The sequence below is a fragment of the Photobacterium sp. J15 genome (assembly GCF_963870815.1).
Lineage (GTDB): Bacteria > Pseudomonadota > Gammaproteobacteria > Enterobacterales > Vibrionaceae > Photobacterium > Photobacterium marinum.
On the sequence record NZ_CAWMUI010000002.1, the window covers coordinates 1,210,412 to 1,325,754 of the forward strand.

General features: G+C 45.0%; 89 protein-coding genes and 2 tRNA genes (2 of these 91 running past the window's edge). 34 read left to right on the forward strand and 57 right to left on the reverse strand.

The features are described 5' to 3' along the window. From AACQ93_RS22465 to AACQ93_RS22480, 4 genes are all read left to right on the forward strand, one after another. Positions 1-891 carry the 3' portion of a 2-hydroxycarboxylate transporter family protein gene (locus AACQ93_RS22465; protein WP_007468577.1) on the forward strand. It extends 399 nt beyond the left edge of the window, so 891 of the gene's 1,290 nt are visible here — the last part of the coding sequence; the start codon falls outside the window, past its left edge; its stop codon occupies positions 889-891. A gap of 242 nt (positions 892-1,133) precedes the next feature. Beyond that, complete coding sequence (locus AACQ93_RS22470) at positions 1,134-2,738, forward strand: ATP-binding protein (protein ID WP_064609042.1); 1,605 nt, start codon at positions 1,134-1,136, stop codon at positions 2,736-2,738. Then, positions 2,731-3,411 (forward strand): response regulator, encoded by a 681-nt coding sequence (locus AACQ93_RS22475; protein ID WP_198160234.1) that lies wholly within the window; start codon positions 2,731-2,733, stop codon positions 3,409-3,411. The genes AACQ93_RS22470 and AACQ93_RS22475 overlap by 8 nt, the downstream gene beginning before the upstream one ends. A 242-nt stretch (positions 3,412-3,653) precedes the next feature. Further along, entirely contained in the window at positions 3,654-4,748 is a 1,095-nt protein-coding gene (locus AACQ93_RS22480) for a TRAP transporter substrate-binding protein (RefSeq protein ID WP_064609044.1), read from the forward strand. 858 nt (positions 4,749-5,606) lie between these two features. On the opposite strand, the gene AACQ93_RS22485 is transcribed toward AACQ93_RS22480, so the two are convergent. The 5 genes from AACQ93_RS22485 to AACQ93_RS22505 all read right to left on the reverse strand — a co-directional run bounded on the left by AACQ93_RS22485 (position 5,607) and on the right by AACQ93_RS22505 (position 10,780). Further along, a complete protein-coding gene (locus tag AACQ93_RS22485; protein WP_064609048.1) occupies positions 5,607-7,154 on the reverse strand; it encodes a hypothetical protein in 1,548 nt (515 codons plus the stop codon). Positions 7,155-7,470: 316 nt separating this feature from the next. Beyond that, positions 7,471-7,704 carry a thioredoxin family protein gene (locus tag AACQ93_RS22490; protein WP_064609050.1) on the reverse strand — a complete coding sequence of 78 codons (234 nt, stop codon included), beginning with the start codon at positions 7,702-7,704 and terminating at the stop codon, positions 7,471-7,473. A 9-nt stretch (positions 7,705-7,713) separates the two neighbouring features. After that, positions 7,714-8,709, reverse strand: coding sequence for a permease (locus AACQ93_RS22495; RefSeq protein WP_007468560.1), 996 nt, complete (start codon positions 8,707-8,709; stop codon positions 7,714-7,716). 129 nt (positions 8,710-8,838) lie between these two features. Continuing rightward, positions 8,839-9,414: a sigma-70 family RNA polymerase sigma factor gene (locus AACQ93_RS22500; protein WP_064609052.1), complete on the reverse strand. Its 576-nt coding sequence runs from the start codon at positions 9,412-9,414 to the stop codon at positions 8,839-8,841. Between the two features lie 58 nt (positions 9,415-9,472). Then, a complete protein-coding gene (locus tag AACQ93_RS22505) occupies positions 9,473-10,780 on the reverse strand; it encodes a lipopolysaccharide biosynthesis protein (protein ID WP_064609055.1) in 1,308 nt (435 codons plus the stop codon). 232 nt (positions 10,781-11,012) lie between these two features. Here AACQ93_RS22505 and AACQ93_RS22510 point away from each other — a divergent pair, with 232 nt between their 5' ends. Next, positions 11,013-12,452, forward strand: coding sequence for a cytochrome P450 (locus AACQ93_RS22510; RefSeq protein ID WP_064609057.1), 1,440 nt, complete (start codon positions 11,013-11,015; stop codon positions 12,450-12,452). A 96-nt stretch (positions 12,453-12,548) separates the two neighbouring features. Here the strand turns inward: AACQ93_RS22510 and AACQ93_RS22515 are convergent, their stop codons facing one another. From AACQ93_RS22515 to AACQ93_RS22525, 3 genes are all read right to left on the reverse strand, one after another. Beyond that, the gene (locus AACQ93_RS22515; protein ID WP_198160236.1) at positions 12,549-13,196 is read right to left on the reverse strand and encodes a TIGR04219 family outer membrane beta-barrel protein; all 648 of its coding nucleotides are present in this window, start codon (positions 13,194-13,196) and stop codon (positions 12,549-12,551) included. Between the two features lie 445 nt (positions 13,197-13,641). Then, positions 13,642-14,100 (reverse strand): ferritin-like domain-containing protein, encoded by a 459-nt coding sequence (locus tag AACQ93_RS22520; RefSeq protein ID WP_064609061.1) that lies wholly within the window; start codon positions 14,098-14,100, stop codon positions 13,642-13,644. A gap of 112 nt (positions 14,101-14,212) precedes the next feature. Next, complete coding sequence (locus AACQ93_RS22525; protein WP_064609063.1) at positions 14,213-14,959, reverse strand: PHP domain-containing protein; 747 nt, start codon at positions 14,957-14,959, stop codon at positions 14,213-14,215. 106 nt (positions 14,960-15,065) lie between these two features. On the opposite strand from AACQ93_RS22525, the gene AACQ93_RS22530 reads away from it, so the two are divergent. Beyond that, the gene (locus AACQ93_RS22530) at positions 15,066-17,561 is read left to right on the forward strand and encodes a Lon protease family protein (RefSeq protein ID WP_084419408.1); all 2,496 of its coding nucleotides are present in this window, start codon (positions 15,066-15,068) and stop codon (positions 17,559-17,561) included. Positions 17,562-17,668: 107 nt separating this feature from the next. Here the strand turns inward: AACQ93_RS22530 and bfr (AACQ93_RS22535) are convergent, their stop codons facing one another. Beyond that, positions 17,669-18,139, reverse strand: a complete 471-nt coding sequence (gene bfr / locus AACQ93_RS22535) for a bacterioferritin (protein WP_064609065.1) — start codon at positions 18,137-18,139, stop codon at positions 17,669-17,671. A gap of 17 nt (positions 18,140-18,156) precedes the next feature. Beyond that, the gene (gene bfr / locus AACQ93_RS22540) at positions 18,157-18,621 is read right to left on the reverse strand and encodes a bacterioferritin (protein WP_007468541.1); all 465 of its coding nucleotides are present in this window, start codon (positions 18,619-18,621) and stop codon (positions 18,157-18,159) included. A 501-nt stretch (positions 18,622-19,122) separates the two neighbouring features. Between bfr (AACQ93_RS22540) and AACQ93_RS22545 the strand changes: the two genes are divergently transcribed. After that, the gene (locus AACQ93_RS22545) at positions 19,123-21,216 is read left to right on the forward strand and encodes a methyl-accepting chemotaxis protein (protein WP_064609068.1); all 2,094 of its coding nucleotides are present in this window, start codon (positions 19,123-19,125) and stop codon (positions 21,214-21,216) included. 182 nt (positions 21,217-21,398) lie between these two features. Continuing rightward, positions 21,399-22,979 carry an EAL domain-containing protein gene (locus tag AACQ93_RS22550; protein ID WP_064609070.1) on the forward strand — a complete coding sequence of 527 codons (1,581 nt, stop codon included), beginning with the start codon at positions 21,399-21,401 and terminating at the stop codon, positions 22,977-22,979. 9 nt (positions 22,980-22,988) lie between these two features. Here AACQ93_RS22550 and AACQ93_RS22555 read toward each other — a convergent pair whose 3' ends face one another. Further along, positions 22,989-24,125 (reverse strand): serine hydrolase domain-containing protein, encoded by a 1,137-nt coding sequence (locus AACQ93_RS22555; protein ID WP_064609703.1) that lies wholly within the window; start codon positions 24,123-24,125, stop codon positions 22,989-22,991. Positions 24,126-24,724: 599 nt separating this feature from the next. Here AACQ93_RS22555 and AACQ93_RS22560 point away from each other — a divergent pair. After that, positions 24,725-25,486 (forward strand): MaoC family dehydratase, encoded by a 762-nt coding sequence (locus AACQ93_RS22560; protein WP_064609072.1) that lies wholly within the window; start codon positions 24,725-24,727, stop codon positions 25,484-25,486. A 129-nt stretch (positions 25,487-25,615) separates the two neighbouring features. Here the strand turns inward: AACQ93_RS22560 and AACQ93_RS22565 are convergent, their stop codons facing one another. The 3 genes from AACQ93_RS22565 to AACQ93_RS22575 all read right to left on the reverse strand — a co-directional run bounded on the left by AACQ93_RS22565 (position 25,616) and on the right by AACQ93_RS22575 (position 28,841). Then, on the reverse strand, positions 25,616-26,317 hold the full coding sequence (locus AACQ93_RS22565) for a DNA alkylation repair protein (RefSeq protein WP_064609074.1): 702 nt from the start codon (positions 26,315-26,317) through the stop codon (positions 25,616-25,618). Positions 26,318-26,463: 146 nt separating this feature from the next. Continuing rightward, complete coding sequence (locus AACQ93_RS22570) at positions 26,464-27,279, reverse strand: c-type cytochrome (protein ID WP_064609076.1); 816 nt, start codon at positions 27,277-27,279, stop codon at positions 26,464-26,466. Positions 27,280-27,440: 161 nt separating this feature from the next. Then, a complete protein-coding gene (locus tag AACQ93_RS22575; protein WP_064609078.1) occupies positions 27,441-28,841 on the reverse strand; it encodes a tryptophanase in 1,401 nt (466 codons plus the stop codon). Positions 28,842-29,057: 216 nt separating this feature from the next. Between AACQ93_RS22575 and AACQ93_RS22580 the strand changes: the two genes are divergently transcribed. Both AACQ93_RS22580 and AACQ93_RS22585 read left to right on the forward strand, forming a co-directional pair. Further along, positions 29,058-30,224 (forward strand): iron-containing alcohol dehydrogenase, encoded by a 1,167-nt coding sequence (locus tag AACQ93_RS22580; protein ID WP_064609080.1) that lies wholly within the window; start codon positions 29,058-29,060, stop codon positions 30,222-30,224. Between the two features lie 12 nt (positions 30,225-30,236). Further along, positions 30,237-30,971: a type 1 glutamine amidotransferase gene (locus tag AACQ93_RS22585; protein ID WP_064609082.1), complete on the forward strand. Its 735-nt coding sequence runs from the start codon at positions 30,237-30,239 to the stop codon at positions 30,969-30,971. Positions 30,972-31,090: 119 nt separating this feature from the next. On the opposite strand, the gene AACQ93_RS22590 is transcribed toward AACQ93_RS22585, so the two are convergent. The 3 genes from AACQ93_RS22590 to AACQ93_RS22600 all read right to left on the reverse strand — a co-directional run bounded on the left by AACQ93_RS22590 (position 31,091) and on the right by AACQ93_RS22600 (position 32,762). Continuing rightward, positions 31,091-31,987, reverse strand: coding sequence for an aspartoacylase (locus tag AACQ93_RS22590; protein WP_198160239.1), 897 nt, complete (start codon positions 31,985-31,987; stop codon positions 31,091-31,093). Between the two features lie 162 nt (positions 31,988-32,149). After that, positions 32,150-32,563 carry an alternative ribosome rescue aminoacyl-tRNA hydrolase ArfB gene (gene arfB / locus AACQ93_RS22595; protein WP_064609707.1) on the reverse strand — a complete coding sequence of 138 codons (414 nt, stop codon included), beginning with the start codon at positions 32,561-32,563 and terminating at the stop codon, positions 32,150-32,152. A gap of 55 nt (positions 32,564-32,618) precedes the next feature. After that, positions 32,619-32,762 (reverse strand): DUF2256 domain-containing protein, encoded by a 144-nt coding sequence (locus AACQ93_RS22600; protein WP_084419410.1) that lies wholly within the window; start codon positions 32,760-32,762, stop codon positions 32,619-32,621. 185 nt (positions 32,763-32,947) lie between these two features. Between AACQ93_RS22600 and AACQ93_RS22605 the strand changes: the two genes are divergently transcribed. Then, on the forward strand, positions 32,948-33,280 hold the full coding sequence (locus tag AACQ93_RS22605) for a DUF3392 domain-containing protein (protein ID WP_064609084.1): 333 nt from the start codon (positions 32,948-32,950) through the stop codon (positions 33,278-33,280). A gap of 108 nt (positions 33,281-33,388) precedes the next feature. On the opposite strand, the gene AACQ93_RS22610 is transcribed toward AACQ93_RS22605, so the two are convergent. After that, on the reverse strand, positions 33,389-35,104 hold the full coding sequence (locus tag AACQ93_RS22610; protein WP_064609087.1) for an NAD-dependent malic enzyme: 1,716 nt from the start codon (positions 35,102-35,104) through the stop codon (positions 33,389-33,391). A gap of 240 nt (positions 35,105-35,344) precedes the next feature. Continuing rightward, complete coding sequence (locus tag AACQ93_RS22615; protein ID WP_064609089.1) at positions 35,345-36,319, reverse strand: DUF4382 domain-containing protein; 975 nt, start codon at positions 36,317-36,319, stop codon at positions 35,345-35,347. 329 nt (positions 36,320-36,648) lie between these two features. Here AACQ93_RS22615 and AACQ93_RS22620 point away from each other — a divergent pair, with 329 nt between their 5' ends. Continuing rightward, positions 36,649-38,016, forward strand: coding sequence for an endonuclease/exonuclease/phosphatase family protein (locus tag AACQ93_RS22620; protein WP_064609091.1), 1,368 nt, complete (start codon positions 36,649-36,651; stop codon positions 38,014-38,016). Between the two features lie 67 nt (positions 38,017-38,083). Here AACQ93_RS22620 and AACQ93_RS22625 read toward each other — a convergent pair whose 3' ends face one another. The 4 genes from AACQ93_RS22625 to AACQ93_RS22640 all read right to left on the reverse strand — a co-directional run bounded on the left by AACQ93_RS22625 (position 38,084) and on the right by AACQ93_RS22640 (position 41,217). Then, positions 38,084-39,160 carry a nickel/cobalt transporter gene (locus AACQ93_RS22625; protein WP_064609710.1) on the reverse strand — a complete coding sequence of 359 codons (1,077 nt, stop codon included), beginning with the start codon at positions 39,158-39,160 and terminating at the stop codon, positions 38,084-38,086. 67 nt (positions 39,161-39,227) lie between these two features. Further along, positions 39,228-39,986, reverse strand: a complete 759-nt coding sequence (locus AACQ93_RS22630) for a DUF1007 family protein (protein WP_064609093.1) — start codon at positions 39,984-39,986, stop codon at positions 39,228-39,230. Between the two features lie 131 nt (positions 39,987-40,117). Next, on the reverse strand, positions 40,118-40,597 hold the full coding sequence (locus AACQ93_RS22635) for a hypothetical protein (protein ID WP_064609095.1): 480 nt from the start codon (positions 40,595-40,597) through the stop codon (positions 40,118-40,120). Continuing rightward, positions 40,582-41,217 (reverse strand): winged helix-turn-helix domain-containing protein, encoded by a 636-nt coding sequence (locus AACQ93_RS22640; RefSeq protein ID WP_064609097.1) that lies wholly within the window; start codon positions 41,215-41,217, stop codon positions 40,582-40,584. The genes AACQ93_RS22635 and AACQ93_RS22640 overlap by 16 nt, the downstream gene beginning before the upstream one ends. 506 nt (positions 41,218-41,723) lie before the next feature. On the opposite strand from AACQ93_RS22640, the gene AACQ93_RS22645 reads away from it, so the two are divergent. Beyond that, positions 41,724-42,908, forward strand: a complete 1,185-nt coding sequence (locus AACQ93_RS22645) for a hypothetical protein (protein WP_064609099.1) — start codon at positions 41,724-41,726, stop codon at positions 42,906-42,908. 112 nt (positions 42,909-43,020) lie between these two features. Here the strand turns inward: AACQ93_RS22645 and selB are convergent, their stop codons facing one another. The 4 genes from selB to AACQ93_RS22665 all read right to left on the reverse strand — a co-directional run bounded on the left by selB (position 43,021) and on the right by AACQ93_RS22665 (position 46,846). Beyond that, positions 43,021-44,826 (reverse strand): selenocysteine-specific translation elongation factor, encoded by a 1,806-nt coding sequence (selB, locus tag AACQ93_RS22650; protein ID WP_064609101.1) that lies wholly within the window; start codon positions 44,824-44,826, stop codon positions 43,021-43,023. Then, complete coding sequence (gene selA / locus AACQ93_RS22655; protein WP_007464091.1) at positions 44,823-46,190, reverse strand: L-seryl-tRNA(Sec) selenium transferase; 1,368 nt, start codon at positions 46,188-46,190, stop codon at positions 44,823-44,825. The genes selB and selA overlap by 4 nt, the downstream gene beginning before the upstream one ends. 327 nt (positions 46,191-46,517) lie before the next feature. Further along, positions 46,518-46,609: transfer RNA gene (locus tag AACQ93_RS22660), tRNA-Sec, on the reverse strand. A gap of 145 nt (positions 46,610-46,754) precedes the next feature. Further along, positions 46,755-46,846: transfer RNA gene (locus AACQ93_RS22665), tRNA-Sec, on the reverse strand. A gap of 414 nt (positions 46,847-47,260) precedes the next feature. Here AACQ93_RS22665 and AACQ93_RS22670 point away from each other — a divergent pair. Continuing rightward, a complete protein-coding gene (locus tag AACQ93_RS22670; protein ID WP_064609103.1) occupies positions 47,261-47,686 on the forward strand; it encodes a GrdX family protein in 426 nt (141 codons plus the stop codon). Between the two features lie 237 nt (positions 47,687-47,923). On the opposite strand, the gene grdB is transcribed toward AACQ93_RS22670, so the two are convergent. The 9 genes from grdB to trxB all read right to left on the reverse strand — a co-directional run bounded on the left by grdB (position 47,924) and on the right by trxB (position 57,218). Beyond that, entirely contained in the window at positions 47,924-49,222 is a 1,299-nt protein-coding gene (gene grdB, locus AACQ93_RS22675) for a glycine reductase complex selenoprotein B (protein WP_083882318.1), read from the reverse strand. Between the two features lie 14 nt (positions 49,223-49,236). Beyond that, complete coding sequence (locus AACQ93_RS22680; protein ID WP_007464087.1) at positions 49,237-50,529, reverse strand: glycine/sarcosine/betaine reductase component B subunit; 1,293 nt, start codon at positions 50,527-50,529, stop codon at positions 49,237-49,239. A gap of 40 nt (positions 50,530-50,569) precedes the next feature. Further along, positions 50,570-51,616 (reverse strand): selenide, water dikinase SelD, encoded by a 1,047-nt coding sequence (gene selD / locus AACQ93_RS22685; protein ID WP_083882317.1) that lies wholly within the window; start codon positions 51,614-51,616, stop codon positions 50,570-50,572. A 124-nt stretch (positions 51,617-51,740) separates the two neighbouring features. After that, the gene (gene grdD, locus AACQ93_RS22690; protein WP_064609105.1) at positions 51,741-52,901 is read right to left on the reverse strand and encodes a glycine/sarcosine/betaine reductase complex component C subunit alpha; all 1,161 of its coding nucleotides are present in this window, start codon (positions 52,899-52,901) and stop codon (positions 51,741-51,743) included. Between the two features lie 12 nt (positions 52,902-52,913). After that, on the reverse strand, positions 52,914-54,455 hold the full coding sequence (gene grdC, locus AACQ93_RS22695; protein WP_007464080.1) for a glycine/sarcosine/betaine reductase complex component C subunit beta: 1,542 nt from the start codon (positions 54,453-54,455) through the stop codon (positions 52,914-52,916). Between the two features lie 80 nt (positions 54,456-54,535). Continuing rightward, on the reverse strand, positions 54,536-55,000 hold the full coding sequence (gene grdA, locus AACQ93_RS22700) for a glycine/sarcosine/betaine reductase complex selenoprotein A (RefSeq protein WP_157097639.1): 465 nt from the start codon (positions 54,998-55,000) through the stop codon (positions 54,536-54,538). 14 nt (positions 55,001-55,014) lie between these two features. After that, positions 55,015-55,482: a glycine/sarcosine/betaine reductase complex selenoprotein A gene (gene grdA / locus AACQ93_RS22705; RefSeq protein ID WP_083882316.1), complete on the reverse strand. Its 468-nt coding sequence runs from the start codon at positions 55,480-55,482 to the stop codon at positions 55,015-55,017. 188 nt (positions 55,483-55,670) lie between these two features. Continuing rightward, positions 55,671-55,997 carry a thioredoxin TrxA gene (gene trxA, locus AACQ93_RS22710; protein WP_007464076.1) on the reverse strand — a complete coding sequence of 109 codons (327 nt, stop codon included), beginning with the start codon at positions 55,995-55,997 and terminating at the stop codon, positions 55,671-55,673. A gap of 9 nt (positions 55,998-56,006) precedes the next feature. Beyond that, positions 56,007-57,218 (reverse strand): thioredoxin-disulfide reductase, encoded by a 1,212-nt coding sequence (trxB, locus tag AACQ93_RS22715; RefSeq protein WP_064609107.1) that lies wholly within the window; start codon positions 57,216-57,218, stop codon positions 56,007-56,009. Between the two features lie 967 nt (positions 57,219-58,185). Between trxB and AACQ93_RS22720 the strand changes: the two genes are divergently transcribed. Together AACQ93_RS22720 and AACQ93_RS22725 are read left to right on the forward strand one after the other, a co-directional pair. After that, positions 58,186-59,583: an aminopeptidase gene (locus tag AACQ93_RS22720; RefSeq protein ID WP_064609111.1), complete on the forward strand. Its 1,398-nt coding sequence runs from the start codon at positions 58,186-58,188 to the stop codon at positions 59,581-59,583. Between the two features lie 27 nt (positions 59,584-59,610). Further along, complete coding sequence (locus AACQ93_RS22725) at positions 59,611-61,086, forward strand: oligopeptide:H+ symporter (protein ID WP_007464070.1); 1,476 nt, start codon at positions 59,611-59,613, stop codon at positions 61,084-61,086. Between the two features lie 54 nt (positions 61,087-61,140). Here the strand turns inward: AACQ93_RS22725 and AACQ93_RS22730 are convergent, their stop codons facing one another. Then, a complete protein-coding gene (locus AACQ93_RS22730) occupies positions 61,141-62,262 on the reverse strand; it encodes a hypothetical protein (RefSeq protein WP_064609113.1) in 1,122 nt (373 codons plus the stop codon). A gap of 476 nt (positions 62,263-62,738) precedes the next feature. On the opposite strand from AACQ93_RS22730, the gene AACQ93_RS22735 reads away from it, so the two are divergent. The 7 genes from AACQ93_RS22735 (at position 62,739) to AACQ93_RS22765 (ending at position 70,269) form a co-directional block, all read left to right on the forward strand. Continuing rightward, a complete protein-coding gene (locus AACQ93_RS22735; protein ID WP_064609115.1) occupies positions 62,739-63,527 on the forward strand; it encodes a TOBE domain-containing protein in 789 nt (262 codons plus the stop codon). A gap of 639 nt (positions 63,528-64,166) precedes the next feature. Beyond that, positions 64,167-64,586 carry a D-ribose pyranase gene (gene rbsD / locus AACQ93_RS22740; protein WP_064609119.1) on the forward strand — a complete coding sequence of 140 codons (420 nt, stop codon included), beginning with the start codon at positions 64,167-64,169 and terminating at the stop codon, positions 64,584-64,586. Between the two features lie 34 nt (positions 64,587-64,620). Next, entirely contained in the window at positions 64,621-66,126 is a 1,506-nt protein-coding gene (gene rbsA / locus AACQ93_RS22745) for a ribose ABC transporter ATP-binding protein RbsA (RefSeq protein ID WP_064609121.1), read from the forward strand. Then, the gene (rbsC, locus tag AACQ93_RS22750; protein ID WP_007464060.1) at positions 66,123-67,106 is read left to right on the forward strand and encodes a ribose ABC transporter permease; all 984 of its coding nucleotides are present in this window, start codon (positions 66,123-66,125) and stop codon (positions 67,104-67,106) included. Before rbsA ends, rbsC begins: the two co-directional genes overlap by 4 nt. Positions 67,107-67,183: 77 nt before the next feature. After that, a complete protein-coding gene (gene rbsB / locus AACQ93_RS22755; RefSeq protein ID WP_064609123.1) occupies positions 67,184-68,062 on the forward strand; it encodes a ribose ABC transporter substrate-binding protein RbsB in 879 nt (292 codons plus the stop codon). Positions 68,063-68,241: 179 nt separating this feature from the next. Then, positions 68,242-69,162, forward strand: coding sequence for a ribokinase (rbsK, locus tag AACQ93_RS22760; RefSeq protein ID WP_064609125.1), 921 nt, complete (start codon positions 68,242-68,244; stop codon positions 69,160-69,162). Positions 69,163-69,267: 105 nt separating this feature from the next. Beyond that, entirely contained in the window at positions 69,268-70,269 is a 1,002-nt protein-coding gene (locus AACQ93_RS22765; RefSeq protein WP_064609127.1) for a substrate-binding domain-containing protein, read from the forward strand. Between the two features lie 192 nt (positions 70,270-70,461). Here the strand turns inward: AACQ93_RS22765 and AACQ93_RS22770 are convergent, their stop codons facing one another. The 4 genes from AACQ93_RS22770 to AACQ93_RS22785 form a co-directional block, all read right to left on the reverse strand. Then, entirely contained in the window at positions 70,462-71,196 is a 735-nt protein-coding gene (locus tag AACQ93_RS22770; protein ID WP_007462549.1) for a beta-ketoacyl-ACP reductase, read from the reverse strand. 370 nt (positions 71,197-71,566) lie between these two features. Further along, positions 71,567-73,195, reverse strand: coding sequence for a methyl-accepting chemotaxis protein (locus tag AACQ93_RS22775; protein WP_064609129.1), 1,629 nt, complete (start codon positions 73,193-73,195; stop codon positions 71,567-71,569). Between the two features lie 399 nt (positions 73,196-73,594). Then, positions 73,595-75,472: a DEAD/DEAH box helicase gene (locus AACQ93_RS22780; RefSeq protein ID WP_064609131.1), complete on the reverse strand. Its 1,878-nt coding sequence runs from the start codon at positions 75,470-75,472 to the stop codon at positions 73,595-73,597. 212 nt (positions 75,473-75,684) lie between these two features. Next, complete coding sequence (locus AACQ93_RS22785; protein ID WP_084419416.1) at positions 75,685-77,385, reverse strand: sensor domain-containing diguanylate cyclase; 1,701 nt, start codon at positions 77,383-77,385, stop codon at positions 75,685-75,687. A 394-nt stretch (positions 77,386-77,779) separates the two neighbouring features. Between AACQ93_RS22785 and AACQ93_RS22790 the strand changes: the two genes are divergently transcribed. The 3 genes from AACQ93_RS22790 (at position 77,780) to AACQ93_RS22800 (ending at position 81,859) form a co-directional block, all read left to right on the forward strand. Beyond that, a complete protein-coding gene (locus AACQ93_RS22790; RefSeq protein WP_064609132.1) occupies positions 77,780-79,789 on the forward strand; it encodes an exoribonuclease II in 2,010 nt (669 codons plus the stop codon). Positions 79,790-79,915: 126 nt separating this feature from the next. Continuing rightward, a complete protein-coding gene (locus AACQ93_RS22795; protein WP_064609134.1) occupies positions 79,916-80,482 on the forward strand; it encodes a DUF1415 domain-containing protein in 567 nt (188 codons plus the stop codon). 141 nt (positions 80,483-80,623) lie between these two features. Then, positions 80,624-81,859 carry a GGDEF domain-containing protein gene (locus AACQ93_RS22800; protein ID WP_064609136.1) on the forward strand — a complete coding sequence of 412 codons (1,236 nt, stop codon included), beginning with the start codon at positions 80,624-80,626 and terminating at the stop codon, positions 81,857-81,859. A 595-nt stretch (positions 81,860-82,454) separates the two neighbouring features. Here the strand turns inward: AACQ93_RS22800 and AACQ93_RS22805 are convergent. The 4 genes from AACQ93_RS22805 to malE (AACQ93_RS22820) form a co-directional block, all read right to left on the reverse strand. Continuing rightward, a complete protein-coding gene (locus AACQ93_RS22805) occupies positions 82,455-84,080 on the reverse strand; it encodes a hypothetical protein (RefSeq protein ID WP_157097640.1) in 1,626 nt (541 codons plus the stop codon). A 204-nt stretch (positions 84,081-84,284) separates the two neighbouring features. Beyond that, positions 84,285-85,175: a maltose ABC transporter permease MalG gene (gene malG, locus AACQ93_RS22810; protein WP_064609140.1), complete on the reverse strand. Its 891-nt coding sequence runs from the start codon at positions 85,173-85,175 to the stop codon at positions 84,285-84,287. A gap of 11 nt (positions 85,176-85,186) precedes the next feature. Beyond that, positions 85,187-86,761, reverse strand: a complete 1,575-nt coding sequence (malF, locus tag AACQ93_RS22815; RefSeq protein WP_064609142.1) for a maltose ABC transporter permease MalF — start codon at positions 86,759-86,761, stop codon at positions 85,187-85,189. Between the two features lie 64 nt (positions 86,762-86,825). Further along, complete coding sequence (gene malE, locus AACQ93_RS22820) at positions 86,826-88,007, reverse strand: maltose/maltodextrin ABC transporter substrate-binding protein MalE (RefSeq protein ID WP_007462499.1); 1,182 nt, start codon at positions 88,005-88,007, stop codon at positions 86,826-86,828. Positions 88,008-88,643: 636 nt separating this feature from the next. Here malE (AACQ93_RS22820) and malK point away from each other — a divergent pair. After that, on the forward strand, positions 88,644-89,753 hold the full coding sequence (malK, locus tag AACQ93_RS22825; protein WP_064609144.1) for a maltose/maltodextrin ABC transporter ATP-binding protein MalK: 1,110 nt from the start codon (positions 88,644-88,646) through the stop codon (positions 89,751-89,753). Positions 89,754-90,120: 367 nt separating this feature from the next. Then, positions 90,121-90,351, forward strand: a complete 231-nt coding sequence (locus AACQ93_RS22830; protein WP_232323383.1) for a hypothetical protein — start codon at positions 90,121-90,123, stop codon at positions 90,349-90,351. A 127-nt stretch (positions 90,352-90,478) separates the two neighbouring features. Here AACQ93_RS22830 and AACQ93_RS22835 read toward each other — a convergent pair whose 3' ends face one another. From AACQ93_RS22835 to AACQ93_RS22855, 5 genes are all read right to left on the reverse strand, one after another. Further along, a complete protein-coding gene (locus tag AACQ93_RS22835; RefSeq protein WP_064609148.1) occupies positions 90,479-93,286 on the reverse strand; it encodes an amylo-alpha-1,6-glucosidase in 2,808 nt (935 codons plus the stop codon). A 130-nt stretch (positions 93,287-93,416) separates the two neighbouring features. Then, positions 93,417-94,598 carry a maltose/maltodextrin ABC transporter substrate-binding protein MalE gene (malE, locus tag AACQ93_RS22840; protein WP_007462511.1) on the reverse strand — a complete coding sequence of 394 codons (1,182 nt, stop codon included), beginning with the start codon at positions 94,596-94,598 and terminating at the stop codon, positions 93,417-93,419. Between the two features lie 200 nt (positions 94,599-94,798). After that, positions 94,799-96,598 (reverse strand): alpha-amylase family protein, encoded by a 1,800-nt coding sequence (locus AACQ93_RS22845; protein WP_064609150.1) that lies wholly within the window; start codon positions 96,596-96,598, stop codon positions 94,799-94,801. A 95-nt stretch (positions 96,599-96,693) separates the two neighbouring features. Further along, a complete protein-coding gene (locus AACQ93_RS22850) occupies positions 96,694-97,593 on the reverse strand; it encodes a MalM family protein (protein WP_064609152.1) in 900 nt (299 codons plus the stop codon). A gap of 133 nt (positions 97,594-97,726) precedes the next feature. Further along, the gene (locus AACQ93_RS22855; protein ID WP_064609154.1) at positions 97,727-99,070 is read right to left on the reverse strand and encodes a carbohydrate porin; all 1,344 of its coding nucleotides are present in this window, start codon (positions 99,068-99,070) and stop codon (positions 97,727-97,729) included. 376 nt (positions 99,071-99,446) lie between these two features. On the opposite strand from AACQ93_RS22855, the gene glgX reads away from it, so the two are divergent. Next, positions 99,447-101,396, forward strand: a complete 1,950-nt coding sequence (glgX, locus tag AACQ93_RS22860) for a glycogen debranching protein GlgX (RefSeq protein WP_064609157.1) — start codon at positions 99,447-99,449, stop codon at positions 101,394-101,396. 83 nt (positions 101,397-101,479) lie between these two features. On the opposite strand, the gene AACQ93_RS22865 is transcribed toward glgX, so the two are convergent. Beyond that, positions 101,480-102,568 (reverse strand): tyrosine-protein phosphatase, encoded by a 1,089-nt coding sequence (locus tag AACQ93_RS22865; protein ID WP_064609159.1) that lies wholly within the window; start codon positions 102,566-102,568, stop codon positions 101,480-101,482. A 97-nt stretch (positions 102,569-102,665) separates the two neighbouring features. Beyond that, positions 102,666-104,303 carry a glycoside hydrolase family 13 protein gene (locus tag AACQ93_RS22870; protein ID WP_064609716.1) on the reverse strand — a complete coding sequence of 546 codons (1,638 nt, stop codon included), beginning with the start codon at positions 104,301-104,303 and terminating at the stop codon, positions 102,666-102,668. Between the two features lie 250 nt (positions 104,304-104,553). Between AACQ93_RS22870 and AACQ93_RS22875 the strand changes: the two genes are divergently transcribed. Further along, complete coding sequence (locus AACQ93_RS22875; RefSeq protein ID WP_064609160.1) at positions 104,554-105,459, forward strand: LysR family transcriptional regulator; 906 nt, start codon at positions 104,554-104,556, stop codon at positions 105,457-105,459. 115 nt (positions 105,460-105,574) lie between these two features. Here the strand turns inward: AACQ93_RS22875 and AACQ93_RS22880 are convergent, their stop codons facing one another. The 3 genes from AACQ93_RS22880 to glgC form a co-directional block, all read right to left on the reverse strand. Continuing rightward, positions 105,575-107,461, reverse strand: coding sequence for a methyl-accepting chemotaxis protein (locus AACQ93_RS22880; protein ID WP_064609162.1), 1,887 nt, complete (start codon positions 107,459-107,461; stop codon positions 105,575-105,577). Positions 107,462-107,927: 466 nt separating this feature from the next. Next, a complete protein-coding gene (gene glgA, locus AACQ93_RS22885) occupies positions 107,928-109,451 on the reverse strand; it encodes a glycogen synthase GlgA (protein ID WP_064609164.1) in 1,524 nt (507 codons plus the stop codon). After that, on the reverse strand, positions 109,441-110,658 hold the full coding sequence (glgC, locus tag AACQ93_RS22890) for a glucose-1-phosphate adenylyltransferase (RefSeq protein WP_007462530.1): 1,218 nt from the start codon (positions 110,656-110,658) through the stop codon (positions 109,441-109,443). Before glgC ends, glgA begins: the two co-directional genes overlap by 11 nt. 367 nt (positions 110,659-111,025) lie before the next feature. Here glgC and AACQ93_RS22895 point away from each other — a divergent pair, with 367 nt between their 5' ends. Further along, a complete protein-coding gene (locus AACQ93_RS22895; protein WP_064609166.1) occupies positions 111,026-112,447 on the forward strand; it encodes an alpha-amylase family glycosyl hydrolase in 1,422 nt (473 codons plus the stop codon). A gap of 57 nt (positions 112,448-112,504) precedes the next feature. On the opposite strand, the gene AACQ93_RS22900 is transcribed toward AACQ93_RS22895, so the two are convergent. After that, on the reverse strand, positions 112,505-112,783 hold the full coding sequence (locus tag AACQ93_RS22900) for a PepSY domain-containing protein (protein ID WP_084419418.1): 279 nt from the start codon (positions 112,781-112,783) through the stop codon (positions 112,505-112,507). A gap of 311 nt (positions 112,784-113,094) precedes the next feature. On the opposite strand from AACQ93_RS22900, the gene AACQ93_RS22905 reads away from it, so the two are divergent. Both AACQ93_RS22905 and AACQ93_RS22910 read left to right on the forward strand, forming a co-directional pair. Next, complete coding sequence (locus AACQ93_RS22905) at positions 113,095-113,478, forward strand: hypothetical protein (protein ID WP_064609168.1); 384 nt, start codon at positions 113,095-113,097, stop codon at positions 113,476-113,478. A gap of 11 nt (positions 113,479-113,489) precedes the next feature. After that, complete coding sequence (locus AACQ93_RS22910) at positions 113,490-114,875, forward strand: class II fumarate hydratase (RefSeq protein ID WP_064609170.1); 1,386 nt, start codon at positions 113,490-113,492, stop codon at positions 114,873-114,875. A gap of 50 nt (positions 114,876-114,925) precedes the next feature. On the opposite strand, the gene AACQ93_RS22915 is transcribed toward AACQ93_RS22910, so the two are convergent. After that, on the reverse strand, positions 114,926-115,343 hold the 3' portion of the coding sequence (locus AACQ93_RS22915) for an EAL domain-containing protein (RefSeq protein ID WP_064609171.1). 380 nt of this gene lie beyond the right edge of the window; 418 of the gene's 798 nt are visible here — the last part of the coding sequence; its start codon lies beyond the right edge, outside the window; its stop codon occupies positions 114,926-114,928.

Here is a 115,343-nt window from a genome sequence, read left to right on the forward strand (position 1 = left end):
CCTGTTATCTTGGGTGGTGTTGGCGTTTCATTCCTGCTTGCTGGTACTGTTGGTGCTGTTCTAGGCCACGGCTTCTTTGAATCAGTAATGCTGATCGCGCTTCCTATCATGGGCGGCGGCATGGGTGCAGGTGCTGTACCTCTGGTTGAGATCATGTCTGGTAACACTGGCATGTCAGCTGAAATGCTAATGTCTAAGATGGTTCCTGCACTGGCTATCGGTAACGCAATTGCTATCGTGATGGCTGGTCTGCTGGACAAGCTGGGCCGTGTATACCCGTCTCTGACAGGTAACGGTAAGCTGATGCGCGGCGCTGCTGAACAAGAAGAAAAAGCACAGGAACAACAAGAGCACAAAGCGTCTATCGACACGCTTGGTATCGGTGCACTGCTTGCAATCACAATGTTCTACGTTGGTACTCTGCTGAGCAACGTTATCAGCATGCACACCTACGCGCTGATGATCATCTTCGTTGCTGTTGTTAAAGTATCTGGCCTGATGCCTCGTGACCTTGAGCAAGCTGCACACGCTTGGTACAAGTTTGTGGTTGATAACCTGACTCCTGCTCTGCTTGTAGGTATCGGTGTTGCTTACACAGATCTGGATCAGATCATGGCTTCTCTGAATCTTGTTTACTTCCTGATGGTTCTTGCCACTGTTGTGGGTGCAATCATCGGTGCTGCGATTATCGGTCGCCTGATGGGATTCCACCCAATCGAAGCTGCAATCACGGCTGGTCTGTGTATGGCTAACATGGGTGGTACTGGTGACGTAGCAGTACTGGCAGCAAGTAAGCGTATGGAGCTGATGCCATTTGCTCAGATCTCATCACGTATCGGCGGTGCATTCATGCTGATCCTTGCAACCCTGATCATTGAGCTGCTGAAATAAAGCAGACACGATTCTGAAGATTCAGATATCCAAGCCGGGCTTTATGCCCGGCTTTTTATTATCTGGCAATCCTTCGATTTTCCCTTCACCACCGAAGATTCGACGTCCAATCCGGCATCATGGTGGATAGTTATCCAAATTCTCTGCAAGAATAACCAACTGTGAAAGATAACCATTCACAGCATGGTGTATTCGGTTATACTCCCTTTCCTCTGACGTACCCTAAAAACACAACAAATATAATGAAACTTAAAAGTTATCTTGCCCTCACAACAGCGGCGACCTCGTCGTGCATTGTGATAGCGGTAACGACTGCAATATTTTTCCTGCTGCAAAACAGTCATATAGAAGGCATTCAAGCCCGGGGACTGGAGCTTGCACGGGTAGTGGCCCGAGATCCTGTGGTCATAGATGCAGTCGAATCCAAAAACAACGGGCAACCTTATAATCTTCAGCACTATGTAGAGACAATAAGAAGCCGTACCGATGCTTCCTACATCGTTGTTGTCGACAAAAAAGCAGAACGCCTGACCCACCCGAATCCCGAACGAATCGGCAAACATTTCATGGGCGACGATATCATTCCGGCTATCCGGGAAGGTGCCGAGTTCAGCAGCGTTGCCGCCGGAACCCTTGGCAAAGCCATTCGTAACTTCTCGCCGATAATGCGCAACGGTGAAGTCATCGGTGCCGTGACGATCGGTTACCTGTCCGAAAAAGCCACTACCATTCTTTATCAGCAGTTTGGTTATATCGGATTACTGATCATTCTGGTTTACCTGTTGGCTATAGGTATTACCGGCGCTTTCGTTTTCAAGATGAAACGAACTTTCCTCGATTATGAGCCGGAGTACATCGTCAACAAATTCCGCGAACATGAGATGATCCTCAACAGCATTCGCGACGCCATTATTGCGGTCGATAACAATATGAATATCACGACCATCAATAACAGTGCGCTGAAATTACTGTCGATGGGTATTCCGGGACGCGATGACTACGTCAGCCAGCCTTTGTCACGCTTCTCCGTACCGCTCAGTCATCTGGTTCTCGCCAGCCACGGCGCATTCAATCAGGGGGATTTTAAAATCGGTAAGCTGGACTACCGCGCTGATATTTACCCAATCAAAAACCCGAAAGGCCCGCGCGGTCACGTTATCGTGTTCTTCGCCAACCTGGATCGCAATGAGCTGGAAACAGAAGTTACCAACCTGAAAAACTACTCCGCCCTGCTGCGCAGCAAAACCCACGAGTATTCCAATAAGCTCAATGTCCTGTCCGGAATGCTACAAATCGGCAACTACAACGAAGCCGTCGACTTCATTCAGCAGGAGACCGACAGCTATCAGTCGATTGTTCGCAGTATCGTACTTTCTGTTACCGACAGTGCTATTGCCGGATTGCTACTGGCGAAGTTCAACAAGGCTTCAGAAATTGGCGTCAAATTCACTATTGATGAAGATACCAATATGTCGGGTTACCATAAGAATATTTCTGAAAAGTTTGTCACAATGCTCGGTAATCTGATTGACAATGCCCTGCTCGCTTCATGGCAGAATCGAGAACAGGCCGAACCGGAAGTGCAGGTTTACCTGAGCGACCGAAGCAACCATATCATTCTGGAGATCCAGGACAGCGGTGCCGGAGTACCCGAAAACATAACCGACCGCATTCTGGAATTTGGCGTCAGCTCAAAGAACGACGACGAGCAGAACGGTATTGGCCTGTACCTGGTCAAACAACTGGTTGATTACTTCCACGGCAGTATCGACTGGGAACGAACAGAGCAGAACACAACATTATTCAGCATCTACCTCGATAAAAGCGAAATCAGCAGTCATGACTAAAACAACAGTAATGCTTATCGAAGATGACATTCGTGCCAGCTACACGCTCGAATCAACCATCAACCAAAACCCGGACTTCACTGTAGTTGCCGTCAGTGAGAGCTGTGCCGACGCCTTATTACAATATGATGCTTTCAAACCAGAACTGATCTTTGTTGATATCAGCCTGCCAGACGGAAACGGTATTGATGTGATCCGCCAGTTACGTGAACAAAATGCGACCTGTGATTTCATCATGACCACAGCAGAGCGTGAAACTACCACTGTCGAAAAAGCCGTTCAGCTTGGCGTAACTGACTACTTGGTAAAACCTATCCGCATGTCGCGGGTGAATCAGGCGCTGGATGACTACAAGCTGTACAAGCAGAAGTTGTCTGGCAGTACCACTGTCGATCAGAGTGATATCGACCAGATCCTGCGTAAAGCCCCGGTGAAACAGACGCGCCAGACACCAAAAGGGATCGATGCAACCACCCTTGCCTCACTGAAAACTATCTTGCAAAACGAGAGATTACATGACTTCTCAGCAGATGAAATCGGTAAGCGAATGAGCGTAAGCCGCATTACGGCAAGGCGTTACCTCGAATTTCTGGAATCAGAAGGCATGATCAAATTGGTATTGAACTACAACACAGGCGGTCGTCCTCGCCGTCTGTATCAGATGGTGGATTAAGCCATAAATTCAGCTGATTTTACTATTTAAAACAAAAGCCTCTGCCACATCAGAGGCTTTTCATTTGAATATAACTATATGCTGATACTTCATCACTCTGTTGTATTTCCCTCATATCAGCACTTCCCCACTCTTAAATTCTTGTTATTTAAGCAACTCAAATACCCCCGAAATAAGTGTCTATATTTACAGCTTAAACAAGCAATAAATCCCTCTTAACCAACAACGTTGAGGAAAGCACAATGCAATTGCAGGATGTCGTAAGAAAATTCGCCGTGGCCGCAGCGATTGTGAGTACGCTTTTATTCCCTTTTATTACCAATGCAGCCGAGTCTGACAAGCCTGAACATGAGTGGAAGATGGTCACCAGTTGGCCGAAGAGCTACCCGGGATTAGGCCAGGGAGCTGATGAACTGGCAAAGCTCATCAATGAGATGAGTAATGGGCGTATCAAAGTCACCGTTTATGCGGCCGGGGAAATAGTCAGAGCTCTGGAAGTGTTCGATGCCGTTTCCAGCGGCAAAGCTGAGATGGGACACAGTGCCGCATCTTACTGGACAGATAAAGTCCCTGCTGGTCAGTTTTTCGCAGCGGTTCCCTTCGGGCTCACCGCACAAGAAATGAACAGCTGGATCTATAACGCCGGCGGCCTTGAACTATGGCATGAGGCTTATGCTCCTTTCGGTATAATTCCTATGCCGGCAGGCAGTACAGGCGTACAAATGGGCGGTTGGTTTAACAAAGAAATCAAAACCATAGATGATCTGAAAGGCCTGAAAATGCGTATTCCGGGCCTTGCCGGTAAAGTACTGAATCAGGTGGGTGTTGAAACCATGCTCCTGCCCGGCAGCGAAATATACATGGCACTGAAACACGGCAAAGTTGATGCCGCAGAATGGATTGGTCCATACAATGATATGGAATCTGGTCTGCATCGTGTCGCGAAATATTACTACTTCCCAGGCTGGCATGAGCCCGGCACTATTTTTGAAGCACTGATCAACAAAAAGGCGTTTGAAAAATTACCTGAAGATCTGCAGTCAATAGTAATGAATGCCACCCGTGTCGTTAATAACAACGTACTGGCCGAATATACCGCGCGCAATAATGCGGCGTTAGAGCGCTTGGTCGGTATCTATAAAATTAACCTGCTGCCATTTCCACCCGCTGTGCTTGAGCAGTTGAAAGATATCTCCGAGCAGGTGGTAGCAGAAGAAGCGAAAAAAGACCCAATGAGCCAGAAAGTCTATGTCTCCTACATGATGTTCCGAGATCAGGGTCATGACTGGCATTCACTTTCTGAGCAAGCTTATCTGAATGCCAGAAACCCACAATGATGTTTCACCATACAGTTTAACTTGCTGAATACGACCATGGAAAATGAAAAGCCTCTGCCAAAATTATCTCGCAGAGGTTTTCTTTTATATGAACACAGACAACAAACAATAATCAAAATGCGCAGATAAAATCACAAAACAAAAAAACAAGACAAAGAAGTGACATCAAACCAACATTAAAATGACACTTATACTTTCAAATACCTCCCAGCTAAAAATGTAAGGATTTATTAATTAAAAAAGATAAGGTCAAACCAGTCAAAAATCATTTTCAATCAGCTGGGAAATAGAATATAAATCATACATAAAATAACATAATGAGAGAAAAGTCATGCTAATCAACACATCAATGAAACGGTTTATCTCGTTATTTGAAACCAAAACCAGATCAATAATAGTCATCTAACCCCTATAAACAGAGATAAGCATCATGAAGGAAGCACTAGCCAAGATCGAAGAATATCAGACACTTACCGGGCAGGAAGGTGAACACATTGATTTATTGAATTTACACATAAAGTGCTACTTTATTAAAAGTAAATTTTTAGACAATGGTGACAAATCTGTTTTAGCTAAACATATCCATAATCTGCTTAATATTGAATTAGCATTTTGTGATTCGACTTTTAATTATTGTGCGAAAGATATCATCCTGGAGCTGATAACTAAATTCAAAAATTAGTTATAATTTTAATTATCAGTGAATACTTCCAAAGTATAAATAACACGTGGCATTTGAAAATATGGATACCGTCCACAGTAACCTTTCACCAATGCGTATAACCAGCTAAATATTGCCACCTTAAATTAAAAAGCCTCCGCATTAATAACTATGAGGAGGCTTTTATATTACTGCAATTATTGCCCCGGCCAGTTGCCCGGTGCGACAGGCAAAGTATAACCGCGGCTGGCTATTTTCTCTTCGATAGTCGCAGTACCATCCAAGTCACTATCAATAGGCTGCATCAAATCAGAGACAACTGCTGCATGAGTTTCATCAGTAAGAGTGCCATCCGCATCAACATCATAAACGAAACTTCCAGAACCATCGTAGGCACAGCTAGTTGTAGGCGCATAAGTAATATCAGCCGAACCTAAACCTATTGATGCATCAAAAAGCCCCGTTAATGGATTTTGAGTAATGAACTGACGCTGAGCAAGCTCCAGCAAAGTATGGCTATTACCCGGGCCAGCCCAGTTACAAATCATACCTTGTACATCACCAGTACTGCTGCCAACTCTCTCACCATAACCGGCATATGATTCACCATCTAATGGTGAGTGAGCATTAACACCAATGTTAAATACTCGACTATGGCTATCTCCAGCGCCCGCCTGCCATACATAAGCGTATTCACCAGACAATTGAGTTGGATTGAAGTTAGCGACAAAAATGTTGAAGTTTTCACTCCATCCATCGGGCTGACTGTTGGCATCATAATATTTTGCTGCGTCGACCATATTATCGGTGTCATCACCGGCCCCACTCGTCAACCCGTCCACACCATGACCACAGAAGATACCGGTTCGACTTTGTAACTTCATATCTGTCAGGCTGTTTCTGTCGTAACGTAGCGAACCATTAAGAGTGCGGTCAGCCTGGTTGCAATTACCGCCGGGGAAATCATTTTGATCACCATCAACCCGATAAAACAACACCCCGCTGTAATCATTAGTCGTACCACTAGTGGTATGTTCTAAACCAATAACCACATTCTTAGCTGTCGCTACAGGTGTATAAGTGAAGTCTATCGAATAACTCCATTCATTAGCAGAAGGCTGACCGAGCGTTACACTATTGAATGTTACGTTGGGAACCGACAGCGCATTCATTTCAGTCGTTAGTGTGATACTTGCTCCTACCGAGGGAAGCGCAATACTGTTCGCGTTTGCTGTAGAAACCATGCTGGCAATAACCATTAACGCCGCCATCGATTGATCTCTGGATCCCGCCAGGCGTGCATTCATTTGAGCTGCTGCACATGCATGTCCTGTAGTGTCTTCTTCCAGCCACATCAATAAATCACCGCCAGGTAACTGTCCGCTAACTCCAGTCCCATCAGGGTGGTTAGTATATAAAAGCGTTGGCCCGTAACACGCAGCATTAGAGCCTGTGCGATAAAAAAGCTCAGCAGTAAAAACACTGCTCAATGGTGTGGAACCATTTAAAATGGCATCAATACGAGCCGTAGCCCATGAATAAGTAGAAGAAGATGAAACTTTTGGTAGTGCTCTAAACTGTGTTTTTTTACCCGAACTTTCCGGTGTCACATCAAACGGTGATACCACTACAGCCGCCATAGGGACTAACGAAGAGTTATCAGCAGTACTGACATCATCTGAATCAGAGCCACCACATGCCGAGAGCATTAATACTGAACCAAATACTATCGTTTGTTTAATCATTTCAGATCCCTCTGTAACTATCCTAAATTCCGCAGTAACTCAGGCAGGATCATGAATACCAAATGTCTATATAACCTTAACCTTTTCCATTATCGACCCTGCTGATTCATCCGTTTTATTACCATTATTACAAATCTTTAGTGAATCAATACTCAACTACTAGCATAGTATTCCTAATTGCCTATCTCCAATTTCAATTCAGTAATGGAAAAATGACTGCGATAAAAAACGTTCCCCCCTGAGAGCCAAAGTCAAAACAAACTTCAGCTAACACAAAGGGGGGAATTATTGGGTTTAGAGCAATATACTCAAATTACTATGCAAACCAACCAGTGACAACGTCACGTTTAGGTACACTACCCTTGTGGACTACCTGCTCATCAATCACTACAGCCGGAGTCGACATGACCTGGTATGCCATAATTTGTGCCATGTCCTGCACCTTCTCCAGCTTGATTTCAATATTAAGTTCGTCGGCAACGTCCTGAATCAAATCAGCTGTATTACGGCAATTAGCGCAACCAGACCCTAAAACTTTAACTGTTTTCATTTTGTTTCCTTATATTGTTGAGAATGAAATGATATTGAATGTCCACCCAACCAGGGTGAAAGCCACCAGCAGAACAGCAAATAATGTTGCCAGTAATTTCCACTGCATCACTTGCTTAAGTAGAATAAATTCAGGAAAGCTGGCAGCCACGGTACTCATGCAAAAAGCCAGCGTTGTTCCAATGGGTAACCCATTAACAATCAGGCTTTCCATAACCGGGATCACTCCGGTAGCATTAGAGTAAAGAGGAATACCCAACAGTACAGCAGCAGGAACAGACCACCACTGACCGTCGCCAAGATGAGATTCAATCCAGCCGTCAGGCACAAAACCATGCAGCGCCGCACCAAGGCCGACACCGATAATTACCCACTTCCATACCCGGCCAAAAATATCGATGGTTTCTTGTTTTGCGAACTGATGACGGTCGCTAAAAGTCAGTGTTTGCCTTTCCTGAGAATTCGACTGGAACTCATGCTCTTTGCCATGTTTCAGTGCCTCAGCCGCAAAAGACTGTAACCACCGCTCAGCCTTGATCGCATCAAGGAACAGCCCGCCGAGCATTCCGACCACCATACCGACCAGGATGTACATCAGGGTAAACTTCCAGCCAAGCAGGCTCATTAGTAGCAATACAGCCACTTCATTGATCAATGGCGAAGTGATGAGAAAAGCCATAGTGATCCCGAGCGGGATCCCGGCAGAACTGAAACCAAGAAAAACCGGAATACTGGAACAAGAACAAAATGGCGTTATAGCTCCGAACATTGAGCCCAGCATATAGCCAAAGCCACGGCTTTTTCCGGCCAGAAAATCCCTGACACGCTCCACATTCAAAGAAGCGCGGATCACCGCGATCAGGTAGATCATCACCAACAACAAGGCGAAAATCTTGGTCACATCTTCAACAAAAAAATGCAGGGCATCCCCGAGTTTTGTGTCGGCAGACAAGCCCAGTAAATCGAATACCAACCAACTGGCAATATCGGAAAAAATCTGAAACATGCTTACTTCTCCCCCGGCTGTATTTCAGCGGAAAAGTAAGCAATCAAAGAAAATGTCATTACATCGTCCTTATAAAACTACCTCGTTATTACAAAGACGATGAAGGGGCAAAAAGGATGCAGAATTTTTTTAGTTTTTTGATTCTCGAGGAGTGAAACAGCAAACCTTGTGATACTCATCAAGTTTCACCTTACACGACTGACTAAGCTGTCGTTTCAGCTTCTGCCGTGCCCGCTGTAAACGGGACTTAGTCGCCACCAGCGTCATACCATGAAGTTCGGCATATTCTTTCTGGGTCATCCCATGAATATCACAGGCTTTCAGAATATCACTGTCCTTCGGAGCCAGTTCGTTCAGCACCCGCGGCAGGCATTGGGTCAGGCTGTCAACTACCCCTATCTCTTGTTGTTCCGATTCAAAATCCAAATCATCAAGAGGAACAAAGCTACGTTGGCGAGACTGGTCTATCACCAGGTTATTGGCTACCCGAAACAACCAGGCTTTGGCATTGTCGATATCGCAAAATGCCTTGTTTTTGCGCATTGCACGCAGGAACACTTCATGAAGCAAATCTTCAGCCAGCGCATCATCGTCGGTATGTTTATACAACCATGATAACAACGAATGCTGATGCGCCTGCCATGCCCTCATCAGGCACGGCGCGGCTGAATGGTGAACTGAATCCGCAGATTCAATAGTACTCATTCCTATACAGTCCTTATCTCAACGCGTGAATCAACAATGCTGGCATAAAATACCCGGGTTAACAGGCTTCAGCCGATACAGACTGGCGGTATCGACGCAAAATGCGGTGCTCAGCAATGCTTGAAAGAATAAACATCATCACATAGCCCATACAAAGAGCCACAATGATAGCAACGACATTGGCAGTAAACACGGATAGCAGATAATACGCTGCAACCAGTGTCACAATTCCACTTAAACGAATCATCAGGCTTTGAGTAAAGTGACCGTGCGCTTTGATATATGCCAGCTGATAGGCATTCAACATCATGAAAATAAAGAAAATTGAGAAGTGGAACAGCACAGGTACAGCACCACTGTACTGCTGCGGGAATACCCACATCACAATTTCCCTACCCCACAGTAGCATGGTAAGGAAGAAAGTCGCCCCGACAGCAAATGACAACCTGAACACCCAACGACGAATGCCTTTGATTTGCCCGTGCAGCCCTTTCCGGACACAAACCGACAGCTCCGGCAGCACAAAACGGTAAATCGGAAATACAAACAGCATGGTCATATAAGTGAACACCGGACGGACAACCACCTGGAAGTCACCCAGTTCATCAATGCTGAAGTGGCTGATAGTCAACAGAACAGTAATGTAAATCATCAAAATACTGGCACCAGCTTCCAGCGAGGCAGTAAAGCTTTTTTTCACATAGCTGATGAGTGTCGGATCGAGATGAACCGTTGTCAGGGGCCTTGTCGCAATCTGTTTTCGGCGGCTGATATACATGAAAAGTGCCACACCCAATGATGACAGGCTCAAGCCATAGAATAACGATGACAGCGCATCGAGCTGCAATACGTAGTAACAAAACAAGAACAGCACCACATTACTGAGCGGCTCCAGCCATGTAACCCGATTTGATATGCTGTAAAGACGGTACATAGCAACCAAATTGGTAAAGTAAACCTTCAGCCCCATACTGACTATCACACCCACCAACTGAAGATAACCGACATTAATATGTAGCTCATGCTTAATGTAAGGCAGCACCAATCCCCAGGTTACCAGCACCATAGCAATCAGGCTGAAGCGGAAGATATTGATAATATCGTGATCATTTTGTGTCTGACCATAACTAACGACCATCGACGAACGAAAGCCGGTCATCAGGATCAGGGAAAGCGAGATAATATCAATCACACTGTTAAACAGCGCCAGATCGTTTTTCGGCACCCACTGTGCCAGCCAAATTTTAAACAGAAATCCAACGGAGATACTGGCTAATGTGGCCCATATCCCGGTTATGAAGGCTTGTTTCAGGCGAGGCAGCGCTTCATCTTGCTGAGGAGCCTGCTGAGCGTCGAGCTTAAACATACAAAGAACAATAAAAACCAGTTTGTCAGCATGTTACCGGATTTACCCAGCCAAATCCCCCTCCGGTTATAAGCTAAAAGGAAAAATTAACCTTACACAAATGATGAATAACTATACTTATGTACTGGTACGATGTGTTCGCTCTGCTATGTAAACATTAATAACTTAGCGACTTCAAGAAAGTAACGGCTGGAAGCCATGGCTGGCAACACAAAGAAACGGAGTTGGAAGCATGACGGAATCAGTGATCAGGTCAAACAAAGAAACCAAAAGGACATTAGAAGATCTCCCCCAGCCAAAAGGATGGCCTCTTCTCGGTAATTTCCCTCAAATCAACAACACGAAGTTACATCAGATACTCGAACAATGGAGCCGTGAATTCGGAGATACCTTTAAGTTCAGCATCGCCGGGAAAGAATATGTGGTGATATCTGATCCGGCGGCTGTGAAAGATTTACTCCGCCGTCGGCCTAAATCAATTAACCGCACTTCAAACCTGGAGAAGGTTTTCAAAGAACTAGGTATTCATGGTGTCCTGTCTGCCAATGGCGAAAGCTGGAAAAGGCAACGCAAGCTAATCATGCCTGCATTCAGCAAAAAAAGTCTTACCTCATTTTTTCCTTTGCTTGAGCAAACCACCAGCCGACTTCAGCAAAGGCTGATCAAGCGAACAGCAGACAACCACGACATTGCCATTCATGACGACCTGCGGCGCTTTACTGTCGATATCACAACATCTCTGGTTTTCGGCCACGATACCTGCCTGTTAGAACATGATGGCGACGGATTGCAAAAAGATTTAGAAGTAATTTTCCCGCAATTAAACCGACGAACCAAAATGCCGTTCTCCTACTGGCATTACTTCAAAATGAAACAGGATCATGAACTCGACCGTTCACTGGTTAAAGTGAAAACTTACGCTCTCGACATCGTCGACCAGATCCGGGATGAACTGGAAAAGAATCCACAACTGGCTGAAGCACCGGAAAACATCCTTCAGGCAATGGTTGCCGCATCAGATGGTGACAATGATCGCCTGACTAACGAAGAGTTATTTGCCAATATCCTGACCCTACTTCTTGCCGGTGAAGATACCACCTCTAACCTGATTGCCTGGATGCTATTTTTTCTCAGCCAAAAACCGGACGTTCAAGACAAAATCAATGCAGAAGCCAACAAAATTAGGATGCAAAATGAAGGCAAGACTACCGTCGAAGGTCTCGATCAGTTGAAATATCTCGAAGCAGTAGCGAGAGAAACATTGCGTTTGAAATCAACAGTACCAATGATATCAGGGGAAACCGTCGACAAAATGACCCTACCTGACGGAACGGAACTCCCGGCCGGAACCGGCTTGTTCATGCTGACCCGACTTGGCGGCATGGATGAAAAATTTTTCACCGATGCTGAACAATTCAATCCAGAGCGTTGGCTGGAAGCTACTATGACCACGGAAGCCTGCCCCCACAAAGCCAATAACCAGTTTCCTTTCGGTGGCGGCGCCCGCCACTGCCCCGGAGAAGGGCTGGCTTTTATGGAAGTAAAAATGGTCATCGCCATGATATGTCAGCACTTCACAATCGGATTACCAACAAATCCCCCTGTTGTCGAAGAAGAGTTTGCAATCACGATGCGGCCTAAAAACCTGGTGATTAAATTAATTCCCAGATAACAGGCAAAAAAACGCCCCCTGCTGCAACAAATGACAACAACAGGGGGCGATTAATTCGGCCTGTTTCCCGACAATCTGACGGGAAAAGGTTAAATCTTAGAAGTCGATGTTTACACCGGCAAACAGACCATCAGTCTTAGCATCGAAGTCAGTCTTCAGATCGTCAAAGTCCTGGAAGTCAAAGTTATGAATGCGGTAGCCCGCTTGCAATTCCAGATCAAACGCGTAAAGACCGATAGAGTACTGAACACCTACAGACGCATCAAACATAGTGTTGTCGTCGTAAGAGATACCGTTACCTTTCGCAAAAACAAAGATTGGTGTCATTGGCAGGCCAACTTCTGCAGCCGCGTAAACGTGAGGAAGGTAACCACTGAAATCTTCAGTCTTCAAACCAAGATCTTTAATTTCACCGTCAGCAAACTCAGAAAGGCCGATACCAGCATCCAGAGATACCAGATCGTTATCCAAAAACTCGTAGTAAAGTGTGTAATCACGCTTAGTGTAAGCGTATTCGCTGTTATCTACTGACGACTGACCAATTTTGAAGTTAGGAATAAGTGGCACAAAGTGCTCAAGAGAGGCTTCAAAGGTGAAACTCGTGTCATCACCATCAACTTTAGAACCCGCAAAATTATGTGACTGCTGCCACATGTTAACTTCAACATCACCACCGATCAGCATGTCAGCTGAAGCCATAAACGGAGCTGTAGCTAATAATGCTGCTAACACTGATTTTTTCACTTGCATTATCCTTAATTATTTCTCTGTATAATTCTTATGAATTCAGAAAGATGAGACTTAATCTCAAAATTGCGACTGTATATTCATAACGACCATATTAACACACCATTTAATAACTAAAATCGCTTTTATTTTGAACAAAATACGCTAAACGCTTATAACGAAAAGACTTTGTTGCAATATGGAAAGCTAAAATATGTGATTACTCAAGAAGATAGCGGCATAATATGACATCGCCTTGGAGACATCCGGTGTTTTAAGTTATTGATGTAATCTGATCTCATCCGATCAGCTGGTCAAAAAATGTGTAAGCAGGATCTCATTCTGAGTTCAAAAAACAGCCAGTCAGGCGAGGAAAGAAATAACGTAAATAAAATAAGTGAAAAGTGAATCAGATATGCCCTTGCAGCGTCCCTGCTGCCTGCCGAAGCGTTGTTTGTTTTGGCTAGTCGGTGTGAAATGGTTTCGTCTCCCCCGGTTTTCTCAACATTTTATCGACAGCGTCAAGGTGAAGTTCTTCCTCGCTGATCATCTGCCTGGCGTACTCTTCCAGTAACACCGATTTCCCTTCAGCCAAATGCAATAATTTGTAATATAAAGCCAGCGCAGCCTTTTCATGCTCCAGGCTTTCTCGCAGAATATCGCCGATGTCGTGCTTGTGTGTCTCCAGTAAAGGCCCGACTTTGAGCGAAGGATGTCCTCCCAGCAGCGTCACCATCTCACCAGCTTTATGAGCGTGGATTAGGCTCTCATCAGCATTGCCCTTCAGCCAGGAAACAATTGGGATCCGGTTATAACCAAACACCATCAAAGAGTAATGGGTGTACCGCACCACACCGGCTAACTCAAACTCCATGATGTTATTCAACAAATCAACTACTTGTTGTTTTTCACTGTCATTCATGATGACTCCTTACTTGCAGTACAGCTAAGCAATAAGTGTGGTGGCCCCACACCAGTGACTCATACCAACTTTAGTCAACCCCGGATATTTGGAGTAATACCAAAGCCGGCAATTAATCCGAATTTCCTTTGTGCGATAACGATGATTTATATAGCCGATCCGAACCCAGTGGTAGCTTCAGGCTTTCCATCCACTTATGTTGGCGCCTTAGCTCCTGGTTTAACAGGCGATAAAAGGACTCGATATCCCGATTAGTACAGCTGTCACTGCCAAAGGTCGCATCAAGCTCATAGCTTCGTCGGATGATCTGCGCATTGATATTACGGTTCTTAGGCAAGCTATGGTTGTAGGTTTCAATGGCATCCACCCGGGTAAGTATTTTCTTGATATAGGGTTTGTTTTGCAGATAGTTATTTTCTGCTAATCCATTGATATGAGGAATCGATAGATAACAATCACGGCCTACCAGGGCATCAAGGTAGTATTCTATATCCTTGTCAGTTCTCTCCATCCGGCAAAAATGTTTACGACATTCCACCTCACGGATATAAAAATCTTCCAAATCCTGTAGCTTGCGAAAATAAATCAGAATTTCAAAACCATCCTTACAGGCCAGCTCGATAGCCGGGACATTGTTTATCCCCGCTTCGGCAACCGATATTGCCCCTTTGATTTCGTTATGATCGGTAATGGCTATCAGATGATGTTTGCCTTTCAAAAATTCGAGGTAAAAAGGCAAGCTACCACGCCCTTTTGCCTGCGTGGTATGAAGATGAAAGTCAAAATAGCTGCGCTCGTCACTCAACTTAAAATCATAGAATTCCGAGAAAAAATCAGAAATCTTGTCAAACTCAATCATGATCGCCTCCACATAAATAATAGAAGAGATCAAGCATTCTCAGAATCAGCTGCTATTGGTTAATAGAGCAAGCGTGACCAATAATAATGATCGGTGGCATTTCGCTATGAAAGAATTTTCTCCTAAAGCCAGCAGGCAATATATGGATATGAACCAAGGTCATCAGACGGCTCAAATAACGCCGCTCACCGAGGCCCGAAAACTCTCATCTACTGAACTCTATCATCCCTGTGATCCCGGGCTTTTTGACTTCACTACTACTAATGACATAGAACCGCTCAACACCCCACTCGGGCTCGACCGTGCCGTCAATGCGATAAAACTCGGAATGGGAATCCCTTCCAAAGGTTTCAACATCTATGTGATGGGATCTACCGGACTCGGCAAACACTCAGTAACCCAACGCCTGTTGACTGAGAACATAGACAAAAATAAGCCGGTGTATGACTGGTGCTACGTCAATAATTTCCGAGAAAACAACAAGCCGACCATTCTCCGACTACCCGCAGGAATGGGAAAAGTACTGAGGAAAAAAGTCCAACAATTAATTGATGAACTGAAAGTCACCGTTCCGTCGGCTTTGCAAAACGAAAACCTGATAAAGGAAACCGATCTGCTCCAAAACGCGTTAAATGAAAAAGAAATAACCGCTTTTCAAGCGATTGAAACAAAAGCCGATGAAAAACAATGCATACTGAAACGCTCGCGTAATGGGTATCTGATCCATCCTGTACGTAATGATAAAGTGATGAGCAAAGAAGAGTTTTCCAAGCTTTCACTCAAAGAGCAGGAACAAATAAACAATGATATTGAAGAACTCCGCTTTATGGTGGTTAACCTGCTCAAACAAGTCCCTATCTGGGATCAAGAAATGCGTGCGAAAAAAGAAAAGCTGGAGCGTGAATGTGTAGGCATCACCCTTGATTATCTCGCCGGACAACTTCCCGCAGAGCTACTGGAAATAGAATCGGTCAATAAGTACATCCAGAAGTTGAAACAGCATGTACTCGATAATATTCCGCTGTTCAGCGGTAGCCTGGAAACCGAAATCAACGAATATACCGGACAGAAACTCAGCTTCAGCCCATTCACCGTCTATGACGTCAATATCATTGTCGATAACAGCAAGACTGAGGGGATCCCGGTAATTTACGAAGATAACCCGACCTTCGTTAACCTGTTCGGCCGCATCGAGCACCGAGGGGAATTCGGTGCATTTGTCACCAACTTTACCCTGATCAAGCCCGGCGCTTTCCATCGCGCCAACGGCGGTTATCTGTTGCTGGATGTAAACCAATTGCTGAATAAACCCTTCGTCTGGGATGTTATTAAGCGCACACTACTTTCAAAAGAGCTGCGTATTCAGCCGCTGGAACAATTACTAAGTATTAATTCTATAGCCAGCCTTGAGCCTGATGTCGCTCCGATTGATATCAAGGTGATCCTGTTCGGCAGCCGTTTGTTCTACTACCTGCTGAAACAATATGATCCGGACTTCAATCAACTATTTAAAGTACAGGCAGACTGCGCCGAAGAGATCGACAGAACCCCCGAAGCCTGCCAAATGTACGCTAAATTCATCAGGCATCTTCAAAAAGAATCTCAAACCCGCCCTCTGAGCAATGAAGCCGTTGCTCGTATCATCGAATATGCGGCAAGACAAGTCGAAGATGGTGAAAAACTGACTCTGCATCAAGGTGACATCAACAGCATGATCCTTGAAAGTAATTACTGGGCAGGTGAACAAAATCAGGATGTCATCGCACTTGAACATATAGAAAAAGCGATTGATGAGAAAGAGTACCGTACCGGTTATTACAAAGAGCTAATCACCGAGAGTATCCACCGCGGCATCAGCAAAATTGAAACTGAAGGCATGCGTGTAGGTCAGGTGAATGGACTCTCCGTCTATCGTATTGATGACAGTATGTTTGGTCGACCTACCCGCATTACGGCAGCTGTTCACCTTGGTCAGGGTAACGTTATTAACATTGAACGCGAAGTCAGCTTAAGCGGCCCCAGCCACTCCAAAGGGATCATGATCCTAACAGCATTTATGCGCCAGCAATATGAACAGCGAGAGCCTTTATCTTTCTCCGCTACCCTTACTTTCGAGCAATCCCATGGCATGGTTGACGGTGACAGCGCCTCAACAGCAGAGCTGTGCGCCTTGATATCCGCAATTGCTCAAGTACCTCTCAAACAAGGTATTGCCCTGACCGGAGCCATCGACCAGCATGGTCATGTTGAAGCCATTGGCGGCGTAAACGAAAAAATCGAGGGTTTCTTTGAAATTTGCAGCACAAGAGGGTTGACCGGAGAACAGGGAGTCATCATTCCAAAAACCAATACTGCTCACCTAATGATTAATCAGAAAGTCCGCCAGGCTGTCGATAGAGGTGAATTCCATATCTGGACAGTCGATCATCTCGATCAGGTAATGACACTGCTGACAGACAAAGAAATGGGCAAACTTAGTGACAAACAGCGCTACCCGGCCAGCAGCATTAACGGCGCAGTACTGGCCCGAATTAAACGAATGAACAAAGCCAAAAACCCAGAAAACGAAGACACAAAGCGAAGCAAAAAACAAAAAGACTAGAGCATGTCCCTAAGCGAAAGGAAAAAGCGTAAGAAAAAATCCGAGGCTTCTAATACTGTTAGCCTCGGATTTTCATTTTTATATGCTCGGCTTCTGAAGTAGAGACCCTACCCCATTTGAGACTGAAGGTAATTCGGCAAACCAATCTTTTTAATCAATCCCAGCTGCTTCTCCAGCCAGTAAGCATGATCTTCCTCAGTATCTGCCAGCATCACTTCAAGGATTTCACGGGTCTGGTAATCCTGGGCATCTTCTGCCTGTTTGATCGCATCTTTAAGGGCTGAGTCAACCGAATACTCAAGTAACAAATCATTTTCGAGCATTTCCGGAACATCTTTACCAATCTTCAGTCCTTCACGCTTACTAAGGTCTGGTATACCTTCTAAGAATAGAATACGTTCAATTAAGCGAGAGGCATGACCCTTCTCATCATCAAATTCATGATCAATACGTTCATATAATTTATCCAACCCCCAATCCTGATACATACGGGAATGGATGAAATATTGATCCATTGCGGTTAATTCACCAATTAATAGCTCATTAAGCGAATCGACAATTTTTTGATTACCTTTCATCTCGACCACCTGTCCCTTTACATTTGCGATTGCAAATAATTCTCAGTACCAATATTTCTTAGAAGTTCTTGTTGAGTTTCTATCCAATCAACATGCTCTTCTTCATAGGTTAAAATATCTTCCAATAATTCACGGCTAACATAATCACTTTCTGATTCACAATAAGCGATGGCTTCGCGAAGAAGTGTTAATTGCTCCATCTGCAAATCCAGATCACACTGCAACATCTCTTCAGCATCTTCACCAATTCTCAGCTTCTCCAGATGTTGAAGGTTTGGTAAACCTTCAAGAAAAAGAATACGTTCGATCAGATCATCTGCCTGCTTCATATCTTTGATCGACTTCTTATATTCCTTTTCATCGAGCTCATTCAACCCCCAATTCCGGAACATCCTTGCGTGCAAAAAGTATTGGTTGATTGATGTCAGCTCAATAGTAAGCACCTGGTTTAAATAACCGAGCACTTGATTGTTGCCTTGCATAACATTACCTCCGCAATTGGCATATCCGTTTTATTTTTGCCAGCCTTAAGCATAGGTGGTTATTTGCATTTTTGTTAAATACTTGCAACAAGACAATTGAAACAGCTGTCAGGACAGAAAGAAGTGAAGATGGAATTTAATACGCTCAAAATAACTATTTATTGATGAGAACAAAGTTGTTCAACCAGCTAATCTCATTATGTATTCATAACTAAGAGAATAAACCTGTCTACAAAGCTGAAAAATGATCATCAAGTATCAAAAATATATATCAGCCTAATATTATGGACTTAGATGTATATATTAATAACCCCACAATTTATACCAATATCGCATTAACAATCCCTCATAATCCATTAATTTCTTTTCGATACAATTCTTTTTAGGGACGATTATGACGTTTTTCACCGTTTTGTTTCAGCTTGTAAATGTAACTTAATGGTGAACAAATCGTAACCAGCTCAGGCCGCACAATAACTATTATTGAAACAAGGACTTTCCGTGTTCAAAACAATAAAAACACGTATTGCCATCAGCGCCGGTATCGCAATGGCATTTACGCTAATTTTCGCAATGGGGATGACGACCCGGGCATTTACCAATGTCAACCAGCAGGTTACGGACAGGGTAAAAGCGCAGCTTAACGAAGCCACCCAACAAAACCTTGAAGCTACAGCGATTGAAGAAGGTAAAACTATCGCTAGTAACCTTTTTCCAGTACTGGCAACTCTGGACCAGATTCGTTCGATTATCGAACTGAGTGGTGAAAGTGGTACGGGTGCTGACATCATCGTCAAACAGTTCACCGCTGCACTTGAAGCTCAGGATGAAGCGGTTTTTGCCGGTTACATGGTTTGGGAAGAAAAAACCTGGCCAGCCAGCACTGAAGCTGGTGCGAAAGATGCGATTAACAGCAAAGGCTACCTGGCACCTTTCTTCTCACCAAACACCAGCAATAGTTTTGACCCGGTTGCGATGGAAAGCTTTTCCAATACCGAGCTCAACAATAACGGTGAACGTAAAGATGATTGGCACCTGATGCCTTACGAAACCGGAAAAACGTTTGTTATGGAACCGTACATGTACCCGGTTCGAGGCAAGCAAGAACTGATCACGACAATCAGCCAGCCGATCAAGGTTAACGGCAAGATTGTAGGTTCCCTAGGTTTTGACCTGTCACTGGCTGAACTTCAGGGACAGAGTGAAGATCTGGCGCGTAACCTGTTTGACGGCCAAGGCAACGTTATCATCACTTCATGGAAAGGTGCGGTACTGGCTAACAGCGGTAAAGCGGCCCAGGTTGGTAAGAAGGTAACCGGTGAGCTGGCAACAAAATGGGCTGATATTCAGTCTCTCGCTCGTCGTGACGGTGTAAGTGTCATGACAATGGGTGATGATGAGTTTGCCATTACCTCTGTAGATACATCCGGCGCACCATGGATTGTGATGGTGTCTGTGCCAAACAGCAAGCTGGCTCAGAGCGTTAACGCGTTCGAAAAATGGAGCGGTGAGCAAAATGAAAGTGCAATCAACCAGGGCGTCATTGCCGGTTTGATCACAGCCCTAATTGGCATCGCAATCATGACCATGATTGCTAACTCAATCGGTAACGTTCTGTCGAACCTGGTTGACCGTTTCCAGGATGTAGCTGAAGGTGACGGTGATCTGACTTACCGCCTGGAAGTAAAAGGCCAGGATGAAACTGCCCAGCTTTCTCACTGGTTCAATACCTTCCTGAGCCGCCTGCAGGTTACCCTGCAGACCGTAATGACCACCGCTATTCAAGTTGATAACAGTGCGAACGACGGTAAAGCCAAAGCAGAAGATTCAAAACACAAACTGAACGCACAGCTAAGTGAAGTAAACTCACTGGCTACCGCAATTAACCAGATGAGTACAACCGCGCAAGAAGTAGCGGGTTCTGCCGTTCAGGCAGCTGCGGCGGCAAGTCAGGTTCAATCAAGCAGTGTTAACGGCATGGGGCAGATGAACAATGCTGCGACTGCTGTTGGCGATCTGGCAGTGCGTGTTAACGATGCACAAAACCAAATTCAGAATCTGGCACAGTCCAGCGCAGCAATTCAGGGCATCCTGAGTGAAATCGGTGGCATTGCCGATCAAACTAACCTGCTGGCACTGAACGCAGCAATTGAGGCGGCACGAGCTGGTGAAGCTGGTCGTGGATTTGCCGTTGTTGCTGACGAAGTTCGAAATCTGGCAACCCGCACCCAGACATCAACTGAAGAAATCCGCACCATGCTTAGCCGCCTGGAACAGGAAACTCAGTCGATTGTGGGGCTGATGCAACAAAGCCAACAACAAGCAATGGATACCAAAGATGAAACTCTGGCAGCTCAGCTGGCGCTGAAAGAAATCAATGAAGCCATTGAAGTGATCAATGATATGAACAATCAGATCGCTTCTGCAGCTGAAGAGCAAAGTGCAGTTTCTGAAGAGATCAACCGTAACGTTGTTGTTATCAACGATACCGCGACCGATGTGATGGACAGTATGAACTCAGCCCTGAACAACAGCGAAGAGCTGGCAGGAAAGGCTGCAGAGCTACACAAAGAGCTAAATAAGTTCAAAACTTAATCACTTAATTAAATATTTTGTCATAAAAGCTTAAAGCGACCGAAAAACGGTCGCTTTTTTTATATGGCCTTAGTTATTGGCAGTGCAGGAAAACAAAAATCATTCGTCTGCTCTATCAATAATGATTAACGTTATCAAACAGATGTAGCTCAACGACACTTTGCGCATTCTGAAGTATAAAAATGATTAATAAAATCAAAAGAACTTATTTCCATTTGGGAAAGCTACAACTACTCAGCATATTGTGGCTGTCAACATTGCTTGTCAGCCTGACATTGTTCACCGTCAGCAATATACACAGCTGGGCTCAACACAAGGATAACCTTGTCGGGCAGCTTAACTCCCTGTCTGAAGGTATTGCCCATGATTTAAAGAACAGCCTCGCCGCCCTCAACTATCAGTATCCGGAGCCTCTCTGCGATCATAAAACAATGATGGCAATGCAGCAGGCCGACTACTTCGCTAACTTCCTGACCAGTATTTCAATCGTTAAGGATAACCTTATCGTTTGTAGCTCAACTCAGGGAATGATTAATCCTCCTACCATCCTGATTGAGCCTGACTGGATCTCGTTTGCCGGCGTAAAAGTACGCCAACATCAAACAGTCCCGTTTTTTGAAGATCATGTCACCGGCCGAACTGCTCAAATTGGCAATTTCCTCGCGTACCTGGATTATTCCAACGCAATCAGCGAGCCACAGCAGCCATGGCTCAAATACATCAGCTATTACAAAAAAGATGGCGCTCTGAACTACCTGTCCGGTGACGCCGATTTTATTGTTAATGACTTTACTCCACATTCGGACGACTCACAGTGGTACGAAAACCAGAACTGGCTCTTCAGCCAGTGTATTAATGACAATGAATGCCTGCTGATTGCAATCGATATTCCAGCCTACTTTGCAGCCAATCAATCCATGCTGTTCCTATGGGGCAGCATTTTAGTAACCGTACTCATTCTAGTCGGCTTACTTGGCGATCACGTTCACCGCCACCTTTTCAGCATTCCGCGCCAGGTTCGCAACGGAATCAATGAGCACCAACTCACCCTGCACTATCAGCCGATTCTCGAAATGGCTTCTGGTAATATCATCGGCTGTGAAGTGTTGAGTCGTTGGTGTACTCAGGATAACCAATGGATCCGACCTGATGAGTTCATTGCTATTGTTGAGCAAAACGGTCAGACAGCAGAACTGACTGAGCAGGTCGTCTTAACCTGTATCCGCGACTTATCGAAGGTCGGCATGTTGGGAAAAGTAAAAGTTGGTATCAATGCTTTCCCTGCTGATATTGCTTCAGGCCACATTCGTAACCTACTATGCAGTCAACTGCCGGAAGAATATTACTCGCTATTCTCTATCGAGTTGACCGAGCAAAAAATTGAGAACCTTAAAGCTCTTAGCCAAGGCGTACAGGATCTTCGCAGGCTTGGGTTTGAAGTCGCGATTGATGATTTCGGTACTGGTTTTTCTAACCTTGAAGCCTTACGAGAAGTTAATGTCAGTGCGCTGAAGATCGATAAAAGCTTTATCTGGGGAGCTGAAAAGCCGTCACTGAAACGAAGCCTTGTCGAGCATATCGTCAACATTGCTAAGTCGCTGGAGCTCCATATTATTGCTGAAGGCGTCGAAACAACGGAGCAACTGGAGTATCTGCGCACGCTGGATGTCGACTACACCCAGGGCTTTTTGCATAGTCGTCCGGTTAGCCTGGAAGAGTTTGTGGTAAAAGCAAAACCATACGTTGATACCGAGAGTTCCTGATTAAACACGTCAGTTTTCTTTGCGAACTACGTGTTTTCGATAAAGTTCGAGGAATTCCAGTACAATTTCCCTCGCGACATCAGTCTCACTGTTTGTCAGAAAAACCATTCCGGTCTGGGTAACAGGGTTAAACACCATTTCAGTTCTTATCCCTTTTACCCAGCCTCCATGGTGAACAAAACCGGTTATGCCACGATAATCAAATGTTCGCCACCCCAACCCATAGTAAACATTACTCAGCTTGGCCCGATAGCGATACTGATTGGCGCGAATATGAGGCTTATGCATGATTTCCAGTGATGAAGGACGTATGACTGAAGGGTAATGACCGAACTGCGCTAACATCCATTTCGCCAAGTCCTGTGCGCTGGCATTGACTCCTGCTGCGCCGGGAACTCTGTAGTAGTAAGGTTCAGGCTTAACGGCAGCGTACCCTGACTTCACCTTAACGTGCGGAACAACACGGTTAGGTTCATTCTTAAACTCATCAAGCCCGAATGAAGCATGATCCATCCTCAGCGGAATAAAAACCAGCTCCTTAACCAAAGTCGGAAAATCCTTCCCGGCAGCAAGAGCAAGCATATCTGCACTAAGGTTATAGACAATATTCTGATAGCCGTAACATTTACCCGGCTCACAGACGAATTTGACTCGATCAAGAATCTGCAGGATCCTCGTGTAGCGAATATTATCTTCCAACAAGTCTGAATAGGCCTGGGGAACAAGCCCTGTTGTATGCGAGAGCAAGTGTCTGAGTGTTACCACCTTACCCAATTCCGGATCACTGAATTCGATATCTTCCAGATACGGAACTACATGCGTGTCCCACTCAATCAAACCTTTGGCAACCAATATTGAGGTCACACCGGATGTAAATGTCTTAGATATTGAAGCCAGAGGAAAAACTGTTGCCGAATTGACTCTTTGCTTACCACCAACTTTCGTCACCCCATAACCACGTAACAACCTGATGTTACCGTTTATGATCACCGCCAGCGATGCACCGGGTACTCCCTGCTTAACGGACTTCTTAGCGTATTTATCTAACGCAAACACGATTTCATCTTTTGGCGCTGAAACAGCTGTACCACAGTAAAACACAGCCAGCATGACAGCCGCCAGAAATCTGGGAAACTTCAGCAACACAGGCTTACCCTCACGAAAATGCAATTCTTAACGCAGAGCCACTATGTCTTCAAAATCCTAAGGGTAGTGCCTGTTACTGATATCAAAGGCTCTCTGATTTGAGAATCAAACTCAATCAGGACAAGGGATAACAACTAAAAACAAGGAATGTCAAAAAACTCACATTTAACCAACAGAACTTACTTTGAAGCCTTTATCTTAAGATATAAAAAAATAGTTCAAGAAATCGCCTCAAATTTACACTATGATAATTTTGCGTGTTAATTTTAACCCATTGCATATATTTGCTTTGGTTACATATATTACATATTTTCCGCGTACACTTGTTCGCTGATTTGATATTTCTGTGTGTACACTTGTTCGCTGAAAACGGTGTTTTATTGATAATTAATCCTATTTATCGAGTTAATGTGGTTTTTTTTAGATATTTTGCACTAAACGCACACTTTGAATATCTTGTTGATATTTAAACAAAAACACTCATCGGACGAGTCAAGAAGTGAGATCTGGGACACAAAACAACTTTTATTGTTCGCTATAGTCGCTACAATACTTCGCCTTAAGCACTTCAAGACAAACTAAAATAAGGTCACACAGTCATGAAAGTAGTCGATTTCTTAAAACAAAAGCGTGATGTTCTTTCTCAACATCCGTTTGAGCTGAAGGATTTCCTATCTCCGTCTCTTCGTGATTACTGGCTTGAATTGGTTGAGAAGGCGAACAATAGTCATCTGGGTTCACTAATTAATCAAAACAGCACTGCTTCAAATGATGATGCTGTAGACGCTCCTGTGGAAGTAAAAACAGAAGTGAAATCAGCTACAAAACCAACTTCAGAAGAAGTTGTTGCTGAAACAGAAAAAGAGCCTAAGAAGCCTAAAATCGAGATGCATCCTGAAGCTGAAAAGCTGATGAATGAGCTGAATGAAACACTGGGCGAAGTGATTCATGTCGGCAAATGGCTGACGGTTGATCAAGAACGCATCAATGCCTTTGCTGATGTTACTGAAGACCACCAGTGGATTCATACTGATCCTGAGCGTGCGGCAGCAGAGTCTCCGTTCAAAACTACAATTGCGCACGGCTTCCTGACGCTGTCTCTGCTTTCAGTTCTGACTGACAGTGTTGATCCGGAAAACCAGAAATTCCCGACCGCAAAAATGACAGTTAACGTTGGTTTGAACAAGGTTAGATTCCCATACCCGGTTAAGTCTGATAACCGCGTACGTGCAAGCACCAAAATTCAGTCTGTCACACCAATTAAACGCGGCCTGGAAATCGTTCAGGAACTGACCATCGAAATTGAAGGTGTTCGCCGCCCTGGTTGTGTTGCGGAATCAGTGATTCGCCTGATGTTCTGATAGACACCAAACGAACAGCAAAAAGCCATCCTCTCGGATGGCTTTTTCGTTTATAGCAATTATTAGGTTATTTGGGGCACTGACACTTTGCCATTCAAATACACTACAAATTACCTACTCTGCCCTTACTTACTCTGCTACGACCCCGCTTTTCTGGATCACTTTCAAAGCTTCTTTCTTACTCAACGAAGACAACTCTTCACTGTAGCTAGCAACGAACTCTGATACATAATCAGGGGCTGTTTTCGAATACTCACGCAACACCCAGCCAATCGCTTTGCGAATGAAAAACTCATCTTCATTAGCCAGCATTAAAATTGTCTCTTCTAACAACGGTAAGTTGGTCTGATCCTTATGTTTCAAATGAGCCAGAAGGGAAGCACGGCGCAGCCACATGTTGTCAGACTCACGCCATTCAATGAGCTTCTGTTCAAACTCCCTATGCTCCTTAACCAACAAACCAATCAGGTTTGAGGCAATTTTATCAACCGTGTCCCAATGGGTAGCCCCGAGCAGCATTTCCTCATAAACAGCAAAGGCTTCTTTGGTTCGGAAAGCTTTATAATATTCTGCAGCATCCATAGCCAGATACTGCTCTTCACGGTTTTCACCGGACCACAACCAAAGCACCAAACGGCTGTAATCAGTGAAAGTAGCAACTTTGGTGTGCTCTCTGGCCTGTTTGAAAATAGCCTGGCGCTGAGGTGTTTTCACACCATAGAAAGGCTGGTCTGTTTTCATGTAGGCCTGCATTTCCTTTGCAACATCGGGATCACCGGCTTCGGCCATCCGCTGCTGCATGAAAATCACCATTGGAATGATGAGGGACATGTATAACTTCCTTTTCGACTAACTTTTTTATTTTGATTATTGGAACCTAGTTCCTGTGCAGCCATTCTACCCCATCTTTCATCACGGCAAGAAGCCCGGCAAAAAACCGGGCTTAAGCCAGTATCAGAAACTCACTGACAAAATGATTATTTGCTACCCAGTTTGCCCTGATATTCGAGGTACTCAAGAATCCGCTCTACCTGCTCACTACTGAGATCTGTATGATCCGGCATCTGGGTATATCTGAATTTAGAGGGCTGACGAATGTACTCACGCAATATCTCTGAATCACGGTACGCCAGAATATTCATTGGCGCATTCAGGTCCGGGCCGACTTTCCCTCCCAGTTGATCAAGAGCATGACATTTCAGGCAACGAGCTTTAAAGATCTTGAATCCGTTGAACACATTTGAATTTTTCTTTACCCCGGTCGGATACACAGCCGGATACCGGTTCTGAAATTCAACAGTGTTGATTGCCGCTAATTGATAAGGCCACGGATAAGCCTGTTTCGGCGTCTGCTTGTCACCTTTCCAAACCAAATAAAACGGCCCTGGATTCGACTGGTTGTGACCAATCTGTTCCCACTCAGGAGTATCAACATCGCGAAATACAATATAGCCACCCTGCTCCATCAGCTTATCCATGGTTGATAACGCCTGATAGCCATCCAAAGCAATAAAATTCACATCTGTTGTCAGTCTGCTTTCCCATGAATTCCCGTAGGCAAAAGCCATTACATCATGAAGGGCAAAGCCGATGTAACGCTTATCTTTACCATACTGAGGGTCATAGATATCGACCTGATGCGTTGAGAGCTGTTTCTTCATCTCATCAAGAGTGACGGTTTTCAACACCTCTCCGTCCTGAGAAAAAACCAGCTTCGCTGCATTGACCACGGTCGCTAAACACAGCAAACCAATCACCGTCAGCCACTTTATCCATCGCGCTTTATCTTTCATTTGAACGCTCCTTATTCCGCTGATTTTTTATGACTGCTTCACTTTGACTATAGTCTTTAACCTTTTGGCATTATTGGGCTTTTTGGTTTATGAGATAACAGTCACAACCATTTGCTTATGCTCAATATCCTAAACTTACTCTATTCGGTTCAAAACTGTGTTCACTGAGCTGGCCTCATCACCGCCATAAAATGGCGTAGTACTGGCGGTTCATATTCAAATTCAAGCCCTTTTAACGCCCTTGCACACCTTGCTACAGCAATCACAGCGTCAGCGACATAATCCATATGATCGTTGGTATATACACGCCTCGGAATGGTCAGGCGCATGAATTCAAAAGGAGATGACTTTTGATTATTGGTGACAGGGTCACGCCCAATTAAAAGAGAACCGATTTCTACAGCACGAACACCGGCCTCAAGATACAGTGCATTACACAATGCCTGAGCAGGAAACCTTTCCGGTGGAATATGTGGTAACAGCTTCTTGGCATCAACAAACACAGCATGACCGCCGGGTGGCCACTGAACAGGTACACCGGCATCATGAAGCCGAGAGCCAAGGTACTCAACTTGTTTAATCCGATAAGTCAGAAAATCTTCATCCAACCCGTCAAATAATCCTCTAGCCAGCGCTTCCATATCCCTTCCGGCCAATCCGCCATAGGTCACAAATCCTTCCAGTGGCACACAACGGGACTGCACAGCCTGAAACAACTCAGGATCATCACGTACAGCACAAAGACCACCGATATTTACCATTGGGTCTTTTTTTGCAGACAACGTCAGCATATCGGCATAACGAAACATCTGCCTGACGATTTCTTTAATCGACTTGTACTGGACCCCCTCTTCCCGCTGCTTTATAAACCAGGCATTTTCACAAAACCGCGCCGAGTCCATCACCACAGGAATGCGGTATTGGCGACCCAAAGCATAAACTGCTTTCAGGTTTGCCATTGATACCGGTTGTCCGCCGGTACTGTTACAGGTGATGGTCATAATAATGGCAGCAATATTCTCCACCCCGTAATGACAGATACAATCTTCCAGCTTTTGCAGGTCGATATTCCCTTTCCAGCCAAAATCCGATTCAGTATCGAACGCGCGCTCATCCACAAGGTTAATGGCTTGGGCGCCGGACAATTCAACATGAGCAGCAGTGGTATCGAAATGAAAATTGGAAATAAATACAGGATGGTTTCCACCGCGTTCCCGCTGCATTTTTTCAACCAGGCACGGAAACAATAGCTGTTCAGCACCACGCCCCTGATGAGTCGGCACAAAGTCCCGATAACCGAAGACCTCTTCAACAGCTGTTTTCAAATGATAGTAATTCCGACTGCCAGCATAAGCTTCATCCCCCAGCATCAACCCCGCCCACTGGGATTCACTCATTGCCCCGGTGCCGGAATCAGTCAGCAGGTCGATATAAACATCTTCACTTTTTAGCGCAAACGGATTGTAACCCGCTAGTTTCAGCGCCTCTTCCCTGTCAGCCAGTGTTGTCATCCGAATTGGCTCAACCATTTTGATCCGAAACGGCTCTGGAATTCGTTTCATGCCACACTCCTAACCACCGCCTCTGGGTGATGCACCTGAGTTGACGAATATTCTCCCTGTTCCTACGTTAAATATATCAGTCACCTGTAAAACCATGTGTTAGGGCATGAGTTTCCATGCAACTGGCGCGATTCATGCCTTGCCCTATACGAAAGTTGAACGACTACTGATTCAATGCAGAAGATAGTTCAGCGAAAACCTTTAGGAGTCGCCACCATGACCTATGGACACTGGCATTACCCGACAGAAATCATCGCCAGAGAAGGCTGCACCAACAAACTTGCCGACTATTGCCGGAATACCGGAATCCATCGCCCGCTGCTAATCACAGATCATGAGCTGGCCGAAACTAAGATGGTGCGAAATATTATTTCGGGATGCTGCGAAGCCGACTTACCGGTTGAATTATTCAGCCATATCCAAAGCAACCCTACCGGGGCCAATGTTGAAGCCGGGATCAAACACTTTGTCGATGGCAGGCATGACGGCATTATCGCCTTAGGCGGCGGCTCCAGCATCGACGTAGCTAAAGCGGTCGCGTTGGTTGCCAGGCAGGCATTTCCACTATGGGATTTTGTTCACCAAGATGAAAACTGGCAGAAAGCAGATCCGGAGCAAATCGCCCCAGTCATTGCCATTCCGACAACCGCAGGAACAGGTTCAGAAGTAGGCCGGGCATCGATAATCAAAGATGAGCTAGAACATAAGAAAAAAATCATTTATCACCCCAAAATGATGCCGAAGCTGGTACTGCTGGACCCGGTATTAACCTTAGATCTTCCGCCGGAGCTGACTGCCGCCACAGGGATGGATGCACTGTCACATAGTCTGGAAGCACTCTGTACTCACACATTCCACCCGATGTCCGATGCCATAGCCCTGGAGTCTATGCGGATAATTTCGCATTACCTGCCTGTCGCCTACATGGAAGGCCAGAATCTGAATGCCCGCTTCGAGATGCAGATTGCTGCCTGTATGGCCGCAACAGCATTTCAAAAAGGCGTTGGTGCTACACATGCCCTATCCCACACCCTGGGAGCCATTTACAATAAACATCACGGTCTGCTTAATGCCATTTTGTTGCCGTATGTCCTTTCTGCCAATAAAGACCATATTAATGAAAAAATGATCCGGATGGGACGGTACCTTGCTCTGCCAAGACCGGATTTTCATGCGGTTATGGCCTGGCTACTCTCACTGCGAACCGAACTGAATATTCCTCACACGCTTGCAGCCATCGATATCGACAGCAAAGAGGCTGAACGAATTGGTGAAATCGCAGCATCAGACCCTTCTGCGGCGAGTAATCCGATCCATTTCACAGCAGAGCAATATGCCGAGATATTTACTAATGCCGTCAAAGGAACGCTCATTTATCAATGAGGTGGAGTGAATATGGTTTTGGGTGTTCTGCTATGTGACGACGTACGACCCGAGTTACAAGAAAAGCATGGCAACTATCCGCAGATGTTCAACGAGCTGTTCAAGCCGGTTGATCCGACTATGCAGCTCAATTTCTACCGCGTCATTGATGGCCAATACCCGGAGACTTTAGATGAATGCGATGCCTATATCAGTTCTGGCAGTCGCTATAGTGTGAATGATGAGGCTAGATGGATAGGTGCTTTCGAAGCATTTATCCACCAACTCTATCACCAGCAAATTCCCTATATCGGAATTTGCTTTGGTCATCAGATGATCGCCAGATCACTTGGTGGGGAAGTTTATCCTTCATTTAACGGATGGGCTATTGGTGTTAAATCTGTGAAGCTCGATCAAGAGGAAACCCGCCGTCATAGCTGGATAACTGATGATGTTGAAACGTATTCCCTGATAGTCAGCCACAATGATCAGATAGCAAAACTACCACCAGAGACGCTTGTGCTGGCCAGCAGCGAATACTGCCCCTATGCGATGATTCAGGTCGGTGATCATTTTCTCGGTATTCAGGGGCACCCGGAATTCACCCCGGCATACACGTATGATCTCATTCAATGCTTGAAGAACCGATTCAGTGAACAGGAGCGCGATTCAGCACAAGCTTCACTGGATAGCAAAACCGATCACTTAACTGTTACTCAATGGATCGTGAATTTCATCAAACAGCGACATCTGGATTTCTCTCAATGAAGCTCAGAAACCTTAAGCGGGAAGTAAATTCGCTGACGAGCTCTATTCTGCCAGGTATAAAATAGCGCCGGAATTTTCACTCCGGCGCTATTCTGAATTTCACGAAAAATCACTCAATTTTAAACTTCAACTGTCACCTTTTTAGCCAGTGACATTGCGAGGTTATTATCATAGTAAGCCGCTTCATTGATGAAGTGCGGATAGGCTTCATAATCGCCTTCCCAACAGATAGTACTGCCATCAAACAGAGTAAAAATCGGGTCACCCGGATGCAACGGTTTAAAGTCGGCATCCTGTACATTGCGGTGAACCATACCGATTCGCTCTCCCTGTTCATCTTCCGGTAACTTCAGAGTTTCGGAGTATTTAAAGGCCTCAAAACTTTTCGGTAGTTCAGGCAATTTATCCATATTGTGCAGATCGATATAGTCCAGAATATGCCCCGTCATTTCTTCCATCCAATCAAGGACATCCTGACGGATCACTGACTGTGGCTGAGGGCCTACTTCAACAATCACACCCTGTGCTGAAATCGAACTGAGGAAATAATGCTCTTCTACTGACACCTGATCTTCCAATACAACAACTGCATCCGGCATTTTGGATTTAACATAGGCGGCCATTTTACGGTTGAAAGTATCACTTTGTAGCAGAATAAGTGACGGTCCCATGTTACTGGTGGTGTTATGCAAATCGATAATAAAGTCTGTTTTTGCATCACCTTTCGGGCCAAGCTGGTAGTTGATCGCTTTAGCTCGGCTCTGCTCGTAATTTGCCAGTTCAGTGTTGTTAAGATCTTCAAAGCCAAACTGACGGTTCAGGTCACAATCCAGGTAGCGTTTGTTCTCATCAAAGGCTTTCGGGTTGGCAAATACGGTTTCTACCGAAAAAGATGAGCGTGAAATAGCATCTGGTAATTGCTGCCATTTACGCAGCAGGTAGATGCCACTGAATTCATTGCCATGGGTTCCGCCGACGATCGCAACGGAGTTGATATTACCTTTCCTTGTATTCACTGCTCAGGCTCTCACTCTACATATTTATTCACTTTAACAGACTAAAATGAATACCAGCTTTATCAGTAATTTGCCAGCACTAATACAACAGGTCGGGGTTGTGCTGACAGAAAATCCCTTAGTAATACTATAGGTTATTCAGTCGCATAGCCCATACAAAGTTTAAAACTTAACCTTTCCTCTTAAAGTTTTGGTCTGCCCTCGCTGTGTTTTCTTATCCATTCGGCGGCGCTGTGAGGCTTTTGTTGGTTTTGTTGCCCTTCGTGCTTTTTGTTGCACGACAGCTGATTTAATCAGCTCTTTTAAACGTAACAATGCATCTTCTTTGTTTTGCTCTTGAGTACGGTATTGCTGCGCTTTAATGATGATGACACCGTCTTTGGTTATGCGGTGATCACTAAGTTTCAGCAGCCGTTCTTTATAGAAAGCAGGTAACGTCGAGCGTTTAATATCAAAACGTAAATGAATGGCACTGGAGACTTTATTTACATTCTGGCCGCCTGCACCCTGGGCCCGAATCGCGCTGATTTCGATTTCCCAATCCGCAAGTTCAACAGAATTAGAAATAGTTAACATGAATAGATAAATGGCCTGTCTTGTGAAACTGTCAGCGATTATATACTCAAGCGCCTCAGTCAGCACTGAGTCGTTTCATTCTGCGACAACGTTCAGAGCAGTATTTGACCGACTCCCAGCAGCTTTTCCATTTCTTACGCCAATAAAACGGGCGCTGGCAGACCGGACAAACCTTCGACGGCAGATTGACCTTCTTCATCCTGAGTTCCTCTTGTTCTCCCTGATCAGCTAAGTTTTATGAAACAAGCCGTATGGCATGCTTGTTATTTATTCATGTAAGTTTTAGATTCTGTGAACATGCTTACATCTTTAGCCTGAGAGGGTACTGAAGCTTAAGCCGAAAACGTATTCTCTGAGCTATTCAACTGCTAGATATTTATATCCATGAACACAGTAATTGCTTTACTTGCTGACGGCGGACAATTTCTTCGCCCCTGGCTGCCCGAAATTGCAACCGCGATGATTGCCTGCCTGTTGGTCGTCTTCGGCTCCGATATTAACCGGGTTCTACGCCGTCATCTTGCCAGTACTAACTTTGTAGTACGCACGCTGGTCTTCATTCTGGTCAATGCTTTTGGTTACGGCTTTCTGATTGTATCCGTATCACCCTGGATTGCAGGAAAACTAGGACAGGTACCAAGCCAATGGCTATTCTGCATCATCGTTGTTACCTTTGTATTTGTCGGTGCATGGGCACAAAGAAACCGCGCGATTTAATACTGCTCAGCCCTATCCCCTAACACCGATCTGCACTGGATAGATGGCCTATAACAACAAAGCCCGGCATTAATGCCGGGCTTTGTTAGTTATAGTAACGCTTTTTCGCTATACGCGACGGTATGACAGATAAGTCGGCTCCCACATATGCTCGACCACTTCCAAGTCAATATCTTTGCCACGCAAAGTCGAATCTGGATCTGTCTCCTGCATATGCTTAAGAATTGTCATCGCTACATGATGCGAGACTTCTTTCAGCTCTTTAATCCTTGGGTAAACACAACCCGCCGCCAGATCTTCTTCTGAGACACATTCAGCCAGCGCATACGACGCCGTGGTGAACATATCCATAGTGACTTTCTTAGTTTGCGAGACAATCGCAGCAAGGCCGACACCAGGGAAGATAAAGACGTTATTGCCCTGCCCGATACGATATTCAGTACCGTTGTAATCAACGTTACCGAACGGGCTACCTGTCGCAACAATCGCCTGGCCGTCACTCCACTGGTAAATATCTGCAGGTAGCGCTTCACAGTTAGCCGTCGGGTTAGACAGTGGGAACACCATAGGACGCTTAGTGTATTCCATCATCTTCTGAACATGCTCTTCTTTGAATGCCCCACCAATACCACTGGTTCCCAGAAGCACAGTTACCGGATGGTTGTTGATCAGCTCAGTCAGCGTCACCTTGCCAAGCTCTTCGGTATGCCAGTCGGCAGCGATAGTGTGTGGTTTGGCGTAGCGTTTCTTGTACTCATCCAGTCCATCACGATCATCAAAAACCAATCCCTGAGAATCGAGAATGAAAATCTTATCGCGGGCAGCCTGCTGGGTGCAGCCCTCTTTCAACAGACCGGCATAAATCTGATCTGCAACCCCGACACCACCAGCACCGGCACCATAAACGACATAAGTCTGGTCTGCCAATGTTTCCTCTTTGATTTTGACTGCGCCCAGAATACCGGCCAGTACAACTGAACCTGTACCCTGAATGTCATCATTAAATGATGGTAGGTAGTCTTCATAATCATTGAGGTTATCGAATGCATTCGACTTACTGAAGTCTTCCCACTGAAGCACTGCCTTAGGGAAATGGCGCTTAACTTGATGGACAAATTTCTTAATGAAAGCTTTGTACTCTTCGCCACGCAGACGCTTACGAGGCACACCTAGGTACATTGGATCATCCAACAGTTCCTGATTATCCGTACCAATATCAAGCGCAATTGGTAAGCAGTGTGCAGGGTGAATACCCGCACCCAGTGTATAGAGTGACAACTTACCAATCGGAATGCCCATACCGCCAACACCCTGATCACCCAGCCCAAGAATACCCTGGCTGTCAGTTACCACTATGATCTTGATATCTTTACCCATGAAGTGACGGGCAAGTTCACCCATGTTATCGACATTATCTTCGGTGATATAAAGACCACGCGCTTTCTGATAACGATGGCTGAATTCCTGACACGCCTTACCCACCGTCGGGGTATAAATGATTGGCGTCATTTCCTCAACATGATGTGAAAGCAGTGCATAAAACAGCGTTTCGTTACGATCCTGCAATGCCCTCAGGAATAGATATTTTTCGATATCCGTCGATGCATTCCTGAAGCCATCGTAAACACGGTTAAGCTGATCTTCGAAAGTCTGAACACGTGGAGGGAGTAAGCCATCCAGCTGAAACGCTTCCCGCTCTTCATAAGTAAATGCAGTGCTTTTGTTCAGTGTACGGTCATTGAGCAGTGCGGTACCAGTTAAGGAAACGGGTCTGAACTCATTGCCATTTTCATCTTTCCAACGCAGGTACTTGCCTATCGTCATGGTATCCCTCCAGTCTTAATTTCGACAATCAGCCCCGGTCGGCATTCGTCTGTAATATTGAGAAACAATGCCGGGCTGACACTGACTCCCTCAGGAGATAACGAAAGATTCTACGCCCATTATCTGAGGAAAAATGTGAGGCTTGGTGAATAATTAATTGATTTTAAAATAGTTATAAACAAAGAAGCCCGCATTTATAGCGGGCTTCAAAATTAGGCCAGGTTATTGTTCTGTTTGGTATCAGAAAGTAACCGTCAAGTTCTCTGTCGTAAGAACCGCATCCTTGTGGATTGAGCCGGTATCAATATTCAGCACAGCGCTGTTATCTTCCTCTGGATGATCAACACTACCATTACACACAAGTGCAATGTCGTATGTGCCTAACGGAACATAGCCAACTTCAAACGATCCCGTTGATGCATCAACAGCGGTAGTCGCGTATGGTGCATTTGGGCTGTCTTCCTGAATATCGCCATAATTACCATCGTTCGGTGTGGTGTAAACATAAACGTGAGCATCGCTGATATCGTTACTGCACGATGACGCACCGACAGAACCACTGATTGTCGCAACACTTTCGTTGTTCACCATACGAATGGCTGTTGTCTTCAAACGATAGCCATGTGCTTTGTTTTCAACAATACCTTTGCGCAGATCGAACTCAAGCGTGTATTTAGGCGCTGTCGATGCAGAGATCTCAAAAGAATCAGGAATGATAATCTTGCCATTGGCATTGGTGTAACCCAGTTCCATCACCTGATCGCTGTCAGTCACAACATGAGAATACGGTGTATTAACTGGATCACCATAATCACCACTTGCAACCGCATTAAGGCGAATCTGTGTATATGTTCCAGCCTCCAGGGCTTCGTCACTCAAAACCTGTAGTGATTTCTCTCCCTGGAAAGCCATCAGGTTAATGACCATAAACAAAGGGTTACCATCGGCATCAACAGGAATTGAATAAGTGTCCGGGATACACTCAGCAGAGCTTTGATCAGCCGCAAATGAAGCTGTCCCCCAGCTTGACTCATCTTCGTCCGTTTGCTTTACCGATATCTGATCAAAAGCCACACACACCTTCTTCAGACTATCGACCGGCGCATCAGAGAAGGCCAAATTAAACTTTGCAGCACTTGTATTGCTATCAGATGAACCTGAATTGCATCCGACAAGCGCAAGACCAACCATACCAGCTAAAATAACCTGCTTCATTGACAAACCCTTAATAATAATTCGCTCAATAAAGTACAAAAAAAACGCATTTAGCTCTAGCAGGGCTCTCCAATAATGAACAAAACTCACAGTAAATTGACAAAGACGCAAATATCAATCTCTCCATACAACAATACGACGCATTAAGACAAACGATTGCACACTAGCTGAAAGCGATAATTTCCTAACCAAATTCATACAATGCCGACAAAGTAGTCAATAAGATCAGATAAATAAGACAGTGCTCACAACAGAAGTAAGCAACCAATTACATTGCAACAAAATTATGTAGCATTCGTTTGGTTTTAAAAACAAATCGGATAATAAAAATGAAATTCACTCGAAGTGTAATTGCTGCCTCTATCGCCCTGGCTGCTCTGGCCGGCTGTTCTTCCAGCAATGATGAGACAATTCAACCTGTCACCGAAGCTCGTTTCGCCACCTACAATCTTTCTTTTGACCGCGACACTTATGAAGCACTGGTTGCAGAAATGGAACTCAGCCGAGAAGAGCAATCAGCCCTGATTCAACGCTATAAAGACAATGATTCGACACTAACTGAAACACAGAAAACGACAGCAAAGAAAGTTATCCAGATCCGCAACGTTGCCGAAACTATTCAGCGTACCCGTCCGAATGTCTTCCTGCTGGCTGAATTTAATAACGACGGTGAAGGTAAAGACATGAAGGCGATCGAGGGCTTTCATGATAACTATCTGGCTTATGCGCAAAATGATCAGCTAAAACCAATCAGCTACCAGTTCCGGAAAAACATCGCAACCAACACAGGTAAACCAAGTGGTTTTGACCTGGACAATAACGGTAAAGCAACAAATATCCAAAATGACGCTTGGGGCTTTGGTAACTACTACGGGCAATATGCTTTTGCCGTATTCTCTCAATTCCAAATTGATGAAAATAACATCCGCACTTTCCAGAACTTCAAGTGGAAAGATATGCCTGGCGAAACCAACCTGAAAATAGTGAAATGTGATGACCCAACTAAGATCCCGGCAGGCAAGAGTTGTGGTGACAACTGGTACAGTGATGAAGCCTGGGAGCAATTCCCGCTTTCATCGAAAAACCACGCGGATCTGCCGATTATTATCCCGACACCTTCCGGCGAACAAGTCATTCACTTCCTGGTTTCGCACCCTACCCCGCCAATCTGGGCAAATGCGGCAAACCACAATGTCATCCGAAATCATGCTGAAATCGAGTTCTGGAAAGACTACATCGAATCAGACAACTACATGTATGATGATAAAGGCATTACAGGCGGCCTTGCAGCAGGCAGCAAATTCGTTATAGCCGGTGATCTGAACGCCGATCCAATTCAGGGTGATGGCGATCTGACAGCCATTAACGATCTGCAAAAGAGTCCGCTGGTAAACATTCACGCGACAATCGGCTCCCAAACCCCAACCAGTAAAGGCGGTCCGGAATGTTTCGATCTGGAAATCTGCACCGGTGACAACAAAAACACACCGTACATTGATCACATCACTAGTAAGAGTGGTCTTCGCCTCGACCACGTAATCCCATCTGAAAACCTGACTGTAACAGACTCTGGCGTATTCTGGCCGGCAAGCTACGAAGACGGCTACCATCTTGTTTACGATAAAGAACTAGGTAACAGCAAAGGTGTCTCTTCTGACCACCGTCTGGTGTGGGTTGATTTTGACTTGACGAAGTAGCCTTAATTCGCTGTTCTGACTGAAATCAATAAGCCCTGTCATGAGAAACATCACAGGGCTTTTTAATTTAAACAGAAAACACCGGAGAAATACCGTAATCCTGCCCGCCCATCAGCAATAGTCCAATAACCACCAGCAATATACCGCCCAAAAGCTGTAGATAGTAACCGGCCAGGTTCCAACCCGTCTTGCTACTATTATTGCTGGCCATCAGATAGCGCTTAACCAAATGCTTACCAGTTAAAGTCATCATCGCAATGAGGGAGGTTGTAAGTGCTGTCCCTGCCGCCATCACCACCGCACTAATGACTCCCATCCAATACATTCCGACCATATTGGCAAACAGAAGTACCATAATGGCACCAGTGCAAGGCCGAATCCCAATCGTTGCCACAATACCGACATACTCCCTCCATGTGGAAGCCCGGTTAATCGCTTCAGCATCAGCGACATGCTGGTGACCACAACCACACCCTTCATAATGATGGTGATGGTTCTGAGCTAAAGAAGGCTTGCCTGCAAAAGGCTGGGCTGAAGAGTGAGCCGCTGACTTTAACGCAAGCTGCCCGGTTTCGTCAGGTGATTGAGCTGACAACGGCGTCAAAGCCATCACCTGAAGCTTAGAATGCCGCATTGAGTAATAAATATGCTTTATCGCCTTCCAGCAAATCAGTGCTCCCAGTACAGCTACCAACGCAAAGCTCAGCGACACAAAAATCATCGCTTTTTGGTTAACCGCACGCATTGACGCGCTAAAGCCCCAAACCAAAACACTCACCAATACAATCGCGACCAATGCCTGACACAAAGCTGAAATAACTGTAAGCATCAGACTTGCTTTCACCTTCGTCGGGTGGGTCGCGAGATAGGTAGTAACAATCACTTTGCCATGCCCCGGCCCTAATGAGTGAAGCATGCCATAAAGAAAACTGAATCCGCCCAGGTATCCACCAGCAATCAACGGGTTTGCCTTAGCATCGTATAACAAGTCTGCCAGTTGGGCGTTTACCTCGCGCTGCCACTGAATACTGGCAACCACCAGTGATGGCCACAACAACCACAACTGATATAAGCCAATTGCTAAGGCTAATGAGACAATAGCGGCTACACACCAACGACCTCGGTGAGCCCGACGTCTTACCATTTCGTTACATTCTGATTGAGAAAAAGGTTGGTTCATGGTTATTTTCTTTTGGTCTGTCGAGTACTCATTAGGCAGCAGGAATACCAGCACAATGGATTTTCACTGTCTGGGTAAACAGCTGTCCTAGCGCATTATCCGGATCGGCGTCAGTAGGCAAAGACATCGCATAGCTCATTTGCTCAGAAGTCGGATTAGGCTCAATCATTTCCAGCTGACATTGGCGGGCAAGCTCAGCCGACAAGACAACATCGTTTGCCGATTTCCACGCCATATCAACATAGTAACTCGGCTCAAAAATCAATAAACGCAACGAATCTCGTGTAACTGGCTTTGGCTTTGAAAGAGGAAGCTCAAAACTGATTACTAACTTAGCTCTGTCACGCGTTAGTTTCTCGCTATGGGCCACTTTGTACTTAATCGGATTATCGCCATCATAAAAGTAAGTGAAGTAGTGTTCGTACTTCATATTTTCTAGCACCGATGCCGAGATCTTACGAAAGGTTTCCTGCTCGTTTTCGGAAGAAACATCTTCACCATCAAGCATGTAAGCCGAGGTCATCGCATCAAAAGACCACTCCATTTTAAAGCCGGAGATCATCCCATCCTTACCTTCGATATAGGTTTTCATATCAACCCAGGAATGAGGATGGGCTTGCACAGTCGGCACCACAAATACCGCTAACGCCCAAAGCAATAGGCTCTTACGAGGCCATCGAGATAAATGTTTGTAATTTGATAATTGGCGATAGATATTACTGACAAAACGAGAGACTCGTCTGAATAAATGGGTTCGTTGCCGAAAGTGATGGAGATGGTGTTTTTTCATAATGCTAACGCCTTTTATTTGTAGTTATGTTATAACATAACTTACAATTATTACAAAAAGTTAAACCCAACAATCACCACCATAAGTGATTATTTAATAATGCAGGTAAAATCAGACGATACAACACTGTGTCAATCCTGCTTAAGTCTCAACCGATCCTGCATATTGAGATAGCCATCGATCTGAGCAAGATAAGCGATATCAATCGGACTACTTGCAAACACACCCACCCACTTATGATTAAACCTTTTTATAGCTGAACTCATTAAAAAATTATTTTCCAAACCAACTTTAAATGGATATTGTTCTGTTTGATTTAAATTTTTTGTATCAATTTCTTTTACATATACCATCTGATAATCAAAAATAGGAAATAGTAATCCTTCAAGCTCCAAAATAGTATTGGACGGTTTTTCTTTATCAGAAACTCTTAGGTTCACAGTTCCTGCGTGACAAGTGGCATAAACATCAAATGGAGTATCAGGCAACCAATACTTCATTGAAAAGCGACAACCGAGACCATTAACATAAACCAAAGTGATAAAGACGGTCGAAAAAATAACATTAGCGATTAAAAGTAACTTTAAACTTTTCATTATAGTTTTGACCATGTTATCTCCTTATTTGTGGAGTTTAACTCAGACAAAACACTAACCCCTTTACTTATATCGTCAACATGCGCACCAATTGCACTATCTTTAGAGTAACAGGCAATACCTAAATTATTTCTCTTACATTCCACATCAACAACATCTATATATATCATCAGATAAAACCTGAAAAATACCAGATTAGCAATCACGAGTATCATTAGTCTAATGAACTGAAAGGTCTTCCTACTGATAAGATTTCCATGCCGCACATTGATATTAACTCGCTCTTTATTTGTAGAGACGACTTCCCTATTATCATATTCAATGTAACTGCTAGAATAAACATATCCTCTTCTAGGTATGTTTTCCAATTTTATATCTTCACTGACAGATAGCACCTTCCTTAAGTTGTGAATTGCAACATTTAAAGAGTTGTTCCCCACAACCCTGCCATTCCACCCAAACGCTACCAACTCATCCTTCGAGACTAATTGACCATTTCTATCAACAAGATAGCTTAAAATATTGGCCTCCGATGGCGATAGCTTATAAAAAGATTCACTGCTCTCGTCATCAAAACACACAACTCTCAACATTTCCATATCGAGATAAATATTACTCGTTATATTTATTTTCATAAAACAGTGACCTATTGATATAGGCATCAATTATAAACAACCTCAAAAACACATCACAAGATTTACACAACAATAAACAAATTTTGTGATGACGTTCTCAAAACAAAAAACTTACACAACTAAGTGCATGCTGAACCACAAAATGCATAAGCAATTGTATTTAAAGGATTAATTTTTTAATTATTGATTGATTATTTTACCAAAGCATAAAAAGTTCGTAGTTTACCGCTACAAGTTACGCTGATTGCAATGAAATACGTGTATGTATAAGGAACGTGACAGTTAAATTGTCACTTCTAACTTTCAAGTAGAAGACTTTTATGTGGGATTTAAAAAACCAATCCCAATTAAATATTTTCAAAATAGCACCAGTGCTGAAGTCGATTACAAAAATCACATAAATACAGTGATTTTACACTGTGTTTTTCTAATGGGATTCACTATACCCATTAGTTTTTGAACTTGTGTTTTCATTAACACTAAAATTAGCCTTATCGGAGATAGCTATGAAAACAAATAAAACAGCACTAGCATTAATACTAAGTGCATTATACCTACAGGGGTGTGGTAGTGGTTCTACAAATGAAAACACTAATACAGAGAAAACAGTTAACACTGGATATTTTAGAGATGCAGCCGTCAGTGGCGTGACTTATCGTACGGAATCACAGGCAGGGGTTACAGAAAGTGCAGGTCGATTTCAGTACAAAGAAGGAGAAAAGATCAAGTTTTCGATCGGCTCGCTATCGCTTGGCGAGGCTGATGCGGGTCCGATTGTTACGCCGATTGAAATGACAAACCTTCTTTACCCATCTGACACTGAAAACGTGAACATGGTACGTGTTTTAATGGCGTTAGATAAAGATAAAGCCCCTGAAAACGGAATTCAAATAAGCGAAAGGTTACGCGCATACCTTTCAAACGATGTCGACATGAGTAATATCGACATAACATCAGACCAAGGTGTAAATGATATTTCGACACTGTTATCTCAATACATCGATATCAACATACCTAGTGCTCAACAAGCCATAGAACATTTTAATGAAACGCTAAGATGCAATATTAGTGGCGTTTATTATGGTGAATACAATGGTGATGACAGCGGTCTATTTGGAGTCGCAATTGATCCTGTAGGACTTCGTGCCCGTGGTGCTGTTTTATCTGAACAAGATGACTATGTACATATTGGTATTCTTGGTAAGCCTTTGGAATTAAAAGGCGGAAGCCAACCGCTAAGTATTGGAAGCACCAATCCTGATTATGACGATATTGCTAAGTTTTCTGTAAATATCGGAGCAAACAGCGTTTCCGGAACCTGGCACTTTGCTGGCGTTGGAGCACAAGGTCAAGTCTCGGGTCAAAAAGCACTGGATTGGGAACGACAAGGAACAATCAAGTATGTCGGCACCTATTACCAAAACACTAACGAATACTTTGTTCCCAGCGGCCTGATCCAAATCACATACAATGGTGAGCAGGATGCCACTATCAATATTTTTGATTTTACAGATGGCATCGTAAGAGAGACAACTTCAGAAAACGATAACGGAAATATCTCATTTTACCTAACAGATTACAGTAAGTTGAACTTGAACCTGGCTGAGCGTGCAGGTGAGGTCATTAACGAAACGTTTGATGATGAAATTGGCAACGACTATCGCTTTAAGATGAGTAGTTGCCGTTTGTAATATATGACGTAGCGACAAAAAATCCCTCGATGTTTATCGAGGGATTTATGTTATCGAACTCAGCTAAACCAGACTTATTGTTAAGGTTCAGTATTAAGGCAGTCCATCAAAATTACGCCACGGCTTCTTCGAAGGTTCTCAGCACCTGGCGATCATTTTCAACCCGTTTGATCCAACCATCTGATTCCATGCGGTTCAGAACTGGGATCATGTACTTACGGGATAAACCGGTTCGCTCCCTTGCATCGGCAATGGTAAAGCGCTCGTCCATCTCACGACCATCAATCAGATCTGTGACTAACTGTTCGTAGATATTCTTCTCGTAGTAAATCTTGCCTTCAAGCGGTACAGCAAAACCAAGACGCACCAGATTTCGCAGCTCTTTCTGTGCGCCCGGGATCTTTTCTTTATCCGCTTCAAAGCCCTGCTTTTCCGCCTTACTCATGTGATCGAGAATTTGCTTAGCAACCGGTGAAAGCTGAGTTTCACTTCGACCATTACCCAAAGAGAACAACTCACCGTTCTGGCGCAACTTGCCTTCTTCTACCATCTGCTGCAACAGGGCTGACAGCGTTTCTACCGGCAGTTGTAGCTTACCGCTCAGTTCATTCACCGACAGGTCGATCTGCTCCTGCTGGAGGATAGCCTCAACCTGCTGATGGGATTGTTCAAAGCACTCTTCGGTAAAAAGCCATTCACCGCAAACCTTATAGCTACTTTCATCCAACTGATGATCGCCCCGCTTAGCATAGCCATAGAGCGCCATGTTAATGTTGACGTAATTTTCCCAGGCAGGCTTCTCTGGCATGTCCATCAGCAGATCATAAAGCTTGCTACGTTGTTGTTTCTCTACCGCCCCGCCCCAAACGATGGCACCGCAGTTAACAATTCGACTGCCACCATGCTGAATCAACAATGCACGCTGATTCCAGAAACAGCATGCAGGCTCTTTGAGACGAAGGCGGGCAAGGTTTGTTCCTTTGAAAACAAACACCTTAGCCAGAGTATTGAATGTACCGAAGGCAACTTCAATTTCACTGTTGTTACGACATTTATTCTCGAACAGCATGCTATCAAGGCGGATAATGACTTCATCAACCATAAAGCCTGCTTCTTTCGAGGCCATCAGGCAGAAGCCACGCTCTACGTCTCTCTTCTTCACACCTTTAAGGCCAATCGCTACCCGTGATACCGGCTTAGCCGTTTCAATATTCTGGTGGTAGGACTGCAGACTCTTCACCTGTACTTCCCTGCCGGAAGGCTGAAGGTACAGCTTCTGGCCAATGGTAAACTCACCACCGCACAAGCTACCGGTCACCGTTGTGCCAACGCCATTGACCGTAAACACACGGTCGATGTACAAATGCGCCTGACGCTCGCTGTCTGTACGTGATGCGTCCAGCTCTTCCATTTTGTCGATCTTACGGCAGATATGCTGACGCAGAGCATCAACCCCTTTATTCTGATGTGCAGATACCACCATAGAATCAGGAATAAACCCGGCAATTTCCAGGAACTGCTCCAGCGCTTCTTCCTCTACCAATGTCAGCATCTCATCATCAACCAAATCTGACTTGGTGATCACCAGAGTGACATTTTCAATCCCCATCGCAGCAATCACTTTGAGGTGGTCAGTTGACATCTGCATCCAGCCTTCATCGGCGGCAACTACGAACAAGACCATGTCGAGGCTCCAGACCCCGGCAACCATGTTTCGAATAAAACGTTCGTGTCCCGGCACATCAATCACACCCACCGGCTCACCGTTAGGGTGCTTAAAGAAGGCAAAACCGAGATCAATTGTCATCCCACGCTTTTTTTCCTGAGGAAGGTGGGCAGTATTAATACCAGTCAGTGATTTAATCAGTGCTGATTTACCGTGGTCAACGTGACCTGCTGTTCCGACAACATAACTCATTGCAGTACCTCCGCCAGTTGGCCACGCAAATAAGGAATCTCAGAATCAGAAATGGTCGCCATATTCAGCTGTACCTTGTCATGTTTGATTACGCCGATAACTGCCAGCGGCCAGTTACGCATAACCTCAAGCAATTTCTCGGCTGAGCGCTTATAGCGACCGTTTTCAGGACTGATCTCGACAGACCAGGAAGGATCGTTCTGATCCGGCAGTGACCCACCACCGACCGTCATTTCAGAGCGGACAACCTGCAACTGCTCGCCAAAACCTTCTGCAAGCTGCTGAGCTCTTTGCTCAAGCACCGCTTCCGGCTGGGTATTCTTGCTTTCAGCAACACCCTGCCCGCTTTCAAGTTGGTTAAGTTTTCTCACAACCAGTTCTTCAAGCAGTGAATAAACAATTCGGCTCGGCCTGAAAGCCCGCATCATCGGGTTCTTTTCAAGTTGCTTAATCAACGGCTGCTTACCTGTCACCAAACCGGCCTGCGGACCACCCAGAATTTTATCACCAGAGAAACAAACCAAATCTGCACCCGCCTGAATGTAACTCGCGACAGTTGGCTCATCTGGCATGGATTCTGTCGTTGTACCTGAGCCCTGATCAACAGCCAGAATGACATGCTCCGGCAATGCCTGCGCCAGTTCTTTCACATCCGGCGATTCGGTAAAGCCCCGGATCTTAAAATTAGAGGTGTGAACCAACAGAACCATGGCAGTATTTTCGGTTACTGCATCAAGGTAATCCTGAGTTGTCGTGATGTTAGTCGTACCGACTTCCACCAGCTTGGCACCGGAAAGTGCCAGGATATCAGGGATCCTAAAGCCGCCGCCGATCTGGATCTGCTCACCGCGGGAAACAATCACTTCTTTCCCTTTAGCCAGTTCATGCAGCATAAGATAGATAGAAGAGGCATTGTTGTTCACAACCAGGGTGTCTTCACCTTTCACCAGATATTGCATCAGCTGCTGCAACATACCTTTGCGCTTACCGCGTTTACCGGTAGCAAGGTCGATCTCCAAGTTATTGTAGTGAGTATTAACTTCAGTTACGCTTTGCCAAAGTTCAGCATCAATTGGCGAACGACCGAGATTGGTATGAACAATCACCCCGGTTCCGTTTATGACCCTCTGCAAACGCTGGCGATTCACCAGCCAACATGCCTGCTCTATGTAGTGATAAAGCTGCTCAAGGGAAAACGGTACACCTTCAGGATCTCTCAGGTGCTTCTTTTTGTAAGCCTGCACCTGCTCACGAACAATGTCCGTCACTACTGGACGACTCAACCGCTCGATGTAAGGAGATATGAAGGCTTGCTGAAGGATCTTTTCGATTTGTGGAATTGAGGACAAGGTGCTTACTGTCATAATCAAGCCCCGATATTGATAAACCAAAAAACAGAAAGTACGTTGATACCGAATCAGAATTAAAAAACAGCTATTACCAGTTTTAATTTAGCCAATAATACCGAAAGGGAATCTATATCAATTTCTGTTCAAGAAAATGTTCTGAGGGCAAATTATGAGAAGATTCAGGGACAAGTATAAAGATGAAAACTAACAATCTGAATTAGTTTGGCGAATATGATTGCCACCGTCACTCTTCTTACCCTGAATTAATAATGAACAGCCAAAAGGGAATCCATTGTTATAATCAGCAACCTGACTTAGTGAAAACAAAGATAAAAGTCAGATTGGCGGAAGGAGCAGGAATCGAACCTGCCAAAGCCTATTCAGCTCACGTCGGTTTTGAAGACCGGGAGGGCCACCAGACCCCATCCACTTCCGCATTATTATAGGGTGTAAATGATTATAAAAATAAGCAAGTAATCATCATTTCAACCCCGATATAAACTACACAATTTAGTAACTTATATACTTTTATATCGATATTCCAACGCTAACATTTTGTAATAAAAACTGCGTTAGAGTTGGCGGAAGGAGCAGGAATCGAACCTGCCAAAGCCTATTCAGCTCACGTCGGTTTTGAAGACCGGGAGGGCCACCAGACCCCATCCACTTCCGTGTTTCGATGGGTGTAATTTAGCGCATAAGATCATGATTTAAAAGTAGTTGAATTATGATTTGTGACTTCATCAGCAAACACAAATAAATATAAAACCAGTTGCCTATTTGGTTAACTGGTTAACATTTTTTGATTTAATTAATCGGTAGTCCCTTTCTCAATTTTCGAGAATAAACACACAATCAAAACATTTTATTCACAAGCATAATCAAATTAACAATATCCCCATTCAAATATGTAATGATAGAGATTAGTTTTACTAATATTAATAAGCAGTAGCAAAAAACAAGAGCTGAAGCCGCTAATATCAACTCCAGTTCCATTATAATAACAGCAACCAATTGAATATTTTATAACCAACAGAACAGTTCTTATTGTAATTTGATGAAACTATTCGTTTAGGGACAACATTGTGAGATACGACAAACTCGAAATTGTCAGCAACAACCCAAGCATTGCTGAATTAAACACTCAGGTTAAATTAACTCAAAGAAATAACATTAATGACGTACTCATGTTAGTAAGGGATAAGGTCCACCTTGGTGGAAAACTTATTTCCCACCCGTTAGCAGGAAGTGTTAAACCTCATGAAACGCCATATCGCAGCATTCTTATTTTAAACAGCCAGGAAGAACTGGATATGGATTCTCTGGATAAAATTGAGCAGGCAATAGAACGCTACCAGATCCTCTGTAAGACGAATCCGAAGCACCTGACTCTGACTGAAGATAAGATAAATGCCAACTTCCCGGTAAAACAAAGTTCAGATTTTCAATACATTGATTTGCAGCTCATTAAGTCATGTCTAAACTCGCTTGGCTTTAAGGGACTGAACTAACTTTACGCTTCCTACTTCTATTTTGCTTTTCTACTATTCGGCTCCCCGTGTATGCGGGGAGCTTTCTCTCCTTCCCTTCAAAGTAACCTCTCTGCTCTACCTTTGTTCAGTAATCTGTATCCTCTAAACTTCAGCTCTAAGCTTGGCCTTATATTCTCGCTACAGACACCCAGACACAAAAAAAGCCAGCCGATAACTGGCTGGCTTTAGTGCTTTCACATCTACCTGAAGAGGTAATTAGAACACGGTTTGCTCATCAATCTTAGTCTGAAGCGCATTTAGTGCTTTCTCAACTAGCTGACGACGTGCGTATTTCTCTTCTTTTGGCTGCATCTTTGGATCACCCAGTGGGTGAGGGATCGCAATTGCAGGAACAATACGGTTTGCACCAACTGTTTTAGAGATTGGCACAACAGTTAGAACGTGAACTACAGGCATTACTTTTTCGATTTCTTTTAGCATCGTTGCGCCGCAACGGGTACAAGTGCCTCAAGTGGAAGTAAAGATAGCAGCTGTAACACCGGCCTTCTGCAGTTTCATCGCAATCTCAGCGCCGTATTCTTTCGCCTTCGCGACCGCCGTACCATTACCGACCGTGGTGTAGAACATGTCATGGAGGCTACCGATAACTCCTTCTCTTTCCATGTCTCGCAACACGTCGACTGGAAGAACTCGGTTAGGGTCTTGGTTGCAAGCAACTGGGTCATATCCGCCGTGTGCTGTTTCATGAGTCTCTGCCGTTAGCGCTTCAAGACCAGCAATGCTGTATTCACCGTACTTAGAAGCACTTGATGATTCAATATGGTCTGGGTTGCCCTTAGGAACAACACCGCCTGAAGTAACAAGCGCAATCTTAGCTGTGCTCATCATTTCAACTGGTGGCTGAGGTTCAACACGGTCAAATGCCGGCATTGGGTATTCTGTTGTGAACTCAGAACCGGCAAGCTTGGCAATCAACAAATCAACTGCACGCTCTGCACCACGTTTTTCAGCAAAGAAGTTTAGGCGGATACCGCGAGGCATATAGCCAGCTTCTTCTGGTGATCCTAGTTCGCCATCTGTTTCAACATAACGGTTAATCAGTTTAACCATCGCAGGAATAGCTTTACGCATGCTTGCTGCGCTGTTGCCTGTTTCAACCATGTAAGCGTACTGACGGAACAGTTCGTAACCAGGGTTTTCAGGGTACATACCTGTGATAGTAGTGATGCCCATTTCGTGAGCAACTTTAGCTACCGTACCACAAGCCATGCCGTAACGGCCGGCGTTGAAAGCAGGACCGGCAATAACCAAGTCAGGTTTCAGTGATGCCAGAATTTCCTGAAGGTTATGGCAGCACAGGCTTTCATTTTCGTTGAAGTATGAGTCACCACAAACAATGGTATGAGTAACTTCAGCCTTTTCACCCAGCATGGTGTTAACCTGAGTACCAACACCGATGGTGCCCTCAGTCACTTCCATTGGAGTGTGGGCCATTTCTTCGCCACCTTTCTGAGCGAAGAACTGGTTCAAATAGTAAACGACTTTCAATGTCATGTGAGTATCCTCGCTTAGCTTGCTTTGGTGGTCAGGTTATGGTAGCCAAGTTCACTGGTTGCGCTAAGAATAGCTTGTATCTCAACCGTGATAGAGCCATCTTCATGCAAGCTGCCCTGGAAACCACCAGCAACCATATCAGCGTAACGGTCGTGACCGATCACTTTGTCCATTGCAGGAAGTGTTACCAACTGGTTTGCGTTACCGTTAGTAACTACTGCGTCTGCACTCTTGTGAGAGTCAGCAAGTGACTGGCTTTCACCGTTCTGACCAGCGTATTCGTCAGTCAGCAGAACTGTCTTGATACCAGCAGCTTCTAGCTTGGCACAGTTCATCATAAGGTCAGCGTCAGGGTTACCGAAGCCTTCCTCACTAACGATTGCTGCATCCCAGCCCATTTGCTTAGCAAGCTTAACAACGTAGTTAGAAGAACGTTCTTTATCACGCAGAGTCACGTTTTCGTTAGTGACAATTACGCCCATGAAGTTGTACTTCGAACCGTGGTGACGGTACAGGTCATAAATAACCGGGCTGTTTTGGTGAACAAAACTGGTGTTCTTATCACACGCAGATACGCAGTTACCACTGATGATTGCGCCATCCATTACTTCTGTTGGGTACAGCAGTGTTGGCAACATGCCTTTCACATCAACACCGTAGCAGTAAGTGTCGTGTAGAAGGCCTTGGCTCTGAAGCATGTAAACATAACCAACTTTTGGCAAGTTAGGATACTCAGCAGCCTGCTCCAGCAGAGGCTTAGTTTCGTAAGTGTGGATCTCGTCTGGCTCTACATCAGCAGCCAACTTACCAATCCAGCGACCTGCTTCCAAACCAACCAGACGAAGTACACCTTCGTGATCGTACTGGTCGCAAGAGTCATCCACTTCACACTGGATAACCAGGTTCATGGTTGAGGAGAATGGAGTGTAATCTGCACCAGGGCCGCTCATATCCAGGATACCTTCCTGGAAACCGACAACCTCACCAGTAGTGATAACAGCCATACCTTTCAGAACGTGTGTACGACCTTCACCCACCATTGCTTCTTCACCTAGGTGACGTCCAGGGAAGATGCTACCTGCACCACTCACTTTCACGCGAGGTTCAATCGCATCTTTCACTGGCATGATGCGGATGCTGTCACCAGGTTTCGCGATTGATAGCTCAATAGAGCGGATACGGTGATCCAATTCTGACAAGTAGCCGGTCAGGGCTTGCTGATCGATCACCACGGTGTTTTCTTTTACTTCGCTCACCGGCCCGAAAGCCAGATCGCGAACATGAATGTTGCCTAGTTCGAGTTTCATTTATATCTCCAAACAAGCGTCAATTGGGTTCAGGGCGGCTTCAGGAAACCTTAATGCCGCTACCGTTTTCGGCGTTGCCGACAACCCAACATGGTTCTTCACAATTGCTAAATTCAGTCAATAAAGCATCCAGACAATCTTTAGGTACAGCTGCCAGCAAGCCGCCGGAAGTTTCCGGGCAACATAGCTTGCTATGCCAGATTTCATCCAGTTCAGAGGCAAACTCAATATCTTCCTTGTAGGCATCCAGGTTGCGCTTAGCTCCGCCTGGGAACAGGCCTTGCTCGGCGTAATCTTCAGCTTCAGTAAGGAACGGTACCTGTGTTGCGTTAAAGTGCATGCACACTTCGCTCTTTTCAGCCATTTCTAATGCATGGCCTAACAACGAATAACCAGTCACATCAGTACAGGCTTTCACCGGATACCGGGCAAAAATCTCCGCCGCTTTACGGTTAAGCTTTTTCATGCTGTCTGTTGAGGCTTTAATCGCCTTCTGACTCGCCTTACCCCGTTTTGCAGCGGTTGAAATCAAGCCGGTACCAATTGGCTTGGTCAGTACCAGAACGTCGCCGTTTTCAACGGCAGCTTTGGTTTGCACTTTGGAAGGATGAATTGTACCCATGACAGACAAACCGAATTTTGGTTCGCTGTCTTCGACGGTGTGACCACCGACCAATACCGCGCCAGCTTCACGGACTTTCTCCGCACCACCTTTGAGGATCTGGCCAACGATCTCTTCAGGAAGATCACCGGGAACACAAAAGATGTTCATTGCCAATGTTACCTGTCCGCCCATGGCATACACATCGCTCAACGCATTTGCGGCGGCAATGGCACCAAAGTCGTACGGGTCATCAACGATTGGAGTAAAAAAGTCCAATGTTTGAATCACAGCAACATCGTCAGTGATTTTGTAGACGGCAGCATCATCACTTACCGTCAACCCAACCATCAGATCAGGATATGCTTGTTGGGGAAATAGGGGTGAAATGGAACGCAGAACCTGCGCCATGGCCTTAGGGCCAATTTTAGCGGCTCACCCAGCTTTTTTGGTCATCTGCGTCAGACGTACTACTGAATCTGTCATTTCTAAATCCTTACAGCGGACGGCAAGAGCGCTACTCTCCGAGCTGCCGATTTCGCGCTCACGTTTATTTCTTTCTATTACTATCGAATTGGACTGGCTGGAACCTTGTCAGGCTTTGCCGGTATTAACCAATGTATTTCGCTTCAGTTAACACTGCTTTGGCCTGTTCCAAATCTTCTTTTGCAACCAGTACGATAGGACCAGTACAGCCCATACCTGTGCGGGCAAAAATGTTCGCTTTCCACAGCACCTGGCAGGCATCTTCAATCTCAAGGATATCGATACCGCCGATGTCTGCGTCTGTCACCTTCTCAGGTGGCGCGGTCACTTCAGCCTTCGCTTCTGTTGGTTGCTTTGGCTGCTTGTACTTAGCCAGCGCGCTATTCAAACCTGCCAGTGATGCGGCTTCCCACTCTTCATCGACACGCTTCATAACATTCCCTTTTGCTGCGTCAGCACACAATCTCATGGCTCCTGCCACAACCGGTGCGCCAGACGCTCTCGAGATGATATTTACCAGCTTGTCTGCGCCCTCACCCAAACCAGGACCGTAGCCGTAGCCTGAAGCTTCGTAGCTACCACCAGTGGTAAAGGATGAGAACATCTTCATCAGAAGGTTACCGGTCAGGCTGTCTGTTACCATGACATCAGGTGTACCTTGCAGCAGGTCGTTACCGCGCATTGCGATGCCGCCGTCAGCACGTGCTGACTCTGCAAAGTTGATGTCATAACCCGCATCGGCCAGTTCACGCAGGCTTCTTTCGCACAACGCTTCGCCATCAATGTTCAGCACACCAACAGTTGGCTTTTCAATGCCGCAGGCTTTCGCCAACGCAATACCGTAGATGGTATTTTTCAGCATCGCTGCCTGACGGTTGGTATCAGAGGTACCGGTAGTTGATGCGATAATCATTTCGCGACCGATACCAGGGGTAACAACTTTACCCATGGTGCTGACACCCAGCGGGAAGGCATAGTGCAAAGTTACACAGCCATCAATTTTCTTGTCGGCAAACAGTTTTTCCATCACCTGGTGGCATTCGTGCAGGTCCGCTGCCGGATAGCACTCAAAACCACAGTCAGGACCTTCGCAACCGATGAGAACAGGTTCGATGTCGCTGTACTGGCGAGCGGCCAGTTGAGCACCACGAAGCAGTTCTTCAGGGCCATGTTCGCTACCAGCCAAAGTCAGGCCGATACGCAGTTTCTTACCGAACTGCCCACTCAGCAGGCCATCAGCCATGGCGTTGAAGGTGTCGGAAAGTTGTCGATTGATGTTACTCATAGCAACCTCCGATTACTGCTCGCCCTGTTCACGATTAAGCAAGTTCTCAGCTACATCACGCATTGCCTGAGCAACTACCTGTTTAACCTGAGCCTCGTCGAATACTTCACTCTGCTTGCCGCTGTTCTTCTGAACAACAAAGCTCAGACCATCGAACAGGTTAGTCATACGGCCAAGGAACAAGCTGCCCTTACCGACCATCATGAAGTTGTTGATGTCGCCGTTCATGATCATTTCGCGGCCGAAGCCAAGGAACGGAACACCTGACGGGATGTGGCCCTGAGTTGGCGCAAAGCCAGTCATACCGTGTTCCTGAACGAAGCTAGGAAGCTGAGTACGTTCCAGTTGGCCTTCTTTCACTGCCAGTGCCGCAATCATCTTATAGTTTGATTCTGGCACGTTACCTGCGCCGGCAGGCTTAGTGATTTCAGGGTTTTGCATTTCGACGGAGTATTTGTCGACATCTGTCATTGCCATACCGGCTGCTTTCAGCGGGTTGGCAATCAGCGCAGTCATTACTGCCTGTGGAGATGAACCAGTACCGATCTGGTGACGACCCACGATATCAGTGTTGATTTCAGGGCTTACGCCATCGTTCTCGCTAACCAGGCAGGCAAAACCAGCCAGGCAGTCTTCCAGAACCGGCATGTCATGTTTAACATGGTCACGGCCGTTCATGCCCAGTTTGGCAACTGCGCCACCGGCGACAACCATAACATTCTTGAAGATACCCGCTTTAACCAGTGCTGAAGCCTGAGTCATTGCGTGTGCAGGTGCTGCACAGAAACCACGAACGTCAGAGCCTGATGCCATGGTACAACCAACAACTTCACCGATAGCTTTAGCAAAGTTACCGCCACCGCGCTGGTTAATATCACCGCATGCTTCTTCTGAACATTCAATGATGTATTCAACCGACTCAAGATCGATGCCCTGCTGCTTCAGGTGCATTGCAGACATTACACCGGATGCCTTAGTACAAAGGTTTTCCAGCATGATGTGTGCAGACAGGTTTTCATCTTCGTCGTGTGCTGCTTTCACACAGCCCGCAAGTTCACCGTTCATCATCAGCACTTCAGCCTGATGATTCTCAGCCATCGCCAGAATCTCATCTTTTGAGATTACCTGATGACCAGCCATCAAATCGACGTCACCGTAAAGTGGGTGGTGGCTGATCTTTTCCTGGTAGGTTTCGATGAACTCAGGGGTAAAGTAAACCAGGTTAAACACGTCAACGTGGTTTAACATGGCGTAAAATAGTTCCTGGCAGTAGATTTCACCGAACTTGCCCTGCTGAGAAGTATGTTCTTTATTCTCATACCAAGGCTGTGGGATCTCTGCTAATTGCTGGGGGGTAAGGTTACCGATATAACACTGGTTCGCTGGGTATGATACAACATCTTCGTATGGGCGAAGGTGAGCGTTCAGTTGCTGCAAGTAGCTGTCTGACGGGTCTTTTGCCCGAGTCTGTACTTGCACAGAACCGTGTTGAATCAACACATCTGGGGTATGGGCGAGCACGTAGCTCACGCCTTTAATTACTGCGTATCCCATTGTTACTCCTGCATCCGAGCCGGATAAAAGGTTCGAACCTGCCTGTTGGAAAACAGATCCGAACCAGCATTGAGATATACTTATGCTAATGCAGTTTCGCTGCGGTATTGTTGCATTTCCGCTTTGATAGCATCGACATCAAGTACCATTTCCATCATTCCAACCTGCTCTTCATAAACAGCCGGATCGACGGCATTTTTAACTTCGTCTTCAACCACGTGATAACAAGAAAGTCCTAACTGGACTCCCGCCAATGGTCCTGCAAAAGTCGGATCGCCGGTGGTGACGGTTTCGCAAGCCAGGCCAGAAGCTTCTGCTTCTGCGCCACCCAGAATCACAACCAGATTCTCGGCGCCTTTTTCATCGGCTAGGGCTTTAATCCGCTTTTGGTTCTCAAGATCCATTGCGCCAGCGCTTGTTCAGACGAAACATTCTGTAGTAGAGAAAGCAACGTGAGCACCTGTAGTTTTCATGCAAGCTTCGATTGCCTGACCAGGTACGCCATCGCGGTCTCCGAGAATGATCACTGTCTTATTAGCGAACACAATCTTTCTCCCGATTAAACATACTTACCAAATTGCTCACGATACTCTTTAACCTCTGCCACGATGGCATCGACATCAAGTACCATTTCCATCATGCTTACCTGCTCGTCGTAGACTGCAGGATCCACATTGTCTTTAATTTCCGGCTCAACCACATGATAACAAGAGAGTCCTAACTGGACTCCGGCTAATGGTCCGGCAAAAGTAGGATCGCCGTTTGTAACGGTTTCACAAGCCAGGCCTGAAGCTTCTGCTTCAGCGCCACCAAGTACGACTACCAGATTCTCTGGGCCGAACTCGTCAGCAAAACCTTTAATCCTCTTTTGGTTTTCCAGATCCATAGCACCTGCGCTGGTTCAGACGAAACACTCAGTAGTGGAGAATAGAACATGTGCGCCAGCAGATTTGATACAAGCTTCGATAGCCTGTCCTGGTACACCGTCTCTGTCTCCCAAGATAACTACTTTCTTATCTTTGAGCATTTTTCACTCCAAGGGTACAGATTACTAAGGTCATGTTAGGCAGATAACTGCGATAACATGGGTTTAACTAAAAGCGTGGGAACAAGAATAAATCCTCAAACACCATGCTTTTTATTTGTGCCAACAGGTCAGATAACCTATTAAATACAAATTCTTTCTATCAGCCTCTCTGCGAGACCGGTTCAGCCTTACGCTTTTTCAGCGATGAAGCTTTCTACTTCTTGTGCGATCTCTTCGATCTCAAGCTCTTCACCAGATAGGTGCTTTACTTTTTCACCGTTCTTGTAGAAAACGATTGAAGGCAGGCCCATCACTTTCTGCGCCATAGCCAAACGGCGGTTGCCCTGAATGTTCAGCTTGCAGAATTTGATGTCTTCGCCGTATTTCTCAGCCAGTTTCATTACGTCTGGCATCAGTTCAATGCAGCGGCCACAGTTTTCGCTCCAAAAATCAACAAGAACGACGCCTTCAATATTCACTTCAGAATCGAAGTTCTCTTTGCTTAATTCGATCATTGTTTTTCCTTAATACAGAGTTTCTAACTCAGCGATATCCTTCACATCCACACGCTTGGCTTCCTGCCCAGCGTCAAATCGAATTACGACCGGCACTTCTTTTACATTGAAGCGGTTGGCAATGTTCTGGCTCTTATAGGTATCGATAGTCACCACACGCTGTTCAGGGTGCTCTTTACAATGCTCTTCAAGCTCGTTGATTACATCAAGGCTCTCTTTGCTCAGCGGGTTCCAGAATGCCACCATTGCAGTGCCGCCAAACTCAGCCACAGACTTGCGCCAGTTTTCTTCTTCTTCGATGTAACGGTCTGCTGCTACTGCTGCTACCGCACCATCACCGGCGGCTGTTACTACCTGACGCAGGAATTTATCGGTTACGTCACCAGCCGCGAAAATACCCGGTACGCTGGTTTCCTGCTTCTCGTTGGTGATCACATAGCCTTGCGGAGTCAGTTCAATCAGATCCTTAACGAAATCTGTCTTCGGCACAGTACCGACAAACATGAACACACCGTCTGTAGTCAGTTCACTGATTTCACCTGTTTTCAGGTTCTTCAGTTTCACACCGTTAACCAACTCATCACCGCAGATTTCTTCCACCACAGAGTTCCATACGAACTCAATCTTATCGTTGGCGAAAGCCTGTTCCTGAGCGGTACGATCCGCATCCAGAATGCCCTGATCATGCAGTACAATCATGGTGACTTTGTTAACGAACTTGGTCAGGAATACGGATTCTTCAACCGCAGTGTTACCTGAACCAACTACCACAACATCCAGTTCTTCATAGAAGTCTGCATCACACGTTGCACAGTAAGAAACACCTTTACCACGGAACTCCGATTCACCCTTGATGCCAAGGATTCGAGGTGTTGCACCGGTTGCAACGATGATACTTTTAGTCTGGAACTCTTCACCTTTGCTGGTTTTCAGTGTTTTGATGAAGCCGTCTTCAGCGATGCTGATATCTGTGATCAAACCGCGGGCAAACTCGACACCAAACTTATTACAGTGGTCACGGAACATATCCATCAGCTGCGGACCAGTTGCTTCCAGAATGCCTGGGTAGTTTTCCATTTCGCTTGTTGTTGCTGCCTGACCGCCTGTATTGCGCTTATCTTCAATAATAAGCGTCTTCATTTTTCCGCGGGCTGCGTAAACACCGGCAGACATACCGCCTGAGCCACCACCAATAATTATGACATCGTATAGTTCTGACATATTTTTCACCGATTTTTATTTTCACTAACACATGTCATCTAAACCAAACTCAGCATCTATATAAGGCTTTATTTATTTGGACTAGTTATGACACTTCAAAACAAATCAGTTTTACAACGCAGACCTATTAAGCCCTGCGGTAAATGCAAACAGTGATTTATGTCATAGTTCACTTGTTAGCATTTTAAATTTGATAGCCAAAGGACTGTCATTATCTATTGGGTGCTTTATATATGTTGTCTTTAATTCCTGTCGAGATAACTTCTTATCCTTAACAACTTGAAGGCGATTATAATTAGTAATGTTTATTTTTTTGTGAGCAATGCCCTGTTGCAGGATAAAAACTCTGAGAATTAGACATTTATGATACATAGGTCATATGTTTTTAGCTGTTTAGGCAATATATGAGTCATCATGACCCTGCTTTTAGTTATAAAAAACAAATAATTTGACTACGATAGGAAACTTTTGCCCTTATAGTAGTCAATATTGCCAATTTTCTCTGGCACATTAATAACTTACGAAAAAACTCAACACAGGTCACATTTCATCCCAGACCCGCCACTGCATTAGTATTTCTAATATCAAAAATTAAAAAATATACTGGTTCAGTTGCATACCAAACCAACAATGTCCCACTGATTTAATTTCACGCTCAAATTATTAAACATTCCTAATAAAATAGTATTCTTTTCTCATAAAAATCAATTTAACCGTCAAGCAATAAAACATAGAAGATACGGGATAGAGCGGGGTATTTTTGAATTTGAAATGCTCTTGGTGATTTTTTTATCTCAAACCCATCAAAACAACAAAACAACAAATTAAATATCACCTTATCAATATCCACATTGAGGATTATTCCGCTGTTATTTGTTCTATAAGAAGATAGTGCTCACAAAAAGATAAGTTAATAGAATGATAATCTCCGCTCCGAATGTTCAACACATACATTTGGAGTTATGCAATGGAAACGCTGGAATTCAAAAATGGCTGGCTCAACCTCAAAGATGAACAAATTGAGGCTATCAATCATTTTTGTAAAAACTACAAACACTTTTTGAATATCGGAAAAACCGAACGCCAATGTGTTAAAGCAGCAATAAAAGAAGCTGAACAACATGGCTTCCGCCCTATCAATGAATTCGAAGAATTAAAAGCAGGCGACAAAGTCTACTTTATCAATCGTAATAAAAACGTTGTATTGACTGTTGTCGGTAAACGTCCGATCAGTGATGGTATCCGCTATGTCGTTTCCCATATTGATTCCCCTCGTTTAGACATCAAACCAAATCCAATCTACGAGAAAAGCGAACTGGCTCTGATGCGCACCCACTACTACGGTGGTATCAAGAAATATCAGTGGGCTTCCCGTCCGCTTGCACTACACGGTGTTGTTGTCACCAAGTCCGGTCGCACCATTGATATTGCTATCGGTGAAGATCCACAGGATCCAGTATTCACTATTCCTGATCTGTTACCTCACCTTGATAAGAAAGTTCAGCGTGAACGTAATGCAGCAGAAGTTCTGAAAGGTGAAGAGCTGCAAGTTATCGTCGGCTCTATCCCTATGGAGTTCGAAGATAAGAAGATCAAAGATAAGGTTAAGCATCATATCCTAACCAAGCTGCATGAAAAATATGACTTCACAGAAGCCGATTTTATTTCAGCAGAGTTGATGCTGGTACCTGCAGGTAGCGCTCGCGATGTAGGTATTGATGAAGGTATTGTCGGTGCCTACGGACAGGATGACCGCATCTGTGCTTACACCTCACTTGAAGCCATCCTTGATATTGAAACACCAGAACAAACTGCAGTTTGCTTCCTGGTAGATAAAGAAGAAATCGGTTCTACCGGCTCTACCGGCCTTGAATCCCGCTACCTGGAATTCTTCACAGGCGAACTACTGGTACGCCAAGCTGGCAACAAGTATAACGACCAAATGCTACGCCGCTGTCTGTGGAACTCCTATGCCCTGTCTTCTGACGTAAACGCCGGTTTGAACCCACTGTTCGAATCTGTTCACGATGCTCAGAATGCCTCAAAACTGGGTTACGGTCTGGTTCTGACCAAATACACAGGTCATGGCGGTAAAGTTGCCTCCAATGACGCAGATGCTGAATACGTAGCATCTCTGCGCCGCATCTTCGACGACAACGAAATCAGCTGGCAAACAGGCCTACTGGGCAAAGTTGACGAAGGGGGTGGCGGTACTGTTGCGAAATACTTGGCTCACTACGGTATCAACACTATCGATGCCGGTGCTGCCATTTTGTCCATGCACTCCCCGTTCGAGCTGGCTTCCAAGTTCGATATCTATGAGTTGTACCGCGCTTACAAAGCGTTCTACATCCAGGCATTTTAGTGCTACGGCACTAATGGAGACTAAGTTATGAAAAAACGTCATCCGTTAACCTTTTATATCCTTTGTTCATGCCAGTTCTGGTGGGCTTTGTCGTTCTACAGCCTATGGGCAATTCTGCCGGTATTCCTCGGTGATGAACTGGGTATCGACCAGAAAACATCCTTTGCAACTTTCGGTGCGTTCGCCGCACTGGGTGCCGCTATCCTGTTCATTGGTGGCTGGCTTGCCGATAAAATCTTAGGTGCGAAACGTACTCTGGTCTGGGGTTTCTTCTTCCAGGGCCTGGGTTACTTCATCATCGCCTACTCTGCAATCACTGCTCAGCCACACTTCGTATTCATTGGTCTGGGTACTGTAGCTGTTGGTCGTGGTATTGGTAGTGTTGCGCCTCCGACTATCATCGCAGCATCTTATGACAAAGATGACCCGCGTCTTGATGGTGCATACACCCTGTTCTACATGGTTAACAATATCGGTGCATTCCTGGCTCAGCTTGGCGCGCCTATCATGGCTTACAGCATCGGCTGGACTTCAGCGTTCATCCTGTCTGCTGTGGGTATGACAGTTAACGTTGTTACTTACCTTCTGTTCAACAAGAAGATCAAAGAAGCAACCGAAGCCGACAAACATGCTGTACCGTTCAAAACCAACAGCCTGTTCCTGTCTGGTGTATTGCTAGCCATCGCAGCAGCAAGCTACTTGCTGACTAACCTGCCACTGGCTCAAGCCGTACTGGGTATCGCAGCTCTGGTTATCCTATTCCTTATCATGAAGGAAATGAAGAAAGAAGCACCAACCAGCCGCAAGCGTATGGTTGTTGGTCTAGTTCTGATGGTTCAGGCTCTTGCATTCTTCGTACTGTACAACCAAATGCCAACATCACTGAACTTCTTCGCCATCAACAACGTTGAAGCAGAAGTATTTGGTATCGCGGTCAACCCGGTTTCTTACCAGTCACTGAACCCAATGTGGGTCATCTTCCTGAGCCCGATTCTTGCCCACATCTACACCACTCTGGGTGAGAAAGGCAAAGACTTATCTATGCCAGGTAAGTTTGCACTTGGTATGCTGGTATGTGCTGCGGCTTTCGGCTGCGCTGGCTTCTCTCAGTACTTCGGCGACGAAAACGGCATGTTGAACCCATTCTGGATTGCAGCACCTCACTTCCTGTTTGCTATTGGTGAGCTGCTAATCTCCGCGCTGGGTCTGTCTGCTATCGCTAAGCTGTTCCCAAGCCGTATCCGTGGCTTTATCTACGGTGCATGGAACATGACGCTGGCAATTGCCTCCGTAGCCGGTGCCTGGGTTGCTGGCCTGTCTTCATCTGGCGAAGTTGAAATGACACCAGTTGAAAGTTTGGCTTCTTACGGTAACTACTTCTTTGCGCTTGCTGCAGCATCAACAGTTGTGGGTATCGTCTGTGTTATTATTGCTCCTCGCCTCAACCGTCTTATCGAAGCAGAGCCAGAAGCAGAAAAAGAAGAAAGTCTGCAAACTGCATAATTTCATCTTTGACTTTAAAACTATTAAGCGAGAGCTCCGGCTCTCGCTTTTATTTTAACAATAAGATGATTTTAACAATTTAAAATATGATGATAATTCTTCTCTCATTTTTATTTTGTTTTCTTCAATGTCGACATTATTGTTTTTGATTTTTTTTGCCAGATCATCAAATGAACTGAAACGTATCAAATCTAATCCTAATCCATAAGATAATTCACGATCATTTGGACTACCTTCAGACACACAGACAATACCCCGACCATTAGTCATATACTGCCTAGCACTCGAGATACCACCTCTTGGTTGCAAGATAAAATGAGAACAAGACATAATCATACAAGTATATGTTAAACTGTTTGTTACTGTCGGATAACTAATAGTAACAATACTTTTTTTCACATATCTCAAATACAGGCAATATAAATCAATTAATATTCTTGTGAACTTGACTTTATCATGATGAAACAGTAAGAACTTATAGTCATTTAATATACCTTGCTTGTTAAATGATTTAATCAGGCTAATTAACTGCTTCAACGTAAACCTTTCCCTTTTACTTCCAAGAAGTATTCTATTCTCAGGCTTATCATGAATTAATTTCATTTCGAATAAATCATTCAACTTATCAGTATGTTCAACAGGCATCGTTGCAAATGGATCTCGAACATTAATGATGTTGAAATCATCTCTTCCCAACACATCGCTCAACGCCCCCCTAAATGCCTTATCTAAGGTAATAAATGTTTTTATACGTGGTAATAATTCAACAACATCAGAACTTATATGGAGCTTTTTTGACTCAGCGATCACACCTTTCTGTTGTTTGATTTTTTTCCACCTATCCAATTCATCATCAGTAAGATATATACGAACTTTTTTTATCAAATCCTTTTCAAAGTCATATATATCCTTTACCACAAAACTATTAGTACTTGTAAATGAAATTAGTGTGAACGACTTTGCCTCTGAAAGTTGAGAAAGTAACGCCCTATCATATGAAACACATGACACTCTTACATTACTTGGAAGATCAGTTTCAGCATCGGAATCAATTGTCAAAAAAACCAATTTGTCTTGATCAACGTTCGCCTTATTAACCAAAACATCAATATATAGATTTGTAAAAACATGTTTCCCATGACCAATAATAACATGTTTATTTTTAAACTTATTCATATCTATAAATTACAAACAACCTAAACTAAAAAAACAATGAATTTTATTCAACCTAATTATAATTGAGCTCCACTTTACACCCTATGAGCTTTAATGTTCTTATATTCCAAATTTAAATGAATTTACTAGTGACATCTCAAATGCGAGATTAAATCTTATAATTGAAGATCCTACTCATATGAAATTAACATTAAAGCTCATCTATATTTAATGTTATATACTACGAGATGGGTATAAAACCAGTTTCATACTATTGATATGACTATTATTATGATGCAACGGTAATAGCATTTCAATGCTTGCACCTAAAATCAATACGCTTTATTGAATACAGCTCCTAAAATCTAATATTCACACTATAAAATCTTACACGGCTATGCTTCGCACTATATTACCAATAAGTTCATAGGGTATAATCTACTACTCATGTTAATGCTCTGATATTTTTTACAAATTAGCTAACTACAGACACTTTTATGGATTTCGATGCCCTGCTTACCCTCTCAGAAAACGGAAAGATATTTGCCAACCCTCGTCGTATCGCCCTGCTAAAAGCGGTACAGCAAACCGGCTCAATCAGCCAAGGAGCTAAACAAGCAGGGATCAGCTACAAAGCTGCTTTTGATTCCATCAAAGACATGAACTGCCGCTCAGAATCGCCGCTGATCACTAGTGAAAAAGGGGGCAAAGGAGGCGGTGGCGCGTCAGTCACCCGCTTCGGCGAACGATTGATTCAGATGTATGATCTACTCGATACTATCCAGAATATGGGACTGAAAGCGCTCAACGATGATGAAGCACCGCTGCACAGCCTGCTTGGGGTAATGGCGAAATTCTCACTACAAACAAGTGCGCGAAATCAGTTCTTCGGCACCATCAGTGATATTGAGAATCATGCCCTGCACGATCGGGTATTCATCCTGCTTCAAAGTGGTCAGCATGTCATAGCGACAATTACTCATGGCAGCACTGTTCGTCTGCAACTAAAAAAGGGTAAAGATGTTGTCGCCCTGGTTAAGGGCCCCGCGATTGAAATTTGCAGTGAGCCACCAGCAGACCCACAACTAGATAACCAGCTAAGTGGAACCATTCGCCACGTACAATATGATGAAAGTTCAGCCGAGGTATCAGTAAGGCTTGATGACAATGATGAGGTTTGTGCCCTCATCGACAGGAAAGAAAATGAACAGGATGAGCTTCAGGAAGGAAAGCACGCGCTGGCATGCTTCTCTTCTTCCCAGGTAATTATCGCAACGCTCAGTTAGTGAACTGAATACAATCTCCACTAAAGGCGCTGTAGTCGGCGCCTTGCAACAGACAATCAACGAAATGTTTGTAATCCAGATACTGGGAAAGAACCAGTAAAACTGCTGTTAACACCAGCCCAAGCAACGAAATGCGAATCAACCAAACTTTCCTTTTCTTCAGTGCTAACATCAGACAAAACAATGAAATTGGTGCAATTAGCAGAGTAAAGGGTAAAAGGCTGGTTACGGAAAGGGCCATATTGAGCATCAAACCTCAGTGGATTCTTCGGGCGTCAATGATAAGCCTTTTTCTGCTCTCAACTCAAAGCTTTCAAACACAATTTGCAATAACTTACATTACTCTGACACAAGCCATTCACAGCCTCACAGGTAAGCAAACGATTCATCATCGTTAATATGAAACATATCAACGATACGTTGTGATCCATCCCTCCTTTTATTCACCAAAAGCATAATAGTTCTGATTTGAGTCACACTTTGTAAGCATAGTTAGTGCACATCGAAACGTTTCGCTCTACATTTACAGCCATCGAAACGTTTGCGTAAACGTTTCGATGAATAAAAATGATTTTGGATGCCACGCCACACAGGCTTGTTCATCTTGCTTCAATACCCTGCTCGAATAAGGTGCAAACCATGAAAAAAAGCGCACTCATCAATTCAGAATTGTCATACGTCATCGCGACTCTGGGACATACTGACGAAATTACCATCTGTGATGCCGGCTTACCGATTCCGAATGAAACGCAACGTATCGATCTTGCGCTTATTCCTGGTGTGCCAACCTTTATCGAAACCGTCAAAGCTGTGCTTGGTGAGATGCAGATTGAAGGCGTTGTCATGGCAGAAGAGTTCATGAGAGTCAGCCCAGCTCATCACGAAGCACTTATCGGGCTGATTCGTGAAGAAGAAGCACAATGCGGCAAATCAATTAACCTTAGCTATGTCAGCCACGAAGAATTCAAGATCCACACCCAAAACAGCAAAGCAGTCGTTCGCACTGGGGAATGCACCCCATACGCCAACGTGATCTTCCAGTCCGGCGTAGTGTTCTAAACCCCAATCTTGTAACGAATTGCAAGGAACTGACATGAAACAGCCAATCTTAGAACTACAAGGCATTGATAAAGCATTCCCGGGTGTAAAAGCCCTTGATAATGCTTGCCTTAATGTCTACCCAGGCAAAGTGATGGCTTTGATGGGAGAGAACGGGGCCGGTAAATCTACCCTGATGAAGGTACTGACCGGAATTTATACCAAGGATGCCGGAGAAATCCGCTACGAAGGTCAACCGGTCAGCTTTAACGGTCCTCGCCATTCGCAGGAAGCCGGCATCAGTATCATCCACCAGGAACTGAACCTTATCCCTGAGCTGACTATTGCTGAAAACATCTTTTTGGGACGAGAAAAAACCAATGCCTTCGGCGGTATTAAATGGTCAGAAATGTACCGTGAAGCGGATGCCCTGCTGCAACGCCTGAATGTAAAACACAGCTCACGCCAGCTGCTGGGTGAACTCAGCCTGGGCGAACAGCAGATGGTTGAGATCGCCAAGGCACTATCCTTTAAGTCTCAGGTCATCATTATGGATGAACCGACTGATGCCCTGACTGATACCGAAACTGAGTCTCTGTTTAAAGTTATTAACGAACTGCGCGATGAAGGCTGCGGTATCGTCTACATCTCTCACCGTCTGAAAGAAATTTTCGAGATCTGCGACGACATTACAGTACTGCGTGACGGTAAGTTCATCGGCCAGCGTGCAGTCGCCGACATCGACGAAGACACCATGATCGAGATGATGGTTGGACGCCGCCTGGATGAACAGTACCCACGTATTGATGTCACGCACGGTACAACCTGCCTGGAAGTGAAGAACCTTAACGGTTCCGGCGTTCATAACGTCAGCTTTAACCTGGATCGCGGTGAAATTCTGGGAATTTCCGGCCTGATGGGTGCAGGACGAACTGAGCTGATGAAAGTAATCTTCGGTGCCCTGCCCCGTGAATCTGGCGATATTGTGCTTGATGGTAAAACAATCAACCCAATCAGCCCGCAGGATGGTCTGTCGAACGGTATCGCTTACATTTCTGAGGATCGTAAAGGTGACGGCCTGATCCTGGGACTGTCGGTTAAGGAAAACATGTCCATCTGCTCGCTGGAACAACTTTCCAAAGGTGTTCAGCTCAATCACTACGATGAGGTCACCGCAGTTGAAGACTTTATCCGACTGTTCAACATCAAAACGCCGAGCAGAAATCAAATCATTGGTAACTTATCCGGCGGTAACCAGCAAAAAGTTGCCATTGCCAAAGGCCTGATGACCAAGCCTAAAGTTCTGATCCTCGACGAACCAACTCGGGGGGTCGACGTCGGTGCGAAAAAAGAGATTTATCAGTTAATCAACCAATTCAAAGCCGAAGGGATGAGCATCATTCTGGTCTCTTCGGAAATGCCTGAAGTGCTGGGTATGAGTGACCGAATTCTGGTCATGCATGAAGGTCAGATCAGCGGTGAATTTATGGCCGCCGATGCCGACCAGGAAAAACTTCTGGCCTGCGCTGTAGGTAAACAAATTAATGAGGTAGCAGCATGAGCACCAACGCTATGACTAAGACCCCTGAATCCGGTAGCACCAAGCTATTCAGTAAAGAGTGGTTAATCGAACAGAAGTCACTGATCGCACTTATCTTCCTGATTGTGGTGGTGTCTTTCCTGAACCCGAACTTCTTTACCGTTGACAATATTCTGAACATTCTGCGTCAGACATCCGTTAACGCCATCATCGCGGTAGGTATGACCCTGGTTATCCTGACCGCAGGTATCGACCTGAGCGTAGGCTCGGTACTGGCACTGTGTGGTGCGTTTGCTGCCAGCATGATTGCGATGGAAATCCCAGTAATTATTGCCGTTCCGACAGCTCTGCTGGCCGGCGCTGCTCTTGGCGCAATCAGCGGCGTAATCATAGCCAAAGGTAAGGTCCAGGCTTTCATTGCCACCCTTGTTACTATGACCCTGTTGCGCGGTGTCACCATGGTTTATACCGACGGCCGACCAATCTCTACCGGCTTTACTGATGTTGCAGACACATTTGCATGGTTCGGTACCGGTTACGCAATGGGTATCCCTGTACCAATCTGGCTGATGGTTATCGTATTTGCCGCAGTCTGGTACCTACTGAACCACACTCGCTTCGGCCGCTACATTTACGCTCTTGGCGGCAACGAATCGGCAACCCGTCTTTCAGGCATCAACGTAGATCGCGTCAAGATTGGCGTCTACGCAATCTGCGGCCTGTTAGCAGCCCTGGCTGGTCTTATCGTTACCTCTCGTCTTTCATCGGCTCAACCAACTGCTGGTATGGGATACGAACTGGATGCGATTGCTGCAGTAGTGCTTGGTGGCACCAGCCTGGCCGGTGGTAAAGGTCGAATTATGGGTACTCTGATTGGTGCCCTGATTATCGGCTTCCTGAACAACGCACTAAACCTGCTGGATGTATCGTCCTACTACCAGATGATTGCCAAAGCAGTCGTTATCCTGCTGGCAGTGCTGGTAGATAACAAAAATAAGTAACACCGATTGATTACAACCTCTGTAGCGCGGGCTCTCTCCTGCCCGCCTAACCCGACACATGTAGAAAGGAAAACGGAATGAAAAAGTTAGCAACCCTGATCTCAGCTGCCGTAATTTCAGCTTCTTTCAGCACTACCGCTGCCGCGCAAGATACAATGGCGATGGTTGTTTCGACCCTGAATAACCCATTCTTTGTCACAATGAAAGAAGGTGCAGAGGCAAAAGCAAAAGAACTGGGGTATAACCTGATTGTTCTTGATTCTCAAAACGACCCGAGCAAGGAATTGTCGAATGTTGAGGATCTGACTGTCCGCGGTGTAAAAGCAATCCTGATCAACCCAACCGATTCAGATGCCGTCTCTAACGCAATCCGTATGGCAAACCGTTCTAAGATCCCTGTCCTGACTCTGGACCGCGGTGCAAGCCGTGGTGACGTTGTCAGCCACATCGCATCTGATAACGTTGCCGGTGGTGAAATGGCCGGTAAGTTCATCATGGAAAAAGTCGGTGAAAAAGCACGCGTTATCCAGCTAGAAGGTATCGCTGGTACATCAGCTGCCCGTGAACGTGGTAAGGGCTTCATGCAAGCAGTTGATGCTCACAGCATGAACCTGCTGGCCAGCCAGCCTGCTGACTTCGACCGTACCAAAGGCCTGAACGTAATGGAAAACATGCTGGCTGCAAACCCGGATGTGCAGGCTGTATTTGCTCAGAATGACGAAATGGCGCTGGGCGCACTTCGCGCAGTTCAGGCTTCAGGTAAAGATGTTCTGATTGTCGGCTTCGACGGCACAGATGACGGTATTGCAGCGGTTAAACGCGGCAAACTGGCAGCTACAATCGCTCAGCAGCCGGATCTGATTGGTGCTTTGGGTGTAGAAACCGCCGATAAAATGCTGAAAGGCGAAAAAGTAGATGCGAACATCCCTGTTCCACTGAAAGTTATTTCTAAATAATCAATAGTATCAGGAACCTGACTCCAGGCTCTGTAATGAGCCACTTAGGAACTGGAAGTCAGGTTCCGATCTATTAACCAGAATCTATCGTTTAGTGCCAACGTTGATGCCAAACGAAACACTAACCCATATATTCTGGCCCGATAAAACGGCAAACGTACAGTTAAAAAGGTTTCAATATGAATAAATTAGTTGTTCTTGGTAGCGTTAATGCCGACCACGTTTTACAGGTTGCTTCTTTCCCGCGTCCGGGAGAAACCTTACATGGCCACAGTTATTGCGTTATCCCCGGCGGTAAAGGTGCCAACCAGGCTGTTGCCGCTGCACGTCTGGGTGCCGATGTTGCCTTTATTGCCTGTGTTGGTAATGACAGCTTCGGCTACCAGATGCGAGAAGAATTCGCCAAAGAAGGCATGAATACAGAAGCTGTTCTGGTAGAAGAAAACGTCCCAACAGGCATTGCGATGATTCAAGTTGCTGCCACCGGCGAAAACAGCATCTGTATTTCTGCTGAAGCGAACGCCTGCCTGACACCGAAGCGCCTTGAGCCTCATCATCACCTGCTTGCTAATGCTGATACCCTGCTGATGCAGCTGGAAACGCCGATTGAAACAATCGAAGCTGCGGCAAAGGTGGCACAAGAAGCAGGTACTCGTGTTGTACTAAATCCTGCCCCTGCTCAGCCATTATCTGATGACTTATTGCAACTTATTGATATGATTACGCCTAATGAAACAGAGGCAGAATTGCTTACTGGCGTAAAAGTAGAAGATACAGCGTCAGCACAGAAAGCAGCAGATGTCCTGCATGCCAAGGGGATCAAACAGGTTATGATCACTCTGGGTAGCCAGGGGGTCTGGATCAGCAACGAAGGAAAAGGTCAGCAAGTACCAGGCTTCCGCGTTGATGCAAAAGATACCACCGCGGCAGGTGATACCTTTAACGGAGCCCTTCTGACTGGGCTTCAGGAAGGCAAAGCCCTTGATGATGCGATCCGGTTCGCACATGCCGCAGCTGCCATTTCAGTAACAAGAATGGGTGCTCAGACTTCAATTCCACACCGCAGAGAAGTGGAACGCTTTCTGATTGAGCACCATTAAGTAAATTGCCTGTATAACCGGCTTCAGACCCTGCCACACTCAGGTTAGAAGAATGTCAGTTATACAGGCTGTACCAGTTATCTGGTATGTGTCAGGGAGAACTCAATGGCGACAATCAAAGATGTTGCAAAGCGCGCCGGGGTATCCACCTCAACGGTCAGCCATGTACTCAATAAGACCCGGTTTGTCAGTGAAGACATTTCTGTCCGGGTAATGGCAGCAGTAGAAGAACTGAACTACGCCCCTTCTGCCCTTGCCCGCAGTCTAAAGGTAAACCATACCCGTACCTTCGGGATGCTGGTTACCACCTCTACCAATCCCTTTTTCGGTGAAGTCGTAAAAGGCGTTGAACGCCGTTGTTACGAGCAGGGTTATAACCTGATCCTTTGTAATACCGAAGGCGATGTCGAGCGCATGCGCTCTAACTTAGATACACTGCTGCAAAAGCGCGTTGATGGCTTGCTACTAATGTGCAGCGAAGTCGAAGGCCGGGATTTCGACCTTTTCACCCGCCACCAGCCGGTTCCGACTGTCGTTATGGACTGGGGCCCGATAGGCTTTCCAAGCGATAAAATTCAGGACAACTCACATCACGGCGGCTACCTTGCCACTCGACACTTAATCGAAAAAGGTCACACTAAAATAGGCTGCTTAACCGGCCCGCTGGATAAACTGCCAGCCCAGCAACGTTTGTCAGGTTTTGCTCAGGCAATGGAAGAAGCCGGACTGGAAATCAACAAGCAGTGGATCGTATCCGGATCATTTGAATGCGAAGGCGGCGAGCAAGCCTTCAATGAAATATACGAGCGAGGCCCGCTGCCTACAGCCCTATTTGTCTGTAACGATATGATGGCGATGGGCGTGATTAATACAGCTCACAAGAAAGGATTGTCCGTACCGGATGACATTTCCATCATCGGATATGATGACATCAAGCTGGCTAAATATATCACGCCGTCACTCACTACTATCCATCAGCCAAAACATCGTCTTGGCCAACAGGCTGTTGATACGCTATTGGATAAAATCCAGAACAAGCGAGCTTCTAACAGAGTCATTCAACTCGAACCGACACTGGTTGAGCGTGACAGCGTAAAAGCTATCTAGCTCCATTCGCAACGCAGACACGATAAAAAGCTTAGATTTCTTATTAAGCCATTTAACACAGCAAATAAAGTAAGGGCAGAACAAACGTTCTGCCCTTTTTATATGTGGAGAGTATCTAATAACCATGTTAAAACAGTCATCTCTATGTGATTACTGCTTCTAACGGGAGTTCTGTTTACCGGATATATCGATTTAAATCACCAGGCCACCGTCAATTTTCAGGGTCTGACCGGTAATAAATGAGGCATTATCACTAGCTAAGAACAACGCACCTTTCGCAATATCTTCCGGCTTACCCATGCGTTTAAGTGGTGTTTTGTTCTTCATGTAATCCAGTACTTTTTCTGGCAAATCCACTGTCATCGGGGTTTCAATAAAGCCAGGGGCTATACAGTTAGCACGAACCTGTGCACCTTTACGCGAGAATTCTTTTGCCCAGCCTTTAGTCATCGCAATTACACCACCTTTAGTAGCAGCATAGTTACTCTGACCGATATTACCGTCAGTACCAACGACAGATGACATAGTAATAATTGAGCCGATACCTGCTTCAATCATGACCGGAGCAATTGCCTGAGTCATATTGAATACACCTTTAAGGTTCACATCAAGAACCATATCCCAGTCATCTTCAGACATTTTGTCCAACAGGTTGTCACGGGTGATACCAGCATTATTAACTAATACGTCAATATTGCTGAATTCTTGCTTGATCTTCGCAATAAAGTTTTCGATTGCCTGACGATCACAAACGTTAAGCTCAACTGCTCTTACATTGCTATAATCAGACTCAAGATCAGCCATCGCCGCAGCATTCATATCACAGGCAAATACCATTTTTGCATCGTTTTTAGCGAAAGTTTCAACGATACAGCGACCAATTCCCTGCGCTCCACCGGTAACGACACACACTTTATCTTTAAGCATGATTTCTCCCAATTTTCATACTAATTAGTAATACATTTTTTGAACTGAAACTAAATTAGCATATTGAAAATATGTATCATCAACAAAAACACAGTATTTATATGGATATTAGAAGAAACCCACAAAATGAGGCGTAACAAGTTTGCAAAACCAACTGCTCGGATATGTCAGAGAATAGCCTCATGAAATAATAGTAATTAACTACACTATTCAGTTATATTGAGTTTTCTCTCATCAACTGTCGAGCAATATAAAAAACTTAAATAAAAATGTATTGCTTATAACTATTTTAATGAATATAAAAAAGCATGAGGCATACGAATTACCTCATGCTTTAAACTATATTCTTTTTAAAATTATTATCTGACCTTCACAATTTAAAGAATGACAACGAATGCTTCTGTTTTTCTGCCAGTACAGACAATTCATCACTGGCTGTCGCACATTGACTTATACCTGTCGCATTTAAGCTGACAATATGATGGATGTTACTAATGTTTCGGTTAATATCATGAGTAACCTGAGATTGCTCCTCCGCCGCTGTCGCAACCTGAGTATTCATATCAGTAATACCCTGTACCGCTTCATTTATTCCTTGAAGGGCTTCATTTGCCTTATCTGTGAGAGTATGGCTACTTTCCAGCATTGTTCGAACTGAATGCATGGTTTCATTGGCATTTGCCGACTGAGCCTGTAACTGCTCAATAATGACCTGTATTTCCCCTGTCGATTCCTGTGTTCGAGCTGCAAGCTGACGAACTTCATCAGCAACAACAGCAAAACCGCGCCCACTCTCACCAGCACGAGCCGCCTCAATGGCAGCATTTAAAGCCAGCAAGTTAGTCTGCTCTGAAATACTTTGAATCACTTCAATTACTTTACTTATCTGCACAGACTGTTGTTCGAGCTGGTTAACTACTTCAGCAGCATCATTCAAACGGCAGGCAATCTCTTCACTGGCGTGTGTAGTCTGGTCAAATAACCCAGCCCCTTCCGCTGCCAGTACACCGGCGCTACGGGCATTATCATCCGCTCTTACCGCAGCCTGATTGACGCTTTCAGCCGTAGAGGAAAGCTCCTCTACCGCAGTTGCAACTTGCTCAACTTCGGTTGTCTGCTGGTTGGCATTCTTTTCCGACTCTTTCATCACCGTAGCAAGCTCTGTTGATGAAGATGCAACACTCGCGCTGATTGTCATCAGCTCACTGACCGTCTTGCGCAATTGTGAAACCATTCGATCAATATCATGAGCAAGATGGGTGAGTTCATTTTTTCCATCAGTATCTAACTCAACATTTAACTCACCACGAGCTACTTTTTGCATCGCCTGCTGCAGAGCTAAAACAGGACTGACAATATAGCCGGATAATAACCACCCGAATCCAACACCGACCAAGATCGTCGCTAATGTGAGCCACATAGCCGTTTCGAGAATTTGATTGTGATTTTGAACCTGAATTGCAATCTGCTGATCTGTAATAACATTCAGCTTATCGGAAAGTGCATCAATCGCAACGGTCATATTGTCACCCAGAGAGCGGTACTGAGTGACATAAGTCTGATATTCCAGCTCATTAATTCGCCCAGCATGATACTCTGCCAGCACGAACAGCATGGTATTGCGAGTATAATTTAAATACTCATTAAACGTCCGATTAAATGCATTTAATTCTGTTTCAAGACCAACCACTGCTCTGAGCTTCTCAATCGCAGCTGTATTTTCCTGCTCGGTCTGATTAAGGCTATTTTCAAAGCTTTTTAACTGCGATTTATCATATATAGCGTAAATAGCGCTTACTCTTGTTGCGTACATTCCATTAATTAAAGTCGCAACACTATTTTTTGCCATCACTGCCTGTTGAGTTGTCATGTTCATTACAGAAACTGCATTTTCAAGACCACCACGACTCAAGAAAAACGAGGCTAAAAAGAAGATAGAGACTACAACAACCGGAATTGTCACCTGGCGCCGTATTGATATGTTCTTAAATATAGACATACAACTTGCCCCTTATTGTATTAATAAAAATGCAATGGGAAAGCTCTGCGTCACTGCATATATTAGTCATAGCAATAGGGGGAAAGAGTTACAAAGAAATAATAATTACACAGATCTCACTTTCACTATAATCGCCATTTATAGATAAATTCAGCGAGTATATTCAGATACGGCTTAAAAAATAGAATTAATATTCAGCAACGTTTATTGGGGAAATTAATTACTAAGTAATTTATTATTAATTACCCTATAAAAGTATTTCATTTTTATTCATTACCAGTAAATAATCACAAATCTGTTAATTACAGCAACAAAGTAACCAGAGTTTAATCTAAAATATATCGCTTATAAAAAAACCGGGCTAAAAGCCCGGTTTTTATAAACATCAACGATGTTGCATTAAGCTTCGTGACGAGGCTTACGATCGCGACGTGGACGATCAGTACCATGGTTACGCTCACCACGGTAGATACCACGGTTATCACCGCCACGGTTGCGGTCAAAACGACGCTCACCGTCACGACGACCACGGCCACCTTCACGGTTGCCATCGCGGTTACCACGGTAACCACCACGGTTGCCATCGCGGTTACCACCACGACGGTGCTCACGAAGCACCTCACCCTCAACAACAACAGCTTTCACTTCGTTCTGACGAATACGCAGCTTCTTAAGCTGAGCCGTTACTTCAGCAGTCATCTTCTTAGGAAGCTGTACGTAAGTGTGTTCAGGAGCCAGTTTGATTGCACCAATGAACTCTTTGTTCAGACCTAGTTCGTTTGCAATTGCACCAACGATGTCTTTAACCTGAACGCCCTGCTCACGACCAACCTGCAGCTGGTAAGTATCCCAGTCAGCGTTGTTGTATACACGGCGCTCGCGACGCTCACCGCCACGCTCGTCACGACGACGCTCACGACGCTGCTTGTCACGCTCGATAGCCGCGATCATTGGGTCCGGACCTTTGTAGAACAGAGGACGGTTACCCTGCTGACGCTTCAGCAGCATTGCTGCCAGTGTAGTTGCATCAACTTCGATCGTTTCCTGAAGCTTGTCTACAAGCTCAACGAATGCTTCTAGGCTAGCCTCTTCTTTCTGAGCGGCTAGTTCCTGACCCAGACGGTTCAGGCGAGCTTCTGCTACCAAGTCACGCAGCGGAAGCTGAATTTCTTCCATACGGGACTTAGTTACACGCTCGATAGTACGCAGCATGCGGATCTGGTTAGTACGAACCAGAAGGATCGCCTTACCATTACGGCCCGCACGACCTGTACGGCCAATACGGTGGATGTAAGATTCAACATCAAACGGGATGTCGTAGTTGAATACGTGTGTAATACGTGGCACATCAAGACCACGGGCAACAACGTCAGTTGCAACCAAAATATCAATCACACCACGCTTGATGTGTTCAACAGTACGCTCACGTAGTGACTGAGGAATATCACCGTGCAGAGCCGCAGCTTTGAAGCCACGAGCAGACAGCCAGTCAGCCAGACGCTCGGTATCCTGACGGGTACGTACGAACACGATAGATGCATCAGTGCCTTCAGTTTCAAGAAGACGCATCATTGCTTCGTCTTTTTCTACGCCTTTAACCACCCAGAACTGCTGCTCAACCTGAGAAACAGTACGGTTTTCACCAGCTACGTCGATACGTGCAGGTTCACGCAGGAAGCGGTCAACGATTTCTTTAACCATTGGAGGCATAGTTGCCGAGAACAGTACGCGCTGAGCTGTTTCAGGCGCTTGTTCCATGATCCAGGTAACGTCATCAACGAAACCCATCTTCAGCATTTCGTCTGCTTCATCAAGTACGAATGTGTGTACTTCATCAAGGTGCAGACGGTCACGAGTAATAAGGTCTTTAACACGACCAGGAGTACCAACAACGATGTGCGCACCAGACTTAAGTGCACGCATCTGGTCTACGATAGATGCACCACCGTAGATTTCCAGAACTTTAAGGCCCTTGATGTTTTGACCAAGGTTTTTGATTTCAGCAGCAACCTGAATCGCAAGCTCACGAGTAGGAGCCATTACGATTGCCTGAGGTTTATACTGGCCAAGATCCAGTTTGTTCAGTAGCGGAAGAGAGAATGCCGCTGTTTTACCAGTACCAGTCTGAGCTTTACCCAGAGCATCAGTACCAGTTAGTAGCAGAGGAATTGACGCCGCCTGGATAGGAGTCGGCGAAACGAAGCCCATTGTATCAAGTGCGGATAAAATTGTGTCGGCCAGATCTAACTGGCGAAATTCTGTAACAGATTCTAGCATTGGGATCCCAATATATAATCTAACGTAAAACGGGCCCCTTTGGCTTTAGACGGTTCTACAACAGCAACCACAAGCATGGGCCTCGAAGATATGAGGCGCGCATTGTGCGCCATTAATCGATAAAAAGCCAGAAAAAATTGAGCGTTGTCACAAAATAACTTAAAAACACCTATTTCTTGAACAAAAAGCTTACATAGAAAACAAGTGTCATATCAGCCCGCTTCGCAGATAAATTCACTCCATTGATGATGCTGATTCCTCCCCCATTCTTTTGCCAGATACAAGGCTCGGTCAGCGCCTTCAATTAAGTCTTCCGGCGTGATTCCGGAAATTGGCGAGATTGTATGCAAACCTGAACTAATAGTTACTCGTCCCTCATCAACCGCTTCATTCGTTATGTTCAACCGATTAATACAAACCAGCATTTTTTCGGCGACATTCAGCGCCACTTGTGCATCTGCACCCGGTAGCAAGCAAGCAAATTCCTCCCCCCCGTAACGAGAAAAGATATATTTTTTATAGGGTTTGACTACTTTTTCCAGTGAAGCGGCTATTTTTCTAAGGCAATTATCACCTTCCTGGTGACCATAGGTATCATTAAAGGTTTTAAAATAATCAACATCAATCATGATCAGGCTAAGCGGTTCACCGGTCTTAGCTGCACTCTGCCAGTAACGGTTCAATGACATATCAAAGAAACGACGATTCGCAACACTGGTTAAGCCATCTTGCATAGATAACTGCTCTAGCTGATGATTCGCTTCCGCCAGTGCCTTGTTTGTTGCTTCAAGCTCACGTGTGCGTCGCATCACACGTTCTTCAAGTTCAATATTCAGCATGGCCAACTCATCGTGCTTTCGCCGAATCACGATTTGCTGCCCTAAAGCAGCACCAAACAGTTTCAGAATTTGTCTCTGATGCTCGGTAAGCATTTGCTGGTTAATCAGGTTATCGGCCGCCAACCAGCCGATACATTCCTCACCGTTCCACATAGCAATCATGGCATTCCAGCCAGTTCCGACTTGTTTAAGCCCAAAATAAAGAGGCGCATTTTCCCTTACTACAACATGATCCCGATGGCTTAACGCTTCATTGACCAATGGGTGATCAGGGATCACACTGGTGAAGTCACCACGCGGAACAAGATTCCCTTCAGGGTCTGTACCGTAAGTACCCTGCATTTTATTTTTCTCAAAATCAGTCAGAAAGATTGCCATTCTGTCTATTCCCAAATGGCTGCGTCCTAATTCGACTGCACGTCTGTATAACTGATCTAAGTTCTTTGCTTTGGATAAACTCAACGTAACTTCATGAAGATTCCTTAACAAAGCAAGGTATTCGTTGATTGAGTAATTTCGGATTTCCAGTTCAGCCTCAACACTTCGACGACTGAGATAATTATCAATGACTTCCTGTTTTAATACCCGGGCGCTGATGTCCGGAGCAATCTGATAAAGTAAGCGTTCAATATGTGCAAGGTTGGCTTCAAAATAATCAGGCTGTTTAGTTTCAGCGTAAAGAAAACCAACATTTTCGGTATGCGTTTTAATCGGAAGCAATAAGCGACACCAGTCTTTATCGCGAAGATCAGCTTTAATTCCAAATAACTGCGAAGGCTTATCAGCATAAGTCTGTACAAACTGTCCGGCCTGACGGGCCTGCTGCAACATGCCAACCGGCACACCGTTATAATCATCAAGATCTAATGCTGTACTGAAGTAACTGAAAACATCCCCCAGCCAACTGGCAATCACTCGTGGCTCATGGTTCTTTTCCACAAGTAAAGTAATATAACTAAGCTTTAATTCTTTACTGAATACTGACAACAGCTGATAGCACCAGCGTTCAAGATTCGACTGACGCGCTAACAAATCAACCAAGTCACTTAATTCCAGTTTCAGATTCACATCCATATTATCGCTCCCGGTCAACTGAGCACTATATAAGAACCGATACTTATTTTTATCGGTACCAGTACCTTGTTTACCAAATTCCTGTAGCTTTGATAGCGATAATCATTGGGAGTGTGATGATCTGCGCTCTAAATCCCATAACGAATGCAAACATCTCAACAGTTCAGTCTCATACTTAGAAAAAATATTCATGCAAATAATCAGTAACTTATTGATACCATTCTCAAATAAAACCAACTTTCAGGTGCATACCTGTGGCGATGACACAATGGAAAGCACCTCACAACCCGCATTATTACGGCATATTGAAAGTCCGTCAGAATGGCGCATAGAACTTGGTTTTAGAGCATGAAGGCCTTATAGTGTGTCCGTTCACAATCTGAGACCGGGCATAATGTTTCAAGATAATCCATTACTAGCACAGCTAAAAAAACAAATTCAGGAAACGCTTCCGAAAAAAGAAGGTAATATCAAAGCAACTGACCGTGGCTTTGGTTTTCTGGAAACCGACAACAAAGAAAGTGTCTTCATTCCGCCTAACTATATGAAAAATGTAATGCACGGTGACCGTGTTGTTGCAGTTATTCGTACAGAAAAAGAGCGTGAAGTCGCAGAACCTCAAGAGCTGGTTGAGCAGTTCATTACCCGCTTTATAGGTCGCGTAAAGCTTATCCGTGATCGTCTGCATGTTGTTCCAGATCACCCGCAATTAAAAGACGCAATCAAAGCACGCGCTGTAAAAGGCCTCAACCCGGAACTTCTTAAAGAAGGTGACTGGGTAGTTGCGAACATGACTCGCCACCCGCTAGTAGGCGACAACAAAACATTCTTCTGTGAAATCAAAGAAAAAATCACAGACAGCAACGATAAAATTGCACCATGGTGGGTAACACTGGCCCGTCATGAGCTACCTAATGCAGAACCGGCACCACAAGAAAGTTGGAATATGCTGGATGAAGGTCTGGAACGTCAGGATCTGACGGCTCTGCCATTCATCACAATCGATAGCGAATCTACTAAAGATATGGATGATGCTATCTACACGGTGAAGAAAGAAGACGGCAGCTTCGAGATTACTATCGCCATTGCCGATCCGACATCTTACATCTCTGTCGGTGACAAAATGGATGATGAAGCTCGCGAACGCGGCTTTACCATTTATCTTCCAGGCCGAAATATCCCTATGCTGCCGCGTGAACTGAGTGATGAGCTTTGTTCCCTGATGGAAAATGAAAAACGTCCGGCTATCTGCTGTCGTGCAACAGTTGCTCAAGACGGTGTTATCCAGGACGACATTCAGTTCTTTGCAGCATGGATCAAGTCACAGGGCCGTCTGGCTTACGACAATGTTTCTGATCTGCTAGAGAACGGCAGTTGTGAAAACTGGGCTCCGAATGAAATCATTACCGAACAGGTTAATGCCCTACATGGCTTTGCTAATGCCCGCAGCAGCTGGCGTGCAAACAACGCGGTAGTATTCCCGGATCGTCCTGATTACCGTTTCGAGCTAAGTGAAGACAACGACGTTATCGCTATTCATACCGATCCGCGCCGTACAGCAAACCGCATGATTGAAGAAGCGATGATCACTGCTAACATCTGTGCAGGTCGTATGCTGCAAGGCAAATTCGGTACCGGTGTATTCAACTACCACAACGGCTTTAATCCAGAGAAACTGGATACAGCGATGGACTTCCTGACTGAAGCCAACGCACCGTTCGAGAAAGAAGAGCTTCTGTCTCTTGAAGGTTTCAGCGCACTGCGTCGCTGGCTTAATGATCAGGACACCACTTACTTGGACAACCGTCTGCGTAAGTTCCAGGCATACAGTGAAGTAGGCAATGCACCAGCACCTCACTATGCTATGGGCCTAGACGTTTATGCGACCTGGACATCCCCAATCCGTAAGTATGGTGACATGATCAACCACCGCCTGCTTAAGGGAATCATCAGCGGTAATGAGCCAAGCCAGAAACCAGATGACAGTGTTGGTGAAGAGATTGCCAACCACCGTCGTCACCACCGTATGGCTGAGCGAGACGTTGCTGACTGGCTGTATGTTCGCCTATTGAAAGATGCAGTAAAAGAAGAAACTGTATTTACCGCAGAAGTGTTCGATATCAATCGTGCTGGTATGCGTGTTCGCCTGCTTGAAAACGGTGCGGCAGCCTTCATTCCAAGCCCGCTGATTCTGGACAACAAACAGCGCATCGAATGTAACGGTGATCTGGGCATCATCAACATTGATAAGGTTAAAGAATATCAGCTTGGTGATACTTTCGAAGTTAAGCTTGCTGAAGTTCGTGCGGCAACTCGCCAACTGGTCGCTAAACCAGTTAAAGAGTTCCCTGCTCCTGAAGCAGAAGCAAAGACCGAATCCCAGCCAACTGAAGAGCAAGCTTAATCGCTTTTCCACTCAGTTAACTATATCGAAAGAGCCAGTTAGAACTGGCTCTTTTTTTACATCACTTCTTTTAATCTTGCTTAATATTGTTACTCTTACGTCAAAATATTCTAAAAAGAGTAAGCAATGTCAGCTCAACACAGTGCAGAAATCAAACAGCAGATCCAGCAGTGGCTGGAAGATGTCGTGATCGGGCTCAATCTATGCCCTTTTGCCGCTAAACCTAACCGCAACAAACAGATTAAAATCCACATAAGTGAAGCTGAAAGCGAAGAGATGTTACTTGAAGATATATATCAACAACTTCTTGAACTAGATCAGAAGCCAGAGGACGAACTGGAAACAACCTTGGTAGTAACACCGACGCTCTTTGCCGATTTTGACGACTATAACCAGTTCCTAAATCTTGTGGATGCACTCATCATCCAGACCGGCAAAGAAGGTATCTATCAGGTCGCCAGTTTCCATCCGGATTATTGCTTTTACGGTACTGAACCAGAGGATGCAGAAAACCTCACTAACCGTTCGCCTTATCCGGTATTTCACCTAATCCGTGAAGACAGTATGGAAAGAGTGCTGAAGCATTATCCTGATCCGGAAAGTATCCCTGAGCGAAACATTGAATGTGTAAAAAAGCTAACATTTGAGCAAAGAAAGGCGTTATTTCCATTTCTGTTCAAAACGGCAAAATAAAAGACAGTAGATGGATTCAGGGAGCTGTTGCTCGCTCCCTTACAAAACTAATTAACATAAACAATATAATTCACATTTTTACGGAAGAAGACAACCTGTGGTACATCTTTGTAGTATGTCCTGACAGGGAAATGAGTTGTAATGTCACAAGTTTCATTTGCAATATTCAGAAGCGCCGGAGTACGCTTCGGGCTACCTTTGGTACTGGCTATTCTGATGATGTTCTCATTAGAATCGGCTTTGACAGCCTTCATCCCATATCACGGGTTACTTCTGTCGCTACCCTATATTTTGCTTGGTATCGTTATTCTGTTAAGCCAGCCTTTCAATCAGGGAAAAACGGCTCTGGCGGCTTTACTGATGCTTATTGCTTTCTACGTTATCCAGACTCACCTACAGTCTCCGCTTGCCGATAATAAAACACACCTGATCTATATTTTGCTGGTAACCCTGTTGCCACTCAATTTACTTCAGCTTCACCTCATCCCGGAAAGGAGGTTGTTTTCACGCTTCGGCAGCGGCTATATTATTTTCCTTGTTTTACAGGTCGCCTGGGCAAGTCTGGTTGCCAACCACTTTGCCGAAAGAGACCTCAGTCAACTATGGGACAGTTACTTATATGCGATTCCAGGCGTTTCCCCCATGCCTGTTTTGCTGATCCTGCTGTACCTCGGTGTTGGCTTTGCCTGTGGCTCTACCATCCTGAAACGTAACCATGGCTATGATCAGGCTATATTTATCAGCCTGCTCTTTGCCGGCATTACCTTTTCAGTCTTCCAGCAGGCATTTATCTCCAGTGCAGCGTTTTCTGTAGCCGCCATATTGCTGCTACTCAATATCATCACCTGTAGCCATGAGCTCGCCTACATAGATCAGTTAACCGGTATCCCGGGCCGAAGAGCCCTCGAAACCGAGATGAAATATCTGGGAAGGACTTATACCCTGGCGATGCTGGATATCGATCACTTCAAGAAGTTTAATGATACCTACGGCCACGATACCGGCGATGATGTTTTGAAACTTGTTGCCGGCTTCCTACAACAAATCAAAGGCGGAACTGAAGTGTTTCGTTACGGTGGTGAAGAGTTCACGATTCTATTTAAAGGGAAAGAAGCGGCTCAGTGCATTGAATACCTTGAGCATTTTCGCAAAGAAATTGCTGACTTTGAAATGCAACTGAAACAGCCTGACGTACACCCGAAAGATGAGAAAATCGGAGCCAAAAAACGCAAAAAGCAGGAAGCCGTCAAAGTCACGGTAAGTATTGGTGTCGCTGACAGCTTCCCTGACCATAAACCAGCGAATGTGATTAAAGAAGCGGATGTCGCTTTATATAAAGCCAAAGAGTCAGGACGAAATCAGGTCTGTCAAAACTAAACAGTTTCCCACCTCTAGGCTAAATAGCAAATCAATTAGAAGACGTTCAAAAACAAAAAACCCGATGAAATCATCGGGTTTTGGTTACTAATTAAACCTACCTTCATTTTGTTTCCAACTGAGAGTAAGCCCAGCTATGCAGCAACGCCAAAAAGTTTAAGTACAAGATAACTTAACAGATCGGCGGCCAAACCAGCGTTAAGCTCTGTACTCGGGAGCGGCTCACCATAAGTTTATGAGCCTTATTATTGTTTTTCGAAACTAATGTCTTATAGGAATCATCTTAGCAGTCAATTCATCGTATTAAAACCCGGAAAATACGCGTTCGATGATAGTTTAATTCTTCTCACAGCTATTCTACAAATGCTCTCTTCCTTCACGCCCCTGAGTACCTCTAAAATAATATTATTTTTATTCAATAACTTAACCCAAGCGCATTACCTATTACCAACCAAATCCGACTATAATTAACAAATTACAATAATGAACAACATGTTATTTTGATTAACCAAAGCAAATACATCTCACTAAACATATTTGACTTAAAACTAAAAAACCAAAAGTCAGAAACTTTCGGTTTTTATAGTGATGTCTTTTAAATAGCCGGCTCAACACAAACCAGACCTTTGTCAGCACCAAGACTATCTACCATTCGGTACTTACTCGATACCATTTGATCTGCCTTAAATTCTAACATCCAAATCAAATAGCCGGATGGCTCATCGCGACTCAAGAATTTACCTTTAGTCAAACCTGCCAACAAATCATTGGATGACATATAGTCCCACAATTTTTGATAATCTGCTTTTTCCGCTAACTCTTGGTTAGATTGATCGCAAAGCTTACGTATTGCCCATCCATTTGCCTCAGAATCAAGCAATTCATCTTCGAGAATTGTGTATTTTTTGCCCCCAAACGTATAACTTGGCGATTCCACCATATCGCTTGCCTTTAGCTGAAGCGTAGATATGTAATCACCATTATCAGCAACACTACGGATATAAACAGGAGCCTTTGGAATAGGGTTAAACGTTACATCAACAGTAGAACCCGGCTGATTTGAGTTATAAGCAATTTGTACCCCCATCGCTTGCCCGCTAATAATTTGCAATTCAACCTGATTGCTAACGGCTTTTGATACAGGACGGTAGTAAGAAAGTCGAACCTTACCTTTGCCTATCACCTTGCTGTCTACCAACACACTTGGCAACTCAAGTACATTTCTGTTTTCACGTTGAGCCTGAGTCAGATTTGCCTGCACATAAGTTTTCGCCCAGGCATCAGCAAAGCCGTAGGTCATTCCACTATCATGATTAAACCCGTATGCATGTGCAACTTCATGAAAAATAGTGTTATAGGTTGCCACAGAATAAGGGCGATAGTTAGCAGAGGTTGGAGTAATATATGATTCCCAATAAGAAGCCCAACCGCCAGAACTTGCAACAGGTAAGTTGATATCTGGAGAACTACCGCCCCCCATACCCTCTGCCGCATACTTATTGCGCATCACCTTCATACCAAGCTGATGCTCGCTCATACCCATTGTTAGCAAATTTTTCGTCGAGTAACTTAATAGCGGATCACCATAACTGCTACATCCTGAGTACTTAGTGCAATTAGCGGCATCTGCAAAAAAGTTATCGGCAAACTGTGAGAAGCTTTTTCGATTAAACGCATTGCGCATATTAATCAATACGGTTTCATAGATAATGCGTTGAGCATCATCCGGGGCGTTATAGCACGTTTTGCTTTGATCACTGCAATCAGCGTCAAATCCCGCGATTTGGACTTTAGGGGCGAATAATTTTAACTGTTCTTCAAAATTAAGTTTACTCAATGTATGAGTTGAAGAAGACAGCTTAGCTTTGCTGTACGCGGGCAAAGCCTGAAAAAGTTTAAGCAAGGCTAATTGCTGTTTCTCTCCCTGTCGAACTGCTAACGAGTTTATGGTTTGAGGAGTTCGATTATAAATACTCCACGCTAATCCTTCATCAACTAGCTCAATATCATCAAATTGAAATACATCACCTGCTGCCAAGTTTTGTACTTGCGACACTTGAACATCGATTTCTTCTAAATTCTGACTTGTTACTTTAATCCGATGCTGAACATCTTTGATATATTGTGATGTATCATTATTACCTTTACTCCCCTCCTCGTTACAGCCGGTTAAGGCGACAGTTAACGCACACACTGCTAGAGCGGAAAAACGCCTATTCATTCTTCTTTTTACCCGTTATTGCTTCACAAAAAAGCTCGTATTAAGCATTAAATTGACAAATCACTCAACAGAAACCTTTATCTAATTTACATTCCTTAGCGTTATACAACTAAATAGTTTTTAGCGCGCCTACCTAACTACAGATAGAAAAAAGGGCTTGCTGTATAGCAAGCCCTTTCTGACAGATTTATCTAACTTTGTGGATTAACCTTTTACACCACCGGCTGTCAGGCCACCAACCAGGAACTTCTGAGCCAGCAGGAATACCGTGGTAATCGGAATTGCCGATAGTACTGCCGCTGCCGCGAAGTCGCCCCACAGGTAGTTCTGAGGGTACAGGTACTGCTGCATACCTACTGCAAGAGTGTAGTTTTCTACATCACTCAATAGCAGAGATGCTACCGGTACTTCTGTTACCACACCGATGAACGACAGGATAAATACAACCGCAAGGATTGGCACAGAGAGTGGCAACAGTACCAGGCGGAATGCCTGCCATGGTGTTGCGCCGTCCAGTGCAGCCGCTTCTTCCAACGACCCGTCAATCGTTTCGAAGTAGCCCTTGATTGTCCATACGTGCAGTGCGATACCGCCCAGGTAAGAGAAAATCAGACCACCGTGAGTGTTCAGCCCCAGGAACGGAATGTACTGGCCCAGACGGTCGAACAATGCGTACAAAGCTACCAGAGCCAGTACTGCAGGGAACATCTGGAAAATCATCATCCCCTGAAGGATGGTGCTCTTGCCCTTGAAGCGCAGACGGGCAAATGCATAAGCACTGGTCGTTGAAAGCGCTACGATGATGATTGACGTAATACCTGCCACTTTCACTGTGTTCCACAGCCATAGCAGAACAGGGAACGGTGGTGGTGTAATACTGCCATCTTCGTTTGTTACCGGAAAACCAAGCGCTAATCGCCAGTGATCCAGTGTCGGGTGGCTAGGAATTAACTCACCGCCAGCGAAGTTACCTTCACGCAGTGAGATCGCAATGATCATCAGCAGCGGGAAGATGGTTGCAGCAAGGAACAGGCACAGACCAAGATGCGTCGCCCAGACCCGGTATTTTAATGACTTAGGTTGAACCATTGGCATGACGTCTCTCCTTAGTCTTGTGATAGCTTGGTGAATTTCAGGTTAAGTAGCGCCATACCACCAACCAACAGGAAGATAATGGTTGCGATTGCACCCGCCAGACCGAAGTCCTGACCGCCGCCACCTTCGAACGCGATACGGTAGGTATAACTTACCAGCAAGTCAGTGTAACCAGCAGGCTCTGAAGTACCCACCATGTTCGGGCCACCCGCAGTCAATAGCTGAATCATTACGAAGTTGTTGAAGTTAAAAGCGAAACTTGCAATCAGTAGCGGTGTCAGCGGTTTGATCAGCATTGGCAGCGTAATCTTCATAAAGTTCTGAACCGGACCGGCACCATCAATGGCAGAGGCCTCATACAGATCTTCAGGAATCGACTTCAACAGACCCATACACAGAATCATCATGTAAGGGAAACCAAGCCAGGTATTAACAATAACTACCATGATCCGAGCCATCACAGGATCTGAGAACCAGGACGGTTTAATACCGAACATTGCATCCAGCAACATGTTGATTTCACCAAAACTCTGGTTAAACAGACCTTTGAAAATCAGAATCGAGATAAACGATGGTACCGCATACGGAAGGATCAGAAGCACACGGTAGATGCCACTGCCTTTCAGTGGTTCCCACTGAACAATACAAGCCAGAACCATACCTACAGCCAGAGTCAGCGCTACGGCAAGGAATGCAAATACAACTGTCCAAACGAAAATGCCGAAGAATGGTTCCTTGATACCGTCATCTTTCATAACGCGCTCAAAGTTAGCACCACCGACACCAACAACGAATCCCGGAGAAATTGGCTCACCAACAAAGTTACCATTCTCATCAACAGGCTGGTAGTAGCCAATTTCCATGTTTGGCATGAAGATCTGCTGAGTCTTGTTGTTGATCATGGTCAGACCGTCTTCCTGAAGGGTGAACAGCGGAGCTTCAGCTGCGAACTTACGCAGGCCGCTCATGCGGATTTTTTCACCTTCAGGCATTACCAGCTCAACCTTCGACAGGTTGGAACGGTTCTTAACGATCGCCTTGATCTTCTCTTTCTCTCCCTGAACGCCATCAACATCACGCAGCGTCATAGGATCTGCAAACGGATTGGCAATGTCGAACACATCAGAAGCCAGCAGCTCACCATTTGCATTAATTACCAGTTGATGGCCATTGTCGACTTTGTACAAGTCGAATTTATAGCTGTCACCAGACTGGAAAGTACGTTGATGCAATACCGACTGAGTACGCTCCAGTGACAACTGGTTCGACGCACTGTAGTTAGTAAATGCAAGCCCAACGGTATAAATCAGTGGGAAAATAATGAAAATAAGCATCCCTGCGATACCAGGGAAAATGTAGCGATGGGCGTATGTTCTTTTACTGCCGAAAATAAAAAGAGCAAGTGCTGTTAGAACAACGGTAAGAAGTGCAAAGGCGATTTCACCTTTTGCATACATCAAAACGGTAGCATAACCATTAACAACACCGATCATGCCCAACAGTGACCACTTCAGCCACTTACGATAATCAAATTTCGGACTTTCTGTTTCCTGTTCCAAAAGTCCTGCACCTTGAACTGACTGCATCTCAGCTCCTTGCTAGCAAAAAATGACGATAAAATGGGGAGAGTTGCCCCTCCCCGCAAAAAAGTTACTTAAGCATGTGGCCTGCAGCTGCATCCAGCGCGCCATCGATGTCCTGACGGCCATCAACAACGTTCTTGATTGCGTTACCTTCTGCGTACCAGAATGCAGTCATCTGAGGAACGTTAGGCATGATTTCGCCGTTCATCGCATTATCCATAGTTGCTGCGATGCGTGAATCACTGTCCAGTTTCTTCTGGAATGACTTAAGTGCTACTGCGCCCAGTGGTTTGTCATCATTCACCATGCCCAGACCTTCGTCAGTCAGCAGGTAGTTCTCGATGAACTCAACCGCAAGATCCTGGTTTGGAGATGCAGAGCTGATGCCCGCAGTCAAAACACCAACGAATGGCTTAGATGGGTTACCGTTCAGCTTAGGCAAAACTGTTACGCCATAGTTGATGCCAGACTTCTCAACGTTCCCCCAAGACCATGGGCCGTTGATTGTCATTGCTACGTTACCTTTGTTGAACTCGGCTTCAGAGATGCTGTAATCCATATCTGGCGAGATCACTTTCTTGTCAACCAGTGACTTGATGAAGTTCATACCACGCTTCGCGCCGGCATTGTTAACACCAACATCTTTCACGTCGTAACCGTTCGCAGTGAATTTGAACGCGTAACCACCGTCAGCTGAAATTACCGGCCATGTGAAGTACGGTTCTTTCAGGTTCCACATGATGGCTTTCTTGCCGTCTTTCTGAAGCTTCTTGTCCAGAGCTTCAACTTCTTCCCAGTTCTTAGGTGGGTTTGGAACTAGGTCCTTGTTGTAAATCAGAGAAAGTGCTTCTACTGCAACCGGGTAGCCAATGTACTTACCATCGTACTGCACTGCATCCCAGGTGAAATCGATGATTTTGTCTTTCAGCTCAGCGGATGGCTTAATCTCTTTAAGCAGACCCGCTTTTGCGTAACCACCGAAACGGTCGTGAGCCCAGAAAACGATATCCGGACCATCACCTGCCGCCGCTACCTGAGGGAACTTCTCAGACAGGCCGTCAGGGAAAGCAACTGTTACTTTTACACCCGTGTCTTCTTCAAACTTCTTACCTACTTCTGCCAGGCCGTTATAGCCTTTATCGCCGTTAATCCAGATAGTCAATTGACCCTCTTCAATCGCAGCATTTGCGTGAACTGAACCAAGAGCAGCAAGGGTACAAAAAGCTACAGTGCTGAGGACTTTCTTCATTTTTAACATCCTTCATGATTGTTATATCTCATGCTCCAGAACCGACTCTGCAGCATAATTTTCAGTGTGTATCATCCATCAGACATGAGCACTCAGCATCATCCTACGCCCTACGCCCCCTAAGCCTTAGATATAAAAGCGTGATCTTCGTCGTTTTGGTTAGTGACAGAGATCTAAAAACAACACCTGATTGTGATACAACGCACATGGTACTGGTAATAAATATCCTCATCAGCAAGCGAAATTACAAAGTGTGATCCAGGCACTCATCCCCCTCTCATCCACCTTTGAAATTATTAATAAGGAGGATGTTTACCTATGCCACCTGAGTAAGAATAGCGACATACCCAACGGGGTAGATGAAGATGCTTTTACTGTTCTGCTTACGCAGTTGATTTTCACAGTAACCACTTTTTTATTGGAAACGACAGCACCACTTTACTTCTTGGGGAAGTAAGTAAAGTGGAATTGGTCAGGGTAGCAGTTCATTCCACTGCCTGAATGCAACATGTTTGCTACCCCTTTTTTTTCTTCACTGCACCGAATAAAAAATTCTTTACCCGTGAGGCCTGGCGTGAATATCATTCCGCATAGAGAAGCCTTGCTGGCTACAACAAACTTAGAGGAATAGGCTCGATGGCGAGTGTCACTTTACGAAATGTATGTAAAGCATATGGAGATAACCTGATTTCAAAGAATGTTGATCTCGATATTGCTGAAGGCGAATTCGTTGTTTTTGTTGGTCCATCAGGCTGCGGTAAGTCGACCCTTCTTCGTTGTATCGCTGGTTTGGAAGACATTACTTCCGGTGATCTATACATCGGCGAAGAGCGCATGAACGACGTTGCACCATCTGAACGTGGTGTTGGTATGGTTTTCCAGTCATACGCGCTTTACCCACACCTTAACCTTTTCGACAACATGTCTTTCGGTATGAAGCTAGCCAAAGCGGACAAAGCCGAAACCAAACGTCGTGTTGACCATGCAGCAGACATTCTTCAGCTGGGTCACCTTCTGGAGCGTAAGCCAAAAGCCCTTTCAGGCGGTCAGCGCCAGCGTGTTGCCATCGGCCGTACCATTGTTTCCCAGCCAAAAGTATTCCTGCTGGATGAGCCGCTGTCTAACCTGGATGCAGCACTTCGTGTACAGATGCGTATCGAAATCGCCAAACTGCACAAGCAACTGGGTTGTACCATGATCTACGTTACTCACGACCAGATCGAAGCAATGACCATGGCACAGAAAATCGTGGTTCTTGATGGCGGTTATGTTTCTCAGGTGGGTAAACCTCTTGAACTGTACCACTACCCGCAAAACCGTTTCGTAGCCGGTTTCATCGGTTCACCAAAAATGAACTTCATTAGTGTGTTCATTGAAGAAGTGGAAGATGAACGCGTGATGGTTCAGCTCGCTGACGGTAATACCTTCTGGATCCCGGTTGACGGCACGTCTGTGACTAAAGGCGACCGTATGTCTCTGGGTATCCGACCTGAACACCTGGTTCCGGCTGAAGAAGGTGATGCAAGCGTTGAAGGTAAGGTTCAGGTAGTAGAAAAGCTTGGTTACGAAACTCAGGCTTACCTGCACCTTGATAACGTGGATGCTGACTTCATCTATCGCCGCCCGGATACGCTGGACGTAGAAGCAGGCGATAGTTTCAAAGTGGGTATTCCTGCTCACCGTTGTCACCTGTTCCACAGTGATGGTCGCGCATGCCGCCGCCTATACAAAGAGGCTGGTGTATAAACATCAACTCTGATTGACTACCTGTAGTAGAAGCGCTGTTCCAGATTACTGGCAGCGCTTTTTTTGTGCCTTAATAAAACCAGTGATCATTCAATAACCGATTTTCCGTCGTTGTATCTTGAAGACACCAAATACTTTCATCAGCTGTTACTGAACAAAAGTGACAACATCCAATGTAAGTTATTGATTGACCAAGATGCAGTGCATTGTGAAGACGCGTGGGCAAAACGTTACCCCGAAATGCTCAAAATGTTCTATATCAATAACGCCTGAGAATGAGTGGAGCCCTACTCCCGTCACTTCTAAAATTACAATGCGCATCGGTGATCCTAACGAGCACCAGTTGCGTAGTTTGGGACTGGTTGGTATGAGATATCTATTGATGGAGGATCAGTACATGAGCAGCCGCGACAGAATCGAAGATATCGAGCAAAGAATTTTTATGGCCTATCAGGAAGGAAACTACCAGGAGGCCAAGGCTCTGGAAGCAAAAATCAAAAAACTCAGAGGAAAAAGTACCATCAACCAATACGATGAGCGAGACCCCTATTCAATGGAAGGTAAAGTCTTTGATGACGACGACTCAAGCCAAAGCTAAATTCAGAGCAGATGTCTGTCTCTAATATCCGGCAAAGATGAATTATAAAAACGCCGCGGTCCCCTGTTAAATAATGGACTGCGGCGTTTACATTCCTGAACTAAGGCCAGATTATTAATCTGACAAGTTAGTCCATTGCCTTTTCCAGATTGCTCACTTCAACCTGTTGTTGCAAAACATGATTAGCAAGAAGTACCGGGAATTTACGCTGTGTATCAGGCTGAGCAAATTTCAGCTCGCCAATCTCAGGCTGGTAACTCTGTTGAATACAGGTTAACGCAACTTCCTCACCATTTAGTTCAGCTTCTGTTTTCTCTGGGTTAAACACAACCATTGCTGGCAAAGAGCTACTTTCGATTGATAGTAAGTACTTAGCTTTATCTTTTGCTGTAAGCACAATATCCAGTGCAGTATCAGCTTCACTCTGATAGTTCAGACGATAACTTTCGATGCCGTTTGACTGGCGTTTAAACGCAACCGACAGTGCATTATCAGCCCCAAAACGTAAATTGGCATCAAATGCCTGCCATGATGACGGCAGACTTGGTGCCAAATTCAGTTTACCTGCCAGCAAATCCGGCGCAAAACCAACATAATCCTGATAACCGTTACGGGTAAATTCTGAAACAGACCAGGCTTGTGCATACGTGCCGGTAGTCGTTATCTCGCCCTTATCATTAAGGAAAGCATCCAGGTTCTCACTCATAGCACCGCGATGGCCAATAGCCAGGATCTGCTGTGACAAATTCTTCGTCAGCTCATAGGCGAAATCGGTATAACCATATTTCAGCAAGCTGGTTACGGTGAAGCCCGCATTCCAGCCCCAGATAGTACCGTTATGATAAGCCGCATCCTTATGGTATTCCTCACGATTTGCATGATACGGATGGAAAATTGGATCCTTCTGAGACAGCGAAGTAATACCCCATGGGAACAGTAGCTCACTGACTGCATTCTTGACGATATTGGCACCAATGGTTTTATCCACCAGCTCACCATCAAAAGGTACTGTCAGCGTCATCAACTGGTTTGGACGAATCTGCAAATCACGATTTTCATCAGCGTGCAGGCGATCTGCCAGCAGAGACAGCTCATCATCCCAAAACAGTTGTTGGAAGCTTGCCTGCACTTTTTCAGCCATCGTCAGATAGTGCTGTTCACCTTCCTCATCCTGATTTAGTTTCGCCAGCTCAACCGCCACCTTCAAGCTGGTATACCACAATGCCTGAATATCATTAGCACGATTACCACGTGCAGACCATGGCAACTTACCTTCAAGCTTGGCATCCATCCAGGTATCCGGATCACGGTGGGTCATTAAGCCATGCTGATCCAAGTAGTTTTTCTCGATGCCATCGATGTAGGTTTTCACAACAGGATAAATCGAACGGGCGTAGTCTTTATCGCCGCTGTAACGCAGATAATCCCAGACCTCACGTACCATCCACGGCGTACCGTCTGTCGTGTTGTAAATGATATTGGTCAGGCTGGTCACCCGGTTAGGAATCCGGCCGTAGTTGATATTGGTGTTATCTTTCAACTGCATAGAGGCAAAGTTATCGATAATGCTCTTGGCATCATCAAAATCACCATTTACCAACGTAATACCCGGCACCGCGATAAATGAATCACGTCCCCAGCAATCCTTAAACCAAGGCAGGCCAGCCCAGATGCCTTTGCCAAACTCATTGGATACAAAAACTTTTCCTGAAGCCTTGGCCCACATCAGCGCACGGTTATATTCCAGATCCGAAGTCCAGATATAAGAATGAGTCAGCATGTCGTATGTCTGCTGCTGATGCATGACATAACCATCCTGCTCTAGCAACTGATTTGCTCCGGCGATGGCTTCCTCTTCTGTCTCAGCAAAAGCCAGATACACGGTCAGACTGATTTCATCGCCCAGCGTCTCAATCACCGGCTTCACATGATTGCCGTTCAGGTGCATCACCTCATTAAGGGCTAGCATCTCAGAAAATGTTGCTTCTTTGAAACGGAACGGTTTGTCAGCACAAATCGCAATAAACGATGGTGTATTTTCCTGCCGTAGCGAAGAGTCCAGCGCATAAACCACACCATTATCGAAAGTACGCACAGAAGAAACATTAAGCCCTAAATTCAGCTGTGGAGCCAATGCCAGTCGTGCCGCCAGCGGAGAGCAGACAGTCAGAGCCGCGGCACGTTGCTGGCTGAACAACATAAAGGTATCGCTGCTGTGGTTAGCGTATTGATGAGTGATACCGTAAGGCAGAATATCAGCTTCAGGAGCCATACATTTGTCGTTGATCTTGCCATCAACAAATGAGGCGAATGTCCCCAGATACCAGCCTTGCTTATGTCGATATTTGCCAGCAGCAACAAAGCCGTGTGTGACGCCTTCAAAATAGCCGTCCACATTATCACCGAACACAAACGGAACACTTTCCTGAGTCTTAATTGCCAGATGATCAAACAAAACATCCGGAGCCAAAATAGGATCCTGCTTTGCCTGAAGCTGCTTATGAGGAGCCGTTACTGAAATTTCAACTTCAACCAACTCTCTTTCAGGTTCAACATCAGAGTTCTCACCACCAGAGGCAATAAGCATAACCGGACCTTTATCCTGAACCTGCTCCTGAACTTTAAGCGTAATGGTATATAAGCCAGTTTCAGGAGCCAGAAAAGTCAGATCATTACCGATCCCTTTTGCCGGAACCAAAGCTTGCTCCTGATCGAGCTTGCATACCACCGATTTATATTTATCAGCCGAAAAAGTGAGTTCTTCACTACCCTGCTGATCTGAAATCTTAAAGCTGTGCAGGTCGGCTGAAAGGCAGATCACTGCCTGATAACACCCGTCTCCCGTATAAACCATCGGAGTATCATCACCCCATCCGTTAAAAGTACCTTTGACATACAATTGCTCACTGTATGGAGCCTGCGCTAACCCGTTCACATCTGTTCCTTATCAACCGTCGCCATGGCATCAAAGCTTGCCATTCAGGACAAAAATACGTTTTTACAAACAACAATGCGCAGACCAGGCTGCGCATTGATAAGTCAGGTTAAATTCCTCAACCTTTTAATTACTTAATTTGTGAAGCCGCTGTATCCAGAGCTTCTTTTACAGTCTGACGACCCAGCAATGCATTTTCGATTGCCGCACCTTCAGCAAACCAGTACGCCGTCATCTCAGGGATGTTTGGCATGATTTCGCCGTTTTCAGCGTTAGTCATAGTTGCTGCAATTCGGCTGTCTTTTTCCAGAATCTTCTGGAATGACTTCAGTGTTACCGCACCCAGAGGTTTGTCATCGTTCACCATCTTCAAACCTTCATTGGTCAACAGATAGTTCTCGATAAACTCAACGGAAAGATCCTTGTTCGGGCTGGCAGCATTGATACCAGCACTCAATACACCGACAAACGGGTTAGATGCACCACCGTTCAACGTTGGCAATACAGCAACACCATAGTTCAGCTTCGATTTTTCCAAGTTACCCCATGACCACGGACCATTGATGGTCATCGCCACGTTACCTTTGTTGAACTCAGCTTCCGATACGGCATAGTCCATATCCGGTGAAACCACACCTTTCTTGGTAAGATCAACCAGGAAGCTCAGGCCAGCGATACCCGCTTCGCTGTTAACGCCGACTTGCTTACCGTCAAAGCCAGTTTCTGTTTTCTTGAAGGCATAACCGCCGTTAGCGGAAATCATCGGCCATGTGAAGTAGGCGTTCTTCACATCCCACATGATGGCTTTCTTGCCTTTGGCATTCATCTGCTTCTCGATTTCAACCAGCTCTTCCCAGGTCTTAGGTGGCTCTGGCAGCAAATCTTTGTTGTAAATCAGGGACGGAGATTCAACCGCAACCGGGTAACCCACCAACTTGCCTTCGTAGGTCACCGCATCCCAGGTGAAATCGACCAATTTGTTCTTAAACTCGTCTGACGGATGAATCTCTGCAAGCAGACCGGCTTTGGCGTAACCACCGAAACGGTCATGCGCCCAGAAGATAATGTCTGGACCACCACCTGTTGCCGCTACCTGCTGAAACTTTGCTTCAAGGGATTCCGGATACTGAACGTTTACCTTCACGCCGGTATCTTCTTCAAACTGACGACCGACTTCAGCAAGACCGTCATAGCCCTTATCACCGTTAATCCAAATCAGAATCTCGCCTTCCTGCATAGCTGAAGCCGCCATAGGAAACGCAAGCGCTGCAGAAAGCGAACATAGGGTCAGAGTTTTAAACACTTGTTTCATGATCAATTCCCGTTAATCTCGATTGTTATTTTTATCAACACGTGCATTCTCCTCCCCCCGAGGAGGATGAGCATCCTCCCCCCTACTACGCCCCCCGGATGTTTAAATCAACTCTGTGAAACTGAACACGTTCTGTTGGTCTGAAAAAAGAAAAGCCGCTGAAAATCAGCGGCTTTAACGTGGTTATTTTTACTATCAAACTAGTCTAACTGATAGATTTTCGCAGCCAGTGGCGGCAGCATAATCTCAGCGTCACCAATGCCTTCAACAACAGATAAAGTGACGCTTTCATTACCATAAAGCTGCTCTGAAAGCAGATACTCACCGTCACCAACCTGCCAGGTTTCCAGCAAATCAGCAGGCAGTTTAACCTTCACTGCGCCCTGATCGACATCTGCGAAATTAGCCACAATGAGCAATTTTTGTCGCTCATCAAAACGAGTAAAGCAGAACAAATGCTCATTGTACTGCTGACTATGCTGACGGTTATAACGGTGCAGTTCCTGATAAGCTCCGGTCATGGCAGTGTTTGTCAGTGAGAAGTTCAGCAGTCGCTGATAAAAATCACGCAATTCACGTTCTTTATCGGTCAGCTTACCACCATCAAACTCACCACCGTTCATCCAGCGCTGGTGGTTCGGTACGCCGAAGTAATCAAAAATCGTGGTGCGGGAGTGCAAACCGAAACCGGCATCGTCAGAAGCGGGCTCACCAACTTCCTGCCCGAAATAGATCATAGTTGGAGACGTGCTTAGCGTAGTTGATACCAGCATTGCAGGCTTACCTTTTTCGGCACATCCTGCAAACTCCGGACTTGCAAGACGTTGCTCATCATGGTTGTCAAGAAAGTGCAGCATATGATGCTCGATATCCATCAGCTCGTTCTGTACGCCAACGATGTCATCTGTTGAGCCTTTACCCTGCATGATCCGTTTCAGGGTGTCGTACAGATCAACTTTGTCATAGAGGTAATCCATCTTACCAAGGTGGATATAATCCCTGTAAAGATGCGGCTGATAAACCTCAGCCATCAGGAATGCATCAGGATTGACATGTTTGATCGACGAGTTCATGAAGCTCCAGAACTCAACCGGCACCATTTCAGCCATGTCATAACGGAATCCGTCAACACCCATATCAAGCCAGTACAACGCAATATCCCGGAATTTTTTCCAGGAGTCCGGCACTGTTCTTTCCTGCCAGAACTGATAATGAGCCTCATGATCCTGATGCTCATACCCTTGTGGCAGTTCATCGAAATCTTTAATGCCGTCAGGGCTTACACCATAATTGACCTTTACGGTTTCATACCAGTCATCAAACTGTGGCTGAGCCAGTCGAGAACCGTTGCCTGTCCATTTAGCCGGAAACTCTTCATAGGCTTCAGCCAAATCCGGATGTGCCTCACCACCAAGAGGCTGATAACCATTTTTGGCTTCAGGCACCTGAAAAGCTTCACCCGGAATATAGTAGAAGTTATTGTCGCGATGATAATCAACTGATGTATCATCCGATGCTCCGAAGTCTTCAACACCTTGAGGATTGGTCATCCCCTGATAACGGCGGGCAACATGGTTTGGAACAATATCAATGATCACTTTCAGACCATTACGATGACTACGCTCAATCAATGCCTTGAATTCTTCCAGGCGATTTGCAGGATCCACCGCGAGATCCGGATTCACGTTGTAATAATCCTTAACAGCATAAGGTGAACCGGCGCGTCCTTTCACCACACTCGGATGATCAGACGAAATGCCGTACTGGCTGTAATCCCTGACCAACGCATGATGCGGTACGCCGGTATACCAGATGTGGCTGACACCCAGCTTTTGGATTTCCTGTAAGGCTTTGTCGGTAAAGTCATTAAATTTACCGACTCCGTTTTCTTCGATAGTTCCCCAAGGCTTGTTGGTGGTATTTGTATTGCCGAACAAGCGAGTAAAAACCTGATAAACAACGTGTTTAGCAGGCACGTTTGATTTTCTTAATTCAGTCATGAAATATCAACTCAGAAGGCAAATAGAAATTAAGGAAAATAAAGTGGGAGAGATGAAAACGGGCAGGTCTACTTGGAATACCTGCCCACTGAAAGTTATTTCTTAATTAAGTTAATAAAGGTTGATTCCGCTGTCGCAGATCCTGCACGTTTGGCTTCTTCAAGCAGACGAAGCGCTTTTTGCATATCGTTCTTCTCTACCGCCGCCTTGATTTGCGCATTATAGAAGGCTTCTGTTTCCGGCAGCATCTTCGCGCTGATTACAGCAGGTGCGGCCTGAGGGGCCGGTTTAGCCGCAACTACCGGTGCTGCAACAACAGGTGCAGGTTTCGAAACCGGAGTCTGTACAACTTGATCAGCACGGTAAGAACGCAGATTCAACGGTTTGAGATCTAATGTCAGCGAACCGAATTTTTGATGCTGGATAACAGGATCTGTCACCATAGGGCGTGCTAAGCCTAACTCTTCTGCTCGTACACGTTCAGGATGCGGGATCTGAATCTGACCTTCACGGTATTCAAACGGAGAGTAAACAACCATATAAGGCGTTTTACTTTGCTCCATTGTAAAACGCTTCTGGTAACTGGAGAGGCTAAACAGATTTGATGGCGCAACATCAAAATCTTCCAGTGAAATAGTTTCAACTGGCTGGAATTGTGGATCCAGCAACATCACTTTAGGAGCAAAAACACCAGATGATTTCATCCAGCTTTTAAGATCAACCTGCATCCGCTCAACATTTTGCGGTAAAACAAAAGTGGCAAAGTAGCTCTTTCCTTCTGGGAACATGCCGACTTTTGAGTATTCATCAACCACAAAGTCAATTTCGCTACCCTGCATTGGCACCCAGGAAAATTCACTATACGTCGTACAACAGGCCTGCGCAGTAATTGCTACATCTTTCACTGGAGAGTTATTGCCTGATGTAGGGGAAGCAGCACAGCCGATCAAAGAAGCTGCCAACATGGCAGCCAGAGTTGTTTTAATTATTTTCATCTTGGTCTCCCATACCCTGAGAAATCAAATATATTGGGTATATATCTATTAGCTCTCGTTCAAATCTACTTCAAAGTCCAATAGATATATACTCAAAAAGGCAGCCCGAGGGCTGCCCTTCACATTAATTGGCTTAGAACCAGATTTCAGTGTGAACACCAACAACAACTTCGTCGTCGCCGTTCTTAATACCGATAATACCAGCACTCGCCTCATCGTCAGCTTTAATGTAGCTTACGTATGGTTTGATTTGAGGACGACCGAAGTAGTCAGCATTTACAGTAAATGCAGAAGCCAGCTCTACGTTGATAATATCGCTCTCAACAGAATCGCCTGAACGCTTCCAGTAACCATCTTTACCTTCTTCGTGACCGTACGAAGCAGTCATTTCCAGGCGCAGGTTGTCATTCACATTGTAAGAAGGACGTACAGCAACAATGTAGCGTTTAAGGTCCTCTGCACCAAATAGTTCATCCAGTGCACCTAGGTAAGTCAGTTCAGAACCCATCTGCCACTTATCAGAGATATTCAGAACACCGTAAGATGTCAGGAAGATAGATTCGGCATTATCATTACCATTTGACCAACCACCAAAGTTCAGGCCTCGGTTTTGAGCTACACCTTTACCGTATGCGATTGCAGTCTGGGACCAGCCATCGAAACCGTAGTAGTCACGGTTATAAGTGATACCGAAACCAACACCAGAATCTGAGTCAGAATCTTTGTTAGCCTGAGACATCAATTTCAGGTCAAAATCGAAACTACCGCCAAGAGCCTTAACGCCGTAGTAGTAAAAATCTACAGATGTCAGAGTAGAACGCTCTTTAGCGTCGTTTAACTTCACACTACAATCACGAGGATCTGTTGAGCCATCTTTACAATCAAGACTGTAAGAGTCTGCAGAACCAGCATCAGGGTCAGCAGTTACAACAGCAATACCAGCAGTGTTACCAGCAAGTTTAGTCTGAAGACCTGCACCAACACCTGAAGACTGCTTCCAGAACTCACCAGATAGCAAACCAGCAGCACGGTTCAAGTAACGCTGACCACCCCAGATAGATGTATCGTCGCCAAGGAAAGAGATACCACCGATTTCAACGAAAGTTTCTTTAACTTCAAACTGTGCTTTAGTGTTGTCTTTCTGGCTGCCAGATGATGTATAAGCGTAAGAATTACCGTTACCGTATTCAGAACGAACTACAAAATCAGACCAAACACCGTTCTGATGTTCTGTGTGCTTCTTAACTGTAAATTCTACCTGGTTAGTACTTTTACCGTGTGTACCAGCAGTTTTGTAGTCTGGCTTACCGTATTCAGTATCTACAGTTTCACCTTCAACCATACGGTAGTTCATTGAACCATAACCGTGTACTTCCCAACCGTCAGTTACGACATCGGTTGCGGACTCAGCAGCTACGTTGGCAGAAGCAAGCGCGGTAAGTAAAGCCGCTGCTACAGGTACTAACTTGTGTTTCATAGGAATGTCCCTTCTAATTATTTTCACGGTTGCTATTACTATCTGGGCAACCTTTTCGGGACTCATATTCAGCTTTCGTACAGTTACGCACATCATCCTAATCAGGGGGGGAGGAGGGAGGATTAGAGGGGCGTAGTAATTAGGGATGAGAGGTGTTTCGTGATTCGTCTCACGAAGATCAGGCGTAATCCCGTAATAAAAATACAAAATGTAATTTAAAAGTAAGACCTCAATCACTTAATCACATTAATTATGAAATAATCAGTAAGTGAATTAAATTTAATTTTTTATCAAAAAAAATCATTCCTTGACTGCGGAAATTTTCTCGATTTAATAACGGGTAGAAATAGTTCAAAAAAGAAAAGAGAAGTAAGAAATGTTCGCTAAATTAGCTCAGCCATTTCCTTTAGGGGCTACATTGTGTGATCAAGGTTGTAATTTTTCAATTCATTGTCCAGACAACCAAGATATTAAATTAATTTTGTTTGACAACAATAATAAAAAGAAAATAGTCGAACTTGAAAACCAACACATGGGAATAAGATATACATTTGTTCCCGATATTCGGGCCGGACAGTGCTATGGCTATCAAATTACAGATAAAAATGAAAAAAGATTAGTACTGGACCCTTATGCCCAGGCTCTAAGCAAAACACCCTTCTATATTCCGCCATTCCGTGCCGAACAAAGCTGGGATTTCGCAAAATCCGTTGTTACCGAGCATACATTCGACTGGGAAGATACGGTTTCCCCACAAATTCCATATGAAGAAACAGTGCTTTTTGAAACCCATGTCAAAGGTTTTACCAAGCTCCACCCTCATATGGACGAAGAATATAAAGGGACGTATCTTGGCCTGTGTCAGCCGGAAGTTATCAAGTCCCTGAAACAGCAAGGTGTCACCACACTACAGCTACTTCCTGTTGCCAGCTGCATGTCCGAACCACATTTGTTGGACATGGATAAAGTCAATTTCTGGGGCTACAACAGCCTTTGCTTCATGGCTCCGGAACCTCGCTATGCCATTGCTGATGCTGTCACTGAAATGAAAACCATGGTCAGAGAACTTCATAAGAATGATATTGAAGTGATTCTTGATATTGTTTTCAACCACACAGCTGAAGGCGGTGACGGCGGCCCTCAATTCCACTTCAAGAGTCTTGATAAAAACTACTACCTGCAAACCACAGACAAAAAGCTGCTTAACTACACCGGTTGTGGTAACACACTCGATCTGACCTACCAGCCGAGTCTGAACATTGTACTCGATACCCTGCGCCACTGGGTCACACACTACCATGTTGACGGTTTCAGATTCGACCTGGCAGCCACCCTTGGTCGTGACCGCCATTACTTCAACACCCGCAGTGCATTCTTTATGGCAGTTGCTCAGGATCCGATACTGAAGAAAGTAAAACTGATTGCCGAACCATGGGATGTCGGCCCTAACGGTTATCAGCTAGGCCACTTCCCGCGCGGCTGGAATGAGTGTAACGACAAGTTCCGGGATACAGTGAAAAGCTACTGGCTGTGTAACAAAAACAATGTCAAAGAGTTTGCCACCCGCCTGATGGGCTCACGGGATCTGTTCAGTGCCGGTGGCTGGCCGGATAAACTGCCGGTTAACTTCGTCTCATACCATGACGGCTTTACCCTGCAGGATCTGGTTTCTTACAACCATAAGCATAACCATGCCAACGGTGAGAACAACCGTGACGGACACGGCGATAACCGCTCATACAACCATGGAGTCGAAGGTGAAACCGACAACCTGACGATTCTTTACCGCCGCGAACGCCAGAAACGTAACCTAATGGCGACCCTGCTGTTCAGCTTCGGTATCCCGCATATTCTGGCTGTCGACAGTCTGTCGCATACTCAGGGCGGTAATAACAACGCTTACTGTCAGGATAATGAAATCAGCTGGGCAAACTGGGAAATGTCTCATGGCGATGAACTGTTCCATACCTGGATGGGCCAAATGATAGCTGCCCGCAAAGAGATTATGGCGCCATTCATCCGAGCCTTCAGTGGGCATGAGCGAGGCCATCACAGGATTCAGTGGCGGCACTCAAGCGGCCAGAATATGACAGCTGAAGACTGGCAGAACCTGGAAGCCTTTGGTCTCTACATGGGGCTTTATAAGGGAGGAAATGAACTAATGTATATCATTAATCATTCTGACATCCCTACCCGCTTCAGACTGCCGGAAGGAAATAAATGGTCGGTCATTTGTGATACTTCTGAGCGTTACCTGAGTAATCGCCAGATTCAGACCACTTACATGCAAGCAGCCAAATCGCTGACTATTCTGTTCCGAGGATAATGCCAAAACGCTAACTAAGACCAAAACTCAAAAAGCCCGGCGATGTAATTACTCAGCCGGGCTTTTTATTCTCTCATTACAACCTAATTTGCTAACTTACCGTAAGCAGTATCAATAATATCCTGAGGCACTCCGATCTCACTCAGATAACGCCTGACCGTTTCTGCACTGTTTTCAAAACAATCTATACCCAAGGCACTGGTTAGCGCCTGTTCAAGCAGACGGAAGCTTCGAAACTCCCCTATCGCCATATTATTCGTCTGCAGGTAATTATGGCGGATTTGCTCTTTTGTCGCGCCCATCATGAGTTGAAGAAACGCGATCACAACACCGGTCCGGTCTGAACCTAAACGGCAATGCACATGATAAGGGCCCTGATGCTGGCTGATATACTGAATCACCTGTCGGATACCACTCTGAAAACCCAGTTCATCCGGGTTAAAGCTCTCATCGCGATCAGACATGAAATACACCGTCTCATAAGCCATCGGGACACTAACCACCTGTTCCTTAAGCCACAACGTCTTATAGTAACTGTCTTGTGCTGAATCGAGAGCTAAAGCCAACTCCCTGTCGGTTTCAGACAGGTTGATAACCGTATTAATGCCATGTTCTTCTAGCAAAGTCATTACAACCTGCTGGCGCTCAGTTTCAATCTCTTTCAGTTGGGCATGGTTCTGACGGGAGGCAACAACCGGATGATAAGAACGATACAAACGCCCCGATGCTAACTCTCCACCTGTTACTTCCCTGAAGTTTGCCAAAATATATTGAGAAGAAAACTCTTCAGCGGAAGTTTTAATATGAAAGGAGCGCTTACTGTCACTGGCAATTTGTGCTATTTCTTCGGGTGTTATATTTTCAGGCAACAACAGATAATTAAAGTTTCCATTATGTTGATTATTAAAATAATAACCGACAGGGTAATTTGAGTTAAAAGGCAGTGTTCTCTGATTTTCATCATCCCATAAGCAATATTCAATATAACCAGAGTTACCTAATTTATAAAATGCATCCTGATTTTTCCGAAGCATGTGCCAATTCTCAGTATTTGAGAATTTATAAGCTTCTCTCTTTTCCCAATTGGTAAAAGTTCCTATCAAATATAATTTCTCACACTGATATGGAACCGTGAACATAATATCATTATTAATATGTTGATAGTGCAGCATAATTCCTTGCCTCAACAAAAAAAGCTCTATTCAACAGGTATTGAATAGAGCTAAAACTATAAACTGAAATTACAGTAGATTATTCATATATAAACTTTTATGCCGGCATCAGTACCGCGAAAGATTCATAAGGCTTCAGTGTTAACTCTTCACCCAATTGCTGGCGATGTTCATAGTTAGCGATGATGCACTCAGCATTATCTGTTCGCAGTGACTCAGGTAGAGCCAACACCACCTCTTCCGCCGTAAAGTTATTCAGTACAAACAAGCGGTGTTGCTCGTCTGAGCGAACATAAGCAAAGACCTTGTCGTGATCTTCAAAAACCGGCTCAAATGCACCATGAACGATAACAGGCAGTGACTTACGTAGCTGAATCAACTTCTGGTAGTGATAGAAAATTGAGCTCTGATCTTCCAGTGCTGCTGCAACGTTAATGTCCGGGTAGTTAGGGTTTACCTGCAACCATGGCTGGTTTGTCGAGAAACCGGCGTTATCGGAGTTATCCCAGTGCATCGGCGTACGAGCGTTATCACGGCTATTCTCATGGACAGCAGCCAGCATGGTTTCCGGTGCCACACCATTTTCAGTACGTTCTTTGTAGAAGTTCAGGGTTTCGATATCACGGTAATCATCAATACTGTCAAACGCAACGTTAGTCATACCAATCTCTTCACCCTGGTAGACATACGGTGTGCCTTTCATCAGGTGCAGTGTGGTTGCCAGCATCTTGGCTGACTCAACACGATACTTCCCTTCATCACCGTACTTGGACACTACACGTGGTAAGTCATGGTTATTCCAGAACAGTGAGTTCCAGCCTTCATTCTCAAGTTCAACCTGCCACTTAGTCAGCACTTTCTTAAAGGCAGGCAGATCCAACGGGATCGGATTCCACTTATCACCATGCTCCCAAGTCAGAGTAATGTGCTCGAACTGGAACACCATTGAAAACTCTTCACGTTCAGGATTACTGAACAACTTGGCAATTTCCGGTGTCGCCCCCCAGGTTTCCCCGACAGTCAGAAGATTTTTATCACCGAATGTCGCGCGGTTCATTTCCTGTAACAATGGATGCAGGCGTGGACCGTTACCGGTGATCCCTTTATCGATCTCTTTACCGATCAGGTCGATCACATCCAGACGGAAGCCACCGATACCCTGCTCAATCCACCAGTTCATCATCTTATGGACTTCCTGCTGAACCTTAGGGTTCTCCCAGTTCAGATCCGGCTGTTTCTTAGAGAACAAGTGGAAGTAGTATTCTCCGGTCTGCTCATCATACTGCCATGCGCTGCCTCCGAAGATAGAGCCCTGCTCGTCCGGCGCTGAGCCACCTTCTTTTGGCTGGCGCCAGATGTAGTAATCACGGTATGGGCTGTCTTTCGACTTACGAGCTTCCTGGAACCAAGGATGTTCATCAGAAGTATGGTTAACAACCAAATCCATAATAATGCGGATATCGCGCTGCTTAGCCTCAGCCAACAACTGCTGCATGTCAGCCATGGTGCCGAACTCAGGCGCAATATCCTGATAATCAGAGATATCGTAACCATTGTCGTCCATTGGTGAACGATATACCGGAGACAACCAGATGACATTCACACCAAGGTTCTTCAGGTAATCCAGTTTGCTTATGATTCCCTGCAGATCGCCAATCCCGTCATTGTTGGAATCACAAAAGCTGCGAGGGTAGATTTGGTAGACAACAGCATCATGCCACCACTTCGGCGTCATTTTCATCGACATCGGCTCCATAAAAGCTTGAATCAAACAAGTGATATCTTTAATGCTGATAGCATAAGGTGATTATTCCTTGCTGAAAAATACATCCAAACCCTGGTGATATAGCTTTTTCCTATATCACTGCAATTTATAACGACACAGATCACAATATTCGGCCAAAGCGGATTTCCATCAAAATCAATAAATGTGAGACTTGTCGATAATCTCTTTTTAGCCTTTCCCTTCAGGTACAAAAACGCTTATGGATAAAAGCTACCGGCAGTTTTTGGTGGTTGCCGAGCTGGGTAATATCAGCCTTGCTGCCAGCCATTTAGGTCTCAGCCAGCCAACGTTGACCAATAACATGAAAAAGCTCGAAGCCAGTTTTGACGTCCCGCTTTTCATCCGCAAATCTAAAGGTGTTGAGTTAACTGAATACGGATTGCTGCTTCAGGAGCAAGTGCTTGAGCTTCAGCGCCGGCATGATGCCCTGCTCGATAAGATGGCCGACCTGAAGGAAAGGAAAACCGAAAAGATCCGCATGGGGACCGGTGACGCCTGGTGGGAAGTCTTTGTTAAAAATGCCCTACGACAATACAGTGCCAATCATCCTTCGATTTCGATCCAACTGGAATTTGGCAACCACCTTAAACTGATGGAGATGCTGATCCACGGTCATATCGATCTTTTCATCGGACACGAGATCATCGGGTTATCCCGCAAATGTAACGTTACTTTCACACCGTTACTGCAGGATCAGGAGGCTCTGTTTGTACACCAATCTCACCCCCTGCTGGTCAACAATAAAGTCGCAGCCGATACAGAGCTATATCCATTACTACAGGTCACACCGGATTCCGATACTTACCAACATATCATCGATAACCCTGTACCGAAACAACTGGAGAGAGAACGGAAAAAAATATCAGAGCGAATTGTGTATGAGATTAATTCGCTGTCTGCCAGCATTGATATATTGAAAACCACCAATGCCATCATGCCCTACCCTCAAAGTATGGCGGAGTATTTTGCAAAGTCGGATATTGTTGCTTTACCTCTGGCAAAGAAAGGTCAGACTGGCACAGTCGGAATCTATCACCTCAATGAGGTGTTAGCCGATCATGTATTTGACATAAAAGAACTACTTATAAGCTGTGGGAGTCGATAGCCTGGAAAAGGCCATGTCTCTGACTTCCTGAAAAGCGATATAAAAAAGCCCGTGTACTTTGTAAGTAACGGGCTTTCAATTTATGGCTAACTTTTAAAACTCAAAACCATTTGGCTTATACAATAAATGTTGCCACTTTCTCATTCAGATTAGCCGCCTGACCACTCAGCTCTTCAGCCTGACGGCGAGCATCGCTGGCATCATGAGCAAGCTGGTCGGTTACATCTTTAATAGTGGTGGTATTCTGAGTGATTTCATCAGTCACGTGGGTCTGCTCTTCAGCAGCCGTCGCAATCTGAGTTGCCATGTCGCTGATCATGGCTACAGAATCATTGATTTGTACCAATGCATCAGTCGCTTTATCAGCATCCTCAACAGAACACTGAGCCAGTTGCGAACTGGTTTCCATCAGATCAACCGCTTTAGATGTCGTCTGCTGCAAGGTTGCAATCATTCCCTGAATCTCTTCAGTCGATGTATGCGTACGCTGGGAAAGCACACGAACTTCATCAGCAACTACCGCAAAGCCGCGTCCCTGCTCACCGGCACGGGCTGCCTCAATCGCCGCGTTCAGTGCCAGCAGGTTGGTTTGTTCTGCAATGCCCTGAATGGTTGAAAGGATGCTGTTGATGTCCTGAGCATGAGTATGGAGCTCACCGATAACACCGGTTGCTTCATTAACTTCTGTCGCCAGGTTATTAATCGACACCTTGCTTTGTTCCACCAGCTCACGACCGTTATTGGTATGAGAAGTTGAATCCTGTGCAGCTCGCGCAGTCTGTTCAGCATGAGATGCAATTTCTTGCGTTGCTGACGCCATCTCTGTAACCGCAGTCGCTACCATAGCAATCTCATCCTGCTGACGCTGCAGGTCAGTAGCGGTTTTATCAGCGCGTGACTCACCGGCAATTGAAGCTTCGTTAAGCTCTTCACCCTGAGTACGAATATGGCCAATCAGAACCTGCAGGCTGGCAACAAACTGGTTAAAGTTACGAGCCAACTCACCGACTTCATCATTACTGTCAAGGTCAATACGGCGAGTCAGATCACCGCCACCCTGAGCAATCGTTGCCAGAGCTCCTGAAACCTGTTGAAGCGGTTTGAACAGGTACACACAAAGCAGGTTAAACAGGAATACACAGATCACAACCACTAAAAGTGTGGTCAAAACCTGTCCAACCAGTGCATCGTAAAGCGGTGCAACCACTGACTCGTAGTCGATCACGATAACAGTATTGAGGTCTTTGCCTTTAATTGGCGAAACGAATACAAAACTATCACGACCGTTCAGAACTACTTTCGCGATATGACCTTCACGAGCAAGACTGTCTAGCAGGTTACCTGTCAGATCACTGTCCAGCGTACTTACCGGCTTGTTCAGCAGCGAAGTATCAGCATAAGCAAACAAATTACCTTCGCCGTTAGCAATGAGCATATAACCTTCGCCAGGCAGAACAACATCTTCAAGTTGCTTGATGATGTTTGCCATTTCAACGTCAGCACCTAGTACTGCACGCTGGCCGAATACAGTTACAGCTTTACCCATAGACACAACCGTTGCGCCTGTTGCCGCAGCGACCGTCGGGTTTTCTACTGTTACCTGACCGTTCAGTTTCATCGCATTCTGGTACCAAGACCATTTACGAGGGTCGTCATTACCCGGTGGAAGCTGAACATTGTTAGCATTCGCCTGCGAACCATCATTAAATGCCAGGAAGACGTTATCGAATTTTCCAGAATCACGAACCTGCTTCAGGTGATCCGAAAGTGACTCAGAGATAACGGTTTCCGGCAGTGCCGAAAGCGCATCACCTTTAGCTTCCAACCAATCAGTTACATAAGTATTGTAAGAAGATGCTACACCCCGAAGCCGATCATTGAGCTCCTCGTCCAACCGTCCAAGCGATGACATAAATGAAAGTGCTGTCACCAGCATTCCACCTAAGATAATGGCAATACTGGCAGAAAGCGCCAGCTTTTGCCTAAGAGTTAGATTAAACATTGATTCCCTTTGTTTTTTTTACCGCATTAGCAGTAATACGCTTTAGCTGTATTATGATTGACTACGAAACAGCCGTTATCGACTTAAAATAAGCTCCCCCGATTAGAGGCTATCCCGACGTCATTTTGTTTTATTTCTGAGCTCGAAATTATTACATTTTTGTTTAACTGTTTACACTGTCAATAGCACATTTTGACCATTTTTATTTATACAATTTTCACACACAGAAAAATGCACTCATAATTTTTCATTATATGTATCTTCAGGGCCACGTAGAATTCCCCATGGCAATACTTCACTGATTTTCATGTAACACTGCGATTCACAACATAAAAATCAAGCAAACGTTGTCTTTTTGGAATGAATAAGCCAATTAAGTTCTGAGAATAACAAACACAAAAAAGCCCTCACGAGTGAGGGCTTTAAGAGGATAGGAATACCTAAATATCAGCTAATTAACGTACTATCAGACAGCTATTTGCGACGAAAAAACAGGCGTTACCAGCCCTTTCTCTTCACCCAAATACATACTGATGTATTGTTCTGCTGATTCCTTCCAGTCAAATTTACAGGCAATCGCATTTAACTGCAGCCGCTTGAATTCCTGCGGCCGTTGACAGTAAAGCAACAAGCTTCGCTGAAGTTTGATTAACAACGCTTCCGGCGTCGGTGATTCAAACATAAAGCCAGTTGCAACCTGAGGTGTCTGATCATAGTCAATCACAGTATCTTTCAAGCCACCTACTGCTCGGACAATAGGCAGAGTACCGTAGGCCAGGCTGTACATCTGATTCAGACCGCAAGGCTCAAATTCAGATGGCATCATGAAGAAATCAGCTCCGGCCTCAACACAGTGTGCCAGCGGGTTGCTATAAGCTTCAACAAAAGCAAACTTCTCTTTATGTGTATCACTAATTTCACGAAGAGCCGCAGCCAGCTTAGGATCACCGGTTCCGACAATAACAACCTGAACATCATTAACCAGAAAGTCTTTCAGCACAGGGATCAGATAATGCACGCCTTTTTGCTCTGTAAGGCGACAGACCATACCGTAAAGCGGTACATCCTCGACAGGCAAACCTACCTGCTGCTGTAAATCACGCTTACAGGCTTTCTTACCACGAGCAAGACTTACCTTGCTCGCTTTATAAGTTTGCTTGATGTATGAATCCGTCTCTGGATGCCAATCATCGTAATCACAACCATTAACAATGCCGTACAAGTCGTTTGCCCGGCTCTGGAAATCCTCGGCCATACCGTGAGAACCCAACTCAGTTAACAGCTCCGATGCGTAGTTCGGACTCACTGCATTGATCTTATCCGCAAACGCCACACCAGCTTTCAGCATACTGATATGGGCATGACCTACTTCAAGGTTGATATAGCGCTTTTGGATCAGTTCAGGGATCAGGCTGTACTGATCGTAGTTAAAGACCCCTTTAAAGACTGCATTATGGATCGTTAACACACTCTTAGTTTCAGCAAAGAAGGCATCTTCTGCATAACGAGTACGCAATAAAAACGGAATCAGTCCGGTATGCCAGTCATTACAATGAACAACATCCGGCTGAAAACCCACTTTCTCACACAGATCCAATGCCGCAGCACTGAAGAACGCAAAGCGTTCTCCGTTATCCGCATAAGCCTGATTATTTTCTGCGTACAACTCTGCACGGCCAAAGTATTCAGGAGCATCAACAGCATATACAGGCACTGTCGACGCTAGTTCCTTTATTTGATATTCAACCGGTGCAGGCTGAGTCTCAACATATAATTCAGTATCAACAAGCAGCTTCGCTTTTTCCCTGCCCGCTATTCGTTGATAAAAGGGCATCACGATACGAACATCATGTCCCATTGCTTGCAATGCCGAAGGGAGTGACTTAGCCACATCAGCCAGGCCACCTGTTTTAACAAACCCTTCAACTTCAGAAGCGACAAATAAAATTTTGAGTGGTTTACCCGAAGACGGTTTTTTCCTAGTAACCAATTTTTGCTCCTTTTGGTATCACGACAATTCCATCGTCTGATACATGGTATTTCTTCCTATCCTCTTCGATATTCTCACCAATGACAGTACCAGGCGCGATCTGAACATTCTTATCGATAATAGCACGACGGATCGAACACCCTGCTCCAATCTTCACATCACCTAAAATGACGGATTCACTAATGGTGGTACAGTGATCAACATTGGTGCGGAAACCAAGAACCGATTTATACACTTTTGCACCACGTATATAACTTCCAGCAGAAATCATGCAGTTATTGATATCTACTTTACAGTCGTCACTATCCAGTACGGTCGCTGGTGGCAGTGGCGGATAGTAGGTATGTAGCTGCCACTGACGGTTATAAAGAGAGAACGGCGCATCTTCTGACAGCAAATCCATATGAGCCTGCCAGTAAGACTCGATAGTACCTACATCGCGCCAGTAACCTGTTGTTTTCTCACCAGGGATGATATTAGTAGTAAAGTCGTACACAAAGACCTTACCCAGCGGGAACAACTTAGGAATAATGTCCTTACCAAAGTCATGGCTTGAGTGCTCATTAACTGCATCTTCTTCCAGTTCTTTGCTCAGTACATCGGTTTCGAAGATATAGTTACCCATTGATACAAGTGCATGTTCAGGATCACCCGGAATCGCTTTCGGATTCGCAGGCTTTTCTTCAAAGCCAATCATGCAGCCATTTTCATCAACTTCAATAACACCAAATGCACTTGCCTGATTTAAAGGCATTCGCAAGGCTGAAACTGTCAGATCGGCTTTTTTCTCCATGTGGAAATTCAGCATCTGCTTCACATCCATCTTGTAGATATGATCACTACCGAAAATACAAACCTGATCCGGCGCTTCTAGTTCAATAAAGCGGAGGTTCTGGTAAATAGCATCAGCCGTTCCGTCGTACCAACGTTTCCCCATCCGCATCTGTGCAGGAATAGGATCGATAAAACGTCCTGTAATTCCTGAAACATTCCAACCTTTTTTCATGTGCACATAAAGAGATTGGGACTTAAATTGCGTCAGCACATATATCTTCATCAGATCCGCATTCAGAAAGTTATTCAATGCGAAGTCAATCAGGCGGTAACTGCCACCAAATGGCACTGCCGGCTTAGTACGTGTATCAGTTAAAGGGCGCAGGCGAGAACCTTCTCCACCAGCCAGAATCATTCCTAAAACACCAGCCATGGTGTACCTCCTTGTTAATAAGCAATCAAGCACATATATATCACACATCCATGCCTGTTGAGAATGAATTTGCACTGAATCTTGTTTTATAAATTACAGAATTAAAAATTTATTACAGCGTTCACACTTTTTGGCAGGAGGACTACTTACAATCTCGTAAATATGTGGCTTCTAAAGTACAAAAATCGTTCAAAAATGGCAGATAAATAAATTTTATAGAATTGTCACATGTCCTGAATCGCCCGATTTTACTGGCTAAACAGGTCTACTCCCCCCATCTCCTACTCCCCAATCCCCTGAAAAGCTGAATACTTTTTCAATCCCGCCCATTAGACTCTTCTCAGTTTCTTGTACGGATATAAAAACGATGACGACGAGCGTTTCATTTTATGATTCACCAAAGGCGACCAATGTCATATTGCATGCCTTTGACTGGCCTTACCGCCGTATCACTGAAAATGCCGAAGCCATTGCAAAAGCAGGCTTTAAGGCGGTACTTATCTCTCCGCCATTAAAGTCAATGAAATCAAAAGATGGCACTCCATGGTGGCAAAGATACCAACCACAAGACTACCGGGTAATCGATAACCAACTCGGTAACACAAACGATTTACGACAAATGACAGCGGCCCTCAGAGATCATGGCATGCTGGTTTATGCTGATGTGGTATTTAATCACATGGCCAATGAGTCAGATCTTCGCACAGATCTCGACTACCCTAATTCTCAGGTTCAGCAAGAATACGCAGATAACCCAGACTATTCTGAATCTGTCCGCCTATTTGGTGACTTAGCCGAACCTCTGTTTACTGAGCAGGATTTTGTAAGCGCTTTCCCTATCAAAAATTGGAAAGATCCATGGCAGGTTCAGCATGGGCGTATTAGCGGCGGAAGTGATGATCCCGGCCTACCAACGTTAAAATGCAACGTAAATGTAGTAAAAGCACAAAAGTCTTACCTGAAAGCACTTAAACAATTAGGAATTAATGGCTTCAGAATTGATGCAGCCAAACACATGACGCTGGAACACATTCATCTGGTTTGGGATGAAGAAATCACTAAAGGTACCCATATCTTCGGTGAAATAATCACAGATGGCGGGGCGACTAAGGAAGAGTACGAGCTGTTTCTTGAGCCATATTTGAAATCCACTAATTTAGGGGCCTATGACTTCCCACTTTTCCATTCTCTTTTCAATGTGTTTGAGAAGGAAGAGTCAATGTCTGGGCTGATCAACCCGTATTCTGTGGGGCAAGCTCTGGCTGTCGACAGAGCAATAACTTTTGCGACTACCCACGATATTCCGAATAACGACGTCTTTCTGGATCAGATTATGTCGGAAATCAATGAAAAATTGGCCTACTGCTATCTGTTCGGACGTGACGGCGGTGTACCTCTGGTTTACTCAGACCTGGATACCAGTGGTATTGCTAAAGAAGATGGCTCTCCACGCTGGTTGGATTCCTGGCATAACCCGCTACTGATTAAGATGATCCAATTCCATAACTATGCTCACGGTCAACCAATGAAGTACCTTGAACATAGTAATGACCACCTTATGTTTAGCCGTGGTGACAAAGGACTAGTGATTATCAACAAAGGACTTTCAGCGATAAATGTTGATTTACCGGCAGGCCAATATACAGATTTACTAAAAATGGAAGGGGTGAAAGTAACGAAGATATCAGCTGACCGCAGCTCAACTGATCCTGAGGACACAAACCCAAATAAGGAAAGCTATTTAAATGTGACTCTGCCAGCGCAGTCCTGCGCAATGCTTGTCAGGTAAGTGAATTGACGATGGTTGGCAGTTTATGATGCTGCCAACCTGACCAGTGGATAAATATCACAACTCCACATCAAGAACTTTCCCGGTATAAAGGTCAATCTCTAATTCGATCATTTTACCATCTTTATCACGCGCTTCGACTTCTATTTCATTTTCGTCACGCTCAACTTTGATTTTCCTGAAATCATGATATCCCTGGCTTTGCAATAATCTCATTGCTTCGGGAACAGTCAGCATATCCGGATGAGGAGGTTCAACCGGATCGGCCATTACCATTCCGGAAAACAAACAGCTCCCAAGGACGATTCCCTTCAACCATAACTGACATACTTTCATACCATTTCCTACTTAAAAGTACTTTCTTGCGTCATCATATCAAAGCCTTAAGTTTAACTCTTAATGTAGCCCCCAAATAAACGTGATTTAAATCACACATTTACTTAAGCTGACATAGAGTCAGCTCGCCCGTTCACCATTACCGACAAACCTGTCGACTATCTGTAACAATACGATGGCTTTCGTTTTATCGGTATTCAACCCAAGGCACTAAGAAAGATAGTATAGACTTACATAAACCAGCGCTTATTCTTGCATACACCTTACCAAGTGGTAATAATTATCATTACCATGCAAGTAAGGAGCACCAGATGGAAAAGCAAGCACTCCTGTATACCCTGTACTTCAAAGCAGAAGACAGATTTCTACATCCCTCTGCCGCCTCCGGTTATGAACCGGACATTATTATTGAATATATCCAGTCAGGGTTGAACCTTGCTTCTTATTATTGCCGCTACTCGTCTGCTGCCAATCCACTACTGCAGGAACTTTTCTTACGACGAGTATTCTTTCTACTCATTGAAGCGATCAACCATCAGAAACACTCTCGTTTATTCCGCCGAATCTGTGCCGATCACCTCTACTGTCCGATGATGGCCCTGAAAAAGTTCTACGGTCATTCCGCCGACGGCCACAGACGCTTCTTATCGCTACAACGTAACTTATTGCGAATCCATAACAATTCAGATCTGTAAGGATAATTATCATGAGCTCTCAATTTCGAATCGAAAAAGATAGCATGGGTGAAGTGCACGTCCCTGCTGACGCGCTGTATCAGGCTCAAACCCAGCGGGCTATCAATAATTTCCCAATCAGTGGAATGCCTATGCCGGGCCAATTCATTAAAGCATTAGCATACGTTAAACAGGCTGCGGCACGCAGTAACCTGGAACTTGGTCATCTCGAAGGTGATATAGCCCACGCCATTATTGACAGTTGTCAGGAAATCATCGACGGCAATCACATAGACCAATTCCCTATTGATGTATTCCAGACCGGTTCCGGCACCAGTTCAAACATGAACGCCAATGAGGTTATTGCCTCCCTAGCATCGAAAAAAAGCAAACAAAATGTCAGCCCAAACGACCACGTCAATATGGGACAAAGCAGTAATGATGTGATTCCGACTGCTATTCAGGTCAGTGCGGCACTGGCTTGCCATTTCCACCTGTTCCCAGCACTGAATCACCTGATTTCTACCATAGAACAAAAAGCTGAAAACGTAGGGCATATTGTTAAAACAGGCCGAACCCACTTAATGGATGCTATGCCGGTCACTATGGGTCAGGAACTGCTGGGTTGGAAAACTCAGATTGAAAAAGCGCTGCAGGGCATTAACTATTCACTGGAAAATGTTACTGCACTAGCTCAGGGGGGAACAGCGGTTGGCACAGGAATCAATGCCGATCCTGAGTTTGCCGCCACTTTTACTAACAACATTTCAGTATCAACCGAGATTAACTTCACTTCCAGTGATAACTTTTTCTATAACCTTGGTAGTCAGGATGCCATTGTTGCCCTATCAGGACAGTTAAAAACTGCCGCTGTTGCTGTAATGAAAATTTCGAACGATTTACGCTGGATGAACTCCGGCCCACTTGCCGGCCTAGGGGAAATAGAACTTGAATCTCTTCAACCTGGTTCATCTATCATGCCGGGAAAAGTGAACCCTGTAATTCCTGAATCAGCCGCAATGGTTGCCGCCCAGGTTATTGGCAATGACACCACCATCACTGTGGCCGGACAATCTGGTAACTTCCAGCTAAACGTAATGCTGCCGGTAATAGCCCTCAACCTTATTCAAAGTATCGAACTACTGGCCAACGCAGCAACGCAACTTGCAGATAAGGCGATAAGCAGCTTCACCGTCAGAGAAGATAATCTGCAGCTAGCTCTGGCAAAAAACCCAATTCTGGTTACAGCACTAAACCCAGTAATCGGCTATTTGAAAGCCGCAGAAATTGCGAAAAAAGCTTATAAAGAAAAACGTGCAATTATTGACGTTGCAGAAGAAGAAACAGAATTGAGCAGAAATGAGCTGGAGAACTTGCTTAACCCACAACAGCTGACAGAGGGAGGCATTGCCCAGTAGAACTAGAGAAATAACAACCGGCGCTCTGCCCTTCAACGAAGGACAGGGTGCTATAGCGGTTCAAACTGACATAGACTATCGACCAGTTCAGGACGTCCAATAAAATACCCCTGCATATAATCCACCTGCAAATGCTTGCCTGCTGCGTAACAACGGTAATCTTCCACGCCCTCGAGCAAAACACGCGCCTCCAGCTCCCGAGCCAGCTTAATCACCCTTAACAGCTCATCTCTCTGACCATCAACGTAATTGAGCAGCAGACTACGATCCACTTTTATAATATCCGGTTTTACATTTCGTGTACGTGTTTCAGATGATGCTTCGACACCATAATCATCAATAGCAATCCTTGCCCCATAGCCTTGCAAATTACGTAATGAATTAACCAACAAAGTATCACAGGAACAGGTGTGTTCAAGGATCTCAAAATAGATCTGTTCAATAGACAAACCCAGTTCGTCAATTCTT

What these genes read in the sequence shown, in the direction of transcription:
- AACQ93_RS22470 (WP_064609042.1), top strand. Translation starts at nt 1,134, where the DNA reads ATGAAACTTAAAAGTTATCTTGCCCTCACAACAGCGGCGACCTCGTCG.
- AACQ93_RS22475 (WP_198160234.1), top strand. Translation starts at nt 2,731, where the DNA reads ATGACTAAAACAACAGTAATGCTTATCGAAGATGACATTCGTGCCAGC.
- AACQ93_RS22480 (WP_064609044.1), top strand. Translation starts at nt 3,654, where the DNA reads ATGCAATTGCAGGATGTCGTAAGAAAATTCGCCGTGGCCGCAGCGATT.
- AACQ93_RS22485 (WP_064609048.1), bottom strand. Translation starts at nt 7,154, where the DNA reads ATGATTAAACAAACGATAGTATTTGGTTCAGTATTAATGCTCTCGGCA.
- AACQ93_RS22490 (WP_064609050.1), bottom strand. Translation starts at nt 7,704, where the DNA reads ATGAAAACAGTTAAAGTTTTAGGGTCTGGTTGCGCTAATTGCCGTAAT.
- AACQ93_RS22495 (WP_007468560.1), bottom strand. Translation starts at nt 8,709, where the DNA reads ATGTTTCAGATTTTTTCCGATATTGCCAGTTGGTTGGTATTCGATTTA.
- AACQ93_RS22500 (WP_064609052.1), bottom strand. Translation starts at nt 9,414, where the DNA reads ATGAGTACTATTGAATCTGCGGATTCAGTTCACCATTCAGCCGCGCCG.
- AACQ93_RS22505 (WP_064609055.1), bottom strand. Translation starts at nt 10,780, where the DNA reads ATGTTTAAGCTCGACGCTCAGCAGGCTCCTCAGCAAGATGAAGCGCTG.
- AACQ93_RS22510 (WP_064609057.1), top strand. Translation starts at nt 11,013, where the DNA reads ATGACGGAATCAGTGATCAGGTCAAACAAAGAAACCAAAAGGACATTA.
- AACQ93_RS22520 (WP_064609061.1), bottom strand. Translation starts at nt 14,100, where the DNA reads ATGAATGACAGTGAAAAACAACAAGTAGTTGATTTGTTGAATAACATC.
- AACQ93_RS22525 (WP_064609063.1), bottom strand. Translation starts at nt 14,959, where the DNA reads ATGATTGAGTTTGACAAGATTTCTGATTTTTTCTCGGAATTCTATGAT.
- AACQ93_RS22530 (WP_084419408.1), top strand. Translation starts at nt 15,066, where the DNA reads ATGAAAGAATTTTCTCCTAAAGCCAGCAGGCAATATATGGATATGAAC.
- bfr (WP_064609065.1), bottom strand. Translation starts at nt 18,139, where the DNA reads ATGAAAGGTAATCAAAAAATTGTCGATTCGCTTAATGAGCTATTAATT.
- bfr (WP_007468541.1), bottom strand. Translation starts at nt 18,621, where the DNA reads ATGCAAGGCAACAATCAAGTGCTCGGTTATTTAAACCAGGTGCTTACT.
- AACQ93_RS22550 (WP_064609070.1), top strand. Translation starts at nt 21,399, where the DNA reads ATGATTAATAAAATCAAAAGAACTTATTTCCATTTGGGAAAGCTACAA.
- AACQ93_RS22560 (WP_064609072.1), top strand. Translation starts at nt 24,725, where the DNA reads ATGAAAGTAGTCGATTTCTTAAAACAAAAGCGTGATGTTCTTTCTCAA.
- AACQ93_RS22565 (WP_064609074.1), bottom strand. Translation starts at nt 26,317, where the DNA reads ATGTCCCTCATCATTCCAATGGTGATTTTCATGCAGCAGCGGATGGCC.
- AACQ93_RS22570 (WP_064609076.1), bottom strand. Translation starts at nt 27,279, where the DNA reads ATGAAAGATAAAGCGCGATGGATAAAGTGGCTGACGGTGATTGGTTTG.
- AACQ93_RS22575 (WP_064609078.1), bottom strand. Translation starts at nt 28,841, where the DNA reads ATGAAACGAATTCCAGAGCCGTTTCGGATCAAAATGGTTGAGCCAATT.
- AACQ93_RS22580 (WP_064609080.1), top strand. Translation starts at nt 29,058, where the DNA reads ATGACCTATGGACACTGGCATTACCCGACAGAAATCATCGCCAGAGAA.
- AACQ93_RS22585 (WP_064609082.1), top strand. Translation starts at nt 30,237, where the DNA reads ATGGTTTTGGGTGTTCTGCTATGTGACGACGTACGACCCGAGTTACAA.
- arfB (WP_064609707.1), bottom strand. Translation starts at nt 32,563, where the DNA reads ATGTTAACTATTTCTAATTCTGTTGAACTTGCGGATTGGGAAATCGAA.
- AACQ93_RS22600 (WP_084419410.1), bottom strand. Translation starts at nt 32,762, where the DNA reads ATGAAGAAGGTCAATCTGCCGTCGAAGGTTTGTCCGGTCTGCCAGCGC.
- AACQ93_RS22605 (WP_064609084.1), top strand. Translation starts at nt 32,948, where the DNA reads ATGAACACAGTAATTGCTTTACTTGCTGACGGCGGACAATTTCTTCGC.
- AACQ93_RS22610 (WP_064609087.1), bottom strand. Translation starts at nt 35,104, where the DNA reads ATGACGATAGGCAAGTACCTGCGTTGGAAAGATGAAAATGGCAATGAG.
- AACQ93_RS22615 (WP_064609089.1), bottom strand. Translation starts at nt 36,319, where the DNA reads ATGAAGCAGGTTATTTTAGCTGGTATGGTTGGTCTTGCGCTTGTCGGA.
- AACQ93_RS22620 (WP_064609091.1), top strand. Translation starts at nt 36,649, where the DNA reads ATGAAATTCACTCGAAGTGTAATTGCTGCCTCTATCGCCCTGGCTGCT.
- AACQ93_RS22625 (WP_064609710.1), bottom strand. Translation starts at nt 39,160, where the DNA reads ATGGTAAGACGTCGGGCTCACCGAGGTCGTTGGTGTGTAGCCGCTATT.
- AACQ93_RS22630 (WP_064609093.1), bottom strand. Translation starts at nt 39,986, where the DNA reads ATGAAAAAACACCATCTCCATCACTTTCGGCAACGAACCCATTTATTC.
- AACQ93_RS22635 (WP_064609095.1), bottom strand. Translation starts at nt 40,597, where the DNA reads ATGGTCAAAACTATAATGAAAAGTTTAAAGTTACTTTTAATCGCTAAT.
- AACQ93_RS22640 (WP_064609097.1), bottom strand. Translation starts at nt 41,217, where the DNA reads ATGAAAATAAATATAACGAGTAATATTTATCTCGATATGGAAATGTTG.
- AACQ93_RS22645 (WP_064609099.1), top strand. Translation starts at nt 41,724, where the DNA reads ATGAAAACAAATAAAACAGCACTAGCATTAATACTAAGTGCATTATAC.
- selB (WP_064609101.1), bottom strand. Translation starts at nt 44,826, where the DNA reads ATGAGTTATGTTGTCGGAACAGCAGGTCACGTTGACCACGGTAAATCA.
- selA (WP_007464091.1), bottom strand. Translation starts at nt 46,190, where the DNA reads ATGACAGTAAGCACCTTGTCCTCAATTCCACAAATCGAAAAGATCCTT.
- AACQ93_RS22680 (WP_007464087.1), bottom strand. Translation starts at nt 50,529, where the DNA reads ATGAAACTCGAACTAGGCAACATTCATGTTCGCGATCTGGCTTTCGGG.
- grdD (WP_064609105.1), bottom strand. Translation starts at nt 52,901, where the DNA reads ATGAGTAACATCAATCGACAACTTTCCGACACCTTCAACGCCATGGCT.
- grdC (WP_007464080.1), bottom strand. Translation starts at nt 54,455, where the DNA reads ATGGGATACGCAGTAATTAAAGGCGTGAGCTACGTGCTCGCCCATACC.
- trxA (WP_007464076.1), bottom strand. Translation starts at nt 55,997, where the DNA reads ATGATCGAATTAAGCAAAGAGAACTTCGATTCTGAAGTGAATATTGAA.
- trxB (WP_064609107.1), bottom strand. Translation starts at nt 57,218, where the DNA reads ATGTCAGAACTATACGATGTCATAATTATTGGTGGTGGCTCAGGCGGT.
- AACQ93_RS22720 (WP_064609111.1), top strand. Translation starts at nt 58,186, where the DNA reads ATGGAAACGCTGGAATTCAAAAATGGCTGGCTCAACCTCAAAGATGAA.
- AACQ93_RS22725 (WP_007464070.1), top strand. Translation starts at nt 59,611, where the DNA reads ATGAAAAAACGTCATCCGTTAACCTTTTATATCCTTTGTTCATGCCAG.
- AACQ93_RS22730 (WP_064609113.1), bottom strand. Translation starts at nt 62,262, where the DNA reads ATGAATAAGTTTAAAAATAAACATGTTATTATTGGTCATGGGAAACAT.
- AACQ93_RS22735 (WP_064609115.1), top strand. Translation starts at nt 62,739, where the DNA reads ATGGATTTCGATGCCCTGCTTACCCTCTCAGAAAACGGAAAGATATTT.
- rbsD (WP_064609119.1), top strand. Translation starts at nt 64,167, where the DNA reads ATGAAAAAAAGCGCACTCATCAATTCAGAATTGTCATACGTCATCGCG.
- rbsA (WP_064609121.1), top strand. Translation starts at nt 64,621, where the DNA reads ATGAAACAGCCAATCTTAGAACTACAAGGCATTGATAAAGCATTCCCG.
- rbsC (WP_007464060.1), top strand. Translation starts at nt 66,123, where the DNA reads ATGAGCACCAACGCTATGACTAAGACCCCTGAATCCGGTAGCACCAAG.
- rbsB (WP_064609123.1), top strand. Translation starts at nt 67,184, where the DNA reads ATGAAAAAGTTAGCAACCCTGATCTCAGCTGCCGTAATTTCAGCTTCT.
- rbsK (WP_064609125.1), top strand. Translation starts at nt 68,242, where the DNA reads ATGAATAAATTAGTTGTTCTTGGTAGCGTTAATGCCGACCACGTTTTA.
- AACQ93_RS22765 (WP_064609127.1), top strand. Translation starts at nt 69,268, where the DNA reads ATGGCGACAATCAAAGATGTTGCAAAGCGCGCCGGGGTATCCACCTCA.
- AACQ93_RS22770 (WP_007462549.1), bottom strand. Translation starts at nt 71,196, where the DNA reads ATGCTTAAAGATAAAGTGTGTGTCGTTACCGGTGGAGCGCAGGGAATT.
- AACQ93_RS22775 (WP_064609129.1), bottom strand. Translation starts at nt 73,195, where the DNA reads ATGTCTATATTTAAGAACATATCAATACGGCGCCAGGTGACAATTCCG.
- AACQ93_RS22780 (WP_064609131.1), bottom strand. Translation starts at nt 75,472, where the DNA reads ATGCTAGAATCTGTTACAGAATTTCGCCAGTTAGATCTGGCCGACACA.
- AACQ93_RS22785 (WP_084419416.1), bottom strand. Translation starts at nt 77,385, where the DNA reads ATGGATGTGAATCTGAAACTGGAATTAAGTGACTTGGTTGATTTGTTA.
- AACQ93_RS22790 (WP_064609132.1), top strand. Translation starts at nt 77,780, where the DNA reads ATGTTTCAAGATAATCCATTACTAGCACAGCTAAAAAAACAAATTCAG.
- AACQ93_RS22795 (WP_064609134.1), top strand. Translation starts at nt 79,916, where the DNA reads ATGTCAGCTCAACACAGTGCAGAAATCAAACAGCAGATCCAGCAGTGG.
- AACQ93_RS22800 (WP_064609136.1), top strand. Translation starts at nt 80,624, where the DNA reads ATGTCACAAGTTTCATTTGCAATATTCAGAAGCGCCGGAGTACGCTTC.
- AACQ93_RS22805 (WP_157097640.1), bottom strand. Translation starts at nt 84,080, where the DNA reads ATGAATAGGCGTTTTTCCGCTCTAGCAGTGTGTGCGTTAACTGTCGCC.
- malG (WP_064609140.1), bottom strand. Translation starts at nt 85,175, where the DNA reads ATGCCAATGGTTCAACCTAAGTCATTAAAATACCGGGTCTGGGCGACG.
- malF (WP_064609142.1), bottom strand. Translation starts at nt 86,761, where the DNA reads ATGCAGTCAGTTCAAGGTGCAGGACTTTTGGAACAGGAAACAGAAAGT.
- malE (WP_007462499.1), bottom strand. Translation starts at nt 88,007, where the DNA reads ATGAAGAAAGTCCTCAGCACTGTAGCTTTTTGTACCCTTGCTGCTCTT.
- malK (WP_064609144.1), top strand. Translation starts at nt 88,644, where the DNA reads ATGGCGAGTGTCACTTTACGAAATGTATGTAAAGCATATGGAGATAAC.
- AACQ93_RS22830 (WP_232323383.1), top strand. Translation starts at nt 90,121, where the DNA reads ATGAGATATCTATTGATGGAGGATCAGTACATGAGCAGCCGCGACAGA.
- malE (WP_007462511.1), bottom strand. Translation starts at nt 94,598, where the DNA reads ATGAAACAAGTGTTTAAAACTCTGACCCTATGTTCGCTTTCTGCAGCG.
- AACQ93_RS22845 (WP_064609150.1), bottom strand. Translation starts at nt 96,598, where the DNA reads ATGACTGAATTAAGAAAATCAAACGTGCCTGCTAAACACGTTGTTTAT.
- AACQ93_RS22850 (WP_064609152.1), bottom strand. Translation starts at nt 97,593, where the DNA reads ATGAAAATAATTAAAACAACTCTGGCTGCCATGTTGGCAGCTTCTTTG.
- AACQ93_RS22855 (WP_064609154.1), bottom strand. Translation starts at nt 99,070, where the DNA reads ATGAAACACAAGTTAGTACCTGTAGCAGCGGCTTTACTTACCGCGCTT.
- glgX (WP_064609157.1), top strand. Translation starts at nt 99,447, where the DNA reads ATGTTCGCTAAATTAGCTCAGCCATTTCCTTTAGGGGCTACATTGTGT.
- AACQ93_RS22865 (WP_064609159.1), bottom strand. Translation starts at nt 102,568, where the DNA reads ATGCTGCACTATCAACATATTAATAATGATATTATGTTCACGGTTCCA.
- AACQ93_RS22870 (WP_064609716.1), bottom strand. Translation starts at nt 104,303, where the DNA reads ATGACGCCGAAGTGGTGGCATGATGCTGTTGTCTACCAAATCTACCCT.
- AACQ93_RS22875 (WP_064609160.1), top strand. Translation starts at nt 104,554, where the DNA reads ATGGATAAAAGCTACCGGCAGTTTTTGGTGGTTGCCGAGCTGGGTAAT.
- AACQ93_RS22880 (WP_064609162.1), bottom strand. Translation starts at nt 107,461, where the DNA reads ATGTTTAATCTAACTCTTAGGCAAAAGCTGGCGCTTTCTGCCAGTATT.
- glgC (WP_007462530.1), bottom strand. Translation starts at nt 110,658, where the DNA reads ATGGCTGGTGTTTTAGGAATGATTCTGGCTGGTGGAGAAGGTTCTCGC.
- AACQ93_RS22895 (WP_064609166.1), top strand. Translation starts at nt 111,026, where the DNA reads ATGACGACGAGCGTTTCATTTTATGATTCACCAAAGGCGACCAATGTC.
- AACQ93_RS22900 (WP_084419418.1), bottom strand. Translation starts at nt 112,783, where the DNA reads ATGAAAGTATGTCAGTTATGGTTGAAGGGAATCGTCCTTGGGAGCTGT.
- AACQ93_RS22905 (WP_064609168.1), top strand. Translation starts at nt 113,095, where the DNA reads ATGGAAAAGCAAGCACTCCTGTATACCCTGTACTTCAAAGCAGAAGAC.
- AACQ93_RS22910 (WP_064609170.1), top strand. Translation starts at nt 113,490, where the DNA reads ATGAGCTCTCAATTTCGAATCGAAAAAGATAGCATGGGTGAAGTGCAC.